The sequence below is a fragment of the Pseudomonas sp. HPB0071 genome, from assembly GCF_000478505.2.
GTDB classification, from domain to species: Bacteria; Pseudomonadota; Gammaproteobacteria; order Pseudomonadales; family Pseudomonadaceae; genus Chryseomonas; species Chryseomonas luteola.
This window is the reverse complement of sequence record NZ_KI517369.1, coordinates 132541-241959: the sequence shown is the minus strand read 5'-3', so window position 1 is coordinate 241959 and position 109419 is coordinate 132541. Positions and strand designations below refer to the sequence as shown.

General features: G+C 54.7%; 121 protein-coding genes and 1 pseudogene (1 of these 122 only partly in view). 42 read left to right on the top strand and 80 right to left on the bottom strand.

All coding sequences use genetic code 11. The features are described 5' to 3' along the window. From HMPREF1487_RS24045 to HMPREF1487_RS24005, 9 genes and pseudogenes are all read right to left on the bottom strand, one after another. Window positions 1-121: the beginning of a hypothetical protein gene (locus HMPREF1487_RS24045; protein WP_010799392.1), read on the bottom strand. The gene continues 200 nt to the left of window position 1, outside the view; the window shows 121 of its 321 coding nt (coding positions 1-121); its start codon is at window positions 119-121; its stop codon lies beyond the left edge, outside the window. A 69-nt stretch (window positions 122-190) separates the two neighbouring features. Further along, complete coding sequence (locus HMPREF1487_RS24040; RefSeq protein WP_010799391.1) at window positions 191-1822, bottom strand: VWA domain-containing protein; 1632 nt, start codon at window positions 1820-1822, stop codon at window positions 191-193. A gap of 83 nt (window positions 1823-1905) precedes the next feature. After that, complete coding sequence (locus HMPREF1487_RS26495; protein WP_010799390.1) at window positions 1906-3363, bottom strand: DUF3150 domain-containing protein; 1458 nt, start codon at window positions 3361-3363, stop codon at window positions 1906-1908. Window positions 3364-3588: 225 nt separating this feature from the next. Further along, entirely contained in the window at window positions 3589-4611 is a 1023-nt protein-coding gene (locus HMPREF1487_RS24030; RefSeq protein WP_010799389.1) for a YqaJ viral recombinase family nuclease, read from the bottom strand. A gap of 322 nt (window positions 4612-4933) precedes the next feature. After that, window positions 4934-5749 (bottom strand): annotated as a pseudogene (bet, locus tag HMPREF1487_RS24025) (phage recombination protein Bet); the annotation flags it as partial. 95 nt (window positions 5750-5844) lie between these two features. Continuing rightward, window positions 5845-6387 carry a hypothetical protein gene (locus tag HMPREF1487_RS24020; RefSeq protein ID WP_010799387.1) on the bottom strand — a complete coding sequence of 181 codons (543 nt, stop codon included), beginning with the start codon at window positions 6385-6387 and terminating at the stop codon, window positions 5845-5847. Window positions 6388-6471: 84 nt separating this feature from the next. Next, complete coding sequence (locus tag HMPREF1487_RS24015) at window positions 6472-7020, bottom strand: hypothetical protein (protein WP_010799386.1); 549 nt, start codon at window positions 7018-7020, stop codon at window positions 6472-6474. 13 nt (window positions 7021-7033) lie between these two features. Continuing rightward, window positions 7034-8008 (bottom strand): AAA family ATPase, encoded by a 975-nt coding sequence (locus tag HMPREF1487_RS24010; protein ID WP_010799385.1) that lies wholly within the window; start codon window positions 8006-8008, stop codon window positions 7034-7036. Window positions 8009-8310: 302 nt separating this feature from the next. After that, complete coding sequence (locus HMPREF1487_RS24005) at window positions 8311-8676, bottom strand: hypothetical protein (protein ID WP_010799384.1); 366 nt, start codon at window positions 8674-8676, stop codon at window positions 8311-8313. Window positions 8677-9039: 363 nt separating this feature from the next. Here HMPREF1487_RS24005 and HMPREF1487_RS24000 point away from each other — a divergent pair, with 363 nt between their 5' ends. Further along, window positions 9040-9474: a translin family protein gene (locus tag HMPREF1487_RS24000; RefSeq protein ID WP_010799383.1), complete on the top strand. Its 435-nt coding sequence runs from the start codon at window positions 9040-9042 to the stop codon at window positions 9472-9474. 94 nt (window positions 9475-9568) lie between these two features. Here the strand turns inward: HMPREF1487_RS24000 and HMPREF1487_RS23995 are convergent, their stop codons facing one another. Together HMPREF1487_RS23995 and HMPREF1487_RS23990 are read right to left on the bottom strand one after the other, a co-directional pair. Continuing rightward, window positions 9569-9748, bottom strand: a complete 180-nt coding sequence (locus HMPREF1487_RS23995; RefSeq protein WP_010799382.1) for a hypothetical protein — start codon at window positions 9746-9748, stop codon at window positions 9569-9571. Between the two features lie 207 nt (window positions 9749-9955). Next, window positions 9956-10135 carry a hypothetical protein gene (locus tag HMPREF1487_RS23990; RefSeq protein ID WP_010799380.1) on the bottom strand — a complete coding sequence of 60 codons (180 nt, stop codon included), beginning with the start codon at window positions 10133-10135 and terminating at the stop codon, window positions 9956-9958. 537 nt (window positions 10136-10672) lie between these two features. Here HMPREF1487_RS23990 and HMPREF1487_RS23980 point away from each other — a divergent pair. From HMPREF1487_RS23980 to HMPREF1487_RS23965, 4 genes are all read left to right on the top strand, one after another. Then, on the top strand, window positions 10673-10996 hold the full coding sequence (locus tag HMPREF1487_RS23980; RefSeq protein WP_010799379.1) for a DUF6794 domain-containing protein: 324 nt from the start codon (window positions 10673-10675) through the stop codon (window positions 10994-10996). A 321-nt stretch (window positions 10997-11317) separates the two neighbouring features. After that, on the top strand, window positions 11318-11959 hold the full coding sequence (locus HMPREF1487_RS23975) for a hypothetical protein (RefSeq protein WP_256205781.1): 642 nt from the start codon (window positions 11318-11320) through the stop codon (window positions 11957-11959). A 113-nt stretch (window positions 11960-12072) separates the two neighbouring features. After that, the gene (locus HMPREF1487_RS23970; RefSeq protein ID WP_010799377.1) at window positions 12073-12870 is read left to right on the top strand and encodes a hypothetical protein; all 798 of its coding nucleotides are present in this window, start codon (window positions 12073-12075) and stop codon (window positions 12868-12870) included. Window positions 12871-12884: 14 nt separating this feature from the next. Continuing rightward, complete coding sequence (locus HMPREF1487_RS23965; RefSeq protein ID WP_010799376.1) at window positions 12885-13424, top strand: hypothetical protein; 540 nt, start codon at window positions 12885-12887, stop codon at window positions 13422-13424. A gap of 58 nt (window positions 13425-13482) precedes the next feature. Here HMPREF1487_RS23965 and traN read toward each other — a convergent pair whose 3' ends face one another. The 9 genes from traN to HMPREF1487_RS23920 all read right to left on the bottom strand — a co-directional run bounded on the left by traN (window position 13483) and on the right by HMPREF1487_RS23920 (window position 23602). Next, window positions 13483-16176, bottom strand: coding sequence for a conjugal transfer mating pair stabilization protein TraN (traN, locus tag HMPREF1487_RS23960; protein ID WP_010799375.1), 2694 nt, complete (start codon window positions 16174-16176; stop codon window positions 13483-13485). Between the two features lie 14 nt (window positions 16177-16190). Then, complete coding sequence (locus HMPREF1487_RS23955) at window positions 16191-17219, bottom strand: TraU family protein (RefSeq protein ID WP_256205780.1); 1029 nt, start codon at window positions 17217-17219, stop codon at window positions 16191-16193. Beyond that, window positions 17216-18574 (bottom strand): TrbC family F-type conjugative pilus assembly protein, encoded by a 1359-nt coding sequence (locus tag HMPREF1487_RS23950; RefSeq protein ID WP_010799373.1) that lies wholly within the window; start codon window positions 18572-18574, stop codon window positions 17216-17218. Before HMPREF1487_RS23950 ends, HMPREF1487_RS23955 begins: the two co-directional genes overlap by 4 nt. After that, window positions 18549-19076: a S26 family signal peptidase gene (locus HMPREF1487_RS23945; protein WP_010799372.1), complete on the bottom strand. Its 528-nt coding sequence runs from the start codon at window positions 19074-19076 to the stop codon at window positions 18549-18551. Before HMPREF1487_RS23945 ends, HMPREF1487_RS23950 begins: the two co-directional genes overlap by 26 nt. Continuing rightward, window positions 19063-19245, bottom strand: coding sequence for a hypothetical protein (locus tag HMPREF1487_RS23940; protein WP_010799371.1), 183 nt, complete (start codon window positions 19243-19245; stop codon window positions 19063-19065). The genes HMPREF1487_RS23945 and HMPREF1487_RS23940 overlap by 14 nt, the downstream gene beginning before the upstream one ends. Beyond that, window positions 19242-19778: a hypothetical protein gene (locus tag HMPREF1487_RS26490; RefSeq protein WP_010799370.1), complete on the bottom strand. Its 537-nt coding sequence runs from the start codon at window positions 19776-19778 to the stop codon at window positions 19242-19244. The genes HMPREF1487_RS23940 and HMPREF1487_RS26490 overlap by 4 nt, the downstream gene beginning before the upstream one ends. Further along, a complete protein-coding gene (gene traC, locus HMPREF1487_RS23930) occupies window positions 19775-22429 on the bottom strand; it encodes a type IV secretion system protein TraC (protein ID WP_010799369.1) in 2655 nt (884 codons plus the stop codon). The genes HMPREF1487_RS26490 and traC overlap by 4 nt, the downstream gene beginning before the upstream one ends. After that, on the bottom strand, window positions 22429-23157 hold the full coding sequence (locus tag HMPREF1487_RS23925; RefSeq protein WP_010799368.1) for a thioredoxin fold domain-containing protein: 729 nt from the start codon (window positions 23155-23157) through the stop codon (window positions 22429-22431). The genes traC and HMPREF1487_RS23925 overlap by 1 nt, the downstream gene beginning before the upstream one ends. 175 nt (window positions 23158-23332) lie before the next feature. After that, window positions 23333-23602 (bottom strand): hypothetical protein, encoded by a 270-nt coding sequence (locus tag HMPREF1487_RS23920; protein WP_010799367.1) that lies wholly within the window; start codon window positions 23600-23602, stop codon window positions 23333-23335. A gap of 330 nt (window positions 23603-23932) precedes the next feature. On the opposite strand from HMPREF1487_RS23920, the gene HMPREF1487_RS23915 reads away from it, so the two are divergent. Beyond that, a complete protein-coding gene (locus tag HMPREF1487_RS23915; RefSeq protein WP_010799366.1) occupies window positions 23933-24256 on the top strand; it encodes a hypothetical protein in 324 nt (107 codons plus the stop codon). Between the two features lie 563 nt (window positions 24257-24819). On the opposite strand, the gene HMPREF1487_RS23905 is transcribed toward HMPREF1487_RS23915, so the two are convergent. From HMPREF1487_RS23905 to mobH, 11 genes are all read right to left on the bottom strand, one after another. Beyond that, window positions 24820-25263 carry a hypothetical protein gene (locus tag HMPREF1487_RS23905; RefSeq protein WP_010799364.1) on the bottom strand — a complete coding sequence of 148 codons (444 nt, stop codon included), beginning with the start codon at window positions 25261-25263 and terminating at the stop codon, window positions 24820-24822. Between the two features lie 128 nt (window positions 25264-25391). Continuing rightward, window positions 25392-25823 (bottom strand): TraA family conjugative transfer protein, encoded by a 432-nt coding sequence (gene traA, locus HMPREF1487_RS23900; RefSeq protein WP_010799363.1) that lies wholly within the window; start codon window positions 25821-25823, stop codon window positions 25392-25394. After that, the gene (traV, locus tag HMPREF1487_RS23895) at window positions 25820-26410 is read right to left on the bottom strand and encodes a type IV conjugative transfer system lipoprotein TraV (RefSeq protein WP_010799362.1); all 591 of its coding nucleotides are present in this window, start codon (window positions 26408-26410) and stop codon (window positions 25820-25822) included. The genes traA and traV overlap by 4 nt, the downstream gene beginning before the upstream one ends. Before the next feature lie 97 nt (window positions 26411-26507). Further along, a complete protein-coding gene (locus HMPREF1487_RS23890; RefSeq protein WP_010799361.1) occupies window positions 26508-27857 on the bottom strand; it encodes a TraB/TrbI/VirB10 family type IV secretion system protein in 1350 nt (449 codons plus the stop codon). Between the two features lie 2 nt (window positions 27858-27859). Then, window positions 27860-28876, bottom strand: a complete 1017-nt coding sequence (locus tag HMPREF1487_RS23885; RefSeq protein WP_010799360.1) for a TraK domain-containing protein — start codon at window positions 28874-28876, stop codon at window positions 27860-27862. Between the two features lie 11 nt (window positions 28877-28887). Further along, on the bottom strand, window positions 28888-29514 hold the full coding sequence (locus tag HMPREF1487_RS23880; protein WP_084213928.1) for a TraE/TraK family type IV conjugative transfer system protein: 627 nt from the start codon (window positions 29512-29514) through the stop codon (window positions 28888-28890). Window positions 29515-29516: 2 nt separating this feature from the next. Continuing rightward, window positions 29517-29798 (bottom strand): type IV conjugative transfer system protein TraL, encoded by a 282-nt coding sequence (gene traL, locus HMPREF1487_RS27030; RefSeq protein WP_010799358.1) that lies wholly within the window; start codon window positions 29796-29798, stop codon window positions 29517-29519. 198 nt (window positions 29799-29996) lie between these two features. Then, a complete protein-coding gene (locus HMPREF1487_RS23870) occupies window positions 29997-30626 on the bottom strand; it encodes an IncC plasmid conjugative DNA transfer DtrJ family protein (protein ID WP_010799357.1) in 630 nt (209 codons plus the stop codon). Further along, the gene (locus HMPREF1487_RS23865) at window positions 30583-31167 is read right to left on the bottom strand and encodes a hypothetical protein (RefSeq protein WP_010799356.1); all 585 of its coding nucleotides are present in this window, start codon (window positions 31165-31167) and stop codon (window positions 30583-30585) included. Before HMPREF1487_RS23865 ends, HMPREF1487_RS23870 begins: the two co-directional genes overlap by 44 nt. Before the next feature lie 19 nt (window positions 31168-31186). Beyond that, window positions 31187-33016: a conjugative transfer system coupling protein TraD gene (traD, locus tag HMPREF1487_RS23860; RefSeq protein ID WP_010799355.1), complete on the bottom strand. Its 1830-nt coding sequence runs from the start codon at window positions 33014-33016 to the stop codon at window positions 31187-31189. Further along, entirely contained in the window at window positions 33009-35750 is a 2742-nt protein-coding gene (mobH, locus tag HMPREF1487_RS23855; protein WP_010799354.1) for a MobH family relaxase, read from the bottom strand. Before mobH ends, traD begins: the two co-directional genes overlap by 8 nt. Window positions 35751-36095: 345 nt before the next feature. Here mobH and HMPREF1487_RS23845 point away from each other — a divergent pair, with 345 nt between their 5' ends. The 8 genes from HMPREF1487_RS23845 to HMPREF1487_RS23810 are packed head-to-tail and all read left to right on the top strand — an operon-like array spanning window position 36096 to window position 44155. Continuing rightward, entirely contained in the window at window positions 36096-36983 is an 888-nt protein-coding gene (locus tag HMPREF1487_RS23845) for a hypothetical protein (protein WP_177325234.1), read from the top strand. 18 nt (window positions 36984-37001) lie between these two features. Continuing rightward, window positions 37002-38168 (top strand): TonB C-terminal domain-containing protein, encoded by a 1167-nt coding sequence (locus HMPREF1487_RS23840; RefSeq protein WP_010799351.1) that lies wholly within the window; start codon window positions 37002-37004, stop codon window positions 38166-38168. Beyond that, a complete protein-coding gene (locus HMPREF1487_RS27755; protein WP_010799350.1) occupies window positions 38168-38395 on the top strand; it encodes a hypothetical protein in 228 nt (75 codons plus the stop codon). The genes HMPREF1487_RS23840 and HMPREF1487_RS27755 overlap by 1 nt, the downstream gene beginning before the upstream one ends. Further along, entirely contained in the window at window positions 38392-38997 is a 606-nt protein-coding gene (locus HMPREF1487_RS23830) for a TonB C-terminal domain-containing protein (RefSeq protein ID WP_010799349.1), read from the top strand. Before HMPREF1487_RS27755 ends, HMPREF1487_RS23830 begins: the two co-directional genes overlap by 4 nt. Beyond that, window positions 38994-41213: a DNA topoisomerase III gene (locus tag HMPREF1487_RS23825; RefSeq protein ID WP_010799348.1), complete on the top strand. Its 2220-nt coding sequence runs from the start codon at window positions 38994-38996 to the stop codon at window positions 41211-41213. Before HMPREF1487_RS23830 ends, HMPREF1487_RS23825 begins: the two co-directional genes overlap by 4 nt. Before the next feature lie 2 nt (window positions 41214-41215). Further along, complete coding sequence (locus tag HMPREF1487_RS23820; protein ID WP_010799347.1) at window positions 41216-42271, top strand: S49 family peptidase; 1056 nt, start codon at window positions 41216-41218, stop codon at window positions 42269-42271. Window positions 42272-42329: 58 nt separating this feature from the next. Next, window positions 42330-43157, top strand: coding sequence for a hypothetical protein (locus tag HMPREF1487_RS23815; protein WP_010799346.1), 828 nt, complete (start codon window positions 42330-42332; stop codon window positions 43155-43157). Then, a complete protein-coding gene (locus HMPREF1487_RS23810) occupies window positions 43154-44155 on the top strand; it encodes an endonuclease (RefSeq protein WP_010799345.1) in 1002 nt (333 codons plus the stop codon). The genes HMPREF1487_RS23815 and HMPREF1487_RS23810 overlap by 4 nt, the downstream gene beginning before the upstream one ends. Before the next feature lie 75 nt (window positions 44156-44230). Here HMPREF1487_RS23810 and HMPREF1487_RS27750 read toward each other — a convergent pair whose 3' ends face one another. Beyond that, a complete protein-coding gene (locus tag HMPREF1487_RS27750; RefSeq protein ID WP_010799344.1) occupies window positions 44231-45040 on the bottom strand; it encodes a hypothetical protein in 810 nt (269 codons plus the stop codon). A 101-nt stretch (window positions 45041-45141) separates the two neighbouring features. Between HMPREF1487_RS27750 and HMPREF1487_RS26480 the strand changes: the two genes are divergently transcribed. After that, the gene (locus HMPREF1487_RS26480; protein WP_010799343.1) at window positions 45142-45876 is read left to right on the top strand and encodes a hypothetical protein; all 735 of its coding nucleotides are present in this window, start codon (window positions 45142-45144) and stop codon (window positions 45874-45876) included. 77 nt (window positions 45877-45953) lie between these two features. Here HMPREF1487_RS26480 and HMPREF1487_RS23795 read toward each other — a convergent pair whose 3' ends face one another. The 14 genes from HMPREF1487_RS23795 to HMPREF1487_RS23720 all read right to left on the bottom strand — a co-directional run bounded on the left by HMPREF1487_RS23795 (window position 45954) and on the right by HMPREF1487_RS23720 (window position 52993). Next, on the bottom strand, window positions 45954-46505 hold the full coding sequence (locus HMPREF1487_RS23795; RefSeq protein ID WP_010799342.1) for a hypothetical protein: 552 nt from the start codon (window positions 46503-46505) through the stop codon (window positions 45954-45956). 292 nt (window positions 46506-46797) lie between these two features. After that, complete coding sequence (locus HMPREF1487_RS23790; protein WP_010799340.1) at window positions 46798-47106, bottom strand: hypothetical protein; 309 nt, start codon at window positions 47104-47106, stop codon at window positions 46798-46800. Between the two features lie 191 nt (window positions 47107-47297). Continuing rightward, window positions 47298-47498, bottom strand: coding sequence for a hypothetical protein (locus HMPREF1487_RS23785; RefSeq protein ID WP_010799339.1), 201 nt, complete (start codon window positions 47496-47498; stop codon window positions 47298-47300). Further along, a complete protein-coding gene (locus tag HMPREF1487_RS23780) occupies window positions 47495-47923 on the bottom strand; it encodes a hypothetical protein (RefSeq protein WP_010799338.1) in 429 nt (142 codons plus the stop codon). The genes HMPREF1487_RS23785 and HMPREF1487_RS23780 overlap by 4 nt, the downstream gene beginning before the upstream one ends. 718 nt (window positions 47924-48641) lie before the next feature. After that, window positions 48642-49184: a hypothetical protein gene (locus tag HMPREF1487_RS26475; RefSeq protein ID WP_154982414.1), complete on the bottom strand. Its 543-nt coding sequence runs from the start codon at window positions 49182-49184 to the stop codon at window positions 48642-48644. Window positions 49185-49289: 105 nt separating this feature from the next. Further along, window positions 49290-49598 (bottom strand): hypothetical protein, encoded by a 309-nt coding sequence (locus tag HMPREF1487_RS23760; protein WP_010799334.1) that lies wholly within the window; start codon window positions 49596-49598, stop codon window positions 49290-49292. Between the two features lie 33 nt (window positions 49599-49631). Continuing rightward, a complete protein-coding gene (locus tag HMPREF1487_RS23755) occupies window positions 49632-50117 on the bottom strand; it encodes an SPFH domain-containing protein (RefSeq protein ID WP_010799333.1) in 486 nt (161 codons plus the stop codon). Between the two features lie 28 nt (window positions 50118-50145). Next, entirely contained in the window at window positions 50146-50472 is a 327-nt protein-coding gene (locus HMPREF1487_RS23750) for a hypothetical protein (protein ID WP_010799332.1), read from the bottom strand. Window positions 50473-50480: 8 nt separating this feature from the next. Then, window positions 50481-50795 carry a hypothetical protein gene (locus HMPREF1487_RS23745; RefSeq protein ID WP_010799331.1) on the bottom strand — a complete coding sequence of 105 codons (315 nt, stop codon included), beginning with the start codon at window positions 50793-50795 and terminating at the stop codon, window positions 50481-50483. A gap of 9 nt (window positions 50796-50804) precedes the next feature. Further along, window positions 50805-51203, bottom strand: coding sequence for a DUF2254 domain-containing protein (locus HMPREF1487_RS23740; protein WP_010799330.1), 399 nt, complete (start codon window positions 51201-51203; stop codon window positions 50805-50807). 2 nt (window positions 51204-51205) lie between these two features. Continuing rightward, window positions 51206-51640 (bottom strand): hypothetical protein, encoded by a 435-nt coding sequence (locus tag HMPREF1487_RS23735; RefSeq protein WP_010799329.1) that lies wholly within the window; start codon window positions 51638-51640, stop codon window positions 51206-51208. Between the two features lie 65 nt (window positions 51641-51705). Beyond that, the gene (locus HMPREF1487_RS23730; RefSeq protein ID WP_037031243.1) at window positions 51706-52029 is read right to left on the bottom strand and encodes a hypothetical protein; all 324 of its coding nucleotides are present in this window, start codon (window positions 52027-52029) and stop codon (window positions 51706-51708) included. Window positions 52030-52138: 109 nt separating this feature from the next. Further along, window positions 52139-52624 carry a hypothetical protein gene (locus HMPREF1487_RS23725; RefSeq protein WP_010799326.1) on the bottom strand — a complete coding sequence of 162 codons (486 nt, stop codon included), beginning with the start codon at window positions 52622-52624 and terminating at the stop codon, window positions 52139-52141. 15 nt (window positions 52625-52639) lie between these two features. Then, window positions 52640-52993: a hypothetical protein gene (locus HMPREF1487_RS23720; protein WP_010799325.1), complete on the bottom strand. Its 354-nt coding sequence runs from the start codon at window positions 52991-52993 to the stop codon at window positions 52640-52642. A gap of 385 nt (window positions 52994-53378) precedes the next feature. Here HMPREF1487_RS23720 and HMPREF1487_RS23715 point away from each other — a divergent pair, with 385 nt between their 5' ends. From HMPREF1487_RS23715 to HMPREF1487_RS28125, 7 genes are all read left to right on the top strand, one after another. Further along, entirely contained in the window at window positions 53379-55148 is a 1770-nt protein-coding gene (locus tag HMPREF1487_RS23715) for a PRTRC system ParB family protein (protein WP_010799324.1), read from the top strand. Window positions 55149-55171: 23 nt separating this feature from the next. Then, complete coding sequence (locus HMPREF1487_RS23710; RefSeq protein ID WP_010799323.1) at window positions 55172-55618, top strand: PRTRC system protein E; 447 nt, start codon at window positions 55172-55174, stop codon at window positions 55616-55618. 10 nt (window positions 55619-55628) lie between these two features. After that, a complete protein-coding gene (locus tag HMPREF1487_RS23705) occupies window positions 55629-55841 on the top strand; it encodes a PRTRC system protein C (RefSeq protein ID WP_010799322.1) in 213 nt (70 codons plus the stop codon). 102 nt (window positions 55842-55943) lie between these two features. After that, window positions 55944-57338: a hypothetical protein gene (locus HMPREF1487_RS23700; protein WP_010799320.1), complete on the top strand. Its 1395-nt coding sequence runs from the start codon at window positions 55944-55946 to the stop codon at window positions 57336-57338. Further along, window positions 57328-58032, top strand: coding sequence for a PRTRC system protein B (locus HMPREF1487_RS23695; protein WP_010799319.1), 705 nt, complete (start codon window positions 57328-57330; stop codon window positions 58030-58032). The genes HMPREF1487_RS23700 and HMPREF1487_RS23695 overlap by 11 nt, the downstream gene beginning before the upstream one ends. Continuing rightward, window positions 58029-58568, top strand: a complete 540-nt coding sequence (locus tag HMPREF1487_RS23690) for a PRTRC system ThiF family protein (protein WP_010799318.1) — start codon at window positions 58029-58031, stop codon at window positions 58566-58568. The genes HMPREF1487_RS23695 and HMPREF1487_RS23690 overlap by 4 nt, the downstream gene beginning before the upstream one ends. Beyond that, complete coding sequence (locus tag HMPREF1487_RS28125) at window positions 58565-58783, top strand: ubiquitin-activating E1 family protein (protein ID WP_010799317.1); 219 nt, start codon at window positions 58565-58567, stop codon at window positions 58781-58783. Before HMPREF1487_RS23690 ends, HMPREF1487_RS28125 begins: the two co-directional genes overlap by 4 nt. Window positions 58784-58799: 16 nt before the next feature. On the opposite strand, the gene HMPREF1487_RS23685 is transcribed toward HMPREF1487_RS28125, so the two are convergent. Beyond that, window positions 58800-59120 carry a hypothetical protein gene (locus tag HMPREF1487_RS23685; protein WP_010799316.1) on the bottom strand — a complete coding sequence of 107 codons (321 nt, stop codon included), beginning with the start codon at window positions 59118-59120 and terminating at the stop codon, window positions 58800-58802. Window positions 59121-59460: 340 nt separating this feature from the next. Here HMPREF1487_RS23685 and HMPREF1487_RS27515 point away from each other — a divergent pair, with 340 nt between their 5' ends. After that, the gene (locus HMPREF1487_RS27515) at window positions 59461-59670 is read left to right on the top strand and encodes a hypothetical protein (protein ID WP_125890002.1); all 210 of its coding nucleotides are present in this window, start codon (window positions 59461-59463) and stop codon (window positions 59668-59670) included. 11 nt (window positions 59671-59681) lie between these two features. Next, window positions 59682-60206, top strand: coding sequence for a hypothetical protein (locus HMPREF1487_RS23680; protein WP_010799315.1), 525 nt, complete (start codon window positions 59682-59684; stop codon window positions 60204-60206). 277 nt (window positions 60207-60483) lie between these two features. Here HMPREF1487_RS23680 and HMPREF1487_RS26470 read toward each other — a convergent pair whose 3' ends face one another. The 3 genes from HMPREF1487_RS26470 to HMPREF1487_RS23660 form a co-directional block, all read right to left on the bottom strand. Beyond that, a complete protein-coding gene (locus HMPREF1487_RS26470) occupies window positions 60484-60972 on the bottom strand; it encodes a DUF6030 family protein (protein WP_010799313.1) in 489 nt (162 codons plus the stop codon). A 425-nt stretch (window positions 60973-61397) separates the two neighbouring features. Then, complete coding sequence (locus HMPREF1487_RS23665) at window positions 61398-61820, bottom strand: PIN domain-containing protein (RefSeq protein WP_010799311.1); 423 nt, start codon at window positions 61818-61820, stop codon at window positions 61398-61400. Further along, window positions 61817-62089 (bottom strand): AbrB/MazE/SpoVT family DNA-binding domain-containing protein, encoded by a 273-nt coding sequence (locus HMPREF1487_RS23660; protein WP_010799310.1) that lies wholly within the window; start codon window positions 62087-62089, stop codon window positions 61817-61819. Before HMPREF1487_RS23660 ends, HMPREF1487_RS23665 begins: the two co-directional genes overlap by 4 nt. Window positions 62090-62370: 281 nt before the next feature. On the opposite strand from HMPREF1487_RS23660, the gene HMPREF1487_RS23655 reads away from it, so the two are divergent. Then, a complete protein-coding gene (locus HMPREF1487_RS23655) occupies window positions 62371-62883 on the top strand; it encodes a hypothetical protein (protein WP_010799309.1) in 513 nt (170 codons plus the stop codon). 331 nt (window positions 62884-63214) lie between these two features. Here the strand turns inward: HMPREF1487_RS23655 and ftrA are convergent, their stop codons facing one another. After that, on the bottom strand, window positions 63215-64186 hold the full coding sequence (gene ftrA / locus HMPREF1487_RS23650; RefSeq protein WP_010799308.1) for a transcriptional regulator FtrA: 972 nt from the start codon (window positions 64184-64186) through the stop codon (window positions 63215-63217). Between the two features lie 97 nt (window positions 64187-64283). On the opposite strand from ftrA, the gene HMPREF1487_RS23645 reads away from it, so the two are divergent. Together HMPREF1487_RS23645 and HMPREF1487_RS23640 are read left to right on the top strand one after the other, a co-directional pair. Further along, entirely contained in the window at window positions 64284-64724 is a 441-nt protein-coding gene (locus HMPREF1487_RS23645) for a rhodanese-like domain-containing protein (protein ID WP_010799307.1), read from the top strand. Window positions 64725-64726: 2 nt separating this feature from the next. After that, window positions 64727-65212: a GNAT family N-acetyltransferase gene (locus tag HMPREF1487_RS23640; protein WP_256205778.1), complete on the top strand. Its 486-nt coding sequence runs from the start codon at window positions 64727-64729 to the stop codon at window positions 65210-65212. A 254-nt stretch (window positions 65213-65466) separates the two neighbouring features. Here the strand turns inward: HMPREF1487_RS23640 and ybaL are convergent, their stop codons facing one another. The 3 genes from ybaL to HMPREF1487_RS23615 all read right to left on the bottom strand — a co-directional run bounded on the left by ybaL (window position 65467) and on the right by HMPREF1487_RS23615 (window position 69419). Continuing rightward, window positions 65467-67179 carry a cation:proton antiporter domain-containing protein gene (gene ybaL / locus HMPREF1487_RS23635; RefSeq protein ID WP_010799305.1) on the bottom strand — a complete coding sequence of 571 codons (1713 nt, stop codon included), beginning with the start codon at window positions 67177-67179 and terminating at the stop codon, window positions 65467-65469. Between the two features lie 677 nt (window positions 67180-67856). After that, entirely contained in the window at window positions 67857-68132 is a 276-nt protein-coding gene (locus HMPREF1487_RS23630) for a hypothetical protein (RefSeq protein WP_010799304.1), read from the bottom strand. A 1050-nt stretch (window positions 68133-69182) separates the two neighbouring features. Beyond that, window positions 69183-69419, bottom strand: coding sequence for a hypothetical protein (locus HMPREF1487_RS23615; RefSeq protein WP_010799301.1), 237 nt, complete (start codon window positions 69417-69419; stop codon window positions 69183-69185). Between the two features lie 489 nt (window positions 69420-69908). Here HMPREF1487_RS23615 and HMPREF1487_RS23610 point away from each other — a divergent pair, with 489 nt between their 5' ends. Together HMPREF1487_RS23610 and HMPREF1487_RS23605 are read left to right on the top strand one after the other, a co-directional pair. Next, complete coding sequence (locus HMPREF1487_RS23610) at window positions 69909-70352, top strand: LexA family protein (RefSeq protein ID WP_010799300.1); 444 nt, start codon at window positions 69909-69911, stop codon at window positions 70350-70352. Beyond that, window positions 70345-71622: a Y-family DNA polymerase gene (locus HMPREF1487_RS23605; RefSeq protein WP_010799299.1), complete on the top strand. Its 1278-nt coding sequence runs from the start codon at window positions 70345-70347 to the stop codon at window positions 71620-71622. Before HMPREF1487_RS23610 ends, HMPREF1487_RS23605 begins: the two co-directional genes overlap by 8 nt. A gap of 37 nt (window positions 71623-71659) precedes the next feature. Here the strand turns inward: HMPREF1487_RS23605 and HMPREF1487_RS23600 are convergent, their stop codons facing one another. Both HMPREF1487_RS23600 and HMPREF1487_RS23595 read right to left on the bottom strand, forming a co-directional pair. Next, window positions 71660-71908: a DUF1654 domain-containing protein gene (locus HMPREF1487_RS23600; protein WP_010799298.1), complete on the bottom strand. Its 249-nt coding sequence runs from the start codon at window positions 71906-71908 to the stop codon at window positions 71660-71662. Window positions 71909-72014: 106 nt separating this feature from the next. After that, window positions 72015-72308, bottom strand: a complete 294-nt coding sequence (locus HMPREF1487_RS23595) for a hypothetical protein (protein WP_010799297.1) — start codon at window positions 72306-72308, stop codon at window positions 72015-72017. A gap of 155 nt (window positions 72309-72463) precedes the next feature. Here HMPREF1487_RS23595 and HMPREF1487_RS23590 point away from each other — a divergent pair, with 155 nt between their 5' ends. Together HMPREF1487_RS23590 and HMPREF1487_RS23585 are read left to right on the top strand one after the other, a co-directional pair. After that, window positions 72464-72853, top strand: a complete 390-nt coding sequence (locus tag HMPREF1487_RS23590) for a hypothetical protein (RefSeq protein ID WP_010799296.1) — start codon at window positions 72464-72466, stop codon at window positions 72851-72853. 187 nt (window positions 72854-73040) lie between these two features. Beyond that, on the top strand, window positions 73041-73454 hold the full coding sequence (locus HMPREF1487_RS23585) for a VOC family protein (protein WP_010799295.1): 414 nt from the start codon (window positions 73041-73043) through the stop codon (window positions 73452-73454). Window positions 73455-73834: 380 nt separating this feature from the next. Here the strand turns inward: HMPREF1487_RS23585 and HMPREF1487_RS23580 are convergent, their stop codons facing one another. The 5 genes from HMPREF1487_RS23580 to HMPREF1487_RS23565 form a co-directional block, all read right to left on the bottom strand. Beyond that, window positions 73835-74251, bottom strand: a complete 417-nt coding sequence (locus HMPREF1487_RS23580; protein WP_010799293.1) for a hypothetical protein — start codon at window positions 74249-74251, stop codon at window positions 73835-73837. Between the two features lie 69 nt (window positions 74252-74320). After that, complete coding sequence (locus tag HMPREF1487_RS23575; RefSeq protein WP_218186951.1) at window positions 74321-74602, bottom strand: DUF4326 domain-containing protein; 282 nt, start codon at window positions 74600-74602, stop codon at window positions 74321-74323. A 69-nt stretch (window positions 74603-74671) separates the two neighbouring features. After that, on the bottom strand, window positions 74672-74818 hold the full coding sequence (locus HMPREF1487_RS27510) for a hypothetical protein (protein WP_010799291.1): 147 nt from the start codon (window positions 74816-74818) through the stop codon (window positions 74672-74674). A gap of 165 nt (window positions 74819-74983) precedes the next feature. After that, window positions 74984-75424: a GNAT family N-acetyltransferase gene (locus HMPREF1487_RS23570; protein ID WP_010799289.1), complete on the bottom strand. Its 441-nt coding sequence runs from the start codon at window positions 75422-75424 to the stop codon at window positions 74984-74986. A 12-nt stretch (window positions 75425-75436) separates the two neighbouring features. Next, window positions 75437-75766: a hypothetical protein gene (locus tag HMPREF1487_RS23565; protein ID WP_010799288.1), complete on the bottom strand. Its 330-nt coding sequence runs from the start codon at window positions 75764-75766 to the stop codon at window positions 75437-75439. A gap of 146 nt (window positions 75767-75912) precedes the next feature. Here HMPREF1487_RS23565 and HMPREF1487_RS23560 point away from each other — a divergent pair, with 146 nt between their 5' ends. After that, window positions 75913-76146 (top strand): hypothetical protein, encoded by a 234-nt coding sequence (locus HMPREF1487_RS23560; protein ID WP_010799287.1) that lies wholly within the window; start codon window positions 75913-75915, stop codon window positions 76144-76146. Window positions 76147-76507: 361 nt separating this feature from the next. Here HMPREF1487_RS23560 and HMPREF1487_RS23555 read toward each other — a convergent pair whose 3' ends face one another. Then, complete coding sequence (locus tag HMPREF1487_RS23555) at window positions 76508-83170, bottom strand: DUF3320 domain-containing protein (RefSeq protein WP_010799285.1); 6663 nt, start codon at window positions 83168-83170, stop codon at window positions 76508-76510. Between the two features lie 162 nt (window positions 83171-83332). Here HMPREF1487_RS23555 and HMPREF1487_RS23550 point away from each other — a divergent pair, with 162 nt between their 5' ends. Further along, on the top strand, window positions 83333-83626 hold the full coding sequence (locus HMPREF1487_RS23550) for a hypothetical protein (RefSeq protein WP_010799284.1): 294 nt from the start codon (window positions 83333-83335) through the stop codon (window positions 83624-83626). Here HMPREF1487_RS23550 and HMPREF1487_RS23545 read toward each other — a convergent pair. Then, the gene (locus HMPREF1487_RS23545; RefSeq protein WP_154982413.1) at window positions 83609-83959 is read right to left on the bottom strand and encodes a hypothetical protein; all 351 of its coding nucleotides are present in this window, start codon (window positions 83957-83959) and stop codon (window positions 83609-83611) included. The two genes, HMPREF1487_RS23550 and HMPREF1487_RS23545, sit on opposite strands and share 18 nt — an antisense overlap. A gap of 330 nt (window positions 83960-84289) precedes the next feature. Between HMPREF1487_RS23545 and HMPREF1487_RS23540 the strand changes: the two genes are divergently transcribed. The 4 genes from HMPREF1487_RS23540 (at window position 84290) to HMPREF1487_RS26465 (ending at window position 86439) form a co-directional block, all read left to right on the top strand. Beyond that, on the top strand, window positions 84290-84790 hold the full coding sequence (locus tag HMPREF1487_RS23540; protein ID WP_010799282.1) for a JAB domain-containing protein: 501 nt from the start codon (window positions 84290-84292) through the stop codon (window positions 84788-84790). Between the two features lie 80 nt (window positions 84791-84870). Further along, window positions 84871-85146, top strand: a complete 276-nt coding sequence (locus tag HMPREF1487_RS23535; protein WP_010799281.1) for an HU family DNA-binding protein — start codon at window positions 84871-84873, stop codon at window positions 85144-85146. Window positions 85147-85394: 248 nt separating this feature from the next. Beyond that, on the top strand, window positions 85395-85544 hold the full coding sequence (locus HMPREF1487_RS27505) for a hypothetical protein (protein WP_010799280.1): 150 nt from the start codon (window positions 85395-85397) through the stop codon (window positions 85542-85544). Window positions 85545-85692: 148 nt separating this feature from the next. Beyond that, window positions 85693-86439 carry a PA3715 family protein gene (locus HMPREF1487_RS26465; protein WP_010799279.1) on the top strand — a complete coding sequence of 249 codons (747 nt, stop codon included), beginning with the start codon at window positions 85693-85695 and terminating at the stop codon, window positions 86437-86439. Window positions 86440-86580: 141 nt separating this feature from the next. Here HMPREF1487_RS26465 and HMPREF1487_RS23525 read toward each other — a convergent pair whose 3' ends face one another. The 11 genes from HMPREF1487_RS23525 to HMPREF1487_RS23475 all read right to left on the bottom strand — a co-directional run bounded on the left by HMPREF1487_RS23525 (window position 86581) and on the right by HMPREF1487_RS23475 (window position 98100). Then, window positions 86581-87285, bottom strand: coding sequence for a GntR family transcriptional regulator (locus HMPREF1487_RS23525; protein ID WP_010799277.1), 705 nt, complete (start codon window positions 87283-87285; stop codon window positions 86581-86583). Window positions 87286-87288: 3 nt separating this feature from the next. Beyond that, window positions 87289-87696 carry an oxalurate catabolism protein HpxZ gene (hpxZ, locus tag HMPREF1487_RS23520; RefSeq protein ID WP_010799276.1) on the bottom strand — a complete coding sequence of 136 codons (408 nt, stop codon included), beginning with the start codon at window positions 87694-87696 and terminating at the stop codon, window positions 87289-87291. Further along, entirely contained in the window at window positions 87693-88367 is a 675-nt protein-coding gene (locus HMPREF1487_RS23515) for a cysteine hydrolase family protein (RefSeq protein WP_010799275.1), read from the bottom strand. Before HMPREF1487_RS23515 ends, hpxZ begins: the two co-directional genes overlap by 4 nt. Then, complete coding sequence (locus tag HMPREF1487_RS23510) at window positions 88364-89896, bottom strand: ABC transporter ATP-binding protein (protein ID WP_010799274.1); 1533 nt, start codon at window positions 89894-89896, stop codon at window positions 88364-88366. The genes HMPREF1487_RS23515 and HMPREF1487_RS23510 overlap by 4 nt, the downstream gene beginning before the upstream one ends. A 3-nt stretch (window positions 89897-89899) precedes the next feature. Then, complete coding sequence (locus HMPREF1487_RS23505) at window positions 89900-90589, bottom strand: biuret amidohydrolase (RefSeq protein WP_010799273.1); 690 nt, start codon at window positions 90587-90589, stop codon at window positions 89900-89902. 4 nt (window positions 90590-90593) lie between these two features. Further along, a complete protein-coding gene (locus HMPREF1487_RS23500) occupies window positions 90594-91601 on the bottom strand; it encodes a formamidase (protein WP_010799272.1) in 1008 nt (335 codons plus the stop codon). Window positions 91602-91613: 12 nt separating this feature from the next. Next, a complete protein-coding gene (locus HMPREF1487_RS23495) occupies window positions 91614-92534 on the bottom strand; it encodes an ABC transporter permease (RefSeq protein ID WP_010799271.1) in 921 nt (306 codons plus the stop codon). Further along, window positions 92527-93639: an ABC transporter permease gene (locus tag HMPREF1487_RS23490; RefSeq protein WP_010799270.1), complete on the bottom strand. Its 1113-nt coding sequence runs from the start codon at window positions 93637-93639 to the stop codon at window positions 92527-92529. The genes HMPREF1487_RS23495 and HMPREF1487_RS23490 overlap by 8 nt, the downstream gene beginning before the upstream one ends. A gap of 10 nt (window positions 93640-93649) precedes the next feature. Beyond that, complete coding sequence (locus HMPREF1487_RS23485) at window positions 93650-94759, bottom strand: BMP family ABC transporter substrate-binding protein (protein ID WP_010799269.1); 1110 nt, start codon at window positions 94757-94759, stop codon at window positions 93650-93652. Between the two features lie 24 nt (window positions 94760-94783). Next, window positions 94784-96571, bottom strand: coding sequence for an allophanate hydrolase (atzF, locus tag HMPREF1487_RS23480; RefSeq protein WP_010799268.1), 1788 nt, complete (start codon window positions 96569-96571; stop codon window positions 94784-94786). Window positions 96572-96945: 374 nt separating this feature from the next. Further along, window positions 96946-98100 carry a Fic family protein gene (locus tag HMPREF1487_RS23475; RefSeq protein WP_010799267.1) on the bottom strand — a complete coding sequence of 385 codons (1155 nt, stop codon included), beginning with the start codon at window positions 98098-98100 and terminating at the stop codon, window positions 96946-96948. Window positions 98101-98213: 113 nt separating this feature from the next. On the opposite strand from HMPREF1487_RS23475, the gene HMPREF1487_RS23470 reads away from it, so the two are divergent. Beyond that, window positions 98214-98423, top strand: a complete 210-nt coding sequence (locus tag HMPREF1487_RS23470) for a hypothetical protein (protein WP_010799266.1) — start codon at window positions 98214-98216, stop codon at window positions 98421-98423. A 126-nt stretch (window positions 98424-98549) separates the two neighbouring features. On the opposite strand, the gene HMPREF1487_RS23465 is transcribed toward HMPREF1487_RS23470, so the two are convergent. The 3 genes from HMPREF1487_RS23465 to HMPREF1487_RS23450 all read right to left on the bottom strand — a co-directional run bounded on the left by HMPREF1487_RS23465 (window position 98550) and on the right by HMPREF1487_RS23450 (window position 101131). Further along, on the bottom strand, window positions 98550-99026 hold the full coding sequence (locus tag HMPREF1487_RS23465; RefSeq protein ID WP_037031242.1) for an RES family NAD+ phosphorylase: 477 nt from the start codon (window positions 99024-99026) through the stop codon (window positions 98550-98552). After that, window positions 99026-99490 carry a type II RES/Xre toxin-antitoxin system antitoxin gene (locus tag HMPREF1487_RS23460; RefSeq protein ID WP_010799264.1) on the bottom strand — a complete coding sequence of 155 codons (465 nt, stop codon included), beginning with the start codon at window positions 99488-99490 and terminating at the stop codon, window positions 99026-99028. The genes HMPREF1487_RS23465 and HMPREF1487_RS23460 overlap by 1 nt, the downstream gene beginning before the upstream one ends. Window positions 99491-100390: 900 nt before the next feature. Then, on the bottom strand, window positions 100391-101131 hold the full coding sequence (locus HMPREF1487_RS23450) for a hypothetical protein (protein WP_010799262.1): 741 nt from the start codon (window positions 101129-101131) through the stop codon (window positions 100391-100393). A gap of 410 nt (window positions 101132-101541) precedes the next feature. Between HMPREF1487_RS23450 and HMPREF1487_RS23445 the strand changes: the two genes are divergently transcribed. Beyond that, on the top strand, window positions 101542-102270 hold the full coding sequence (locus HMPREF1487_RS23445) for a suppressor of fused domain protein (protein WP_010799261.1): 729 nt from the start codon (window positions 101542-101544) through the stop codon (window positions 102268-102270). 244 nt (window positions 102271-102514) lie between these two features. Here the strand turns inward: HMPREF1487_RS23445 and HMPREF1487_RS27020 are convergent. Further along, a protein-coding gene (locus HMPREF1487_RS27020; RefSeq protein WP_085985637.1) for an IS3 family transposase occupies window positions 102515-103677 on the bottom strand; the annotation gives its coding sequence in 2 pieces (ribosomal slippage) (window positions 102515-103422 and window positions 103422-103677; 1164 coding nt in all). Window positions 103678-103871: 194 nt separating this feature from the next. Further along, entirely contained in the window at window positions 103872-104999 is a 1128-nt protein-coding gene (locus HMPREF1487_RS23430; RefSeq protein ID WP_010799258.1) for an HNH endonuclease, read from the bottom strand. Window positions 105000-105180: 181 nt separating this feature from the next. Between HMPREF1487_RS23430 and HMPREF1487_RS23425 the strand changes: the two genes are divergently transcribed. The 3 genes from HMPREF1487_RS23425 to HMPREF1487_RS26460 all read left to right on the top strand — a co-directional run bounded on the left by HMPREF1487_RS23425 (window position 105181) and on the right by HMPREF1487_RS26460 (window position 107715). Further along, complete coding sequence (locus HMPREF1487_RS23425) at window positions 105181-105879, top strand: hypothetical protein (protein ID WP_010799257.1); 699 nt, start codon at window positions 105181-105183, stop codon at window positions 105877-105879. A 42-nt stretch (window positions 105880-105921) separates the two neighbouring features. Further along, window positions 105922-106599, top strand: coding sequence for a hypothetical protein (locus HMPREF1487_RS23420; protein ID WP_010799256.1), 678 nt, complete (start codon window positions 105922-105924; stop codon window positions 106597-106599). A gap of 177 nt (window positions 106600-106776) precedes the next feature. Further along, complete coding sequence (locus HMPREF1487_RS26460; RefSeq protein ID WP_010799255.1) at window positions 106777-107715, top strand: ankyrin repeat domain-containing protein; 939 nt, start codon at window positions 106777-106779, stop codon at window positions 107713-107715. Window positions 107716-108881: 1166 nt separating this feature from the next. On the opposite strand, the gene HMPREF1487_RS27745 is transcribed toward HMPREF1487_RS26460, so the two are convergent. Further along, window positions 108882-109419: hypothetical protein (locus HMPREF1487_RS27745; RefSeq protein ID WP_010799254.1), on the bottom strand; the 538-nt coding region annotated here is incomplete at its 5' end.

Sequence of the window (109419 nt, the reverse complement as noted above, 5' to 3'; positions counted from 1 at the left end):
TTTCTTCATCGGTCCACTGGATGCGACTCTGTTCCTCGGAGGAGGCGTCGAGTAGCTCTTCGAAAAACAGCAGATCCAGGCACAGCTGCAATTCATTGAAGCGTGCAAGGGCTCTTCTCATGGCGTGCTGCTCCAAATGAAGGGCAGCACGACCCCAGAGGGGCATGTCTGCCCCAAGGGGTTATTGAAATCACACGGCAACACCAGTCAACGCATCACTCATCAACTGGAACAGTGTGTGTTTAAGGTCATTTACGCTTTCGATCTGAATCGACGACGCAAAAAGCCCTGCTACCTTTGCACCTGTGCCGACACCAATACCGATCATCTCGATACCGCTGCGCTGGCAGAGCTGCACGACCTGCTGGCAGGACCCGACGTTATTGGGTTCGCCATCCGTTACCACCAACACCATTTTTCGTCGCTCCCGGGTCTTGCTCAGCTCGAAAGCCGAGTACCAGATCGCTTCGGTCATGGGTGTCCCGCCATCCGGTGAGAAACTGAACCGGCCTGCATTACGGCTGACCTTTTGTCCATGCTTCACCACACTCCAGACGGGCTGACGGCTGTTTTTGCAGAAGAACGTAACTGCCGGGTTTACCCCGTTGATCTTCTCCAACCCCAGCGCCAGTGCCATGGCGGCATCACGAGCAACCTCATAGACGTGTTCACCGGAAGGCATGAGCTTGTCCATGGACGAACTCATGTCTACCAGTAGATGAACCGCCGTATCAGGATGCTTTCGTTCAGCACTACGCCGAAACACGCGCGTATCGCCACTGACGAGCCGATGGAGCCGGTTCATGTCCAGATGCCTGCCGTGACGCCCCGGTGTATACCCGTTGCGCTGGCTGGCCTGAACCAGGCCCATGAGTTGCGACTGAATCCGACTGGATGCCGACGCAACCTGCTTAATCAACATCTCCCCGGACGCCTGATGATTTATCGCCTCAAGCGCTGTGGGTACGTTGATAACAGGAGCAGTTTGATCAGCACCGGCGTTGAGGTCAGCCCGAAGGGCATCTGTCTTGTCCTTGAGATGATCGTCTGCTCGTGCATCAAGGATTTGCTGGAGAACATTACCCCCGGCATTTCCAGCACCAGTACCAGAAGCCCCTACAGCTCTGTTTCTGGCAGGCTTGGGTTCGTCCGGTTCCTTTGGCTTCTTCTGCTCCTTCTGGGCTTCCTCTTCAACCATCCTGAGGACTTCCCGTGAGAGCACCAGCGCATCGGCCGTACTTTTCAGCTGCCCTGCTCGCCCCAACAACACCGCCAGACGAACCTGCACACCTTTCGGAATGACCTGTTCATAGACGGCTGTTGTGGCGACCAACGTGTCCTCGATAACGTGCTGCCCTACCACCTTGCATCGCAGGAAGTACAGGCAGTACGCCTCAAGTATCCTCGCAGGATGAGTATCCTGTGTCGGGGTCTCGAAATGCCTCTGATCAACCATGTACGCGGCTACCGCATTAAGCGTTCTGGCTGTGCCCGGATAGAGCTTTATCATCTCGCGCTCAATCCGGCAGTCCTCAAAGATGTTGAGCATCGCTCCCAGAAAAGCTGAGCAAGTCCCGGCATCTCTAACGTCATCAAAGTTAGTCATCCTGACGTGCGCGGCTTCATGTGCAAGGTAGCCCCAGAGAGCATCCCCAAACCTGTCGCCTTGTACGTTAGGTACCACAATGGTCTGGCCATCAGTCATCGCCTGCTGGCCACCCACGATTACCTTCACACCAAACTTCTCGCCATACGCAGCCGCCACGATGGGTAGTGCCGCGAAAATGCTCTGGGAAGCCTTGCTGGAAGCAGTTGCAGTCATGTCAAACCTCATTTTTTGAAAAAAGGAGGACAGACCATCCCCAGTAGCGGGAATGGCCCGCCATGGGGGGAAAGAAACAGCTACTAGAGGTAGTAGTTGTCCTCAAGCTCGGGCATTTCGAACGCCGGAGCATTCGAAGGCTGAGCCTGTGTTACCGGTTGTGCCACATCCTTGACCGATGACTCGGAAAGAGGTGATGCAACCGTAGGTGAAACAACCGCGGAATCTGCCGGAGCAGGTGCCGCAGGCTTCTTCACAGCCCTGTCAAAGAACGAATCCATATCATGGAGAAGCTCGTCCAGATCAAAGCTCTGTTGAACAGGCTTGCCTTGTCCAGGCACCAAAGGAGCCGATGCCGGGGATTCAACTGCCGTAGGTACTGCTTCCGGCAGGATCTCAAGGATCTCAAGCGCGTAATCCTCAGCGACAAGCAGGGACGGGGTCTCTGCATGCTGACGAGGATCAAAGAAGGCAAATACCACATCCTTGAGTGCCAGCTCGCATACCTGACCCTTGGCGTCATGCTGAACATAAAGCTCAGCATCGAACGGTTGGGACCAGAGGATTTCACGCGAGCCGAGACGTCCAGTCCTTACTCGTGCACGAGTTCCATTGACGATTGAGGGAAATGTTCCTTGAGCTACCGTGGGCAGCTGTAGAGGAATATCAACGTCAAAGGCGTCGTCGTCAGGCTGAGCAGCAATATTGCCGTCTGCAAAGTCCTTCATCTTCGCCTGATCACACAGGATCGTGACGACCGAATGGATCTGAAAGAAGAATGGTGCACCGATGGGGCCTTGATCAGCGTGCTGATCGTAGCCATCAACGGTTTCCCTGAGCAGTCTTACGACAGGCTCGAAAACCCGGTTCAGAAAGCTCAAACCATCCACCTTGTCAGCCAGGCATTCCAGACGCTTGCGGGTACGGACACTGATCTCAGCCTTACCACGAAGGTACTTCTGATAAAACTCGTCCGCTTCCGTTTCGATTTCCCGAAACAGTTGACCTGCAAGGCCCTTGGTCTGGTCTGCCAGACGCTTCTCAGCGTTTGGCTCGCCGGACACCGGCTGGATATGAAACACCTGATAATCGAACTTCAGACGTTTCTCTACGCTACTGCGGTCCAGTACGCCGTTACGAATAGCCTCTTCGTAGCCGACATTGTTCGCAATCCAGTTCTGGATAGAACTGTCGTAGTTGCCCAAAAAAGCCTGCTTTTCCTGCTCGAAGGTGATTCGAGCCGTCTCAAGCTTGCCCAGTATTTCCGAAAGCTTGCTGCGAGGAACGGCCCATCCGGTCAGGAAAGGAAGTCCATAGCCCTCCAGCATCCGGCGTGTCGCACCGCGAAGCGAGCGAAACACCTTGAGCGATGCCGGATCGCAGATCGTCTTGTTACCCAGCTGAGCCACACGGTCAGGGGGTAGCTCGCCGCCTTCACCCAACTTGATATCCTTGTCTTCCAGGCGAACCTGTCCGCTCCAGATATCGTAGTCAGCGTTCACAACGACCAGCTCTTGCAGTAATGCCTTGTCAACTGTCATGGATATATCCTCGGAAAGCCGCAGACATATCCAGCCCATACGGGACAGATATGCCCCGGTAGGGTGGTTGAAGGTGTCGCTAAAAGGTCTTGCTAAAGGGTGTCGCTAATCTTGCATCGTTAGGAGGTATGCAGCCTCTTTTCGCTCCACAGGGGAGAGAAATCTTCTTTCCGCAGCGCCCTTGTCAGGACGCTCTGGAAAGGCGAGCAAAGCTCGCCTACTGCATCAGTTCAGGTAAAAGGACTCCGGCTCAGCCGAGGCGTGTTCAAGAGGGGCCAATACCGACGCTTCCACAACACTTTTGGGCGCCAGCTCCTCACGAACCGTGACTCGAACGCGATCCGAGGTCTTTTTCCGGTACTTCTCGAAATCCACCATCTGTTGTACACGGGGATTGGCATCGATCGCCTTCTTGTAGTCGATCTGGCCCTGAACCTTGAAGCGGGTGATCTGAACACCGGCATAGTCGGCCTTCATGAAGTCACTCATCATCTCGGTCATGGTTTCAAGATGCTTGTCCTGCCAGGCTTCAAGGTCCTTTATCTGAGCCTTGAGTCCAGCAATACGCGCCTCATACAACCGATAATGTTCCGACTCGTAGATCCAGCGGGTGGCTTCCTCACCTAACGGCAGATAGAAGTCCTTTTCCGGATCCTTGGGCGGTTCATTACGCAGGCTTACGTCCTGCCAGAAGCCTTGAGCCTCGGTCATGAGCTGCGCGAGCAGGTCACGGTCAAGGGGGATCTCAAAGATCTGCAGCGGATCATTGCCGTGCCAGAAGACCAGCCAACCGCGGCGGGACCCTGTACACAGCATCTGGTGCTGCACCTGACAGTAGTAGAGCTGGTACGCCTCCGATTCGGTACCGAGCCGGCAGACCTCCTCCCACGTCTTGTCGGAAGGACACTTGAGCTCGACCGGCTCGCCAGCGTTGTTAAGACCGTCCAGGGAGGCTCGCAGGAGCATGTTCCTGTCCGACTCGACACATACCGGCAACAGCAGATCACCGGTATGGTCCTCAAAGGCCTTTCGGGCATCGTCCTCGTGCTTGATGCCATAGCGCACCAGAGGATTACCGGAAAGGTCCACTTCTTCACAGTACCCAACCTTCTCGGCCCACAAACGCCAGCGGGTCTTGTAGGGGCTGCGTCCCAGAAGAATGCAGGCGTCGGTTGCGGTAATACCGCTCTTACGCCAGTTAAGCCATTCATCAGAGCCTTGCGACAGATTGATGATGTTGTAGCCCATGTGCTCTACCTCTTTTAAGTGATGCGAAAAAAAGGGGGAGCACCCCATAGGGGAATACTCCCCCAGTGGGTGGGTTTACTTACTCAAGGATTCACGGGATATAGGCGCCTTCGGCGTCTTCCAGTGAGTCCTTGATGTCAGCGAAGAGCCCGGCAAATTCCGAGTCCTGCTCTGACATGTCATGAGCCGTCTGATCCATCCCAGATTCAGCCTCGTGGGCATCATCAAAGGATTCATCAGACTGCGTGGTCTGTACACCTGAGGTCACATCCTCGGCAGACACGGGGTCGGCCTCGGGTATGGCTTCGGTTGCACTGCATAGCTCAGCCTCACGCAGGCGGTTGATGGCGTATTCACGCTCAGCCCCTGAGAAACGCTTCCCTAGCCACTCATAAGCGCTCTGCCAGGCATTTACCGGCTTGGCGCGCTCAATCAGGCGATCAACAACAATCCCGATATTCAAGCACTGTCCAGTAGACAGAGCCGGTTCGGCTGTTGCCCTGGCTTCTCCCTCAACGACTCGACTGACCTTGTTGCTGATGTCGACTTCGCTGATACGTTCGGCCTCGTCCTGATCAAAGATCCCGACAAACCCAAACGCAAGCCGTGCACACTGGATCATGGCCTTGTGACGATGCATCCGCTTGGGGTGCGTACGCCAGGGCCCGTCGATGTTGCGATAGACCTCATCCAGATACTCACGAACAATCGTGGGATGTTCCTTGTCCCGGCGATACATCACGCACTCGATCCATTCATGGGCATCCACTTTCGCACCATCAGGTCTCACCATGGACGCGGAGTAGTTAAACGTCATGCCCTGATACTCAGGATGTGAGTTCACGATCCGCGACCAGCCATCTACACCCACAACCGGAACAATCCCGTTGTTACGGTCCGGAAAGGCATAGATCTCCTTGGTGAAGGGGTTAAGCTGGTACTGCTCGGCCACAGTCATCAGTGCCATCATCTGCACGTCGGTTGGACCTGAACCGTTCCGCTGCTTGAAGGCTGTCGCTTTCAAGGTAGTCATCAGTTTCGTTTCATCTACGCCATATCGCTCAGCTACTCGGGTAAGCAATCGCTTGCCTTTGGCTTCGGACAGGGTTTCAACGTTTTGAACTGTTTGTGTTGCCATTTCAGTGCTCTCCATACAAAAAAGACAGAGGCACTGCCCCTGACAAGGGAGTACCCCTGCCGGGAATCGCCAGTAATGGCGATGGTTAAGTCACGCTATTTAAGGCCAAGCCTCATGGCATCTCTGACAAAATCAGCATGCAATACACGATCAGGCCGCTGGTTGAAGTACTCACCCAGAAAACCTACATCTGTCTCAAGCTGCTCCGAATCGTCCGCTTCAAGCAGGAGCTCAACCTCAAGCCCTGCTTTCTCTAGATCCCTTGCAGCCTTGATCAGCATCAGCAGGGGACGATAGCTACCCACGGTAACGCCTATTTCGCCGTGTCCAGTCAACGTCTCAATACGGATGCTGCTCCAGTTACTCCAGGTCCAGGTTCCTGTTGCGCTGTTATGGTTATAACCGCGCGGTGCCAGCAAAATGGTGTCTTCAAACCAATCACCGTCGTACAACATGTACGGCAGATCGGATTGAGCAATACCCAACCTGCTGTGGGACTTACTGAACGAATCGACCAGTACATTGCGCATCCGGGGAAAGCTTTCCGGCGCTTGCGCATGCCGGAACCACCAACAGATATCAACGTTAACCAGGGACGCTTCGTTACCCACACAAGAGGTTTCAGCAATCTGATTCATAAGTACCCTCCTCACTCAAAAAGAAGGGGGTACCCACCCAAAGGGGTAAGTACCCCTGTTGGGAATCGCTGTTGCCAGCGACGGTTATAAGTAGAAGTCCTCTCCAGCCACACTTTCGAGCTGAGCGGCCCATACCGACTTATCCAGATCCAGGGTCATGGCATCGGCAATGAATCCACCCAGCACAGCAGGATCAGGACAGTTCTGATCTATGAACTGAGTCAGGGCCATGTAGCTTGCCTCGATCACTTCAAAGTCAGCGGTAGCACTAAGCAAAATCTCCAGCAGATAGCCTGCCTGCTTTACATCCCGCACTGCTTTCAGCAGGAGTAGAAGCGGACGATAGACGCCATCCTCCAGATCGATTTCACCTGAACCGTTCAAGCTCTCAGGGCAGACGTTGTTATCTCCAGCCCCAGGGCTACCCAGCATTGCCCGTGTAATGGAGGCCTTTTCCAGATCATCCCGGTACAGCAGATGAGACTCATGGGGCCTTGCAATACCCAGTAATTCCAGAGAATCCATAAACGAGTCGACAAACACCTGGCCAACCGCAGCCAGTTCCTTGCCAGACACCGTATTGGACAGCATCCAGTTGACATTGCATGAGCGTTCGGAGGTTGCACTTACCACAGGGGTATCCTCCTTAGGCCCATTCGCTGCCAAAGACATCTGATGCTAATCGGATGATCGCCGTTACTTCCTCGGGCTTGGCACGACGCAGGAGCGCCATTTCAAGACCGTACTTCAAAGCAGTGGGATGTCCCTTGAACATGCAGGTAAGCGTGGCCCAGCGCTTCAATGTCCGGGTGGACATCGTGACGCTGATACTGCCGCCCTGACCGTTTTCGCCCTTGAACAACTGGCGAACATGCTGGGCTACCTTGATCATGCCGTTACGCAGGATGGCCGGAAGCTTTGGAAAGGCTGACTCAAGAATGAGGGCATCCACGGCTTCGTCATAATCCACGACAGCAACACGATAACGGTCCATTGACGCGATGTTTTGCATGGAGATGCCCTGATACAGCCCCGAGGCGTCACCTTGCCCAACAGAGTTACCCGTAGCCACCACCCTGAACATCGGATGAGGCTTGATGATCTCGCCGGCGTTCTGAGCGATCACCAGAGGGCGACCTTCCAGAATGTCGTTAAGACCTGAGAGCTCCGAAGGGTCCATCATGTCGATTTCATTGATCAGGAGCACATGTCCATGCTTCATGGCCAGAGCCAGAGGCCCGTGCATGAACTGCATGGTGGGTGCTGCGCCAGGTGTCGCGCTCACAAGAGCGTGATGCCCGATCAGATCAGACAGCTCCATACGTCCGTGAGCTGTTACCTGCTGAACCGGCCAGTTAAGCCGACCGAGTACCTCGGTGATACCACTGGTCTTGCCGGAGCCCGTAGGCCCGGTGACGTAGTAGGCATCGCCATCAGGTTGGTGCAGAAATGCCCGAAACTCGATTACAAATTCCTTGCGGAACACATAGGACGAGTTGATCTCGGGGATAAAAGGGTTGGTGGTATCCGCAAAGCCCATGATCGACGCATTATCACGCACTTCGATATTGAACGTGGACGCCAGCGGAAACTTAACCAGACCGTTGTTTGTTGCTTGCATGGTGAGACTCCAGAAAACGGGCACACCAGCTCCTTGGGGAGTCAGGTGACGCCCCGAGGGGTTGAAGGGAAACGCTAAAGGGTGGTGCTAAAAGAGATTTCTAATCTTGCATCGTTGGGAGGTATGCAGCCTCTTCTTTACTCACGGGGAGTAAAAAACCGGATCACGCAAAGGCACTGGAGGCCAGTACGCTTGGGGGATCAGGTTAGCCGATGCTGGAAAGCCGCTGGGGGCTTGGAGGGGTATCGTCTGATCCGTCACCCCAGGGGGATGAACAGATCAGAGCGATACCGGAGGAGACATTACACAGAGATCAAGAGACCCCGGCGCAAGTAGGTAGGCTTCTCTAAGTGGTCCCAATTCATGCTCTCGTTGGAGAAGCAGGGCGTTGCGACCGCTTCCACAACATCAGCCGGAGCTGGCGCCGCAGGAGCCTTTACTTTACGAGTAAGCAGATGCTGGATCAAAGCCCAGCTTCTTTTACCAATAACACATGCCAGTTTACGACTGAGCTTACCCAGCCGTCGCAGTCCGAGGACGATGCCTTGTTCAAGTGTCTGGGTCAGCCATACGCAGTACTTGACGAGCAAGTAAGCCACACCAAAACCTATACCCAGAATGAACACTACAGCGCCTACAAACAATACGAGGTGAAGTATTGAATACATGGTGAGTTTCCTTCAGTGAAGGGGGTACTCACCAGTGTCTGGGAGTGGTCCCCCAGATTGGGAATATTGCTGAAGCTTAAAGTGGTAGCAGCCACTATCAGTTCGCAGAGCGAGTGATAGATTTACAGTAGCGTATTTTTTGAAAGGCAAAAGCTGTGGTTGATACCCGCGCGGGCACGAACTTGAAGAAAAATGCTCGAGCACTTAGCTACGATAGCCGAAGGTCAACAATCTTTATGCTAAAGCCAGGCCGCAGATGGAGCAGTCGCACTCAGTTAATACCTGCCTTGGCAAACTCAATATAGCGAGCAGGCTTGAAAGTCGTATCATTGGCTCCTCCATAAATCATGAAAAGGATTTTGAATGACTGAAATCAAGGAAATTGATGAGAGCATTAGAGAGCAACTGGCTGAACTGGATCAGACTGCTCGCACCCATCTCTCCATAGCTTCTGATGAGTTACCTGATCAGGTTGTAGCAACCATTACCGAGTTCATTCGGGAGGCTAAAGAGACTGGACTATCACTTGATGATGACATGATCTTTGCTCTTGGAGCACTACTGGGTAACCAGTACGTCCGGGGTCTAGGATGGCATTGGGGAGATGTAACGTGGGACCTTGATACTGCCGCGATTGGAGTGCTCAGCCCTGATAACTCATGTTTCAATAACCCGATTGGATGGGTAACTCAAACCCTCGAGTCGAGTGGCGGTGTTCCCTTCATGTTGAGTTACAACATGATCAAGGCCAACAGTATTCCTGTGTTTGAGCCTGATAGCGCTACGGGCCTGTATTAAATAGGCGTGAACACACTCTCTTCCTAGAGCATGGCTCGCTACAAATTGTGGACATAAAAAAACCGCCCAGAGGGCGGTTTTTTGATATTGCGTATCACCCTAGATAGTACAGCGCCAGGATGGTCAGAACAGAGGTGGCTCTAACAGAACCGACAACGGCGGCTATGTCTTGCCAGGTAATCCGGGAAGCCTTTTCGTAGCGGGCATTGCTCTCGGCTTCTTCCCTTCGGAGTTCCCTTTCCAACTCTTCCTGCATATCTGAAACGCTTTTCATAATTCGAGCCTCAACCAGTAGAAGGCAAAAAAAAAAGCCCCTAGAAGGGGCTTTTTGTTTCAAGCATCAGGAATGCCGTTCGCGAAGCACCTTGCGGGCTTCTGATTCAGAACGCTTCTGGCACCATAGTGCGTACAAACCCGTACCCCCCATGGTAAAAAAGATAATCGCAAAGACTAATAGACCAGCTGCTGTTTGGCTCATCTCTCAGTCCTCCTTTGTTAGGTAGATGCCTAAAACCCATAGGCCTGCACCCAACAATGTAGCGCAGATGGATAGAACAGTCGAGGCACTCACAAAGACGCTGATCAGGCCTGCTGCTACAGCCGTCGTACCGATTTTCCGCAGATCTTCGGCAACAGCTTTAAACCGAACGGTGGTGATCATAGTGTCGCTCCTTAATCTCAGAGCGCACTTTTCCCCGGACAGGGCAGTGACGCCCCGAGGGGTTATTAAAAAACATCTAAAGGATGTTGCTAATTTTGCATTGTTAGGAGGTATGCAGCCTCTTTTCGCTCCACAGGGGAGTGAAACCGATCAACCAAAGGCACGGAGCGACAACTCGGACCCAGGGTACTTGGCGGATCGGTTTCAAGAGGGAAAGGCAAAGCCAGACGCACGAGAAAAAGCGCGGGCTGGTGGTGCGATAACGTTGAGCACAATGCTCACGTGGTGCTGCTTAAAGGATGCTGAGGCTTAACGTGGTAGCTGCCACGTGAAAGCAAGAGTAGCGTATTTTTCTGTGTTGAACAGCGGTGGTTGATACCCGCGCGGGCACGGGAACTTAAAAAGTTCTAGCAGGTGCAATCAAGCATGTGAAGCACCGTGGGCGTTAATACAGCTGTACCCGCCAACGACCTTGAGCCGACTTGCATCCAGAGGTTTCGGGGGTACGGTAGTAGTGACATTACCGGAGAACTTCAAATGCAAGATCCAGCTATCCCAGACACAGAACGCTGGCCTACCACTGTTGAGGCGGCTGTCGAGCAGCTCCTGGCCATGCTCAGTGAAGAATCCAAGAGTACCGTTCGCGAAATGCCGGAAGAAGAGCTGATCCATTGCCACTATGGGTTGGGCATGGCCATCCGCAACGAATTCGGCCTCTGGAAGGGAAACGAGAAGCTGCTCAAGGCTGCCTGTCCAGCGGGAGGGCACCCTGACGATGCCTCGATGGCTATCATTCGGGCGCTATGGGTTTGGCTTCGTTCAAAGCAGGTCATAGAAGGCGTCTACCAGACCCTCCATTAACGTGTACGGAATGCAGGACAAGTCCAGGACCGCCGATCTGTCAAACCGAATTTTCGAAAATATTTGACCCCAAAACCCGTGGTTGGTACCCGCGCGGGTATCAACCACGAGGCTTTGGACGGCATTTCCTGTAGTACGGTGATCCTTGCACTAATCCACAGGGGTTGCCTTATGAACGATATGACCATTCCGCCCGGTTCAATACCCGAGCCATCAGGAAAAAAGACCATTCAGCTCACCCGCACGTCGGTTATGCCCAGCAGCTATTCCCGGCCCATACTGCGACGGTCAATTGAGGTTGCCTCTGACCACGCGCAAAAAATGTTTGAACGTACTTTCAGTCGCACCTCCTATTCGTGCTTTTCCATTGAAGTGATCCTGCAGATCATTGGAGAGGAAAAGTTAGTCGACAAGGCGCTTCTGACCATCAGTAAACTCATCAAGAACAGTGAAGATCTGATCGACAAGCAGATTGCTCAGATTACCGAACTCAACAAGAAGCATGAGCTTGATGAGAATTCCGGCTACTCGAATCCGGCCATCTACCATGCAGACATTACAAGTCCTCTGGCCATGCAGTACGCCAAACTGCTGCTCAAGTTCGACCACATGGTCAAGATGATCGACGTCCTGTGGATGAATGGCTTTCTGGAGTCACGTCAGCGTACCAAAGCCCTGCATGACTGGCGCAACAATATCTCTCGCCTTTCCAGCCGCATCATCAGCATCGAGAAAAATGCCCGCATTGACGCTCACAAGCGGGGCAAGCAGGAGGAGGTAGACAAAACCGCTCCTGCGCGAGCAGATGAAAACGATGCCGCCGCCTCGTTGAACGAAGCAATGAACCCTCAGGACGGTATTGACGATGCGCTGCCGGGAGCCAGCGAGTCCAGTCCAGGGGACTTGAGAAAGAAAGGTGATCCCGATTCTGAGGACGACCTTACAGAGCCGGTGCCGGTTTAGGCGAGATCAATGAAGAGTGTCTATATTGAGCGGCTTAGGTCGCTCTTTTTTTGGCGCCAGACTTGCTCACAGGACATCTACTGGTAGTTTCAAGGGAACGGGGGAGAACAGCCATGAACACATTAAAGATTGCATCTGTACTGCTGACCGCGGCCATCATGACCGGATGCGCCAGCACTTCTTCAGAGCCTACCGGCAGTTATGCCAGGCAGGTAGCAACCGCAGGCGGACTACGCCTTGAGGATCAGAAGGTACCCAAGGCCGAGTACGACGCCTCGTTGAGTTCTGTAACCGACGCCGGCCTTAACACAAGCGTGCTGGCCTCCTCCCATGGCTTCAACATGGGCGGTGGTGCTGCGCTTGGAGTAGGTTTGGCTGCGTGGTTGTTTAGCCCTGCGGCACCGGAGCAAAAAGATGCAGTGATAGCATTCGCGCCGATGAGTCTGGGGAACAAAGACCAGGCCTCAGACAAGTTCGCGAAAATGGTAGGTGAGGCTTACAAGAAGGCCTTTGAAGAGATGGACGGTTTCGTAGCCTCTGCGGTTGGATACCAAGACTTCCTTGGCAAAAGATATTTAGTAGCTGGGGTTGGTCCGGGCTGTGCAAAAAGTGCCGATTCGCCTGATAGAAAATGTGTCTTTAAAGCAAGATTAAAAAGCCCAGATGTTTATCAAGCCCCTAAAGCTTTAATGACAGCCGAGAAAAAGGTTTACCGTTTCAGTGCTAAAGATGAAGTTCTTTTTGAAAGTACATACGACGCTGATGCTTTTGACAAGCAGTCTTTCCTGCTAAACGTAAGCAAGCATCTTCCTGACTGGGCATATGTCTACGCTGCGCCGGTGCGTAAGGTCTCGCCACCCATGATTTTTCATAAGGGCAAGGTTCACTATTTTGTCGTACCTGAAGCTTAACCGAGGCTCAGGTCATGACAATGAAGTCGGAACAGACGGATGAGCTTCAGGAAGCGATCGAGGCGTTGGCCAGACTGCGAGTCAGAGGGCCGGCGCTGCTCAAGATCGAGCCGCAAACCGTATCGGTGGACCCCTATGATCCAGAGCTGCAAAAGAATCTAATTGCGCACCTTGGCACAAAGGCCAGACGGTTGATCAATTTTACCGTTGGCCAGTGCTACACCGAGCATGGCTTTCCGGTCTTTGTCGCGGCCAATCACCGGAAGTGCGTGTTTGGCCGCAAGTCCCTCGCGCCTGATCAGATCATCTCGGTCGAAGTCATCGAGACCTTGACCGAAGAAGACAGGCAGCTGTTTCCGTGGGAGGAGCTTCAGAGCAGGACGCTGTTCATGGTGGCGGTTAAATTGGTCACCGCCTACCGCCCTGCCCTGTATCTCTACCTGAACCTCAACAAGCCGATTTCAAGGGATACAGGCATGTACCAGGATGCACTAGCCAGAGCCCAAGCTCTATGCGCTGCCATCCAGAGGTTCAAGGATTCAAACCGGGTTTAACAGGGTGTAAATAGAAAGGGGACCTAATAGGTCCCCTTTTTACAGCTACTTGTTCCGTTTAATTCTGCAGCCCTCCTGGTGCAGCCATCGCATCCGTTGCTCGCTTGGCCGCGCCCTTGAGGTCTACCTCATTGGTAGCCCGGACAGTACGATCTACGCTGTTTTCACGCAGCTGATCGGTGTTCAGGAGACTGCCCTGCCCTGTGAGTGTTTCCAGCGTGACGTTTTCGGTAGTCGGATAGAGGTTGTGCAGGTTCAGGAGATTGACCCACTCAGTAAGGTCAATGGTGTCCCAGTTGAGTTGGCCAATCTCGTCGATCGTAAGCCCACCGCACTCCGGCTCCTCGGCGTCGCCCCAGTTCTTGCCGAGTTGAGGTCTGGCCTGCTCCTGAATGATGCGGGACAGCGGTGAGTTGAAGCAGCAATACGACTCGCGCTCCTCGATACAGAGTCCCGCTACCTTGGTCTTGCAGTACTTGCCGACCTTGTGGCAGTTACCCAGCTCACGCTGAGCATTAAGCTCAAACTCCTCTTGCTCACATTCCCAGATCATTTCTATGATGATCATCGCCACAACATATGTTGTATAAACAGTCATGAGAAATCCTAAGGCGCTTGATGCGCCCTGTACAATCTCTCCCCCAGTTGTTTCACCTAGCATGGCATCTGTAGCCTCACCAGCTGCGGCCCCCGCAGCTCCTGTCCCGCCTTGTTCTGCCGCGGTTCCCATTGCATTAAAGAAAAGTTTATCTAGTTGAGCGGCTAGCTCCTTCTGAACTGTCTCGATGGCTTTATTCTTTAGGCCAATGATGCCGTCGTAGAACGAGGTGAACGGCTTGGTGATGGGCTGGAAGGTATTGATTACGGGATTACGCAAGGTGGCGTAGCTGCTCTGAATGGTGCCCAATGCACTTCCGCTTTCAATGCTCATGATCGCTGAATCGATCTTGGGTACCGCCAGGACCAACGCCAGGTAGTCGCCTACCGAGACGTTAGTTGGCTGCTCGCAGCAGTCCACCGAGCCGCCGATGGCTTTCTTGCACTCACCCGGCTCGGCCTTGAAGATCTCGCACTCAACGTTTGTCGTGGCATCGGCCTCGGCACAGGCCAGATCCTCGCCCATGAACTGCGCAGCCTGAAGCAGTGATGCCGCCTTGTCGAAGTCCTGACTGACCTCTCGCGTGATGCCAATGCACTCCGCGCCCATGCAGCTCACCGAGCGCTGGCAGGCCTCGGGATTATCCACGCAGCCCGGAAACGCCTCGGCCAGATCAATCTTGAGCTTGCACGCAACATTCGAGGTCGCTGCACCACAGTCATAGGTCTCGGTGAAGCGAATACACTCGCCCGTCTCGGTGGCCTCACTGCACACCGACTTCACCAGCCCGCACTGGGGATTGTCAGCCAGCGGGGTGCAGGTGTCCTCATAGCCGTCGATGGACTTACTGGCATCGATCGTGGCAGTCATGCTGCGGCACATGGGCGAGATACCCGAAAGCCCGGTACTCGGGAAATCACTCTCGCACACCCTGACGCCGTTCTGGGTCATACATCCCGCGCCATCCAGCGCCGGCATCTCCGTGCAGCTGTAGGAGACATCGCTGTAGTACTTGGTTGCCTCCTTGGTACGCGCCAGGCAGTCGGCTGGGTCCCAGCCATTGTCCTTTACCGCCTTGGTCGAGTCATAGTTAAGCCGGATACGCCCATAGCCTTCCCCTTCCCCAGTAACCGAGACACGGATCTTGAAGCGCACCGTGGCGCCTGCCTTGACGTTCTTGAACAGGCTGGTGACATCAACCAGGGGGTTGGCGGTCCAGCTCTTGTTCAGCTCACAGGCACCAGCCGTCTCCGGCGGAAAGTTATTGTTGGGGCCCTGCCAGATGAGTTTTTCCTGACCGGCAGGCCCTACCCAGACCTGCATGTAGTCGTCCCACTTGGCGTATTCGAGCTGGGCACTGATCACCGCCTCGGGATTGATCACCGTGACTTCGGTGTACTGCTCCTTGATCGAACAGTTGCCGGACCAGTAGTTGTCACCCACCTCGCCGATCCACAGCTGCATGCAGCCTGCACCACAGGAGTTGAGGTTGGCGGGTCCTGCATGGTGCTCAATCACGCCCACGGTATAGTCATGGTCCGCCTCGCACTGGCCGTTGGGCATGTTGGGCCGGGTGCACTGCTGGAATTTGTTGGTGCTGGCGGTCGGGTCAGTGCCGTCATCGCAGTCGGGAAACAGTCCATCCGCGCTGTCGGTGGCCGTATACAGCTGGTTGGTCTGTTTCATCATGGGATCGTTGGTGAGATCCATCTTGCCCACCGCTCGCGCACCCTGAACCACCTCAAAGGCCTGCCCCTGCAAGGACACCTCACCGCTGTCCTGCTCGGACCTGAGCGTACTCAGGGCTTCGGTGCCAGCCGAGTTCATCGCATCGCCGTCGTTGTAGAGCTGCTGAAGATCCGTAGGGTCCGCAGCATGCGGGAAGTACTTGTTGACCTCATCGCCGGTACCGCCCGGAAACAGCTCATTGACGTTAAGGGAGGTGTTGGCACCCGGTAGTGTGAGCGTGCCATCCTCGCTGTAGGTAGCCAGGTCAGAAGGATTAGGCGTGATCTCTTTGCCAAATTCCTGAGCGGCCTTTCCAACCGCTGCCATGTCCGCCGCCTGCGCATGCTTCTGGTCAATTGGCATCCACAGCATCAGGCCGGTCATGGCCAGCGCCGTCGTTCGATAGAGGAGCCCTGTTCTGTTCATTGTCTACCACTCCCCTATTGAGTCATGCAGCAGTCTTTCCAGCGCCAGATCGTGTAGATCGGGTCCTGTCCTTCGGCTGGAATGGTTCTGGCCTGCCCCCAGATCAGCGTGGACTCGCCAATCTTGTGGCCCTTCTTGGTTTCGGGCAGTGGATGCAGGATGGAAAGCTTGTACTGGCTCTTGGGAAGCGTTGGCGTGATCTCACCGCCACACATGGCGCCATCCCCCATGGTCCCGTAAGCAAGACCGCGACGATGAAGCGCTGCCAGCACACGCGCGCTCAGCAGCGAGCTGCCCTTGATCACGCCCCGATTGCCCGGCACGCTGCCGACCAGCGGGTACAACGTGCCCCAGCTGCCCGCGCACCAGAACATGCTTTCAATGGGGTTGCCGGTAGCAGACGCCACGGCATCAGCGCTACAGGCAGTGGCTGCGACAGGGTTGGCCACCGCAGCCGCTTCAGGGTTGGCAAAGAAAGCCAGCTCGGCGTTGTTCCAGGTCGGGTCCAGCTCGGACATGTACATCACGTCCAGGTCCATGTAGCCGTCGTTCTGGCACCAGCCCGAGGTAAAGAGATCCAGAATCACCAGCAGCGGAAAGGCGTAGTAGTGGTAGTGCATGAACATGCCATCCTGCTTGCCGCCACTGCCATAGCCATGCGTGCCCTGAAAGGTGCGGTCAAACGGAAAGCGCACGCCGTTAAGTACCGATGAGCAGCCCGATACCCGCTGGAATTCCACCAGACGTGCCGGCTCCCACATACCCGAGCTGATACCCGGACGCGGCACGTTGTTGGTATCCCAGCACATGCAGGCCGACTTCTTGCTGGCGCCCTCCGGCACACCGCTGGTTTCGCCTGAGATAGAGACGCCCGCTACCCGCAGGGGAAAGAGGCAATCCCAGCAGATATCCGTAATCAGCTTGGGGCCAATCACATCACCGCTGTAGCAGCCCACCGCTGCAGTAGCCGTAGAAGGCAGTGCGCCCCAACCAATGGCCAGGGCAGTCCACATTAATAGCGCTCTCCAAAAGGACGTCTTCATAGCGCACTCCCGTCCTTGGCTGTCAGCTCCTTGACCACAAACACCTTGCCGTCACTGGTCACGATGCTGGGGGTATGCTCGATCTCGAAGCGCTCGATGATCTCCTTGGTCACCAGGTACACCGGCGCTTCAAAGCGGTTGGAGAGGTCTGTATAGCCTTTCCAGCCCTGCTCCTTGTCCATCTGGGTGGCCAGATAGGTCAGCTGCCTGATGTTTGGCTGTTTGGCTAGTTCAGGAAGAACACGGTCAAGGATCTTCATCTGGCCCGGTACCGATGGATCAAAGATCACCAGCGCCTGCGTAAAGGGCACCTGATCCAGTGGGTTGAGTACCGTACCGGCTTTCATCAGGACCTTGCCGTCTGCGCCAGTCAGATCCTGCAGCACGGTCACGCTGGGATCGATGGTGCGGGTACGCGAGTGTGAGGCAGGCGGAATGTAGTTGAACTGCTGCTTTTGCCAGAACCGTCCGACGGCAGCCTGCTTTTTGGCTTCCCAGTCCACCGAGGCCACGCGCTCCTGCATCATCTGGATCAGGTCCTGTTCGGCAATCTCCATCACCGGGCCCCGGCGGCCCTGATCGCCGGTCTGACCCTCAGCAACCTGCTTTTCCAGCCACTCGGGTGAACTCAAGCCTTCTACCCGCGCCAGCTCGTGTCTTTCGGTAAACTGGGCGTCGCTGCCCTGCCCCATCGTAACCAGCGTAGGCACTTCGGCTACCTTGAAGTCACGGTACAGGGTGGGATCGATTACGAGGTTGGGCAGCGGGTCATACTCGGCGATCAGGTGCTGGTAGTGCTTCATCCCCTCGTCCAGCTTCATGCCTTCCGGTACGCCACGAAATACCAGCACCACGTCCTGACGCTCGGAGGCCATCTCGAAGACTTCCTTGAGCGCCGCCTTGCCCAGGGAGAGCGAGACAAACAGGAGCATGGAGTGATGGGCATAGGTCTCGTTCTTGCGCGCTTCCATTTTGGCCGCCCGTAGCGTGGGATCGGTTTCCTCCATTGAGCGCACCAGCTCGGTCGCCTCCCCCATGGCCTTGTCCATCGAAGAGTTCTTGAGCGTATTAAGGTCAATGGCTGCGCCAGCACCCTGCCTAATAGCTTTGCCCTGCTCTACAATGGCCTGATCCTCGGAGGTCAGCGCCGTACTGCCCAGATGGGTACTGCCTACCACAGCGCTCTTCTCGGTGTCCTGCCGGGGCGTCAGGAAGGTGCGAAGGTCGCGACCCTGCTCGATTTCCGGTGGCATGTTTGCAAGATCAGGAAGGTCAGCGCCAGAGGCGGCCTGGGCCGCCCCCAGCACTAGTGAAAGAGCCAGCATGGCCCTAGAAAAGGGGATACGAGCGTCCAATGATCTGCTCCTTGGTCACGGTTCCCCAGTAGCGGGAGTCAAAGGAAAGCGGGGCATCCCCCATGAACCAGTAGGCGTTGGGACCCAGCGTGCCCTTGCCGATAAAGGACGAGCGCGAGCGCCCGAGCTTGTCGGCATGCACCAAGCCCACGGCCACGATCTCGCCGTTGACCTTGACCTGCTCCTTGAGATTGATCTCGACCTGATCCGACGGCACGCCACGCAGGTACTTCACCAGTCGATGCTCAGGGGTGTAGATGCCCGGAATCACCTTGGGGTGAAAGGCGTAGAGCTTGCCCTTCTCCATGCTCTTGTCGCCGCGATCGATCAGGTAAAAGCTGTAGCCCTTGATGCTGATGACCTGTTGCGGGTCATAGGCAAAGGTAAAGCGGGAAAAGAACATGGCCCCGCTGCCCACGATCAGCGCCGTGGTCAGGGCCATCTTGACCGTGAAGCGGCCCCAGGACTCCTTCTTGTTGACGATACGATCAAACCTTCTCATGGCGGTCTTCTCCTGAGAGGCCAGTGAACGTGTCGCGGCCAGGTGCATCCTGTACAGCGCTGCTGGCTGATGGGCGACCCTCCTCCTTGAGCCTGAAGGTGATACGGCAGTTGGCCAGAATGATCTGGGCTAGCTGCTCACGCATGGCAGCGTCGTTTCGGTAACTCATGGTTGAGTCCTCGCAGGGGCTGACAGGGGATTAAGAGCTGGTACGCCGGAAGCCGAACCGGCGGCTGGCGCACCAGAAGCGGCTAGCTGCTCAACAGGCAGATACAGATCATCAGGAGCGGTTAGGACCGCTCGGGCATCCAGCACCGTGACGCCCTGCGCCTTGAGTTCGAGCACGCGCCGATTGGTGTTGGCCATGATCTGGGCAACCTGTTCGGCAGACGCCCCTTCCCGGCTGTAGCGCTGCGCCAGCGCCACAAAGTCCACCACCACGAGCGAAGGCTGGCTGGTCTCAAGCGCCACGATCCGCTTGAAAAGAATGCCGCAGATAATGAACAGGCTAACTAGTGCCACCAGCATGAGCATTTGCAAGGTCGTCATCGAGCTTTGCTCAAGGGGAACATGGCTTGAAGGTTTGGCCGACGAACCTGTACTTTCCGGCGCTGTAGAAGGTGATTTATCTGCTACTGGTTGCTCTCTGTGAGAAGGCTGCACAGGACTATCCGCAATCGGGTGTGCTATTGACTGGCTCATGGAGTGACCTCCTCTTCAGCGGTGGCAGTGGCTGGCGTGGATACAGGCTTTGCCGCAGAGGCTTCGTCGGTAGCCTCTGGCTCCTCGGGGAGCGTGAGTGGCACCAGTCGGGGTCCCGTCTGAGGTGCGCTGTCTCTGGGGCGGTTGCTGCGCAGCATGCGGGTATGGGAATCCGCAAGCTCGATGGCTTCCTCATCCACCTTGCTGGCAAGATCGCCCCGATCGCGCATGACGGCATAGATGGCGTCGGTGACGCTCAGCCCCATTGCCCGGTAGCGGTCGATCTGGCCAACGTCATTGGGATCGGTGGAGTACAGCAGTTTCTGGAACGGCCCCACGATCAACCGACCCACGCCTACACCTGACTTGCCGCGGATAAAGATCTCCGAGTACACGCCCGATACCGTGTGTACGGTCTTGAGCAGACTGAAGCCTCCCTCGGTTAGGGTTAGCCTGCCAGAGCGCTTGACTGACTCAATCGTTTCGCTGGTCTGTCCCAGCAGGAACATGAAGGCGCTGTTCTCGGCAATGGCCCGGCCTACCGGGTTCTCATACAGGTCATTGATGGACTGCGTGGCGATCAGCACCGACCCCTGATACTTACGGAACTTGCGGTAGGCGTGCTCCATAAACTCTGAGATATCGCCCTCCTTGAGCAGGTCCCAGGCTTCATCGATAAAGACGATCTTCTTTTGATTGCGATCACCGTGATACACCGCCTGCTGGATCTGGTAGATCAGCTGGAGCAGCACAATCTGGCGCAGGTGCTTGCGGCCCTGCAGCTCATCCAGCTCAAGCACCGTGAACTGGTTGGTGAACTGCATGTTGTTCCGGCCATGGAAGTACTTGCCGTAGCTGCCGTCCTTGGTAAACACATACAGCTGGCTGCCCACATCCTTTACGCGCTGGTCATGATGGGCAAGGCAGGCCTCGGCAATGTCGTCCACCAGCATCGCAGTGCCCTTCTGTCTCCAGATGTCGCCCATGAGCCGGCGCGTCTCAGCAATCTGAAATTCCTCAAGGTTGCCCTTGGGCGAAGCCATGGCCATGACCTGCGCGACCAGGGCATCCTCGTCTTCCTCGTAGTCCACCACGATATCGAAGGGGTTCAGGCATATGTTGGAAGACTCTCCAAACTGGACGTAGGACCCCTCCAGCGTGTCGCAGAGCTTCTCGTAGGACTTGCCTGCATCGATCACCCAGGCTTGCGCGCCCTCGCTCATGTAGGCGGTCAGAAGTTCGTTGGCAAAAAACGACTTGCCTGAACCGGACTCCGCTGCAATCACGCCGTTCTTGTTGGTTTCCGAGTCGTGCAGGGACAGTGACATGAACTGCCCGTTGCGCGAGACCAGCCCGACATGAGGCGTGCCGGTGCCCTTCCATTCCCCAAAAAGCGGCAGGAGGACCGTGGCGTGCTCGGAGGTCAGGGTCTTGTAGCGGTTCAGCTCAATAACCGCCTTGTGATCGGCACCGAATGGCAGCGAGTTGATGAGCATGGGCATCTGGATAAACTTGTCCTGCATCATCGTGAACTTGCTTTCCGCCCAGATATCCTGAAGGGCGGTGGCCGCCGATTCCACGCGCTTTAGTGTGGGCGCAAAGATGATGACCGAGTAGTTCATGCGCAACGGGCGATTACCGGCCTGAATGGAGCTTTCGAGTACGTCAAAGCTCTCCTTTTTCTCGCCCAGTACCGGCACGATCTTGAGCAGCGGGCCAAAGGCCTGGTTCACCGTCAGGGTGCGCTTGCGGTCCAGCCTTTTCTTCTGCTTTTGCACATTGGGGTAGTACACGTTGCAGCAGATGGCGTAGTTTTCCTTGATCGACTGCCCCTGCCCGCTCAGGTCTCCGACATAGCCGATGGCGTCACCAAAAAACATGGTCTTGGGCAGGCGCTTGGCCGATAGGATCTTGGCGTAGGTATCGCCCATGCGCAGATGGGTCTTTTTCACCTCAACGTCGGTGTCATAGTCAAAGATCTGCTCATTGATGGGCGAGGTCTCATCCCATGTCTCCTCACCCAGGCGCCAGCTGGAGCGCTCGCCCCAGTTGAGCAGGGTGGTCATGGTGCGCTTGAGCAGGTCGGCGTCAAGCTTGCGCGGCGCAAAGCCGATATTGTTGAGCGAGGACTCCAGCTTTTCCGCTGCCGTAAACAGCTCCTCCAGCTCTTTCTTGCCCGGCAGGCGATCCTTGATCGGGATCTTGAGGGTAATCACCAGCTTCTGGTCATGAATGACGCCGTTGTTGAAGTAGCCCTTGCGGCCACGGGAAATCATGGGCTCACGGGTATGGTGATTAAGAAAGCTGACGCGGTTCTTGACGATCTCGCTCAGGAGCGGGTGATGGAAGTTTTCCCGCAGCTGCTCCATCGACCCCAGGGACGCCTCGATCTCCGGCGACAGGAACAGCAGAAACGAGATGATCGTGTCGTTGGGAAAGGCCTGATTGAGCATGTTGTTGATGCGGTCCTGCAGACCCTGGTCCGCCCCCGGCAGCGGCCGGCACATAAAGCCAACCCCAATGGTGCCGTCGTTGTTGAAGAAGTATTCCTTTTCCTCGTCATAGGCGATCACCGGTGAGAGCTGGGAGGCCCTGACCTCGCGCGGGATAATGCCCTCGGCGTACTCTTCTCTTACGCTGATAAACTCCATTACTGATCCCCCTTGCCACTAAGCCATGCTTCGAAGTTTTTCGGGCGCCCACGCGAAACCCGGCCGTCATCGCTGATGAGGTACGGAATACCGTCCACTCCGAGCAGGTTGGCGGTCACCAGGGACTTGGCGTATTTCTCTTCGGGGCACTTGTTGAGCGTTTCGAGCTGCTCGATCGTGCCGTTCAGGAGGGCATCGAGCTGCTGGCGCTCATCTCTTGCGCAGGCCAGACGCTTGATCAGGCGATTGGACTCATCGCCCAGTGCGGGGACCGGCACAAACACAAAGGTGAACTCGCTGGTGTACTGGTTGGCTTCATTGGCCAGCGCATGGCAGTAGGAACACTGGGGGTCGGTAAAGAACACCACTTCCTTTGCGCCATGGCCCATGCGTATGGAAAGCAGGTCATCAACCTTGACGCCCATCTTCGAGAGCAGGATGCGCGAGGAGGATTCCTGCGCCTGAGCAATGGTGTCGATATGGCTTTGTAGCCAGGTGTCGTATACCTCACCCCTGAAGACATACCGCCCATTGCCGCTGATGAAGTAGAGCTTGCCCTCGGACTGGAGCACCTTCATGCCATCAACCGGAAGGCTGGCCTGCCCGGTAATGGTCTTTGCTGCCTGTTCGATGGTCTGGGGGGTAATAGGCTTGGCAGCCAGGGCCGATTCGGCCAGCCCGAGGCCTACTACAAACGCGAGCGCAAGTTTGAGAGTTGGACGAGACATGCAGACCTCGGGATGCTGTTTGAGAGGTCTGCAAGCGTAAACCCAAGAGGGGGCGGGCTATGGTCGTGGTTGATACCCGCGCGGGTACCAACCACGGGGTTTGGCTATAAAAAAATAAAATATTTTCAGGCAGGAGCTGCTGTGAGGGTAAATTCTGCCTTTTCTGGCAGCTGGATCAGCGATCCGAATCGTAGGTTGCAGTCCCCTCGCCTACCTCGATCCACTGCTCCTCGGGCATACCAGGTTTGCAGATCGACAGGCTGACCGACTGGCCGTCAATCGGCTCGCTCGGAAGGATAGCTGCATGTCGAAACGGCGTGTAATCCGGCGGACGCATGTAGGAGTTGGCACTTCGGTGAAACTCCCAAATGCCATGCTTGCCAGCATTGCCAACCGATTTTTCAAGCGTGTAAGTCACACCACTTTGCAGACGGACAATAAGCATTGGCGCATTCCTGAAAAGAGAGAGTGTACCGAGTTAGGCCGCGTTCAGGGGGACTGACCAGCGTATTTGGTTATAGCAAAAGGCTTACACGACGACAGGAAAAGCCGCTCTTTCTCCAGCAGCGGCAGATCACTAATCTATGCGCATTGGATGGAACGCAGGACGCGCTCAGTCAGGTCAAGGATGATGACCAGGCCAGGATGGCAGCTTGATACGGACATTGAGCACGGTCAGCAAAAACCCGCTTCGGCGGGTTTTTTGTTGGTTGCCGTAATGTGTGTTAGAAACAGCTAATCAATAGTTGCCCCTCACGACCAACATAGTGCAACCATGACCAAAGATTTTATGAGGTTGCCCCTGAGCGCCTTCATACGAGGCCCGCTCCTGACCACGATGGCAGGCTGGATCGTACTCCTCACTTTTTTGGGTTACTGGTTGACTGGCACAGTAGCGCTCTTCATTGACCTCTTTTGGTTTTTAAACGAAGCCAAGAGGATCACGGCGATTACACTGTGCTGGGCTTGGCCTGTCGCCGTCTTTGCTCGATACATCATGGTTTCCGCTTCAAGTAATTTTCGCCCTGAACTCGGCGATACGATCTTTCTGGCCCTGTTGAGCCTAATCCCCATAGCTGCTTGGGTGACCTCCATTTAAGCGTGTGAGGCTGTGCCTTGATCATTTCGTTCTTGGGCTGCCAGTAGGCTATAGATGTCATGGGTTCTATTTGCAGGGTCTGTATCCTCGAAGGTCCACACCTTGCCCTTTTTGCTACGCACCTCCGTTAAATAGCCCCAGCGTGGCATGCCATATTCATCCGTGATTTCCCGAGGTCTGGAAACCCTGATCTCTCCTTCTGCGCAAAGGAGCGTGTTGCCACGATCGAGGGCTGTACGAATAGCCTCTGGACTCAAGTACTCACAGTGCACAACCCGACCATGCTCAAAGGTGGTCTCGTAGATATAAGCCAGATCACCAAAGGCATCAAAGAGAGGCGAATGCCGAGCATCTTGCCCCGTCTTTCGGCAATGCCTTGCCAGCCTCTCAAGCGCGCTGACAGCGCTATACACCGCTGCACTGCAAGCTTTGTCAGCATCGCTCCCAGCCGCTGGGCAAGGATGAATCGAAAGTAGGAGCCTGTGCTGTGCACAGGCTATTGCGGCTGCTAACAGGAGATCAAAATAGCTCTCCTTCACATTCATGCTCCTTCAGCTCCAGCACTAGATAAAAGGAATATCCTCTAAGGCACCCTCTACAGCTTCCCGCGCCTCTGCAATTGCTTTCAGGGATGCGTACTCAAGCTCATCGAGCGAGACGCCATTGAGCCCTGCTGCATACAGGAGTACTTCGGCATCCGAGGCCGACATTCCTTCAGCAACCCGATGCACCTCACAGGCCACCTCGTACTCCCACTGCTCGGCAATCTGCGTAGAGCGAACACGCTTTCCGATGGCGTGGCACAGGTCGAATGCATCGATATAGCGGCCCGCCTCATAGACCGGTACCTGCCCTGCCAGCACCCGCAGGCGTATCGAATCCAGCCCACGAAGACGCGCCAGAAAGAAGGCACTCCAGGTCTGAAGGTTCAAGTGGTACTGGGCCAGCCAGATCTGATCAGAGACGTGTAATGCAGTAGCGGTTTGCTTGGACGTGACCTCGCGCATCTCAAGGGGTGTACTACCAACGTCTCACGGGTTTTCAGGGATGCAAGTGTTAGTGGTCATAAAGAGCCACAAACAAAAAGCGGTAGCTCCAGGGCTACCGCTTAAAGGAGAGGGCGTTAAAGGGAGGGTTAGAACAGGCTCAGTCCGTTGGAGATGAACTGCATGGTGGCCGGCATGGCCGCGATGTGCGAGAGGGTGGAGCCCATGATCGATTCCACGACCGTAGGCGCGTTGTACAGGCCCATGCCCATGGCAAGGCCCACGGCAAAGGTCATCAGCGACTGGCGAACAACGCCAACGCACGCACCGACCAGGATGATACCGATGGCAATGATCCGGCCCAGCGTTCCTTGCGTCCAGTCCACCAGCGTTTGCCACACATCCTCAAACTCGGCACCGCCTGTACCGGCCATGGCCGCTTCCGGTACAACCATCATTGCGCCCATCGCACCCATTACGCCCAGTGTGGCCAGACCACGAGGGGTAACGGTGCGGCGTACCTGATTGGCCTTGGCTTTCAATGCGCTTACTACATCAACCAGCTGGAAGTTCTTGGTCATTGCAATCGCTCCGTACGTTTAGTTTCGTTCGAGATCCCCGGTTTTTGTTCGGTACCGTGACTGCTGGTACTGTTGGTACTGCTGGTGTTGCTCCCACTGCTTACCGGCGAGAGTGCCTTGAGCCTCGGGGCGGCTGTCGGCGCCTCTTCGCCAATAACCCATCTACGCGGCTGAATCTCCGTGTAGATATATCCACTCACCACCAGATCACCGGTGTCGTCCTCCCAGGGTGCGAGCCAGACACGCATCACCTGCGCGGGGGTTCGTACCGGAACCGGCTGATCCGGCAGACGCGGTGACACAAAGGTGCTCACCACGTCCTGCGGGTTCTCGCTGCGGCCGGAGAGTTTTTGCTCCCGGCTTTCTGCGTGTCCCTCATGTTTGCCTTCCCTGCCCTCCCCTGACGGGTCCATGGGCAAGGGCACATTTCCATCGTCGGTCGCGCTGTAGATATCGCGACTCGACTTGCACAACGCATCGCCCGGCATACCCGGACAGCTGTAGTCGTTCTCGCCTACCTGCATCCATGAGCAACCGCTCAGGAACGCTGTCATCACCGCAACTGGAACGAATCCTAACTTGATCATTTCGGTACCTATCCTCGTGGTTGGTACCCGCGCGGGCACCTAAATGAAGATTTCTTGTTAGCACGTCTCTATTCGGGTTACTTCCCGATAAACGGTACTAGCGACGCTCACGTGGGTTACGCTTCTTGACCTGCGAGAACTTGAGCTCCGCCCCTTTGCTCAGCACCAGCTCGATCTGGCGTCCGGCATCCACCTCGATGACCGGAAAGATGTTTTCCGCCATGTCGATGTAGAACTGGGCGATGCGCTCAAGCGCACTCGACGCGCCACTGGCCGCCGCCCCTTGAACCATGTCGGGGGAATAGTTCTGCTGGTACTGCTTGGTCGAGCCAACGTTTCCGGTTTGCAGTACCGGGATGGGGCTGACGTTAAAGGCTTCGGCTGCACCAGAGGCCAGACCGGCGAGCAGCGAGCGCGCCACGATCGAGCCCTGCTTGGAGACCAGACGGCCACGAATACCGGCCTTGCCATCCTCCCCGACTGCATAGGCATCCAGCGCCGCTTCCACCACCTGGCCATCGTTGCGTACGCAGGAGATCCGCTCGCCGCGAAGGTACGCGCGTTCGGACGACAGGTCGCCAAAGCCGCTGATAATGGCGTGACAGTCCCGGATGTCGGCCTTGAACCGGTTGGGCAGGATGGCGTCGTACTGCACCCGCACCATGGCCGGGAAGGGATCGCGCCGTGCGCCCTGTGACGTCGGGGCGTCCATGCCGTTGATCAGCGCGACCGTCACGATCGAAGCAGGCGGCAGATATACCGATTCCTCATCAGCTGCCTTGGGCTTGGCCGCTTCGTCCTCCTTTTCCTGATAGGTCCGGATCTGCATGGGTTCGGGTGCCTTTTGCTGGCGCTCGCCACGGCCAGAGCTGCGAATCTCCGGCCCCTGCCTGTCCGGTCCGGTGGCTACCGCCGGATTGCGGGTAAAGGCTTCACGGACAGGATTAGGGTCGGCCTTGCTGCGTTCAGGCACATAGCGCTCGCGGCTGGTGCTTTTTCTGGACTCCTGACCAGAGGATTCCCCCGGTGCCTGTGCAAAGTAGTTTGGGGCTGTTCCACCAACGCCACTGCTGCGGATTTCGTCCACCTGTGACTGAAGCCCGCCTACCGCCGCCTTGATCTTTTCATCAATCAGGCCGGGGCGGTTGCTGGCTTCCATTTCGCGCGAGAGCACGTCCAGCTTGCGCGACAGGTCGTCCTTGTCCTTGTCAAACTTCTGCAGCTGCGCCACCAGCGAGTCGAGGGTGATGTCCTTGAGGTTCTGGTCGGTAAGGCCAGTCGTGACAGGCTTGTCCGGTACGGTGTTCTTGGGAGTGCGCTCGCCTTCCCCGGCAAAGATGGATATCACCACCCCCATGACGAGCACGCCTGCACCAACCATAACTATGCGTCGATATCTGGGATTCACGTTATCCCAGCGCGCTTTAACCGTAGTGAGCGTATTCATACTTACTGCCCTCCGGAAAGCAGCGATGGCCGTGGCGTGGTACGCGTGCGATCCGGCGCATTACGCATGATCACGAACACTTCGGTGCGCTCCTGCGGGGTCAGGATGTTGCGTGGATAGGCCGCGACGGCCGCCACATCCCAGTTGCCACAGGCCGCTTCCTTGAACTCGACCGGCTGTGAGGAGGTGTTCTTGGCTACCCCGATAAAGACCTTGAGGTTATGCCCGAGCATCTGCTGGCCACGGGAGAAGTCGAAGGCCAGTCCGTTCTGTACGCAGCGCGGCAGGTCATAGGTGTTGCTCCCCACCGGCTTCATGGAGTAACCACTAGGCGTCTGCCCCAGGGCCAGGTCGCGCATGACCTCCTTGATCGTGGCGACATAGGGCTGGCTGGTCTCCCACTTCTCGGCCTCTTCGCTGGCCTGCGGCAGGCGCATGCCGGAAAGACCCTGCTCATCCAGCTCGAAGGAGACCTCACGCGCCGGGATGGTTTGCGGAATCAGCGTAATGGACAGGGCAACGCCGGGGTTGCCCTTTTCATAGATAAACAGGGTAACGGGGGCGTCATCGGAAGACGCCACGTACACAATGTTGTTGAGGATTTCGGTGGTGGCGATGGAAGTGGTCTTGACCACTGGTTTGCCAAAAGGCGTCACTATTCGATTGAGCTGATAGCGGGCAATGGGCACCAGTACGCTTTCACCGGGCTTAAGCCGGATATGCGAGGCATGGTTCAGCTCCATGCTGGCGGGACTGGTGCTGCCCTGTCCGCTACGCGCCTGCGAGAGCGTGATAGGCCGCGGTACGCCTTCGGTCATTACGCTGCGACTGACCGAGGGAATCTCGGGGGTTGTGCTTCGAACCGAGGACGGATGCACCGGCGCCTGTACGGAAATGGCCGGGCCGCCCCCCTCGGCGTGGTTGGCCGGAATAACCGGAATATCGATACCGGCTGCCTGCGTCTGCTGCATGCTGCCCAGGGCAAGGGCCAGCGCTGTCATGAAAGGGATAGGTTTCACAGGTGGCTCCTCTATTTACCGGCTTTGCTGGCGCGCTCAGCCGCACGCTCGGCGGCCTTGCTCTGCTTTTCCAGCACATCAAGCGTGTGGGGACGGTCGGCGTAGGTCGTCATGAACGTGACGACAGGCATATAGCTGTCGATCTTGATCCTGAACTCATAGGTACGTCGGTCACGACGGGTCTCGCCGTTGGGGCTGATCACCGAGCTGTTGCCAAACACAAAGACCTTGCCGGAGGCTCGCTCGAACACCACGTTGCGTGGCTCGAAGGTCATGCTGATGCGGTCCTTTCTGATGATCTCGGCCTGTGACTGGATCGCTTCCATGGCCTCCTGAAAGATGCGCGGCGACAGGAGCGGCTCCAGACGCTCACGCACAAACTGCACATTACCCGGTGTGATGTTGCCCATCAGCAGCGAGAGAAACATGCCCCACGCCTCGTGATAGGACTGCCCGGCCTCGTCAGCGGTAACAAAGGCCTCCTGCTTGAGGGTGTAGGGCTGAAGGATCACGACCGGCTTCTTGAACAGGAGCATGCCCAGCGTGAGCGCCAGGCACACAACCAGACCCACAACGGCGTAGCGGGAATACTTGTTTTCCAGCAGCGCCCAGTTCCACTTGTTCAGCATGTGTCCCATTTTCACGGCAGGACCCTCCGGGCAAACGGGTTGAGCAGGGTCTTTGACGTCGACGGGATTGCGCCTATCCAGTAGGCAATATGGATGAGGTAGCCATCGGCATGACCGTCCTTGTACTTCTGGTAGAGAAACGTCACGGCGTAGCCGATCAGGCCGCACAGGAGCGCCTTGCCGATGGCCATGCCAAAGAGCAGACCGACCCCTATCGGAATCAGCTCATCAAGACTCCAGATCAGGACATGCAGCGGATCATCACAACGCGTGGGGATGGTTATGGCTTTCACAGGTAGAGCCCTCAGTCTGTTACCAGGTCAGGGCTTATTGTGAGGTAAGAGGCAGGCGGGCTATGGCCGTGGTTGGTACCCGCGCGGGTACCAACCACGAGGTTTGGGTGCAAATAATTTAGAAATTTTGAGCACGACAGGATAAAAGCCGCCCAGTCTTCAGAGGTATGGCGCTTGGAAGACTGGGTGGGAAATAACTCAAATCTGCTTTTGCAGGTTGCCTACAAACACACCCATCATCACGCAGACAAACATCATCACGATTGGCAGGATGGCCGGGTTGATGGCAATGGGGCTGATAAAGGCAATCAGTACCGCCTGAGCGGCAACCGAGGCACTGAGCATGCCGTAGCGGTTCCAGACGGGAGAGGCGTAATCGTAGTTGGTCTGCTTGACCCTGCGCCGCATGAGTCCATCCCAGATGGCCGGGATCAGCAGCAGCGCCATATAAGGTAGCCAGATCGACAACAGCGCCAGCCGCGCGCAGATCTGGTAGACCATGTGCATCAGCGCATCGAGCCGGTCCTCCATCCACGAGAAGAGAAAATCGCCCATGCGCTCCATGCCCCGACTGCGAGCGGCTTCCTCTTCACTGGGTATCATCAGGCGATGCAGCGCCGGATAGACGCCGGTTTCAAACACGGCGCCCTTGTACCAGTTCATGGCCTTGGTGTTGACGTAGGCCTGCGATTCCTCGCCCAGGTGGCTACGCACCATGGCCGACTCCTCCCGAATCACCCGCTCGGTCCAGTCGCCCGGAATAAAGACCGTAACCAGCAACAGCTCAATAGCGACGAGGAAGAGTGTCAGCCACAATGGCGTCTTCATATTTGGTACCCGTCAGTATGTCGAGATAGCGATCATGCAGGAGGCTGATCAGCAGACGCCGTGCCTCGGTAATTTCAGCTTGCGTAAGCGGCGTGGCGGTCAGCGGGTCATCGGCATTAAGCACTTCACAGGCAGTCCTGTCAGAAAGCAGGTTCCACGAATGACCGGACCTGTCCGAAAGGGTCACGCCCAGGAGTTTTACGGTAGTGGATATGATCGTATTGACGATGACTGCAAGGCGATAGTAATTATTAAGTTTGCCATCGCCGTTTACATTAAGTACGGCGGCGGTGTATTCGGTCATGGTTTTGTCTACAACCGACCAGATGACCGGGCGGTTCTGGTGCAGGATTCCCTCGCCAATATGGTTATAGACATTTTCCATGTAGGCGTTGATGCGTGCCCAGTCAATATCAAGTATTTCCCAGTAATGAATATGTTTATTCAGTGAAGTAATGGCCCTGAATCTTCGATTGAATCCCAGTGGCTTGATTATAAGATTTACTTCCGGGTTTAAGGTGTAGTAGTTGGAATTATTCATAGGTCCGTCCAGGGCTCAACTAATGTAGAATCGGGATTCTTCCCTTGATTACTTTTCCGCCAGATAACTTCGCAAAATATTCAAGATTCGGTAGCATGGTTAAAAGTTGGTAATCAAGCAGAGGCACCAACTCCTCCATAAGTCGCTCACCCTGTCCACCGCCATGAAGTAACGGGCCCTCTCCCCCGGAATTCATGTTTTGAGACCGTACTACATATTTGATACGGGTTTCGGGGATATCCTTTACAAACTGTTCCTGTGTTTCAGCATCTTTTAAGCGCAGTGCAATGGTATTGTTAACATTGCCCAGTACTTGTTGCGCCTTGTGCTCACTGCCAAGTCGCGCACAGAAATCCGCATAAGTTTGGGTAGCCACATATAATGTCAATTTGGCTCCCCGGCCCTTGTTCAACAGCATGATAAAGGGCTCATTGATAACTTCGGCCGCCTCATCGACAAACACATTTACTGGACGGTTATCCACCCCAAAGTTATAGCGATCACCGGCAACTGCGGTCAGGTCCGAAAGTAGAATAGAACCAATGGCTGACGCAACCATGTTATCAGTAAGAGAATCCAGCCCAATATAGGTAATTGCGCCCTCATTTATTAATAAGGCGCTATCAGTTATAGGCCTGTCATCGGTAGGGTCTTCAGGGTCAGGCGAAAGCAGTGGGCCAAGATCGCCCGAGGTCAGCATGTTCAGGACGGGCAGGAGCGTTGCGACCATCTTGGAGAAGTGCGCGCTGTCATGCTCAAACATGTTGAGCAGCCCTTCCAGTTCTGAACTGGCCCGCACCGGTTGAATGACCTGCTTATAAAACGCACTGGCCATCAGTGCCTTTTTGCGGATTGGCAGTGGCTCCAGCCATTTATCAAACAGGGCCACCATCATGGACTCCCAGTCCTCACCCAGTGCCTGCCGGGCATAGGCCGAGACGGTACTGATCACAAGGCTGTCCACGCCGCCTTCAAGGTAGCGACGCAGCAGCTTGAGTGTGGGTCGCTTGTCGATGATGTACAGCCCCTGACAGACGTTGTTCAGTGCCTGCCAGCCAAAGCTCTTGAACGGGTCCGAGCCGGTTTCCGAAGGAATCAGGGCGGCGATGCGTGAGGCAATCTCGGTGACGCGGGTAAAGTTCTGCAGCGGGTTGATGCGCATGCACTCATCCGGAAAGGCCGGGTGAAAGCTGTAGAACGGACGCTCCACAAACGCCGCTGCACGACGGGCATTCTCGCGCATCTCCTTGTCACCCTTCGGGTCAATGATCAGCACGGCCTCACCGCGCAGCGCTTTCTGGCTGATAACGAGGTCAAACAGGCGGGTCTTGCCCGCACCGGTCGTGCCCTTGATCAGGACGTGCCCTTCGGTGTGAGGAATCGGCTGAGTGATCACGATCTCACGCGGCTCAAGCCCATGAATCCATGGCGCACCCATCTGCATCTCATCCCTGCCCTCAATACCCTTGCTGGCGCGGGGATTGACGATCTCGGACAGGTTGCGCTTGAGGATCTCGTATACCAGCTGGCAGTGTCGGTTCTCCCAGTAAAAGCCCTTGCCCAGCCATAACTGATCAGGATTTTTTCGGATGGCCTTGTTCAGCCCCTCAAGGGTGATGAATTCGAGTTTCTTGCCCTGCAGGTTGCGCTTGACGTAGTGCAGGCGGATCGCCGCCGGCAGGCGACTGATGGCCATGATCGAGCAGATGCTGCTCATCCAGTACACCGGCTCGGGCGGCATGTCGGTGACCTGATTGACCAGGTAGGCGACCGAAGACGCAGCGACCCAGCCCATGCAGGCCATAAATTCATAATTGGGTCGAAAGGGCATCTCATAACGATCATTCATGGCCGCCCTCCCGCTCAGGCGCCTTGGGTCTCACGTAAATGAAGTACCTGTCGACTTCCAGGTCATAGCGGGCCGTTTTTTTCCTGATGATGTAGCGCAGCGCCTTTTCCAGATCCTTGCGTCTGATGTTGGGGTAGTCGGCGCTGACCATATCCAGGCACGCTATACCGGCAGCAATCCCCTTTTTCGTCTTGCGAAGGGTGTCGGGTAGCCAGCGACCATAACCTCTCATGATCATCTCGAAGAGTTCCCCAAGGCATTGTTCTGGTGTCGCGCTGGCAACAAACTGGACATCCAGCTCTACATGCTCATGCTCATCGCATGCCTGCTCTACCTCGGACTCCGCCAGTTCATGCATGGGGTCGATCACGATCTGGACCGGCTCTGGCGCAAGTGGGGTATTGAGGGCCTCGACTGTATGCAGGTACTTGATGGGCACCGGTCTTGGTTGCTCCAGGACAATGGGGACCGGTCGCTCTGAATTTTCAGCTACTGCTGTGCTGGCGGCGCTAATGTCTACAAACCGGTCCAGTCGCAGATCCGGTACTTTCATATTGAGCGGTTTGAAACCGTCTACCGAGCCAGGCAGGCGCGAATCGCTGTGCCTGATCTCCTCGGCCTTTGATCGCCGGTGCCGAGGCTTGCGTTGGGGAGGCGTTATGAGGGCGTGTTGGCCAGTGCTTTTTCTATCAGCCTGCCCTGACATAACCTGCTCGGTCGGACTGACATTAACCGGTTGCCTTGCCTGATCCACCGGCGCACCAAAAGGCAGGTCCATGACTTCAAAGCAGGCGTCGTCCTGATGCACCACGGGCACGACAGGCTTTAGTTCATCATCTACAAGGTCCAGCAGGCCTGGCATGGCTGGACGAGCGTCGTCAGGTACGGCGGCCTCTGTCTGCTGAGCCTTGGTTTTCGCCTTGCTGGATGTCTTGTGGCTACCGCGCTTGGGCTTGCGGCCGGTATCAGGTTCGAGCAGCTGGAAACCATGCATTTGCTCGACGTCCCGCTCCTGCGCCTCAATGGCTTCCAGTTCCTGCTCGTAGGCGTCCAGTGGAGGCCCGGCCAGTGTTCCAAAAAAATCCGCGCCCAGGTCCATGCCAATAGAGCTTTCCGATACAGGAGCGGGTTCTGGATCTGCCCCTGAACCGCTGATTGTCTCTGCCTCAAGGCTTTCGCCTTTCGGCTGCGGTCCTTTGGTGACATGTTCAAGCAGAGCATCAAACTCGCTGGTTGCCTTGGGAGATACCGCTGATACGTCTTCCTGCGTAGATGATGTCTCTGCCTCTAACGGGCCAGTGGCAGCAATTCTCTCGCCTGCCTTTGCCTTTTTCTTCCGTCTGGCTGTTCCCTTGTCAGTTGCGTCAGTTGCGTCAGTTGTCTCGGGTGAGACGGTTTGCGCCGCGTCCTTCTTCTGAGCAGCTGCATCGGACTGCGTAATGGCCTGCCCCTTTTCAGGCGCATCGGTCAGTACACCCTCTATCGGAGCCGGTAGCCCCATGGGGTAAAAGAGGCCGGTCTCCTGAATCTTGAGCAGTGCCAGTACCGGCCCCTCGGTCTCTCCAAATTGAGGCCTGATCGCCCAGTAGCGGTAGGTGATGACGGGTTCGCCCGGGCGGGTTGGCTCGATCTCACGTGCGGTTGCGACCCCACATTGAATCAGCATGTCTGCCTGAATAGCGATGTCCTTGGGAATGGCCTGAATACCGTCCTCGTTCAGGCGGTCCACCACATCACGTGACGCCGCCTTCCAGTTGATGAACAGGCCTTCCTTGAACACGTACACCATGCCGCCGGGTTCATTGATCTTCCAGCGCCCGGACTTGATCATCCGGCGAGTCCCTTCCACCAGGTAGCGCTCAACCGAGGGCATAAAGGCCTGTGAGCCATCCCCACCGCCGTTGAGCTTCAAGTCCAATGTGACACTGGCCTGATCTGCCTTGAGGACTACGTGGGCAATCTTGGACTGCACGGCGTAGCCACCAATGGCCTCGTCGATCTGGTCCAGCATTTCCATGGTGTTATCCGGCGTCAGAAAGGTCCGCGTCTGTTTGGGAATCAGAAGACGCGCAATTCCCGGTCCATGAAAGGCATGGCGGTTATGCAGCCGATCCTCGCGCCACGACACAAAGTAGCGCTGGACCTTGTTGTCCCGCGCCCAGGGCACCAGCCGGTAACCGTACTCCTGAAGGGCAAAGTTCCAGAGCAGGCCCGTGTCGCTGGTGATCTTCATGTCGCACACCGGCTTGCCGACGTCATGCAGCAGACCCGCAAGGGCAGTTGCCACACGCCAGACTTTTTCCCGGTTGCGCCGCTCGCGAGGCGTGGCGTCCGCGTCATAGATGACCGCCCCGCTCATGCGCGCTGCATGAAAGGCCACCTCAAGGCCGTGGCGCAACAGGCCGCCGCGCCCCTTGTGGTGGTGATCCTGCGAGGCCGGCAGCAGATGCACAAACTCGGCATAGCGCACCAGGACCGGATCGATAACCGTCCTGAACTCCTGCTCGGAGAGCCCCAGCGACTGCTTGAGGCGCGCTATCTGGGTGCGATGCCCCGCCAGAAGCCTGCGTGGCTCGATGATCTCGCAGCCTTCGGGAAAGGGTGGATAGCGCGTACCGGGATCGGCCTCAAAGTCGGGCAGATAGATGTTCTCGACAAAATACAGCGGGGCACTGGAGCCATCGGCTGGATTTCTCTTCTGCCTTCCTAAAAGACCACGCAAAAAACTGAACATGACGTGCTGCGACTCCAGTCAATCGATCCTGAAAGCTATCGTCGCAGATTTTTTTGCTACCAAACCTCGTGGTTGATACCCGCGCGGGTACCAACCACGAGGAATAGCCACATATTTTTGTTCGTAGACTGTTCCCACCCCACCACGGAGCAGTTCACATGAAGGCTTACCTCGCTACTGACGGCTGTGTTCACCTTGTTTTGAAGACGCAGGCCGAGATCGATGCACTCTGGTCCATTGCCAGTCACATCGGCGGAACGACCCAGACCCTGCGGGCAGTGTTTTGTGACGGCACAACGGCTGAGCCGGGCCTTCAGGACGCCCTGCTGCCCTTTGCCTCGAAGCATGAGACCGACACCCCCAACCTCCAGCCGGGCGATCCCAGCGCTGTGCTGGAAAACCAATACGGCCAATATCTGGACGGCACCCTGTTCTTTCGCCCGCTCGCGCGGCGCAGGGGCAGCCATGTTTAAGATCATTCTTCCCCTTGCCCTGGCCACCGCTGCCCTGTCCGGCTGCATGGGCCTGCAAGCCAGGCTGCACCCACTGCCTGAGATACCGGACGAGCCCTCGCGCGAATGGGTAGAGATGAACCTGCCCGAGTTCAAGCGCATCGCTGAGCAATACCCGACCGAGGAAAACAGGGCCGCGCTTAACCGTCTGGAGATGTATGCGGCCTACTACAAGGAGCTGACCTTACGCGCCTCACGGGTGGACCGCTCGCTGTCACTGGCATGGATCAACACCGGCCGCGCCGGTGCCGCCATGCGCCAGCCCGCCTACGTCCACTCGCTGGGCGGTGACTTCAACACCGAGACCCGCAATGGCGCGGCGCTCGATCCACGGCGCGGCATCGTCTACGACCCCACCCGCGCCCGGACGCCCTCCGTACCCATGGTGCCGGTAGTACACACCCAGACCTTTGCGGCACGTCCAGACCGGGCGCGCGGCTACTCCATCTATGAGACCTCCCGCTGGGTACGTTACTGCGACAACGGCAAGGGCATGGACGAAGCCGACTGGCAATTTGTGACCGATGAAGGCCAGCAGCTGGGCATTCCGGACTACCTCACCGGACGGTGCCGCGCGCCCGCCTATGACTACAACAGCTATCTGGCGGCATGGCGGGGCTTTTGTAGCCGATCAGACCTCTCGGCGCCAACCCGCGCCATCGTGAAAAGCAGTGTGCGGCCCAAGTCCATTGGTGGCTGCGCGGCCCTGAACATCCACTGATCCTGACGGAGCCGGACCATGACAACACCTACTGATGAAACAGTACTTCCCGAGATCAAGGCAGAGCGCGAACCTGAACAGGAGAAGAAGCAAAAGTCACCTAAAAGAATGACGCTTCTGGCCGTGGCCATCCTCTGCGGACTGGGCATCTCCTATGTAGCCACCCACAAGGGCAAGCCGGAACATTCGATCCCACAGACGCCCGTCAGCAGTGATGTGCCGATGACACAGGCCAGCGGAGTAGATTCGCCGCTCAAACCAGACGCGGCTCATCTGGATACCGTAGCACCTGAGTCAACCAGTGAGGCCGCCAACGTCGGGACCTCACATACCTCCCTCGCTATCGACCCGGACGCCGACTTTGAAGAGGATGAATTCGCAGGCGAAACCTCGCCTCCACCCATCCAGGCACCGGAGCACCGGATCACCCGCGAGGGTGTAGAGACGGTTCTGCCTACCACGGAGCCTGTTGAAGAGGAGATGACCGCTGGTGAATCGCCTGAAACCACTCCACCCCCTGCCTCAGAAGATAAGACGACTCCAGTTGCAAGTAGCGCTACGGCCCCAGCCAGCGCCAACCCGACCCCAACAGGTCAGGATGAGGTATCCCCGTCCGAGAAAGACCTCGCAAGCTTTGGCTACAGCATCAAGCCCAGTCAGGTAGGCACACCTCCCGAAGCTGAGGATGCACACCAGAAGCGACTGGCAGCACTGGCGCAGACCCCGGCCTACCAGAACATGGTCACAGCGGTTGGCATACGGGTGGGCCAGAACTGGAAGGCACCCGAGGATTACGAAAAGCATGGTGCACAGGTCCGGGTAAAAGTGGGACCGGACGGCGTTCTGACCGGGTTCGAAGTGGTCCGCTCTTCCCATAATGAGGCCTACAACAAATCCGTCATCAGCGCTGCCGTCGAGGCCTCGCCCTTTATCGAGATCAGGACCCTGCCCGTAGCCGATCGGGATGTCGTCACCGAATTCACCCTGAACTTTGGTCGCAGGATTTCGGATGCCGAGCACAGCGCGGCCAACGAGTCGGCTTCGACTGAGGATCTGCCCGAGCAGGCTCAGGCTGAGGACGTCTCAAGCGGGCCTCTGGCCGCTGCACCCATGGCGGCACGTCAGCTACAGGACCCGCTCAAGGCCATGTTTGAAACCAGCCATGCGATGACCGGAGGCCAGTGATGGACGCCGTGCAGGTAGATGAAGATTCCTACAGAGACCTTCTGGTCATGCTCTCCGAAGCCGCCAACGCGCAGAGCCCGCTGGATGCGGTATGCCTGATTACGGTCATGCTGCAGGACATCCAGCAGAACCACCGCCTCCCACAGCTGGAAACGGTAGTCAGGGACTGGAAGCTGCTCTATGCCCTGCACAAGGAACGGCCTCAACCCACGGAGAAGCGCTCATGATTCCTCAGCTGGTGGCGCTGGGCGTCATTGTGGCGCTGCTTTACTCAACCAATGTGCTGTTTTTCAACAAGGACGATATTCCCGAGGGGAACGCACCAGAGTCCAGCCAGCAAAGCCCCGGTGGACGAGACATTGCCCAGGCCTTCAACCTGGTCAATCAGGAGCTGCTGGGCAAGCTCAAGGATGGCAGCGGCACCCATGTCACGGATTTTACCGGCCCGGAACAGAAAGAGGCCGAGGAGAAGCGCCGCAACGCCGATGTCGAGGAAGTACGCTCCGTCGCCGCCGAGATTGCCGAGGAGATCGGGCTTAACTGGCGCATCAGCGACGAGCTGTACGCCCAGAACTACGCCATCGTGGCCATTACGTTAAAGGACAGCGGCAAGGTCGCGGCGGTCGAGACGCTGTACTCCACCGAAAACCGTTTCTTTGATAACAGCCTGCGTCGTGCCATCCGCAAGGGCGAGCCCTATCGCCAGTTCAAGGACATGACGACGCGCCAGCGCGAGCAGCTCACCGAGATCGTGCTGCACTTTGGCGCAGGCAAGCCTCCCACCGAACGCCAACTGGCCTCGATCAGACGATCAAGGGGTGATTTATGAGTGTGGACGTATATCTGGCCGAAAAGCCCAGCCAAGGCCGCGCGCTGGCTGCGGTACTTGGCTGTGACAGGACCGGCAAGGGCTGTATGCACAATGGCAAAGGCACCTTTGTTACCTGGTGCATTGGTCATCTCCTGCAGGCGCTAAAGCCCGATGATTATTCCGAAGCGTGGAAAGGCTGGACGCTGGATAACCTGCCCATGGTGCCCGGCGAGTGGAAGCACCAGCCCAATGACAAGACTCGCGACCAGCTCAAGGTGGTGTCGGAGCTTCTGAAAAAAGCCTCCTCAGTTTACATTTCCACTGACTTTGACCGTGAAGGCGAAGCCATTGCCCGCAACGTCATCCGTTACGCCGGTTATCAGGGTCCGCTGTACAGGGTATGCATCAAGGCCCTGAACCCCAAGGGACTGCGTAAGGCGCTGGACGCCATTGTGCCGGGCAAGGACACCATCAACCTCTACCACTCCGCCGTGTGCCGTGAGCGCTCTGACTGGCTGGTTGGCATGAACGGGACACGCCTGTTTACCCTGATTGCCCGTGGCGCAGGCTTTCAGGAAACCCTGCATGTGGGCCGCGTGGTCTGCCCCATGATCAATCTGGTCGTGACCCGTAATCAGGCCATCGCCAACTTTGTTCCCAGGGACTACTGGGACCTGTGGGCCGATGTCGCCGTACAGCGTGGCCAGTTCCGGGCGAAGTGGGTACCGCCCGAGGAATGTACCGATGATGTTGGACGCTGCATCAACAAGACGCTGGCCGAGCAGGTCTCTGCGCAGCTGACCGGCACCGGTGGGGTTATTGAAAAGGCGGAGACGACGCCCTCCAAAGAAAGTCCGCCCCTACCTTTCCACCTGAACAGCCTTCAACAGTACGGCAACGTGCGCTTTGGCTACACCGCTGATAAGGTACTCGCCGCGGCCCAGTCGCTGTACGAGAACCATCAGGCTATCTCCTACCCCCGTACCGAATGCCGGTACCTGCCGGAAAACATGCACGCCGAAGCGCCGGAGGTCATGCAGGCATTGATGCTCAGCGACCAGAGCATTTCCGGTTTGATTGCTGGCGCTGACCTCAAGCGCAAGGGTCGATGCTTTAACGACAAGCAGCTCGAAGGCAAGAGCCATGAGGCGATTATTCCGACTGCTGAAAAGATAAACCTTGGCGCCTTGAGTGAAATCGAGCGCAACCTCTACGACGCCATCCGCCGCTTCTACATCGCCCAGTTCTATGAGCACCATGAATTCAACCGCACGGTGATCCATGTCCGGGCCGGTAAGCACGAGTTCATTGCCAAGGGGCGCCAGCCGACTCGACAGGGCTGGAAGATCCTGTTTCCGGACGCCGAAGCCTTTAGCGAAGCGGATACCGTTGAAGAGGATGACGTCGACGAACAGAGCACGGCCCTGCCTCCCATCAACCAGGGCGAGCCGGCCATCATCAGCGGGCCGGAAGTCACCGGCAAGCACACCCGTCACCCGCCCTACTTTACCGAAGCCACCCTGCTCTCGGCCATGGAGCACATCAGCCGGTACGTCACCGAAGAACAGTTCCGCCGCATCCTCAAGGAAACTTCCGGTCTGGGTACACCGGCTACGCGTGCCAGCATCATCAAGACGGCGGTGGATCGCGGCTACCTGATCCGCAAGAAGCGCCAGCTGCATGCCAGCGACAAGGCGGTAGCGCTGATGAAAGCCCTGCCGCCTGCTCTGAAATCACCCGGCCTTACCGCCGCATGGGAGCAGGAGCTGGAGCGGGTTGCACGCGGTGAAGTCAGTCAGGATGAGTTCATGCGCAAGATCACCGACTGGGTGTCGCGCATTGTTCATGGCTTCAAGGCGACGCTTGCCAATACCGATGCCCAGGCGGCTGCCTCGCTCAAGCAGACCTTTAGCGAGGCCCGCGGCACGCTCCATAAGTGCTTCGCCTGCGGCGCGGAGTTGCGCCGGGTAAAGGGCCAGAAGGGCTTCTTCTGGGGCTGTACCAACCGCGACACCTGCAACAAGACCTTTCCCGACCAGAAGGGCCTGCCGCAAAAACCCATCAGCGATGAAGACCGCCCGCTGTGCGGCGACTGCGGGCGCCCGATGACCCTTCGCATGGGCAGGAAAGGGGATGCCAAACGCGCCAGCCGGTTCTGGGGCTGTTCCGGCTATCCCGAGTGCCGCGCCATTGCGCCCTATACCAAACCCAAAAAAGATCCACTGGAGGCATGACGATGAGTTGGTTTAAACGCAACCGAAGTAGTGATGTACCGCCCTATTCCCCGGATGACTCCATCGAGGTCCTGCAGGAGCGCCAGCGCCTCATGCAGATCCACACCTTTGACAAGTGGGTGTCGGGCACCGTCAAGCAGAGCCGCGCCCGGCACCGCTGGACCCTGATCTTCAAGGGCATGCTGCTCCTGATCGTCCTGCTCAGCGCCTTTAACACCTGGTACTTCCTGCGCCTGTTTGATGAGGCCTCGGAAGTCAACGAAGGGGCCAGCCATGTTGGCGTAGTGGATGTGATGGGACCGATCGATGCCCAGCAACCGGCCAATGCCGATCGCATCAACAAGGGCCTGCGCCAGGCCATGGAAAACCCCAACACCGTGGCGGTGGCCATCCGTATCAACAGCCCCGGTGGCAGTCCGGTTCAGTCCAAGCGCGTCTATGACGAGATCCGCTACGAAAGCCAGCGTCATCCGGAAAAGCCCATCTTTGCCGTGATCGAGGACATTGGTGCAAGCGGTGCGTACTACATCGCCTCGGCTACCAAAGAGATCTATGCCTCTCCCACCGCTATCGTAGGCTCCATTGGCGTGATCAGTACCGGCTTTGGCTTTGACAAGACTATCAAGCTTTTTGATGTCGAGCGCCGCGTGTATACCGCCGGCACCAGCAAGTCGATGCTGGACCCGTTCTCCCCGGCCAGGGATGAGCAGGTCCAGTACTGGAAGACCGTGCTGGGCGCGACTCACCAGCGGTTTATCGCAGACGTAAAGCAGGGCCGTGGCGATCGTCTCAAGCCCACCGAGGGCATGTTCGAAGGACTGGTCTGGGAAGCCGGTACGGCCAGGAACATCGGCATCATTGATGACCAGCTGACCCTTGAGCAACTGGTGCGTCGGCTGGTACCGGACGATGACGGCAAGCTGAAAATGAAAAATTACACCCCGCGGCTGAGCCCGTTTGCCGACTTCAAGAAGGGGATCTCGCTGAGTTTTCAGGAGGCGCTGGGGCTAGGTACGTCTGAAGGCTACAGCTCACCTGTAAGAGCCATGCTTCCCTAAGCAATAAGCCCCTGTAAGCGCTGATGCGTACAGGGGCCACCCCACCAGGAAAACCGTCATGACACAGTTACTTGCTCTCTTGGGTGTGACCGCCGCTGTGCTGGCCCTGACCGGCCTTGCCAAGCATTTCCTGATTGCCAGTCCCAGACTGCCCACCTGGCCCGCCTATGCCTTTACCGGCATGGTGGGTTCACCCATACGCGAGACCGCCCGCGCGATCGTCTGCCTGTGCATGGGCTTCAAGCTCACCCGCATTGCGCTGTACAAGCGCACTGATGTAGACGGTACGCTGGGTCATGTCGACTACACCTTTTTCCCCGGCCCGCTCAGCTACATGGGACGTGCCTTGGAAGGGCTGGCACCCTGCGCGGTGGGCTGCGTGCTGTTGTGCCTGCTGACGGGCATTGCCTATGACGTCCCTACTCCCCCTCAGAATCCACTAGATATTCTCGTCTGGATACCGGCTGCGATTGAGGAAATCCTCTGGAGCCTGTGGACCGAGGGGGATAGCGATCCCTTGAGCCTTCTGATCATCACCGGCTTGTTTCTCGTATCGCTGCATGCGGTACCGACGCTGACGGATCTCTACCGGCTGAGCTGTGGCCTGATTACCTTTACCCCTATTGCCCTGTTTATTGGCGCCCTGCTCTGGTTTATCCGCTCGGCTCATTTTCCCTATATCGAGGGCCTGTTTATCCAGGTCGAGCGCTGGTTGATCCCGTGGACCTTTGAGGCCGTGCAGTGGATAGCGGTAAGCAGCCTCATGCTGTGTGTGGCGGCGGTGCTGTCGGCTCTTTTGTTTGTAGTGATCCCCACCCTTGCCGTCGCGCTCTGGCACAAGCTCACCCGCAAGCCGGTTGCCAACCCCGAGGCAGTTGAACCATGAGAGCCACTCTGGTCCTGCTGGCGATAACCTTGTCGGGCGCAGTATGGGCTGCACCTGAAACCTATTACGACGCCAAGCACTTCCTGCGTAACGACATCTACGGTGATCAGAATGCTGGCGAGAAGGCCTCGGGTGATCTCTACTGCGGCTGCCATTGGGAATGGGTAGGCCGTAGTGGCGGCGTGATGGATCATGAATCCTGCGGCTACCAGACCCGCGCCCTTCCCGACCGCGCCATTCGCCTTGAGTGGGAGCATATCCAGAGTGTCTGGTCCTTTGGCCATCAACTGCAATGCTGGCGCGAAGGCGGTTCGGGTGCCTGCCGGGCTGATCCACTGTTCAACCGGATCGATGCGGACCTGCACAACCTGGCGCCTGCCATTGGAGAGGCCAATGCCGATCGCGGCAGCTATCTGTACGGTGAACTGCCGGGTACGGCCAGTCGCTACGGGCGCTGTGATCTCCGGATTGATCCTGCGCTGCGTACAGTCGAGCCACGGGATGCCGTAAAGGGGCTGATTGCGCGGACCCACTTCTACATGAGCGACCGCTACGGCATTACCCTCTCACGGCTTCAGCAAAAGCTGTTCATGGATTGGGACAAGCGCTTTCCGGTCAGCCATTGGGAAAAGGAACGGGACACTCGTATCGCCAGGGTCATGGGCCATCACAATCCGTTTGTTACCGGTCAGGCCAGCTGGACGCTGGATCGAAAGCCCGGGCTTGCCGGCATCATCAAGCGCGACAAGACGGTCAAGGAGCTCTTCCCCGACCTGCAGGAGGCCTCTGCCTCGAATGATGTTGAAAAAGAGGAAATCGAACCGTTTGACCCGACCCGCACAGAGGGCATGGTGTATGCCTCACGCCGGACCGGTACCTACTTTATACCGACGCTCTGCCCTTCCTACCACTCAATTCCGGCACGTATCCGGGTGGCCTACCGGACTGAGCGAGAAGCGCAGTCTGATGGGTATAGGAGGGATGTTGAGTGTCGTTAGCTGCGCTACTTGCTCAACTAGCACTGACACAAGGGTATCCCTAATAATAGTAATACCCTTGTTTTCTAAGTGTTATCAATGCTGAGAATCAACATGGTTTTCGATGTTAGTCGGACCGTTTGCAGGATCGCTTTCTGGCAGTGGGCTAATCCAATATCTCACCTGCTCAAGATACTCCAAAACACCCAGCTGAAGACTACCTAGATAACCATTAAGGGCTAACTCGTACTCCAGGAAATCGACTGCATCCTGATCGACATCAGATCGAGCGCTACCAAAGACATGTCTCGGCTCATAATCAGCACTTATTGGATCTTGCTCGTAATTGTCCACGAGCAGTCGAACCTTATCCGTGAGCACAAGCCATTGTAATGCTCGCTCTGAGCTAATTGATGAAGCAATATTAAGAGTGGCGGAGAAATCAGCATGCCTAGAGTGAGCTGTAAATAGCGCGCACTTCAACTTAATGAAGTTTGGACTTAGCCGCACTTCATCAATCATTTTTTCGATTACATCGCTCTTGAGAAGCCACAGATCTACTTGAGTGATAGCCATTGTATGGCCAAAGAAATGAATATTCGTGTACGAATCCACGATAGAAGCTACGAGGCGATTTAAAACCTCCATATTCTGAAGATCCTTCCTCATCCGTGGAATGACGTCGATTACGACGTAGAAAAAATAGGCCGCGATCAATCCGGTTAACAGGTCACCCACTATATCTTCGAAAGCTTTCGCCTGAAAAAATAGCACCACATTGGGCCATTCGGTTTTCATATAGTCAGTGGCATTGAATTTGATTTTGACAGCAAATAGGCAAATCAAAGCCACTACAGCACAAGCGCATAGCCTCCGCTCAAACTGATCCTTCAGAATTTTTGACATCTTTATTTCCATGACAAAACGTTTCCTAAGTGAGTCGGAACCTAGATGTCTAAGTGACATCTATAGGTGCTACTTAAAAAGACATGCAGGGACGATGCTTTATGAATTTCATAACGCCTCTACAAATGCTGCTCGATCAAGGCTCTTGTGAACTTCAATCAGCTCTTGAAAACAATGATATTGCTTTAGAGACCTTTCAGAAAATCGACTCGTTTCTGTTTCGCGAGGTTCTGCTTACTGAGCAGTTTCAGAGATTCGACCCTACAGTTCAGCACCTTAGTATCCATGCCAGGAGCGTATGGGTTGCCAGCATCCGTATGGCATTTAGCGGCCAACCCTACGCTGTCCCACCTGTAGTGCGTACAGCGCTTGAGTCAGTCTGCTATGCGTATCTAATACATGATGATGCATCATTGGCTCGCGTTTGGCTGGATAGGCACAAAGACGAGAAGTCCATGAGGAACTCCCGCAACGCATTTAATAGCGCGGTTAAAACAGTCAAGGAAAAACTGAACACCCTAGAAGATGGACTGGGTGATGATATTTATGATGCCTATCAGCAGTGTATTAATGATGGCGCTCACCCTAATACTGGAGCAATCCCTAAGACCAGGAAACTAGCGCTTGGGCCTAACGGATTTAGTGAAATGTACGACGAGACCAATGATTTTTACGGCTTGCCTTCAAGAAAAACTAGATACGCTCTCGCCTCGGTTGCATCGATAGGTTTGCTAATGTGTTACATCCTTAGCCTGACCTTGAAGTGTTTCAATGACTTGCCATCCGACCAGCTTTCTCCGATATCCAAGGGAATTGAAGACCTGTTGACTGGCTAGCTGTAGGTAGTTGTTACATCACACCTTGCTGAGGAAGTCTTCTTCTCGCTCAGAAACAGGCTCCCAAGAGATCATGCTTACTTTCCTTGATCAGTCGCTGGCAAGAATGGATACAACTCCACCTCTGTCCAGCGGTGGTAAGAATCAGGCTCAAAGACCTGCCCGCTACTGCGGCAAAACTCCCATTCGGTTCGAAAGGCCTCAGCGGTAAGCGAGGCATGCAACTCCTGATGCCACTCGAAAGTGCCCATGCGGCCTACTTGGAACTGCTTTACCCGACTTCTGCCTTGGGAATCCGTCCAATTAACCCCGTACACCACATAAACTGGACAGCCGAGGCGGCGGCGATCCTTTTTCAGATAACGGGTGATTCCGACGCGCCCGACGCTACGTTTGTGCGCCATTGGGGAAGTGCGGAAGCTGCCACGTCCATTCCCAGCATTGGGCAGTTTCGCAAGCATCTGGTCTCGCCAGTTTACTGCCGCACGCAGCGCCTTTTCTTTGCTGACGAATCGCGACCAGGCGAATGTGGCAGAATATTCGTAGTCACCTCGCACGATCCTGACCTGATAGGCATCGTAGCCTGGGACGGTGATGTTGTCTGGCAGGAAGCGAGGGATAGCAGGCATCTTTTTTCCTATTCAAAATGGTGGGTAGTTCAAGCCAAACACCAATCGCAGTGCCGACAATCACTAATGCACATGTATGTAGTGGCCCATTGCGTTTTCCTTTAACTATTTGCGCTCAATTGCCCAGAGCGTGAAACCATTGAAAGCAAGGAGAAGCATCGCTGTAGCCAAGGAGTAGAAACCAACTTGGCCGAGCCTCTCTAGCGGGTGCTCAAACCACAGAAACGGTAGTCCCAGAACGAAGCTGCCAGTGATCATGTTTGTGCTGCCTGCAAACGTCATTGTCGTTTGCCTAGTTCGATGATTCCATTTCTGCGAGGTAGTCACTCCGGGCTTTATCAGCTTCTGGATCGCCCGTTTCTCGCCCTAGATCCCTGACCGTTTCAAACATCAGCTTCTTGATAAGGGGATTCAGCAAGACATGCTCAAGCACCCACTGCTGGGCCTCTTCAATGGTCTGCCTTTGAGCATCAAGGATTGCCTGTTCGCGCTTCGAAGGCTCGAATGACATTTCGTCGTAGTGCGCCAACATAGATGCAAGCCGAGCGGCCTTGTCATAGTGCTGCACGTCCAACCGCTCTGCCATTTGCAAGTCAAACATTGCACATGCCGGGCCTCACCACGCCTCAGGAATGGCAGCGGGACTGGAAGGCTTGAGCGTGATAATGGTCATGTTTGGGGCCCTCATTGCAATTCTCGTCTAGCTGTAGTCCAAAACCAGCGTCTCATGGGAAATGCGCTATGCAAGGTCCTGTCATCCGGCGAGGCAGTCACCATTCAAAACACGCAGCATCAACGAAACTCAGCTGCAAGCTCAGAATCGCCAGCCCACTCAAGCGCATCAGCCATATCATTGAAGGCGCGGCAGTGGTTGTCAGTTTTGCTGACCTCAAGGATTCGCTTGTTGTCACGGATCTGGAGAACCCAGTACTCATCGGTCTCGCGGATTAATGAGGTTGCTATGAGGTTTCCGTTTCGGGCTGCCAGGATCATGGCTGGTTACCTTCGCGGTAGGCCGTTGAAAAAGTGCTTAAAGTGACTCCTGATGCTTTGCCTACTAGCCACCTCAGAGCTTCGGACAGGATCAGCAGAAACGCTGCTGCCGCTACGGTCAGGCCAAGGCTGGACTCAAAGCCCGGCGTGTATTCGCGTATCCCGTAAGCGAAATACAGGAGTATCAATGCTGGCACTAAGACCACTCCAATACTCACTATAAAGGCCTGCCATATAGTAAATAATCGGCTCAGGGTGAGGCCGGGGCCTACCACGGCCAGTACCCACAAAGCGCAGACGGCTCTGGCAAAAACCTCACTCCCAAAGCCAATAACCAGGGCCAGCACGGCGTAGTAAATAGTCGCGTATATACATATCGCCGCTACCCTTTTTCCAAAAGGCTGTGCCTTCGCAGATTCCTCCATCACTCGGTACCCTTTTGCGGGGTTTCCAATACATCGTCAATGTCGCCAAGGCTTAGTGTGAATAGCAAAATACATGCACCGACAATAAACCAAAGAATACTAAGCATGGTAGGAAGAGCCAGAAAGCCGGGTTTGCTCCACGCTGCGAGATAAGGGGGAGCGTTCTCAAGAGCTAGCCGCCCGCCTAACCAAAGATAGGCCAATAGAGGGAGAGGCACGGTGAATAGAGAACCCAACAGTAGGCGTTTGCGAACAATCCAGAAATACCTGGCTATCCTCTTGGTTCTTTGAAAGCTCATGTCTGTACTCCATTGCAGTTGTGTCGGAAAGGTCGATTACTCAAAGCAGCTCGGACATTGTCAGCGTCTCATGGAAAATGCCTGATGCAAGGGCTGCTATGTGCGATCTTTCTTCCATAGCATGCATACGAATATCCAGAAGAATAGGAGGAGGGCCAGGGTTTCCGCTTCAGTGGTTACTCCGGTCTCAGTGCTATAAAAAAGACCATTTTCTTCTGCTCGCTCAAGGAAAGATGGAGGAAGGAAGAAGTACACTATTGTTGTTGCTGCTACGCAGCATGAAAGTATTAACCGAACTATTTTGTCGACAGCTGTCAGTTTTATTACGGTTTCCTGTGACACCGAGTCGTCGCGCTTCATTGCGGTTGTCCTCTGATTCAGAATCGTCGGGATTCAAGCCGTTCCAGGCAACTACAAATTCACTGTTCGTTCTTTGCCTGCTCGTTAAACTGATCCATTGCCTGGCCCAGCTGCACGCTGGTCCCTTCGATATAGTCCGGCCATGGCACGAAGGGATTGGAGGTCAATGCGTTAAGCACGTAGGCCTTGGGGCAGCGATACACCACCGGCTGGCCATACTCGTAGTGCGCCAGCACGATGTCACTCTTGCAGTCTGGCATGTCCGTGATCTCGGCTATCTGTTTGATGGCGCGGTAGTTCACCATGGCGCTGTTTTCGTCCATAAAGGCGAGCTGCTTGACGACAGCAATGGCGCTGACAAGGCCGATCAGGATGGGCATTACAGCAAAGCCAACAGCGGAGAAGGAGCTGCGCTGGCTCAAGCCTCGTAGCTTGAACGCGCCAATTCCGGCAACCAGTATTGAGCCGATCAGCGCCAGCCAGATGACCAGTTTTCCAGAATCCATGGTGATCGGGTTACCCCGTGCCGCCATAACCCCCTGATAGACCGTCATCAGTACTGGCGCAGCCATCAAACAAGTGGCCAAAAACAGGAGCGCCATGTACTCGGCCTTTCGCCACAGCCTGTTTGTGAATATCAGGTTGAACTGATAGGTGACCGATGCGCCCATCATGATTGAACAAGCGAGAAGGTACACAGTGTTTCCCTATTTCTGATCTTTGATAGCCAGGGCAATAGTGCCCAGCAGCAGTACCGCTGCAGCGAGGTTAAGCGCCGCAAGCAGGCCCATCGACATTAACCAAGTGAACACAAACTCAATGCAATCCACTGCACCTGAGGCGCCACTGTCACAGACCTGAGACTGCTCAGCCAGCACGGCAAAGATAGTTTCGTAATAGGCCAATTCCCATACGAAAAACGCCACTGGCATCAGGATGAGCAATGCTACAAAGGGGCCTGACTCTGTCTTGCTGGTATCAGCCTGCTCTGCTTTGTGCTCAATGCTTTCGTTCAAGGCTGCAATCCCTCTGTTTATTCAAGCCTTCGTTCAGGCTGGCGATTGATGCTGATTACGGATCTGATCTAGTAGATCATCGAGTCCTGCTGGCGCGTTCACAGAGGCGGAAACACGAATATCGACAAAGCCCGGGATGGCGCTGCGGTGCAGCGTGGCATTGCTGCGAAGCCATCGATAGTTTGCTGCCTCGGCCCTTAATCCTTGCCTTGCGCGATAATGCTCTTTCAGTGCAGCCTCCTTCTCGGCAAGTTCTGCGTCTTTATGCTTAAGGGCTTGCATGAGCTGCTCACGCTCGGCCTCCAGCTCAGCGAGTCTTTGTTCGGCTGGCTCGGCTTTGGCCTGCTCAGCTTCCTTGCTCACGTGCAGTACATAAACAGGACCATGGCGGTCCAACCAGTCCTGCACATCCCCACCGGACCACATCTTGCGCAGCATGGTAGGAAAGCGCAGCGGAACCAGTTTCGTTTGTTCAGCCGGCTCGGCTGATATCTCACCCACAGATGCTTTAGTGTTCATGGTTACTCCTCGTTTGGAGTGGCTGGGATTATCTCTTGATTTGTTGATTTCTAGCCTGATCGAACCGCTCAGTAACTGTCTTGCCCAGTGCGGCCATGCATAGAAGGAAAAGCGCTAGAAGTGCACCCAACAGCACTATGGCCATGATGCTGGTGACCGCAACAAAGACAGGGCCCGGCTCCGATGCGCCCCCGAAAAAATTCATGATCAGTTGCGCGGCGTTGATCCCGAAGTGGCTGGCAGTAGCGGTAATCAGGTAGCCCAGTCCATACAATCCATGGAAGCCTCCCCATAGAGCAGCTACGAAGACCATCAACGTCCCAAGGCCTATGCAGATGTATCGAAAAGTGGACATGGCTGCTCCTACCTACGTCTCTTAAGACGATTCTGCAGAACATACTGTTCGATCACCTCGCCTAACACTACCGGTACCAATACACACCAAAGGAGCAACGCAGCAGTCGCCACAAGTACCAGAAGGAAGCTCAAGCCGACAAAGACATAACCCGGGTCTGATATACCCTCGAAAACGCTCAGGATCAGTTGTGAGGGATTGATTCCAAAATGGCTGGCGACAGTGGCAGTCAGATAGCCCAGCCCATAGAGAGCACCCCATAAAGCTGCTACACCGCCCACCAAAGTCACAAGACCGATGCAGGCATACCTGAAATAAGACATAGCCATCTCCTATCTACGTGTCTTCAGCGTCATGCAGTAGAAGCAAGTCGCGATGAACAGGCCGATCAGATAGCGAACCAGGTCAGGCGTATCCACGGTTGAGAGCACGTAGGCCACCAGGCCAAAGGCGGCCACTGTCAGTACACAGCGCATAATGGTGGCGGAAAGCGTGTCGGTGACCGCCAAACCAAAGCCCGCCATGACGATGCCCAGCAAGGCAAAAAGCGCAATCAGCCATTCCGGGATAAACAGGTTCAGCTCGCCACCTGGTGTCATCTGCCACATGGAAAGAGTCAAAGATGCGGCCACTAACGTAATTGACCCTGCCAGCGGATACAGCCATTTGCGGTTGCGATCAAAATAGTCCGGCTTGTCTTCGGTCTCGGTGATCCTGTCAAAGAGGCTCATAATCATTTTTCTCCGTACGCTTCAGGTTGTAGCCATTGCATCGCCTGCTTCTCGATCCGGTCCTGCAGCTGCCTGACCGAAGTGTTCACGTCTTCACTGCCTGTGAACTCAAGCATTTGCTCGAGTACGATCTTTGCGGCCCTTGCCGCTACCGCACACGCAATGTCATAGCTGCGGGAGCAAGGTTGCTGGGCAGGTCGGTACCATGGCCAGCCGGCACGTGTTCGCTGGCCCGGCATCCACTCGTCCACGGATCGATCAACCAGACAGAACCACCCCACCGTCCATAAACCCGTGTCGGAGCTCCAGGATGGCAACAGCTTCACGACAACCGTGGCATGGCCGAACTTGCAGCGGTGCTCGCCTTCAAACACGACCGGATCCACGAGTGCCTCCAGCGTTTCCGGAAAAAGCTCTGCGTTGCATTGAATGCTCATCGCTGGATCTCCTGAGCAGTGGGTGTATATCCACCCTCTCACGGGTTATTCGGGATGCAAGCGGTCTACTTTGGCTTTTTAGCCAGCCACTGTTTGCATTTTTTAACCAGGCGCGGGTTGTAGATTCCTTTCTCGAAAAACAACATGTAGGCAAAGGTAAAAGCCATACCCGTCAGGATGATCTTGCTGGAGAGAAACTCATCGTTGGGTAAACTCAAGCCGTAGCAGCCGCAGAGGGATGAGGCTACAGCGAACGCCACTCTCACTTTTTCATCTTGTTCTTTGTTCATCTTAGAATCTCCGTCAAGGTTGATACATCGCTGGGTTGGGATGCCCTGTTCAGCGGTACGGCTACTGGCAGGGCGTACCTTGGTGATGGCGCGGATCACTCTCCGCCGACAATCCATGCGGTGAGCATGGGCAGCATGACCGTACAGATGCCGGTCAGGGTCAGTGCTTCAGGGATACCAATAGCCATAACAGCCTCCTTCTCTCGTTTTATGGGGTGGGTGACACAGGGTGTAGTGCAGAGCGTGCATCCCAGCAGACGAGCACCAGCTCGCCCGGGATGGCCACTTTCAGATACCGGCGCAGAAGTTCATCGCGGCGGTCGTTGAAGACATTGCGCACACCACCGCGCACCAGCGTGGCGATGCCGCATGAAAGCCCAACGGCCACCATGACGACAGATGTCAGCGGGGATGACAGCAGAGCCGGCAGGCCACGGGAGATCAATAACTGGAAGTCGTCTGGCGCCAGCAGGCCAAGGCTCAGCAGCGCCCAGAAGGCAAAGAGAGGCACAGCCCGGAAAAACAGGGTGAACATGCGCAGTGCGTACTTGAGTACTTCCACGGCTTGCGCCAGATACAGGCGCCGGTCACGGCGGCTCTGCTGGATCAGCCACTGATAGCGGCTGTCCTCGATCCGGCCAACCTGTACACCATTAACCAGCACGGTCCAGATCAGTTCTCGTGATGCGGTCATGACTAAACCCTCCTGTTAGATTCCGGGTGTGCACTCGATATCGCCAAGCGGCGTGGTCAATTGCCCGCACAGCGCATGGGTGTTTTTCCAGCTCACGGTGTAGGTCAGGGCCACGCTGGGGTTGTTGCGGATGTTCTGCTCGGCGATACGCAGCCGCGATAACTGCTCAGGGGTTGGCGAGGGATAGGCGCTGCGCCATTCGTTCACGAACGCGTTGACGGCTGGATCGTTCAGGGCAGTGAGGCCGACGAGGATGCTGTCCTGCGCTTCATTGCGCTGGGCCGAGTAGTTCACCTGTGCAGCCTGCTCTGCATCGCCGCTCCAGAGCCAGATACCCCACGCCAGCAGTGCAACCAGTAGGAATGGCATTACCCGCCTCACGTCCCCATGAAAAGGACTGCCAGTGTAAAGCGGGTACAGGCCCTCTAAACCTCGTGGTTGGTACCCGCGCGGGTATCAACCACGAGGTTTGGGGTATAAAAAAAATATTGATTTCTTGGAATAACCTGCTAGCCGCCTTACCCAAAGCGGCGCTGTACAGAATGCACAAACCTTTTGCCGCCCCGATTAAAAGCGCCCCTAAAGGGTATTTTTGGCTGTACAGCCTGTACCCGTAAAAATCCTCTTTGGAAACCCAAAAAACTTTAAAAATTAATGCCTTAAAGTGCCTTTTCGGCACTTGCATAACCCGATTTCGATGAGACGCTGGATTCAGAAAGCAGGAACAAACCCACCGTCTGAATAGAGGTCAGCCATGTCTGAATCGGTCGAAATCAAGCACCTCGCGGTTGCCCGTATCCGCCGCAACTCCAACCAGCCGCGCAAGGGGCGTAATGCCGAGCGCTACGAGGCGTTCAAGCAAAGCATCCGGCAACAAGGCGTCTTGCAGCCGATCCTTGTTCGTCCCGTCAGCAATGATCCAGACCACGACTACGAAGTTGTCGCTGGCGAAACACGCTGGCTGGCCTCTGGCGAGCTGGGCATTGAGACGATCCCCTGTCTGGTCAAGGAAATGTCGGACGATGAGGCCCGCGTAGCGGCTGTGACCGAGAACGTCCAGCGCTCGGACATGACGCCGATTGAGGAAGCCAACGCGGCGGCGGCGCTCTTGGTGCAGTGCGAGAACGATTACGACGAAGTGATGCGCCTGCTGGGCTGGAGTCGTTCCAAACTCAGCGCCCGTATTCTCCTGACCCATGCCAGCGGCGCAGTAGAAAAAGCGCTGCTGGACGGCCAGATCAAGCTCGGCCATGCCGAACTGCTGTGCCCCCTGGAACACCACGATCAGGACATGGTGCTGGCCAAGATCATAGAAGGCAATGTTGGCGTTACCGAGGCGCGGGACCGTCTGATAAAGCTCACCCGCAGGCTCGATCAGGCAGTATTCGATACGGCCAAGTGCGTGGGCTGCTCACACAACTCGTCCTCCTACGCCGACCTGTTTGATACCAGCGTAGGCTCGGGCCAGTGCCAGAACCTCACCTGCTGGGGTGACAAGGTAAAGGCTCATCTGGATGCCGCTATCGAGGATGCCAAAGCCGAATACGGCACTGTTCATAGGGCGGATCAGGTTCCGGCCAACAGCTACCAGATCATTGCTACAGACGGCAGCAAAGGTGTGGGGCAGGAACAGGCAACAGCCTGCCTGTCCTGCGCCAGCTACGGCGTCATCCTTGATACCCGCAACGGCAAGGAAGGCTCGCTGGTGGGCCGTTATTGCTTCAACGGAGCCTGTCATGAAGAAAAAGTCAGTGACTACCAAGCGGCAGTGAAGGCGGCAACTCAGCCTGTACCTGCAAAGGGAACCGCACAGGGCACGGCTGGCGCAACTTCCATTACGGCTGCGCCCAAGGCCAAGCCCTCATCCAGCAAGCCCAAGACGCTTCGCACAGCCCTGCGCCGCGTGGCACACAAGACCCATGTCAAACTCGCACATGGGCACTTTACCAGTGCTCCGGCCTACGGCTACGCACAGGCTATCTCAAGCGTAGTCAATGACCTGAGCCGCGACATTGAAGCAGGACTTGCAGACAAGATGCTCAAGTCCGAGGGCCTTCCCGCACGCCCTTCGATGGTTCGTGAGCGCGTGAAATGGATTGCTGAACTTGCCCAGCACGAAGAAGCCAAGCTGTTAGCCGTACTAGTCCAGCTTTCAGGTCTCGCCTTCTGCCGCACCGTCACCAATGACGAATTCGATAACCATGAATCCGGCCTGTTGGCAGGCGAGCTGATCGCACGTCACAGCCTCGACCCGCGCCAGACGTTCAGTGTTACCCGCGAATACTTGGACATATTGACCAAGGACGAACTGGTAGCGGATTGCGAGCGTTCAGGGTTTATCGCGGCCTACGAAAACACACACGGCAAGGGGGCATTCAAGAAGCTCACCTCAAGCAAGCGGAAGGAACTGGTCGAGGCCATGCTCGTTCCGCTAGACGGCTTCTCATGGCAGGGCTACCTCCCCGTCTTCCTCACTCCCGCACCGGCAAAAGCGGCTGACAGCAGCCCCTCCGTAGCCGCCTGAACCCATAACTAAAGGAGCCTCACATGACTTTTTTCACCTCCATTGCCAGTGCTGTCACCGCCCAAGGCCGCATCAACATCGAAGCCTCCGGTGCAGGCGAGGGCCGAGTTCGGCTGGTCCTGTCAGCCAACCTCGGCCCTGTCGAGGATAGCGCCAGCGACGAGATCAAACAGGTCCATGCGCTGATGACCCGCCCGCTGGTAGCCACCGGCACACCGGAAGAACTGGAAGCGGCCTTGTCAGCCAAATTGGCGAGCTTGAGCGCCGTGGTAGCCGAAGGCACCGCCACGCTTGAAGCCTTGCGCCAGATCAGGGAGCAGGCCAGCAGCAAGGCTGTCGCGGCTCCTGCACCTGTTACCCCAGCCGCGACCTCGCCAGCAACAGTTGATGACGCAGGAGAGGATGAACGTGAATCCGTCACGCCACCCGCAGTGGCGGACACCCCCTTCTCCATTGCCGACCATTTCTGAGGACCCGACCATGCCTGCATCCATTCTCACGCTCACCCGCATTTTCCGTTCCAGCGGCCAAGACCTGCCAGACCCGAACCCTGAGCTTTCGCCCGAAGAAGTGTTGCGCCATTACGCTCGAAGCTACCCGCGCCTGCTAGGGGCCAAGATCGTCGAACCCATCATCGAGGGAGACCGCCATGTCTACGAGTTCCGGCAAGCATCGTTTGGAGCCAAAGGTTGATCCACTGGCCATCTTGGACGCATGGGGCAGCGGCGATCTCGCTGCCCACATGGCGTCACGAACCGATGGACCTTCTCTTACTCACCAGCAGATGAAAACGCTATGGGCACTCCTGAACGCTCCATCAGTACCGGGCACTATTCGTTCCCCGCTGCCACGCTAACACCGCTCATGCTGCCAGCGGTCTCGCTGGCCATGCGCGAGGCGGTCAGCACGGCGTTTGAGACGCATGAATCCTATCGGGTAGATAAACGAGGCCATGCCCTGCTCTGTCGTGATGCCTTTGACAGCGGGCTGATCGACGCCAAGGCGCTGGAAGTGCTGGCGGTGTACCCCAACACCTATGGCCTGCACCTGCTCACGCAGCGTGCGGTCACTGCCATTGAGCAGCGGATGCTGATTCAGAAGAAGGGATTGATTCCAGGAATCAAAAAGCGCGTCAGGCAACTGAGCCAGCCCGTCATTGATGAGCCGTTCGTTGCTCGCCTGACCGCCGCCTGCATCCGGCAGGAGCTGGTTGAGCTTGAGGATGTAGAGCCTGAGCTTGCAGAGGGGCCAGCGTGTATGCCCCAACTGCTGGCGCTGTGTCAGGCCGCCTTGCAGGACGTACTGATGACCGAGGGAGAAAAGCTCAGGTGGCATTTCGAGGCGACCATCGAGAATGAAAAGTTTGTCCTGTACGCCAGCGAGTTCAACGAGATCGACCTGTCCATTCCGCTGGACCGTGAGGATTGTCGAGAACTCAATGTGCTGATCTTCAAGACGCTGGATGCGATGAGCTGGTTTCTGGTGCCGTTTCATACGCCCATGAGTTTTATCGGACCTGACGGCGTGTACTCGCATCTGCACAGCGAAGCCTACATGACGATGAAGGAGCGTCTTGCTGTGTGGGGAGAGGCCGAGCTGCTGGACTATCTCAAGGATACGCCCAGCGAAAACCTGCCGTTTGAAGACTGGGCACTGGGTCTGGACGGCGAGCCTGACGAAGACGCCTATGCGCGCGCCGCCGCGATTCTGCTTGAGCTGCATGACTTTGATCAGCACTGCAATTTCCGTCTGGACCACCGTACAGGCTGTGACCACAAGGCCGAGATGCAAACGCTGATCCGGCAGATAGACGACTCCCTAGCCACCGCCCCCGCCTATGCAGCGGTGCTGACCACGCTCAGGGAAGCGCTTGAAGTGTGCATCGCAGCGGCAGAGTCGGGCTTTGATTTTAACGAGCGCGACTTTGAGACCTCCGCCGAGGACAGCGTTGGCTTTTTCGAAACCCTCTACGCTTCGGTGGCCGGTGTCCGGTTCTCCCTGCTGGAAGACGATGCCCGCGATCACTTCGACGGGTACGCGCAGAACGCCTGCGGGTTGTTTGTTGCATTCCCGCTTTCTCATGAGAGTCTGGAAATGCAGGTATTGCCCGTCCTGCGACGAACCCAGCAATGCCTCTACCTGCTGGACAAACTCGATACCGTACTGGAGGAATTCAAGCATGTTTCATGAGCAGATCAGCTCCAAGGCGCTACTGGTTCATCACCACAAGGAAACCGGCAGGCTCGACCTCACCATCCATGAAGTGCTGGCGCTGGAAGGCGGCAAACAGTTCACGCTGGGCGCAGGTCGGGCATTCAGCGCATCGGACAAGGAGGCATTGTTGAATCTGTTGCAGGAGGAATCCGGCGAGGCCGAGTTCATAGACCCGAGCATCCTCGTGCGTGGGCGCAACCTGATCGTCTGGTATACTCCACGGCAGGTACTGGATATCCCCTTTCCCAACGAGATGATTCGCGCCCCCCTCCCCGGCCTGATCTATGTGGCACAGGCGGGAGTCGAGCTGCGCTGCTTTGCGTTCAAGGGCAGCAACCGCCCAACGCTGGATACCGAGCTGTTCTACCCGCCGCTGGGCAATGTGTATTCCGGTGGCACATTCTGTAGCGGCAACGTCCATCTGCCGCGAGAGATTGAGCTTTCCAACATATCGCAGTGGCAGCGCTTTGTACTGGAAAGTACCAACACTCATCAGGGCGGTCTCTGTCCGATCAAGGGGCTTGATAGCTTTGCCAAGCTGATCCAGTTCTACCGTGACCTCTCATGCAAGAAGACCTTTCCAGCCGCCAAGCTGGTGCCGGTACTGCGCCGTCAGAACATGCAGGTGCTCACCCTGCGTGAGGCCATCACACAGGAGGCTACCCTATGAGCGCCGCCACGCCCCTGTACCTTGAATCTGCCGTGTTCAAGACTCCCGATCACTGGCGCTCGAAGGCACCGCACATCGTGGTCATTGGCGCGGGCGGCAATGGCAGTGAGGTGGTGGATACCCTTGCTGCATTCCATCATGCACTGGTCTCGCTGGGGCATCCCACAGGACTGCACGTCACGATTATTGACGACAGCGTTGTGCGTGAGCCAAATCTGGTACGCCAGCGCTTCTGGCCGTGCGATCTGGGCCAAAATAAGGCCGTGAGCCTTGCCAACCGCTACAACCTGATGCTGGGCCTGTCATGGACGGGCCTTCCCTACCGTTTCCCCTGCAAACAGACCTATTCCGCCATTGAAGGGGCTGATCTCATCATCTCGGCGGTAGACCTGCCCTCGGCTCGCCGTGATATATCACGCATTCAGTACGGCAAGCGGTTGTGCATGTGGCTGGACCTTGGCAATGGCCACCGCCACGGGCAGGCTGTTTTCGGGCGCTGCATGAGCAGAATCGCCGCCGCTATCCTTGCGTGGTGAACGTATTTCCCGAGATCGCTACGCTGGAAGACGAACCACGCAAGTCCTGTTCAGCCGCCGAGTCGATTGCCACGCAGGACTGCCTGATTAACCGCGCCGTCACCACGGCAGGCATGAGTATTGTGTGGGAGCTGTTGCGCTACGGCCAGACCAGCAAGAACTGCGTGTCGGTCAATCTGGAAACAGGCGAACAGATGACAGCAGGGTTTCCTTAAAGTCGCAGCTGCGACTTTAATAGGGGCGATGCCTATCTCGCTTTCTATCTTGGGCATCTTCAAAATCTTGACGCCAACGTTCTCTTAAAGCATCACGTTGGGCGGGAGAAAGAAATCGTACACACGGACCAGTGTCGTCTGCCTTTGTTGTAGCAAACTCGAACCACTTGAGTATGGCGCCGGGAGATCCGGTTAGAGCGGCAACAATAAATTCGATTCCTTTTTTCTGCTGTTTACTCACGCTTGACGACATACATTGCTGATAGCGTTCAAGACGTTCGTCATCCGCCATGCCTGGAAAGTAATCAGTTTTATCGTCTGGATTGTAAAGCGGCATCTTGGGAACCCTCTATGAGTGAGGTAATTAGAGCGCGCCGAGAGAAACAGATAACTTCAGGGCTAGGATTAACCTATGACACATATATTAGGATTACGCAAACAGCACTTTCTTACTAATGGCGTTTGGTTTCCTGTGCTATCTGGCCGTCCCTGAATGACGCCCTGAGCGAGAAAAAGCACAATAAGCATTGTTTGAAAATCGTTTCTAATACGAAACATATCAAGTCGGAGCTTTTATGGATAACCTCTATTTTTGTTTACTGATGGCAGCTTCATACCTTTATGCAGGCAGCCTTATGTGGCGTTTCGAATCAAAGTAAACGCGAGCGGGATAAAAGGTGCTTCAACGGAAGGTTTTAAAGGTAGTCGGTACAGATTTTGTGGCCAGCGCTATGTGGGAACAGAGGCCGGACGGCTGGATGTGCATCGAGGCAGACCCAACACTGGCATGGCTTAAAGGCCGCAGTGATGTAGGTGTAGGCTGGTTCATGCAGCGCAAGGGCTGGCAATATTCGTGGTCCGATACCAATCAGGTTCGGACAACCTAGCAAGACACAGCATGCTGGCGCTGGCTGGTTATGGCTACAGAGGGAGCAACATCGATAGGGTTTCAGCTTTTAACTGTTTTGTTTTCAGCCATCCTCGTAGTGGTTCTTTTGTCTCCCGGCGCTCGGCAAAACGCTACAAATATTATGGCACTCGTGCATCGACCGATCTGGCCATGGACGCCGCGCAAAGGTGTATTGAGGGTAGGAGTTCGGCCTCAATCGAAAGAAGCCTTTTGATCGAGAAGATTGGCTTGCACGATCAGGGAATAGAGGTGTTTGACGAATGTTTGCGGATTAACAGGGTGCCCGGAGGCGCTGTTATAAACGCAAAGGGGCACGACCAGTTCTGCGCACTTCTGTATGCCAACCTCTGCATTTTCTTCATCCTCAAAATTGGACTGGTCAAGTACTACCTCATTGATAGCCTCGGGTGGGTCAGTATTGACGCTATGGCTGCGCTTGTCGGCTTAGGCTTGTTCGTCTACCACATGTATCAGGCCGTAGCGAAATCCAGAGGAGGGTTCAGATATGGCTGATCAGGAACTGCACTTGAGCTTTGGCTCACCGGATCGGGAAACCGTCTGGAAGGCAAGGCCGCTAGGCTTCAAGGCTCGCCACCGCTGCAATGTCCTGAGTGCTTTTATCTCAGGCGACATCAGCGTCAGGTCATGCCTCTTCGGGTTGAGATACCCAGCTGCGGTTGTTCACCTCGTTTTGAAACGGCCACAGCAAGGGATGATCTGTGTATGCCCAGAGATCAGGGAAGAAATCAGTCATCTGATGCAAGGGTGAAGGGTGATAGGTCACCATCACCTATCTCATCATTACCTGAATCTCATACCCCTTACCCGACGGCCATATATCCTTTAGCACCTCTACCTCGCCGCTTCCGACATTAACTACAACAGGTTCGCCTTTGGCGATAGCTTTTCGCACAGAATCGGGAAGAGGCACGCCTAACGCCTTTGGGCTTAGCTTGGAGGCTGCGTTGGAGAGTTGTTTGATTGCTGGCGCAGCAGCGTTAGGTTGATTAGCATTCATGACCAATTTAACCCGCTCTGCCTCGTTCCCTTGCCCCATAACGTAGTAGGCGAGGTTATTTGCTAGAGGAACCCCGTTTCCTATGTCTTTATAGTCACTGGCGCAGCCAGCTGTACCATCACCATAATCAGTCCATTTTCTCCCTTTAAGGTCAGACGCAGCCAAAAACTGGCATACGGAATCAGGATCAGTATCAGCCAGCTCTGCGTGTGCAAGGAGAGGGAAACTAATAGTGAGGCAGAAAATGAAATGCTTAAACATAAACCGGCTCCAGCCTATTTATCCGAGAGTTCGTAACTGTAAACAACGGCCTTCAAAGAAATATTTAGCACAGTTCCCCAATGCCTGCTCTTGCGAAAAACGATGCTAAGTCTTCGATTTTGAGGAGCCTGGCATTCACCGGTTAGACATGAATGATATCGTCGATCATTTGGACGCCTGTTTCTCGGTAAGCCGATAAAACAGTACCAGTTGTGATCGATTTCTTAGGACACGGTTGCTAACGCCTACAAACTCAACGGTGCTCTTTCCATAAACTGTATCCAGATAGTCCTGCGGCGATAGCCCAGAACTGATCGGCTGATACTCGTAGTGAACGCCCCGCACACTAAAGAATCCATGATGGAAGAATCAGTCATTCGCTCGAGGATTGGTACATACAACTCTAGCCAAGCCAAGAACTCATCCTATTTTTTAGGAGGCAGTAGCACCTTGGGGCCAATCAGCTCTGTCATGCCTGCCTTGCACGCCTTGCGATCAAAGGAATACGTCCACGTGCAACCTGCCTGTTGTGTGGCGACCATGATCATGCAGTCTGGAAAGTCTGCATTGGTCATCCTGAACAAATGAAGGGCAGCTGCTACGTGTGCAACGTTTTCTACCACGAGCTGGCGCATCTGGATGAGCTTTTCTAGAACTGCAATAAATTGCTCCTTGGTCCGCTTATAGGTTCTGAGCAGCAACCAGTTCAGCTCGATGAGCGTAGTGTGCGTTACGAAGATAGGCAGGTCTTCAGTTGCCATAGAGAACAGCTCAGCTGCCAGCTTGAATTGTTCTTCATCATCGCGTAGCAGGTAGCGTGCAAGAACATTTGTATCGATGCCTATCACGCATCAGCTCCCTTGGCGCCCTCGTTGACAATGGCCTCGTTCATTTCCTCGATCGTAAGCTTCACATCACCACCAGCCAGCATCCCAGCCAACTCGGTGACGTCGAGAGTAGCGGCGATGACCTGATAGGTGTTCGGGGCAACCTTAACCCACTGGATACGGGTACCAGGATCCAGGTGAAGCTCTTCCCGGACATGAGCGGGGATAGTGACTTGACCCTTGGACGTAACGGTAGAGGTTGGGCCATTGGGAATATAAACGTTCTGCATTTGATACCTCCTGCATTTCCTTACATATTAAACCAAAGTAAGGAAAATGACAGAATTAGCTATCAGATCAGCTTAGCCAAATGGGCTATTGCGTAGCAGACGTAGATATCAAGTGCCAAAGAAGCTAGGAGCATGCCTTACGCGCCGCGCTATCCCTCCCCGCACTAGAAGTACAGGGTATCTCGCGCAAAAATTGATGACAGCAAGGCGCGCTAGAACTGCGTACAATTCGGTACAAATCAGTTGGCTACAAATAGCCATATCGAACAGGACATCACCCCATGGCCTCACCCGACAAACAACGCAAACGTACTCAGCGAGCCAAGGACAAAGCCAAGCAGAATAGGTCTAGCAAAACCAAAGCGAAGATCGGGTCCCCACTACTAGCCAATCCGCTGGTCAACGAGCCATTCGACGACGTCGAGATCGATCTGAGCACCTTCAACTTCAAGGACATTGAAGAGAACGGTTTCGACCCAGCGGACTTTGACGATTTGTTTCAGGCGATGAATGCTGCCGAAGGCATAAGCCTGCTCGCCATGTGCTTGGTGTTTTTGCAGTACCCAGTGCTGGAACTGGTGATCGCTGAGGAAGGAGAAGAGCCTGCCATCGACTTCATGATGGGCCTGCTCATCGTCTATCGCGGCATGTTTCATAATGATGACGAAGAGGCTGCTGTGAATTGGATTGGCAGCGATACCTTCCAGGCTGCTTATAACGAAGCGTCGGCGATCCTGCAGCAAAAGAAAGTACGCGGCGCTTCAAAACTACAAATTCAGCAGGTCGTAGATTAATTATACTGGCCACTCCATTGGCGCAAGATCAAACACTTATATTGGTTTACCCAATGGCAGCTTTTGGCCAATTCTGTTGAACAAGTCGGTCTGCCCAAACTGCCTGATCATTGACTGGTGAAAGCGCTTTTTTTGCACTCTGCTACGTAAAATCAGAGTCCGAAAGCCTCTATTCAATATAAGATTTCAATCTCGGACGCGTATTTTCCTGATGCGCAAACCATGGGCGACTTTTTCAAGAGAATCGGCCGATAGCTGCCATTCAGGACTTTATAGTCATTAGGGTATATCCCAGCGACTACAGCAAGAATGAGCACCCTGACAGCTCTAGCTACGTCTGATCCTGCCGCTGTCCAAACCTATCCCGGTAGAACGAAGGTGCAAGCCCTACTGCCTTGCGGAAAGCTACCCGAAAGCTTTCCACTGACGCAAAGCCGCAACGCTCGGCAATGTGTTCTGTGTTTAGATCGGTGCTTTCCAATAGTGAGCGGGCTTGCGCCATGCGCGCATGTTGCAACCAACCTTTGGGTGTCATGCCAGTCGCCTCGCTGAATCGTCGTAAGAACGTACGTTCGCTCATCAGTGCTTTCGCCGCCAGTTGGCGAATCGTTAACGGTTCACCCAGACGCTCGACTGCCCACTCAAGTACCTCAGCCAAGCCATGGCGCGGGGCTTGAGCAACCGGTGCCGGAATAAATTGCGCCTGCCCTCCAGAACGCAGCGGCGCCATCACCAGACGTCGGGCTACGGTATTGGCGATATGGGCACCAAAATCACGTTCAACCAGGTGCAAACAGGCATCAATACCAGCGGCACTGCCGGCTGAAGTAATTACCTGACCACTATCCACATAAAGCACGGCCGAATCGACTTCGATTTTAGGAAAGCGCCTCGCTAGCTCATCGCTATACCGCCAGTGGGTAGTAGCTCGTTTTCCATCCAGCAGCCCAGTGGCAGCCAGCACAAATACACCTGAGCAAATCGACAACAGCCGTGCCCCACGCTCGTAGGCATTGCGTAGTTCATCTAGTAAAGCCTGCGGTGGCGTCTCATCGCGGTTGCGCCATCCAGGGATAATGATGGTACGTGCTTCGGCAAGCGCTTCGTAACCTGCGTCTGCTGTGACTGCAAAGCCTCCCAGCGCGCGCATCGGACCCTGGTCGACTGCAACCACGCAGTGTCGGTACCAGGCAAAATCAAATTCTGGTCTTGGCAGAGCGAAAATCTCGATGGCAATGCCAAACTCGAACGTACACAAACCATCGTAGGCCAATATGGCCACTAAACCGGGAGCGTCACACATTGGCGGAAAATTACCAGTAGATGTCAGATTTGCCACTGTAGTGCAGTGTCGGACGTCCTTAAAGTGGCTCAACTCAAATTCTACGAGGAGCGTCCATATGTCCAGTCTAATCAGTGAGATTCCAGCAGCCACCTCCGCTGAAGCCTACGCACACTTCAGCGACCGTTTACGCTTTGAAACCGACTGTTCAGATGTCTATCACAGCCAGCAGGCAGGCCAGATCGATTATGTTCTGGTGGATGTGCGCAGCTTGGCCGCCTTTACCGCAGGGCACGTTCCCGGTGCTATCAATATTCCCACAAAAACAATCACGGCAGAACGCTTGGCAGTGTTTCCCGCTGATAGCCTGTTTGTCGTCTATTGCGCCGGGCCTCACTGCAATGGTGTTCACCGAGCCGCCGCACAGATAGCTCGCCTCGGTTACTCGGTAAAAGAAATGATCGGTGGCGTTACCGGCTGGCTCGATGAAGGTCTCGCTCTTACGAGCGACACCGGCGACCAGACCACTTCCCACAGCACGGTCTCCTGCGCATGCTAAGCATGAGCGCTACGGTGCGTGCAGCTACCCCGGAGGATGTGCCGACACTAATTGAACTCATGCGCGCCTTGGCAGCATTTGAGGACTATCTGGATGGCTTCAGAGTCAATGAGCAGGTTTTGTTAAACCGCGCCTTTGGTCCGTCGGCGCAATGTCAGGTGTTTGTTGCCCAATGGATGAGCCAGATCGCAGGTTATGCCGTAGTACTGGAGATCCCGTTCACCTATGACCTGCGTCCGACCGTACTACTCAAGGAACTGTATGTTGTCGACCATTGCCGTAGCGAAGGCTTGGGCCAGGCGTTACTGCAACAGGTGGCAGTCTGGGCACGAGCCAAAGGCGCAGGTCGCCTGAAGTGGGATGTAATGGTAGGTAATCATAGGGCCGCCAAGTTCTATGAGCGATTGGGTGGCCTCCCGGATGACAAATGGTTGGCTTACCAAATGGACAGCCAAACGATTGAGACTCTTGCGATGGGTTGTTGGTAGCTGAATGCATTCTGGATAATGGCGATTCATTCCTGTAGTTGCTGGGGTATACCCCAGCAACTACACCCTTATTTACAAATGAACACATAGATGCCCCTTATGATCAATGAGGCTTCATGGTTAAAGGGCTGTGAACGCAGAAAGAAATGACTGGGCAGAAGGCACGTTGCAGGACGGGTGATAAGGCACAGACTCACTCGGCACAAAAAGACTTATTAATTAAGGCTTTCAGCACCGAGCGATCGGTAGGGCTATTAATGCGTTGACGCCCTTAATTCTTCAAACCGTATGGACACGTGGCTAGCCATGCCCTTTGCTAGTTCTTCCTCACCAAAGAATACAGTGCCAATGCCGTCTCGACTCAAGAGCTCAGATTCGTCTTCACTATGCGTACGCAGGATCACTTCCACGTCTGGATTAAGCGTTCTGGCGGTTTCCACCATAGGACGAACACTGAGCGGATCTGGTGTTGCCACTACCAACATAGCGGCCTTGGCAATGTGAGACTGAATCAGCACCGCGGGATCAGCTGCATCGCCTGACACGGCAGCTTTACCTTCCTTTCGTAACTGATCAACTATCTCTCTATTCTGCTCAGCAACCACATAGGGAATGCCTTTGCTTTCCAGTACAGCTGCAATGCGACGTCCAACTCTGCCGTAGCCCACCAGAACAACCTGCCGTTCAAGATACTTGCGATCCGTATCCATAGGCAGTTCAGCGTAGGGATCCTGACGGCTCTCGAGTTGACGTGCAAAGTCTGAGCGGGCCAGTATCCAACGCCGTACAGGTTCCATCACTTTAAACAGCACGGGATTAAGCGCGATCGACACAAGAGCACCCGCCAAGACCAGACTCATTCCCTCCTGAGGTAGTAGTCCCAAGGTCAGTCCAAGCCCGCCGAGGATAAAGGAAAATTCTCCTATTTGAGCAAGACTTGCTGCAACGGTCATGGCGGTATTAAGCGGATAACGTAAGGCTACTGTTATGATTAGCGCTGCCAGCGATTTACCCAGGACAATGATGGCTACAACAGCCAATACATGCAGCGGTTCTTGTACAAGGATCATCGGATCAAACAGCATCCCGACGGAGACAAAGAAGAGAACTGAAAAAGCATCTCGAAGCGGTAGTGATTCCTCCGCTGCCCGGTGGCTGAATTTGGATTCTCGCATCACCATGCCGGCGAAAAACGCTCCTAATGCAAACGATACGTTAAAGAGCTCGGACGCACCAAAGGCGATGCCAATAGCTATAGCCACGACGGCGAGGGTAAACAGCTCCCGGGAGCCGGTCTTGGCAACCTGCCAGAGTAACCATGGCAGGGCACGACGCCCGCCAATAAGCATTAGGGCAACAAAAGCGGTAATCTGCAAAAGGGTACGTCCCAAGGTAACCCATAGAGGGCCATCCTGAGCCGGCAAGGCCTCACTTGTACTGCCCAACATCCCTGCAAGAGGCGGTAGTAGTACCAGAACTAATACCGTAGCGAGATCCTCGACTACCAGCCAGCCAACAGCAATACGGCCATTCATGCTGTCCAACACACCGCGTGCTTCTAAAGCCTTAAGCAATACGACGGTACTGGCACACGACAGGCAAAGACCAAAGACAAGGCCGCTCCCCCAACTCCACCCCCACCAATGGGCAAGCGCTGCCCCCAGCACAGTGGCCAGGCTCATCTGCACGATAGCGCCCGGAATGGCGATGCGTTTGACGGACAGCAGATCACCAATAGAAAAATGCAGCCCGACGCCAAACATTAGAAGCATTACGCCGATCTCAGAGAGTTCAGAGGCGATATGCATATCTGCTACAAAGCCAGGTGTTGCTGGCCCGATAAGAATTCCGGCCAGCAGATAGCCAAGGAGGGCGGGTATCCGCACTTTCTCAGCAAGAAATCCTAAGATCAACGCGACAACAAGTCCCGCGGCAATGGTCGTGATAAGGGGAATGTTGTGCTCCATAAAGCTCCTTCCAACAATTTCGATTAATGCGATCAAACGAGCTTAACCGAGGCTCGCCTGTCAAAAGCTCAGTTATGGATATATAGAAACTCCTTTTATTACAGGATGTTAATAGCGCATAAGGACGACGATGCTTATATTGCAAAAGATGATACGGTCGCCTGCCAGGTACAGCGTTGAGCCAAATGGTTTGTAAATTCTGTACAGATCTAACGACAGAGAAGGAGGCTTCGTGATCTACGCGGCGATTGGTATCTTAAGTGTTCTGATGTTGGGCTATGGTGGGTATCTTGACTACAGGAACCACCAGAACGAAAAGCAAAGAAAGGCCGATGAAAAATCTTAGCGCGGCCCTATAGAAAGCTGCCACGGTAAATACGCGCCGCTGGAAGGATAGACATTCGATAGGTTACCTATCCTTCCTTATGCCTAACAAATAATTACTAACCTCACCTATAAAGGTGGCGGTTGTTCCGCTGACTCTTACCATTTCAGCCTATTTACCTGCCAGTAAATACTGCCATCTAGTATCAGCAACTTAAGTGCAAGCATGCCAACAGAGCTATACGGGCTCGATAATAGCTATTTTTGCGTACTCATTAGGGTATACCCCAGCGACTACATGTCAGACATTCGGAAAGATACGAGAATGATTAGATGATCAGGATGAGTATCGTCTAGCTAAGCCAACCTTCAGCCTGACCGGTAAAGATCATGGTTATCAGATCTTGAAACTGGCCTTGCTCAAGCCCGCCTGCATGCCAGATACCTTGAAGAATGGCCTGAAGCCTTAATAACGCGGTAGGGTCGGTATTGATAATTCCTGCCCGATGACTCTCTACAAGCTGTGCGAGGTAACTTCCCTCCCCCAGGTAACCGTGGGCCTGCTCAAAAATCTGATCAGTCTGATGTTCACGGAATTCGGCGCTGTTCTGCTTATGAGGAGGGGTCATCAGATAGCCTTCAGCAGGTTTTTACTCGATAAGTCACAGCCATCTGAAAGAGAGGTTGCAATCGGGACAATGAAGCATGCTAAGGGTAGGCATGCATACGAGTTCGAAGGTGCCGCACTTAGGACAGCAGCTTTTTATCGTCATTGTGGTATCTCTAGAAACCGGATTTGGGAAAAAGAGCCGCCGCAGGCTGGGAACGCATGTAACCCTGCAGCAGCTTACACAAGAGTAAGCAATATCCATTGCTCCCGTAGAACTGACCTATATAGTCTCTAGAGGGTTGCGACCGTTTATCGGTACTTTGATAGAAAGGCTACTCCAACAATAGCTGACCAGTCATCGTCTTGTATCAGTAACCTATTTCCAGAATGGTAAATTAGCTACGCGGCCCGCTCTTCCTGGGTTACGTAGCTATTGCTCTATCTGGAAAAGATGAACTTGAGTGACCATTTGAATACTGCGATGCAACGTGTTGCTCGTGAACTGTACCCGCTGCGCTGTAGATATGAGTTTTTAACGGAAAACAGCGTCTGCCTTTCGATATATCACGCAGTAGAAAGCATGTTGATTTACTCCTGCTCTCTTTCCTTCGACGATCTGAGTGACTCAGGCCGTATAGATCATTTTATTCAGCAGATCCTTGTCCAGGCGGACCAAAGGCTGAGGATTAATCAAGACTAGACAGGCAGTATTAAATTCTATGGTCTATGCTAACTGGCGAATTGCCAGATGATTGATAACTCGAAAGATTATGCCTTTGCGACGTCGTATAGAGCGCCTGGTTCAGGTGTTCAACAATACCTATGAAATCCAGGCCCACCCTGTAAGCGACGATGAAACGTTGCTATGTATAAAGACGCGATCAGGTGAGACGCTGCTAACCCGAAACCTTAAGCCCAGCCATATTGCAAATAGCGCTCTCCTGGACCTGATCATTGCCGACTGCGAAAGGGAGATTAGGCAACACGAGACGGCTCAGGATTTGGCAGCCGTAAAGGCAGAGATCCGGAATACCCTGAAGGATTCTAATAAACAGGACTAAAGCCAGGTTCAGAGAATGGGGTGTAGTTCAAAATCAGTACTGTCATTAACTCGAGTAATGGTTAGTCCTGACACGATGCCCACAGGCGTCCCGTTAATGAAGAGCTTGCCATCCAGAATCTCACCCGTGTTTAGGTCTCGATCCTTACCTTCGTAGAACAGCCCTTTATGAATTTCAGCAAACCTCACACCGTTATATCTGACCTCATAAGAGGCGTCAGGATTGAAAGCAATAGGTTCGTCCATTGTTCCCTCAGTGAGCTGAGATATCAGCATTGAAGAAGACCAATCTACCTGCAAAGCCATTTTCATCAAAGAAACGGCATTGGTAGCTTAACTGTCATCGCAGGCTATGCAAACCTGCCCAGAATGACAGCCACCTAGCTGTATTCATTAGGGTGTACCCCAGCGGTAACAGCAAGCAGCTATCGTCTGGGTGTAGCGATAAAAAGGCAGAGGGACTTAAACGACTACACCGCCTATTCGCTACACCTAACGACTACACTCAACCACCTGATTTTGCCCTCAAGCTGGAAGATTATTCCCTTTCAATAGATGATGCCATTTAGATGGCATTTGTTTGGATACTCTAGCGTATCTCGTCCAAATACACGCTTTCTCGCTTAACGAGGCATGCTCGCTGTGCTCCTTTGCATGGGTTGAAACATTGACGGGAACTGTATGCATGGCCATGCTGTATAAAAATACACACAACCATGTCGCTCGGATGTCGTCATGCAACCCAACCACATAACCCTTTTAGGCCCGCTTTCGGCCACGGATTTAACCCTCCCGCTTTACGGGTATCGCGTTCCGGCAGGCTTTCCCAGTCCCGCCCAGGACCACATCGAGGAACGCATATCGCTGGACCATCTGCTTGAGATCCAGGCACCCCATACCTATCTGGTGCGTGCCCATGGCGACAGCATGATTGGGAGTGGTATCCACGACGGTGACCTGCTGGTCGTTGATCGATCGGCTGATGCAGTACAGGGTGATGTGATCATTGCCGCCATCAATGGCGAGCCTGTAGTCAAGCGACTTGGCAGAGTTGGCGAAACGCTGGCGCTTCTTTCCGATAACCCTCTCTACCAGCCCCGGTTGATCCTTGAAGGTGACGACCTTGAGGTCTGGGGTATTGTGCGGTGCAGTCTGCGGACGCATCGCGGTCATGTCTGATGAGACTATCTTTGCGCTGATCGACTGCAATAGCTTCTATGCCTCATGTGAGCGGGTATTCCGGCCAGACCTCAAGCACACTCCAATTGTCGTCTTAAGCAATAACGACGGGTGCGTTATTGCGCGTTGCTCAATGGCAAAGAAGCTAGGTATCAAAATGGGAGCCCCCTACTTCCAGATCAGAGATGACCTCAGGCGTTTAGGCATTAGGGCGTTCAGTTCTAATTACGCGCTCTATGGCGACCTGTCAGCGAGAGTCATGGCCTGTATAGAGTCGCTGGTGCCCCGCTTGGAGGTTTACAGTATTGACGAGGCTTGGGCAGACCTCACCGGTATTCCTGGCTCGCCGGAAGCGATGGGCAGGTTGATCAAGGAACAGGTCTTCAAACGCACCGGTATCCCGGTAGGTGTTGGGATCAGTACCACCAAGACGCTGGCCAAGCTGGCAAACCACGCTGCCAAACGCTGGTACAAGTCCACTGGCGGTGTACTGGATCTACGAGACCCGAACCGGCGCAACCGGGCGCTGCAGCACATCGATGTCGGTGACGTCTGGGGCGTAGGGCGACGACTTGAGGAAAAGCTCAAGCTGCTGGGCATCGAGAAGGCATGGGACCTCGCCCAGTATGACGCCTGGTCGATACGCAAGATGTTCAACGTGACACTTGAAAAAACGGTACGCGAACTGCGCGGCATCTCGTGCATCGATCTTGAAGAAGTGGCACCGCCCAAGCAGATGATCTGCACATCCAGGATGTTTGGCCAGCGCCAGTACACCTTTTCAGCCGTGGCCGAGTCGGTGGCCAGCTATACGGCTCGGGCAGCAGAAAAGCTAAGAGCGCAGCAGTCGCTCTGCCAGGTCATGCGTGTGGGTATCCAGACCGGTATGCACGGCCCGCCAGAGGAGCGTTACTCCAATGGGGTCATCCTGAACCTGCCCTACCCCACCGACGACACCCGTGTACTGGTCCAGTACGCCCTGCACGGACTCAAACACATCTACCGCGAAGGCTATGGCTACGCCAAATCCGAGATCCTGCTCATGGACTTAAAGCAACGTGGCGAGTACTCCGTGGACCTGTTCCAGCCCGAGCAGTCAGCAGGTGCCGATCGGCTCATGAGTACCATGGACAGGATCAATCAGAAATTTGGCAAAGGCATGCTCCGCCCTGCTCGCATTAAGGCTCAACCCGGCTGGGCCATGCGGCGCGAGCTGATGAGCCAGAGCTACACCACCCGGCTGGATCAGCTTTGGACGGTACGTAGTTAAGAGAGTAGCTTCGACCAAAGATCGAGAGAATGTACGGTCAGCCTTCCTGCGGAACCGTCCAGAAGATCTGAACATTGCCATCATCGCGAAAGGCCAGGGTCACGTTATCAGTGTCACCCAATTCCTCCATGACCCGATCCCATGCGTCATCCGGATCGCTTTCCAGTCGCTCAAGCAGCGCTGTTTTAGAACGTTGAGCAGCTGGACAGTTAATCACGCGCTGAAGACGCATCGCCAGGACTTCATAGGGTTTTGGAGCAGGCGGAGACGCTGTTTTCTTTGCCATGTGTACAACCTAATACTGTATGTATTTACAGTATTACATGCCTCACATCTAGATCAAGCTATTTTACGGGGCAGCTCCTGAGCGCCAGAAGCCAAGCAACCCGTGTTCACTCTGTACGTGGCTTTCCGCTCACCAGCCGGTTCAGCTCGGTGCGAACCATGTTGCGATACTGCTGCGGCTCAAGCGCCTCGATCTGGGCGTCTGCCCAGGCCCGAAAGCCCGCCTTGCGTTTTTCCTTCTCGCTGAAAATCCTCCCCGCCTCGGCATAGCTGCGCTCGCTATTCTGCTGCCAGAACGCAAACATCTCGGCCTTTTGCGCTTCAAGCGCAGCTCGATACTCAGCCGGGTGATTGGCAAGGTTCAAGGACAGTGTGGGGCAGGCGCTGGACATGATTTCCATAGGTTTAGGGACTCCTGATACAAGCATCTAATGATACCTGCCTCTGCCTCAAAGGAAGCGCAGCGTGTCTGAACCCCGTGCTCCGAATGGTGCGCTGGCAAACTTGCATCATCAAAAACTCATGAGACCTTGTGTATATAGCCAAGGAGAACATCATGAGCACACGTCCTACCGTAATCGTTGAAAAGGTCCTGAATTCGAGAGTTGATATCAGCCACCGCCGTATCCAGATAGGCCCAGCTACCCTTATTGCCCCTTTCAGCGAAAGTTTCGACTCACTTGAAGCGCGAGTTAAAAAGGTTACCGGGATCGAACTGACAGTGGCTGAGGTTATGGCGGTTACGGCGGCATCGCGTGAGCAGATGGAACGAGAGGCGTCCCGATTGAAAGAAGTACTCCTGACGTTGCCCTCAGGAACCGTGGCCAATGTAGAGGATGGGCTGTTTTTCTGGATCAATAGCAGCGGCGAGCTGGTATGGGCTGATTACCTGCGGTTAACCAAACATCCTGCGGCTAAACCCAACAATAATTTAGCTATTACTTAAAAAACGTGGGCCGATGATATCAATTACTAAAACTTTCATATCTACATCTTTCCAGTATGTTCAATCAAATTAGCTTTGAAAGCTGTACACTCAAAGCTTTGAAGTCTATAAAGAACGCCACAATAACGTGTTTGACTAAAATAATTTGATTCAGGAAATATATACCCGAGCCGATTGGTAGATACTAATGTTGTCAGGTCTTAATCATCTCACTCTGGCGGTAAGCGATCTCAATAAGAGCATTGATTTTTACAGCCAGTCATTAGGTTTCGTTTTACATGCCTCCTGGCCGAACGGCGCCTACCTGACACTAGGAGAGCTTTGGTTATGCCTGTCACTTGATTCAAACGCGGTAAAGGAGCAGCGAGATGATTACACACACTACGCCTTTAGTTGCGATATAACCGTGTTTCCCTTGATGGTTACACGTCTGAAGCAACTAGAAGTAATCGAATGGAAGGTAAACAAGAGTGAGGGTGACTCTTTTTATTTTCTTGACCCTGACCGACATCGCCTTGAGATCCATGTAGGTGATTTGAAATCACGGCTAACCGCCTGTCGTATGAAGCCATACGCTGAAATGGTTTTCCATACAGAATAAGAAAATTTGATGCAAAGGTGCAGCTGTAGCCTTGGTAGTACCTTACATACAGTAGTCACTTAACATCCCCCCGTTCTAAAGGACGGGAAGGATGGCAACACTATGCACGCAAGCATCATTTGTGATTTCAAGGTTGGTTTCCTTGTGATTCCACAGCAGTGCCCGCCTCTACAACGATGCTTGTCGCGTGCTCACATCCATGCCCATGCTCCATGCCTGCTGCAACCTAAACAACTGAGCCTCTACGATAGCCGACCCATACGAATGGCTTGCATCCAGTGCAGCTGCGACCTGCTCAACGACAGCTTCTTCCCACTTAAACTATTCACTCACTTTAATGTCCTCGTGGCATATGGAAGGATTGGCAGGACTCGCTCTGATCAGTCGCCACCACTGCCACTGTCACCACAGGAACTACGTGAATCACTAACGCCTACGGTACAAGTAGGCCCCGTGTCGGTATTGCTTAGTATCGCCAGCGTAGCGAGAGTCGTGAGATCAGCTCCGCTGCTGTTTGAAGAGCTACCTGATTGAGAAGCGTAGCTGCGAGAGGTATAGCTGCTGGCGCAGGAAGCGCTCCTGTGCTGACCCGTTGCAGGGCGAGCTGAGACCTTTTGAGCCGCAGGCTCCTTTTCCTTGATCAGCTGCGTGACGAGCCAACCCAACGCCAGCAACAGGCTGACCATGAGGAGAACGACAACGGGGCTGATAGAGGCGTAGATACCCAGCATGTGGCCCAGGCACCAGGTCACGCTTAGGGCGGCCACATAGATGATGACAAGCTGCTTCGTATTCATGGGAAAGTCCTGAAAGTGGAAGACACTTTCACTCTCTCATGGGAATTGCGGGATGCAAGGACTTGAGTGTCAGATATTGGCGCGTTTGATCAGGATATCTGCATGGCAGGGTTCGTCCAGGCGACACCAACAGGCCAGAGCCTTGCCACGCAGCTCCGTTATATCAAGTGCCCCAATGGCCAGCTGCTGATCCAGATACGCTGAAAACAGCGCTATGGCCTGTTCACGACCATGCTCGGCAACACTAAAGGGGTTTCCCCGCTTGCCCGGTCTGGCAACACGTACAGCACCCTCCGGCAAGCGCCAGCCCTTGGTACGGCGTAGCTGAATGCGTGCAGGCAAGTCACTCACCCATTCCTGATCCATTTTGCAATGTGCTCTGGTTCTACAATCAAGTACTAGGCGCTTTGTCGCTTAAAGTCACTTCACACGTTCAAAAATTTCTGGCTCATTGCGCATCTCAAAGTAGCACTGTCGAAACTCGGATTCTTCACCCAGCGTGGTCGCCACCCTGTAGCCAATGAATCCTGCAGGGTGCTCACCCTCGTTATAGAACATCACGGCCATCGTCAATCCTTCCTGATCAGTGATCTACCTCGACAGCCAGTACTTTGTAGCTCTGCCCTTGGAGGTTTGAGCTTCTTCAATTAAGGCTTACGCCTTCCATTTCCAGCTTTGCTCCTAATGAGCAATCAAATGTGGTTTGCTCAAAAGGCATATGTACGATCAGCATTAGCTTTCCAAGGACTCTTGAAACACTTTAACGAAACGTAGGCGCTTCTCTTGATAGCCGTTTCGCTCATAGAACAAATGTGCTCGATTGCGGGCACTGTTGCTAGATAACTCAAGTTGCGAGCAGCCCTGCTGCGCTGCAAACTCCTCTGCAGCGGTCAGCAAGCATGCTCCAAGACCCGAACTCCTGTGTTTGTCGTCTACAACCAGAGCAGAAAGTAGAGCCCACGAGGCTTTTACATGTAACGGGTTCATTATGTGTACTATCGCAACACCAACAATGTCACTGTGGTGCTCCGCTACAAACGCCTGTCCAGCGGCTCTTTGACGTAGCTCATGCAGCTGCTGCGCTACTTGCTTAGGCTCAGTTGAATACCCGAGCTGTTCAAACAAGCAAACGATACGTTCTAGGTCCTTGGCTACAGCCTCGCGGATATTCATCTTGATTAGGGCTCAGACAGTATTCATCGATAAATGACTTCCGCATTTGGCCAACAGCGGACACCCAGCAAGTCTCAGTGTAGGGAGCTTGTCGCCCTCAAAGCAAACAAGGAATTTTCCAGAATAGGTTTTATCGAGGCGGGCCGTCATTCTAATCGTAACAGGATTGAAGCGGGCACCATCTCCTCTGCGTCGTTTCTCCTCGATCAGCTGGTAAGCCTGGGTATCAAGGCCACCGCACAGATCGATCAAAAGCCCCTTATCACGGCAAAAGTCGCACTCGCCCGTTTGCCCTGCTTTCAGGTTGTCACCACAGCACTCACACGATTCTTGGACAGGCATGGATTGCTCTCAATTTTGCAGACTCAATCGAACCTAACATCCAAATCCTGTGATGCAAGTGGCTACTCACGCGGCAACAGCACTAACGTTTCGGTGTCTATCCTGTACACAGACACATCCGCATCTCTACGTCGTAAGGAAACACCATGCACAAGGGCAGGGAAAAGTTAATCGCCATGCTCGACGCCCAGGTACAGCACGAAACCCGCTGGCTCAGACGTATTCCTCTCTTGATTGGAATATTGGCCGCTGCAGTAGCCTGCTTTGGCTACGCCGTGGGCTATTGGAAGGTCATGACCGTTGCGCTTTTCATTCTCACGGTCGGCATGTCGGCACAGGCTGTACTCTGGTTTGGACTATGGGATTTAAATAAGCACTAATAAATTCAGATGTACACCTTATACATTCTTAATCCGCGAAAATAGCTGCTTTTTCATAGCCATATTTATTGGCCTGAGTGGACTTGCATCAGCGGATTTGTAGGGCAAGGTGGGGTTATCGGACACAGCCAGGAGCCCACGATGACTGCCTTCCCTCTCACTCAAGACGCCTTTGCCTTCTCTCAAAATGAGGTAGCCTTCCAGCTATCTGAACGCTCACTGGCGCAGTGATGTGCTGGCCCTTATCGCGAGGATCGAGCCAGGCTGGCATCCCACACGTTTAAGCTTATTGGTATATCGAGGAGCAAATGGATAATACTGTCAGGCACCTTGTGCTCTGACAGTATTCCTATTATTCCGATCAGAGTGATTTCTTTCCGGAACTACTTATTACTGCCTCTATGGCATGCGACAAGCGCAAACGATTAGCTGCGCTGAGCTTTTGCAGACCTAATTCGTATGCCATGGTGCAAAGCAATTCCTCCCCACCTATCGCCCCATCCGCCATCAGCTCTCTAGCAAGCGCCATCAGCTCATCCAGACATATTTCGTCCACTGGCCGCCCGCTAGTTTCCGGGCAGGCCCTTCGGGATACGACAAGATCATTGGTTGGCATATTATCAGGCCAGAAAAACTCACCTGCTGGCTCTTCGTGGCTACGGTGGTGCCGCCGTGCCACTTCCAGCACTCGATCCCGAATCCGTGCTCCGGTCCTTGTCCACCCATGAGCGCGAGCGATACGTCGCGCCAGCGTCTGATCGAGTACCGGCCCTTCTGCGGCAATTACATAGGCCACCAGCTGCTCAAGCGTTGGATCATACCCAGCGTCTAGGAAGGCGGCAGGATCAATTCCTGGTATCACCTCAGGATTAGACTCAGCATATATCTGCTTATCTCTACAAACTCCCTGCTCCACGCGACCGGATTGACTATGTAGATCGACTGCTCGCGCATAGAGCGCTGGTGACACAGCATCTTCTACCGCCTTAGGCACCTCCGCTTCGGCTTCGGGCGACAGGGCCCCCTCCTCTCTTTGTATATTATCCGAGGCAGCAAGTGCATCCGCTTCTCTAGTAGCCGCAATGCGGGCAGCCTGTTCCTTAGCTTCCTGATCTCGACGCTTGGCTCTCGATACTTCGAGCAAGGCGGTGAGTCGGCTATGGACACGGTTGGCAGTTTCTTGAGCATCGATCCACCAGTCGGTCGACCAGATCCGCAGAATCTCCCACCCTAAACCGCGAAGCACCTGCTCGCGTAGCTTGTCGCGGTCACGCGCCGTCGCACTTCGATGATAAGTAGCGCCATCGCACTCTACGCCGGCAAGATAGCGGCCAGGGGCGTCAGGGTCGACAACACCCAGATCGATCCGGAAGCCCGACACCCCGACCTGCGTATGTACCTGCCAGCCTTTCTTGTTCAGCGCGGCCGCAACAGCCTGTTCAAAGGGACTATCAAAGCCGCCGACACTTCCGCTGACCGCCTCTGCTAGGGCTCGCGGACCGCGCTCAGCAAATTCAAGAAAATGCTTTAGATCGCGTACCCCAACCGACTGGGTCCGCGTTAGGTCGATAAGCTCGGGCCGCAGGCTAGAAAAGACCAGTAGTTCCTGCCGTGCACGGGTCACGGCAACGTTCAACCTCCGCTCGCCGCCCTGCCGGTTCAGCGGCCCAAAGTTCATTGACATCACCCCGGCCTGGTCTTTGGCATAGGTTGTTGAGAAGTAAATAATGTCTCGCTCATCCCCCTGCACACTTTCTAAATTCTTAACAAACAACGGCTCAAGTTGGCTTTCGGCGAAGAATACTTCCAATAGCGGATCGGTAGCACGAGCCTTATCGAGCAGATCCTCGATCAAGCGCTGTTGCTCACCATTAAAGGTCACCACGCCAATAGTTTGACCGCTTTCATGAAAACCTGGCGCTTTGAGCCTGGCGACCAGATCATCTACTACGGCCCGTGCTTCTATAGGATTAGTGCGCGAAATGCCTTTTTCATAGACACCGTCAACTTTGCAGAGCCGTACGGCCGTATCTGCGGTAAACGGCGAAGGGAAAGTGATCAGCTTCGATTCGTAGTAACGCTGGTTGGAGAATGCAATCAGACTCTCGTGCCGGCTGCGGTAGTGCCAACGTAAATTACGGGTTGGCAGATTCGCGCTGATGCATTCATCTAAGATACTCTCGAGATCAGCCTCCACGTCGTCGTCTTCAACACTGGATTCGGCACGGTCAAAGAAAGAGGTAGGCGGCAGCTGCTTCGGATCGCCCACCATTACGACCTGCCTTCCGCGTGCCATGGCACCGATGGCATCCCACACGGGAATCTGTGAGGCTTCGTCGAATACAACAATATCGAACGGTGTCGCACTTGGCGCCAAATACTGGGCAATGGACAGCGGACTCATTAACAGGCACGGCGTCAACTTAGCTAGAGCATCAGGAGCTTTAGACATAAGCTCGCGAAGCGGCATATGGCGAGATTTCTTACCCATCTCATGGCGCAGTATTCCCCAGTCGGAATTACGAGTAACCGACTCCTGACTGGGTAGGTCACTGCATAGCCGCGCACGTAGCCAGTCACGCGTCAGAGCCGTGAAGCGATCATCAAGTGCACGGAAGTCACGGATGCGTTGCTCATGCTCGACGCTTACAAATGTTCGGATTGCCGGTTCTTGATCCACTACTGCATTGAGCCACCAGCGGGCATAGTTGACCGTTAGTGCTAACAGCGTGGTGCCTGGCGCTATCTGTTGCTCTTCTAGGGCGGTGACCAAGGGCAGGAGACCTACGGCGGCGGCCTCGTCTCGCACTTTTTGCCAAGCACACCAGGCCCTAAGCCGCGGCTCCGAACGAATCAACCCTTCGCACCGCTCAAGCAGACAATCCAGGGTCGGATCATTCAGCGCCGAAACCTCAGCTGAGAAATGGCCTACAGTCCGCATGACCCCATGCTGTTGATTAAGTGCCTCCAATGCCTCGCGCAGCGCTTCGCCGGCGAACGCCACGGATCCTTGAGGCTCAAGCAAGGCGTTGCCATCACCCAGCAACACACCTAGCGCTGCTTTGCAGGCAACCAGCTCCTCCGGTTGCGTCGCCAGTCGAGCTATCGTGCCTGCCAGAGCTGCCTGAAACGCTATAGCCTGCCGGACGGTTTCCTGGCGGGTGCGAAGCCCCTGCCACAGACCCGGTACCATATCGCGAAGATCATCAAGCTCGCTCAAGCTACGCTCGACGCTTGCACGCTGCTTGAGCAACAAACAATCCTGCTGCATGGCCTGACCACAGTGGCCAGCGGCAACGAGCTCATGATCCTCTGACAGTGTTCCTTGGGCATTGATGGCTGCACGAGCGCGCTGAAAGGACAACGCGGCTTTTACCGGGTCGACTACATTGGCCAAACCACTCCATAACCCGTCGGTAGCGATTCTTAGATCCTGGAAGCTTTCAAGCTCGCGGGTCATTTGCGCGATCTCGCGTAGCCGAACCAGGTCTGTCCTTAGCGCTTCTCCTAACGTTCCCTGCTCGATAGGTTCAAAGCCAGAGTCCGTCCAAACAGCGTCTGCCTTCTGCAGTTCAATAGTTTGCTGCAAGCGAATGGCGGCAAACAAATGAGCCGGATTGGAACGCCAGCCTTGCCAACCTTGACCGACTTGCTCGCATAAGATGAGGTCGTCGATTTGCTTGCGTACGGCACGAATATCGATCCAGGTCTGCAGATCCTTAGCCACTTCTACAGCTGCGTGACTATCGGCTGCCTTACCCAGTGTTTCCCGAATTTTACGCATACCGAAAAAGGACTTCGGCCAGAATGATTGCTCAGCTCTACGCCAGTGCTCCAGCAATTGATGAACATCCAGCGTTTCCACTGCCTCGGTATAGCTAACAGTTAGTTGTCGCTGTAGCTCAGCCAAGCGTTCCAACAAAACGATGGCTTGGCTGAGTCCTTCTAGCACCTCGGCTGACCAAGTCGGACCAAATTCTGCCGTAAGCGCGCGACGACGAAGAAGTAGCGCCAGAGCCTCTTCCGTCTTGCCAAGCAATAATGGAGGCCATGGCGCGCTCAGTCGAGCTGTCAGTGCCTGATGCTGACTCAGCAATTCGCAACCTTCACCGAGCCGCATGGTAAGAGTGCGAATATCTGGCCGTAGTACAAAGCGCCAATCATGCCCAGCAGCCTGAAGCAGCACAGAGGACAGGATTGCCAGGTTCTCGAGACCGCGCAGAGTGAGTGTCATCCGCGGAAGTCGAGTAATCTCAAGGAAACGATCGACTGCACGCTGCAAAGTTTGTGCGAGTGGAATCATACCGCGCGAAACTTGCACAAACTCTGCCTGCCACTTTGGTGACCAGTCCACCTGATTTACACCAAGTAACGCATGCTCCCTCAGCGCGGTATAGCCGACGGCGTCAGCATTTACCTCTAACCGGTTAGCCAGATCCTCAAGCGCCAACATTTCAACCCGGCTGTGATAATGAGGCGAAGCCCAAGCTAAAGCGATCGGACTGAGATCTCGATTTGAGGTCACGATACCGATTGCTGTGAAGATAGATAAGCCATTGGGGTATTGCTTGTGCAAGCAATCAACATAGAGGTTAAGGCTGTCACGCAGCGCTTTGAGGCGCTCCGCCTCCGCTCGCCATAGAGCGGGATCGGTCTGCCCCTTTGCCTCCCAAGCGGTTTGCAGCTGCGCCAGTACATCAGTCTTACTTGCCTTGCTGGAATGGACCTCCAAGCAAAACTCGCCCAACCCGATTTCCCTAAGCCTACGATAAACGACATCCAGAGCTGCAATCTTTTCGGAAACGAACAACACTCGCTTGCCCTGGGCAATGGACTGCGCAATCAGGTTTGCAATCGTTTGACTCTTGCCGGTACCAGGCGGGCCGATTAGAACAAAGTTTTTGCCTTTGGAAGCTGCCATAACAGCTGCCAGCTGCGAGGAGTCCGAAGGAAGCGGGCAGAAGACCTCGTCCGGACCATAGTCGGCATCAAGCCGCTTAGCATCTGGGAAGGCCACGTCCGAAGCGAAAGCATCCCGTGGCGTATCCAACAGATGTTGAACAACCGCGCTGTCACGCAAATGGTCAGCGTGCTGGGAAAGGTCCTTCCACATGAGAAATTTGGCAAAGGAAAACGTCGAAAGATAAATTTCCTCGCTTACCTCCCAGCCCGCCACATCCTTAATTAGATTGGCCACCGTCTTCCAAATAAGCGTGATGTTAAGACCGGACTCATCCCGAGGAAGCTCATGTTCCAAGCTACCCAGCCCTAGCTCAAAGTCCTCTAGCAACATTTCGATGAGTGTCGGGTTGAAGCGAGGCTCATCGTCATGCAAATGAAGGGTGAATCCAGATCGAGCGCTACGCCGCTCAAGGCGTACTGGGACAAGTACAAGCGGAGCCCGATACTTCTTACCTGCACGCTCTTCAGGCGTCCAGCTCAGAAAGCCGATTGCCAAAAATAGGGTATTAGCGCCTCCCTCCTGCATCGCTGACCGTGCGCCACGATAGAGCTCGGTCAGGCGCGCATCCATTTCCGGTCCTGGAAGCCCAATGAATACTTCTTTGCGCTTTAATCCGTCGAGGGCATGTGCCCGTCGCACGTCTTGACGCTCACGCTGCTCGTACAAAGCGCGCTCGCGGGGATCAGCACCGTCCATAAAATCGGGCCGTGGCAGCATTTTGAGCGCCTGCCCGGCCGACAATACGTCCTCCAGTGCAGCCGGATCGGGTGCTTCTAGCTTGAGCGCACGTTTACCAGCCTTGAAGTTGAGCAAGTTGTTACGTAGCGACAGATCCAACAGCTTGCGCTGCCACCGCCCTAATCGGTCCTTAGGGTCGAGTTTGGACAAATCCTCGATCTCGACCTTTTCTAGTTCCTCGGGTAACGAAGGAGCATCTTCGACCAGCAGTTCAGCTCCATGTCTAGCATCGGCTACATCTACGTTAATGTTTTGAGCCTCAGCACTAGCCATGGGCTTGATGCGCTGTAGGCGCGCTCGGCGGATATCAAGTACCATTTCGAACGTGTGCTCCTCCTCCTCAGCTACTTGCGCGGCTCCCCGTTCGACGGCGTAGCTAAAAGGTGGGATGGAGGACTGGGTAATTAGGGTTGTCTCGAAAAGCACCAACTCGCTGAGCTTCAAGCGCTTACGAAGCGCCGTGACATCATCAATGAGCGTCGTAGAGAACTCTTCCGCCTTTAGCCACAGGCCTGCAAAGGCGTGCCCTTGGGTAAAGACCAATACAGGGTTCAGGCCCGCCTGCTCGAGCGCGGCGCAGAAAAACAAAGCAAGGTCGAAACAGGTAGCGAGTCCAGTGTCGGTAATATGACTAGGGCTTCTTACCTTTTGGCCGTACTGCTCAAAACTGGCTGGAGGTAGACTGTAGACAATCTTCATACCTGCCATAGCGCCCCAGATCGACGAAGCAATCTCCCATGCACGCTTGGCCCCACCGGCATACCCATCCAGTGCTGGACTCTTGCCACTTTTACGCAGAACATCAGCTGCCTTTCTCAACAGCCGTTCTACGGCCAGATCATTAGGCTGCACGAACGCTGCAGTCATATCAGGGATATGTGACAGCCCACCCCACTGCATCCGCGGCAAGAGCTCAAGTACAGCGTCTATACTGGTGATTTCTTCTTCCGCAGCTTTCAACGTGAAGGTCAGCGTAGCCTTCTCTGATTCGACTAGACGCGCTAGCAGGGCACCATCAAGCGCTAAGTCAAGTCCAACGATCTGTTGATGAGTGTTAGGAGAAAGCGAGTCGATATGCCAAGTCGTAGGCTTAAAGATTTCTGGCGAAGAAGACAGTGACAACACGAGTTCGTGGTACCGCTGCTGCGTCTCATTGATAATCTTAAGCTCTCGAATGACGGGTATAGCGTTTTGGTAGTCAGCGAGGTTCAGCTTTGACACGATGGTATGCTGGATTTTTATCGTCGGTATAGGTTCCGGCTCGTTACTTACCCTAAGTACCTCAGCGTCTCGGTCGACAAAGGGCAGCTCCAATTCGTCCATGAATACACTCCGTACGATAAAATTCGTTTTTCAGCCTGCACTTTTGGTGCTTGTCATCTGATGCATCGGCCATTGGGTTAATTTCTTAAGTCGTTGCCGCTGGATTACCGATAAGCGGAGCGGCCTGGGAGAGCCAGCAAGTGCTAGCTTTTGACCGAGCTTATGACTTGCGACAAACTCTCGATTAATGAAGAAAGCATTGAGCTGCTTCTCTCACTTGAGCGGGACCATACCCTTGACCGTATCTCTCACAGCGCAGCGCCTTTGTCCTTTATGGACTATCTGTTAGAGCTTGGAGCGGTATCGTTAAGCGAGGGTGGCCATGCCGAATGGTCGCGCATGCTGAGAACTTGCAACCAACTCCGGCGCTTCGATACATACCTGCTGGCGCTGATCGAGACCTACAGGCGTCCGGCGAGTAAAGACCTGACCTGCCGGCTAGGGCTTTTTATGTAATTCTAGAGAAGAAGCCAGACATTCCCTGTATCTGACCTCTTCCACCTGAGTGGGTGACAAATCAGCCTGCTCATGAAATACGACGGGAACTGACCAGGCGCTGATTCGTTGTACTTCAGGCTTGTTATCAAATGTGAGCCCTACAACAAATTGCCGGGTCAGGTCTTCTCCCAGACCGTTGTCCCGAATCTCGGCAACGTCTCTCCAGAGTTGAGCAACCTGGCGACAATGACCAAGCCAGTCTGCACTGGGTAGGTAACGCGTCGCAGGCTCTTGGTTGGGCGTATGCTCTGCAGCAAAGCCCATATTGCGAGTAGCGCCAGACAGGCGCAAGGGATCAGCCTTTGATTCGTTTTTTCGCTCTTGTAGAGGCGAATGCATCACCAGGCAAGGCAGACTAACGACAAAAAGAAAGACTTTCAAACCCTTGGGATAGAGCACTCGGACGATGCATGACCGCTGAGGTGAAAGCAGCTCATTTGCATGGGGCTTTTAAATAGCGTTTGAGCACTCCACTCTTTTGCTGCCCTGTCTACTCGTCTCCGCCAGATCACCATTTGAGCATGGCCATCTCTCATTGCCCGACGGCTGGTCTCTTGCATAATGCGATTCCCCTGAGACGCTGGATGTATTACCTGCGACTGATCGAGGCGCTTCACACCTATGAATACTCATCAAAAGTTCAAAGCCGGTGAGACGCACGGGACGTATGTTATTGACGGGCCTGTTACCGAGCAGGATATCCTGCAGATGGCCAGAGCTCTGGCGCGTCGGCGCTTCTGTCGGGGGTTGCCCTTCACCGGGACCCGAGAGGTTTTCCCTTATCTGCAAACCCTGTTGGCTGACTATGAGCACGAGGTGTTTGCCGTAGTTTTCCTGGACAGCCGGCATCGTTCAATCGCCTACCGCAAGCTGTTTACCGGGACGATTGACCATGTCGCGGTGCCGCCCAGGGAGGTTGTCAAAGCAGCGCTTGTGCACAACGCCGCAGCCGTGATTCTCGTGCATAACCATCCCTCAGGTGATCCCGAGCCCAGCGAGTGCGACTACGACCTTACCGATGAGCTAAACCGTGCACTGGCCCTGGTCGGTGTCCGGATACTAGATCACGTTGTCGTGGCAACCGAGGGCTGTGTCTCACTGGCCGAGCGCGGCTATCTATAAGCCCCAGCCTAGAGCGGATTAGTACATGTCCTGCGCTCAGGCTATCATGGGGGCCCGTTTCTTATCTTTACGGTACACAAATGAACAAATCCGAACTGATCCAGGCCATCTCCGAAAAGGCAGACCTGAACAAGGCCACGGCAGAAAAAGCCCTGAACTCACTGGTTGAGGTAATCAGCGGCGAGCTGGCCAAGGGCGAGACGGTGGCGCTGGTGGGGTTTGGCACCTTTCAGGTCAGCGAACGTGCGGCGCGCAAGGGACGCAACCCGCAGACCGGACAGGAAATCGATATCGCAGCCAGCAAGAATCCCACCTTCAAGCCCGGCAAGGGCCTGAAGGATGCCGTGAACAGCTGATCTTTGTGCTGTCCGAAAAGCCCCGCCCAGCGGGGCTTTTTCTATGGGAGCGCTCCGAAGCCCGCAGCAGTAGCCAAGGGCTTACAGAGCCTTCAGGAAAATCCTGTTGTTGTCTCTGCTTAAGACCTCGTATGCTATATCGAGTATGCGGTACGGCGGCGCCGGATTGTCGGGATAGCTCATCCTGTCTACAGGCGCTGCCAGGATATCACCACCGCGTTTCTCAATACCCCAGCAAGGAAGCCAGCATGGGACTCGTTCTAACTCGCCAGGAAGGCGAAAATATCATTCTTCTGCTTGACCCCGAGTGTGATGAAGCCCAGGTGCTTGATGCCCTGCGCCATGAGGGCATCATGCTCTCGATTACCCATGCCCAGAACGGAAAGCCCGCGTCCTGATCGAGGCGCCGCAGGACATCTCTATCATTCGCGAAGAGCTGATTGAAGGCTAAGACGGCTGCGCCTGTTACTAGGCCTCCTGTCTGCCCAAGGCCCCTGGTGCCAGAGGCGTGATCACCGTACCCGATACCATCAAAAAGGATTTTTTATGCCACGTGCCTGGATGGCCGCTGCCCTGACCCTGCTCCTCTCACCTGCCGCCCTGGCTCAGGACTGCTCGATAAGCGAGATCCTTAAGCACGTCTATGGACCTAGCCACAAGGCCGATCTTGAGCTTTCAACCTGCAAGGTATGGCCAGCCCGGCCCGGGATTACCCTTGTTGCCGCGGGGCTAAATCGCGATGGCGACTATAAGGTTGGTAGTGAAGATCTAGAACTCCTGCTAGTGGACACGGCCACGTCCAGGGTAATTGCCCGTCGCCTGGAGGAGAGTCGTCTCGCCTACGATGCTATCCAGGTTGGCAAGCTCACATTTGATACAGCACCCTATAAGCTCAACGATGGCGTGCTCGCCTTTGGCTTGAGAATTGGCCGCCATAACAACTCAGGTGGGTATCCCTTTTCAGAGACATCCCTGACACTTTATATCGCAGGAAAAAGCGGACTTGAGCCTGTATTGGAGGATCTGTTGGTTGAATCACTTTCTGGCGAAACAGACACTGTTTGTCAGGGAAGATATGAGGAATCGGCCGCTACGCTTGCCTTGGGAAGCGCAACATCACATGGGCTACATTCATTGGCTGCGACTCAACGCATCTCTACCTATCGTGAAGTCATGGGCACATCAGATACGTGTATGCCTCAGGATGAGAAAACCACCCAGCACCGATATACGCTGACTTTTAACGGGCATCATTACCCCGTCCCACGTGAATTAAAGGCTCTGACACCGTAAAGGCGGGGCCAGAGGCGATGGATGTCAAGGAAAGCAGTAGAAACAGCGTACTAACTCGTCTTTCGTTACTTTGGTCGGCGCTATGAAGCATACAGCAGAGGCTAGCAGGAGGTGAGAGCATGACACCTCTATGTCTGTGCTTTATTTTGCAAGCGCGGCGGATGGATTGTCGTATCGACGCCGTGCCTCTGCAAGCATCGAAAGACTCAACTTGCGGACCTCAATCTTGCTCTGCTCGATATGCGCGCGCAGCATTCGCAACGCTTCATCCCGTTTACGGGAGAGCAGTACCCTAAGAATACTGGCGTGCTCATTGTAAGTCTCTTCAATGCGGGCACGCTGAGTGAAGTCCAGACGGCGAACGATGCGTATATGTTCCGTGACCTCTCGGTGTAATCGCAGCATTTCACGGTTGCCGGCTGCCGCAACCAAGCCATTGTGAAAGGCTTCATCAAGTCCAGCCACTGTCTGCATGTCAGACTGACGTCTGTCTACCGGGACAGTCCATACCTGCCAGAGATCTTCCAGTAACTCCGTTAAATCAGGCAGGCTGCAAAGGCGCTCTACTGCCGCGGACTCCAGCACGATACGCAGATCATACAGCTCATCGATACGAGTAAAATCCAATGGCTTGACCATCCAGCCACGACGAAACTCTACATCAAGATACCCTTCACGCTGGAGCCTATAGAGAGCGTCGCGTACCGGTGTTCGCGACACCTGATAGCGCTCGGCTAGCTGAGTCTCAGTGAAGCGATCATGAGGGAGCAGATAGAAATCAAAAATCTCCTGCTTGATTCTGATATAGATCTGCTCAGCCAGTGCGTTACTTTGGAACTGGGTCATAAGCTATCCGCGGGATTCCAATGTACCTAGATAAATACTGACGTGGGCTGCTACGACCTTCCAGGCTCCGTCGAGCCGCATCCATGTTTGCATCTGGCGCCCCACACGCAAGGTAACGCCATCACTGAATTCGGTGCTGACCGTAGCGCAGTTCTCACCAAAGGTTGTGATGACGGTATTATACAAGCGTCTGCCTGGCCCTACCGGTTGGCAGACCCGCCGGTAGTCGGCAATAGCCTGACTGCCATAAAGATTTTCGGCAACGCCGAAGCGCACGGTATATGGGGACTCCCAGAAATACGCATCAAGCGTTTCCAGTTCATTGGCGACCAGCGCACGTTCATAGTCTTTGAAGGCAGCCGTCACCGAAGCCACTACGCTAGGGAGGTTGATTACGGAAACCGAAGTCATGGTCTATCCTCTTGCAGAGCGGCCTCCAGGGCCGTCAGATGTGCAGTACGGCCGACAATGCCCCCCTGAGCGACGATCATTTCCAGCGTGGATCGCTTGAATGCGGGGAAATAGCTTTCTGTCGCCTCTTCAATCAACAGGCAGCGATACCCGCGGTCATTGGCCTCACGCATGCTGGTTTGAACACACACTTCAGTGGTAACACCGGCAAATAGCAGATGGCTGATGCCACGTGCCTGAAGACGTTCATGCAGGCCGGTCGCGTAAAACATGCCCTTGCCGGGTTTATCGATCACCCACTCGCCTTCGGCCGGTGCGACATCGGCAACGATCTGGTTTCCGGGTTCGCCACGTACCAAAATACGCCCCATCGGACCTGGATCGCCAATACGCAAGCCTGGCAGGCCGTGTGCGTATTTGGCATCCGGGCAATCGGACAAGTCTGGAAGATGTGACTCTCGAGTATGGATAGCCAACATGCCCTGTTGACGAGCCAGTTCGAGCAGGCGCCGAACAGCCGGAACGATCGCTTTCAGTGGCGTCACGTCATTGCCCAGCGCAGCACCAAAACCACCCTGCTCGATAAAGTCACGCTGCATGTCGATTATGACCAGCGCGGTACTGGCCGGCTCGAAGCTGAAATCATTAGGATTAGCAGTAACCCGAATCATATAGCCTCCGTCTGGGCATTGCCGCCGGCCATGTAGTGTCCCAGTACGGTCCTGTCTACCTGGCCTATATCAGTCTCGAACCCAATATGCCCGTCGTGCATCACCAGGATGCGATCAGACAGCTCAAGTAGTTCATCCAGGTCCTCGCTTAACAGCAGGACCGCCGCGCCTGCATTTCGGGCCTCGACGATCCGTCTGTGAATCAAGGCAGCCGAGGCGAAATCCAGCCCAAAAACCGGATTAGATACGATCAGTACCGATACACCCTCGGTCAGTTCGCGGGCGAGTACGGCGCGCTGAACATTACCACCAGAAAGCGTACCGATGGGGCGTTCGGGATCAGCTGGACGTACCTGGAAGCGCTCGATAAGAGCCTTGGCCTGTGTACGAATCGCTCGGCGGTCGATGCGCCAGCCCTGACGGCACAGTGGCGCTTGGTCAAAGTTGCGCAGGGCCAGATTCTCCGCAACGCTCATGTTGGCAATGCACGCATTGCGCAGCGGCTCTTCCGGCAGACTGTAAACGTGCATGTGCTGCATCTCGCGGCGGCTAGCACGATAGGGATTACCGTTTACGCGGACTTCACCCCCGCTGGCCTTGCGCTGACCGAGCAAGGCTTCAGTAAGCTCACGTTGACCATTGCCGGAAATCCCCGCGATTCCTACGATTTCTCCCGGCCGTACGGCCAGCGAAAGCCCGCTGACCGCAAGTGTACCCTTGTCGCCCGGCACCTCAAGCTTTTGAACCTCCAATCGCGGAGCGCTGTTTGCTACGGCAGGTCGCTCAAGCGCAACCGTACGGGTATCCGCCTCACCCATCATCCATATCGCCAGCGACTCAGGTAACGTTGCCGCTACCGCTATGCTACCGACCAGGCGGCCTTTTCGCAGCACCGTCACGTCATCGGCAAAGGCGGTTACTTCACGAAATTTATGAGTAATCATCAACACCGAGATCTCGCCCCGGTGCGCCATGTCATGCATGAGCCCCAGTACCTCATCGGCCTCCTGTGGCGTCAGCACTGATGTCGGCTCATCGAGAATGATAAAGTGCCGTTCCAAATACAGCTGCTTGAGAATTTCGAGCTTCTGTTTTTCGCCGGCAGCCAGGCTGCTAACGGGACGGTCCAGATCGAGCCGGAACGGCATACGCGCCATGAAGACTGCGAGCCGCTCACGCTCCTGGGACCAGTCGATACGCCAATCCAGATCGCCCCGTGACATCACCAGGTTCTCCGCGACGCTGAGTCCCGGCGCCACGGTAAAGTGCTGGTAGACCATCCCAATCCCCAGCGCATGGGCGTCTCTGGGCGTGCGGATCTGCCGCTCTCGGTCGTTCACGACAATCGCGCCCTCATCGAGCGGACCGTAACCGACAATTCCCTTGACCAGGGTGCTCTTACCGGCGCCGTTTTCGCCCAGTAGGGCATGCACGCTTCCCGCCCTAACCTTAAGCGATACGTCCGCTAGGGCGCGAAAGCTGCCAAAGGATTTGCCGGCACCGATAATTTCCATGCTCAGGGCACGCATGGATCAGGCCCGTCCCAGCACATCGAGTAGCATCGACGAATTGCCGACAGCGCCAAAGACCCCGCCCTGCATCTTAACCATGTTAAGCGCTGCCAAATGGTTGCCGTGATCCGTTGCACCGCAGCAGTCCTCGAGGAGGATGCACTCGAAGCCACGGTCGTTACCCTCGCGCATGGTGGTATGGACACAGACATCGGTCGTGATCCCCGTAAGAACCAAGTTGTCGATTCCGTGGTTACGCAAGACGAGCTCAAGATCCGTCGCATAGAAGGATCCCTTGCCGGGCTTGTCGATGATGATCTCGCCTGGCAGCGGTGCCAGCTCCGGAATGATCTCCCATCCCGGCTCGCCGCGTACCAGAATGCGTCCACAGGGTCCGTCATCGCCAATGCCGGCACCGATACGCTGCGACCGCCAGCGCTTGTTGGCGGGCAAATCGGCCAGATCGGGGCGGTGGCCTTCACGGGTATGGATGATAGGAAATCCCTGTGCCCGCATGACCTCGAGGACGCGCTTTATGGGTTCAATCGGTGCGCGGGTCAGCGAAAGGTCATACCCCATGGTATCGACATAGCCGCCGACACCACAGAAGTCAGTTTGCATGTCGATGATCACCAAGGCGGTGTTGGCCGGGTCGAGCCGACCGTTATAGGGCCAGGGATAAGGCGCTGAGGCGAGATGACGTAGATTCATCGGATCATTCCTGGGTAGAGGGGGTGAACAGGCGTTCCGGGGCGGGAAGCCCGCAGGAGGTCCCATCGGTGTGGATGACTTCACTCTCCCAGGGCAGCCGGTAACGGCCCGCCGCCAGGTCATGCATATAGGTGTAGGGGCAATCCTGCGCGCCACCCTTGACGGCAGAATAGCCGCGGTGGCCAAACTGATAGATGTTGTTTTCCACACCCCAGTGCAGGCGCGCTTCACGCACCAGGTCCGGACGCATTTCGCAGCAGACGATCTCGTCGGCGCGCCCACCGCCCTGGTTCATGATGCCGCCGTCAAAATCGACGAACATGGCTTCGCCCATCGAATCGAATGTGCCATCGGAGCCGCACATGCACACACTGGCGGTTTGCATTAAGTTGCAGAAGGCATTCGCCTGATTGGTAATCTGCCAGGCATGGCGAATCGGTGCGGTATAACCGGCAGTCCGGATCATGATTTCGGCCCCCTTATAGGCGCACTCGCGAGCCATTTCTGGGAACATGCCGTCGTGACAGATGATCAGTGCCAGTTTGCTGCCACGGGGACCTTCACAGACAGGAATTCCCTGGTCGCCCGGCTCCCAGGGTTCAACCGGCACCCACGGATGCATCTTGCGGTAATACAGGCGGATCTCACCGGTGTCGTCGACAATGATTCCACTGTTGAACGGATTGCCCTTGGGATTGGCCTCCATGATGGAAAAGCAGCCCCAGATCCTATTGTCTACGCAGGCCTGGCGCAGCGCGGCCACTTCCGGACCATCTAGAGAGCACAGGATTTCGGGCGAGGTATCCATGGACAGCCCGTGCAGGGAGTACTCCGGGAAGACGATCAGATCCATGCTAGGCATGCCGCGTCGCGCCTTGCCGACCATTTCCACGACCCTTTGGGTCTGCTCCCACAGCGCTTCGCGGGTATGCGGATCCGGCAGCGACAGTTGAGCCAGACCGATCACGACGCCATTAGGCGACTTATTCAAACCACCAAGTCCACTGGACATGAGTATTAACCTCTATCGGGTGAGACTGAGTTCGCCAGGGGCGCCAGTCAGGGTGCGGTTAGGTTGGCAGGTGATAAACATCACTAGCAGCGTCAGGGCATAGGGTGCGGCGGCAAACAGGTAATACCCTGTACTGATACCCACCGCCTGCAGGGCGGGGCCGATGGCACCGGCAGCACCAAATAGCAACGAGGCCCACAGGCAGTTCAGGGGTCGCCAGCGGGCAAAGATCACCAGGGCAACGGCCATCAGTCCCTGGCCACTAGAGAGCCCCTCGTTCCAGCTTCCCGGGTAGTACAGTGACAGATAGGCCCCGCCGACGCCCGCAAGAAAGCCGCCTATGGACGTTGCCCAGATGCGTACCTTGATTGGGCGGTAGCCAAGTGCTTGGGCCGACTCTACATGATCACCGACCAGGCGCAGCATCAGGCCCCAGCGTGTACTGCGCAGCCCCCAGTGCAGCAAGATGGCGAGGGCAACGCCCAAGAAAAATAGCACGTTGATATTGAGCGTCGAGCGCACCCGTTCATCGGCACTCCACTGCCCCAGCGAAAACGAAGGCAGCATGGGCGCTTGCGGTTGGATGAAGGCTTTGCCAAGAAAGAAGGCAAGGCCCGTTCCGAGCAGAATGAGGGCGATACCAAAGGCGATATCGTTGACTTTGGGCAGCGAGCAGACGATGCCGTGCAGGAGTCCCAGGGCCAGACCGGTACTGCCGGCTGCCAGTACGCCCAGCCAGGGTGAGCCAGAGAGATAGGACACGGCATAACCAGTCATGGCGCCGGCCACCAGAATCCCTTCCAGACCCAGGTTGATACGCCCGCCTTTTTCGGTCAGGCATTCACCTAGGCTGACGAACAGAAAGGGCGTTCCTACCCGGACGGCACCTGCCAGCAGAGCCAGAAAGAATGTCAGCCAATCAATATTAGCCATGGCTGGGCACTCCTGCGGCCGAGGACGCCGATTTCTCAAGCAGTCGCAGGCGCCAACCCGTGATGCGTTTGCTCAAGGCTTCCCAGGCCAGCAAGTTAGTAAACAGAATGCCCTCGAGAATCAGCGTGGTCGCATCGGGCAGATCCAGGCGGCGCTGTAGCAGGCTGCCGCTCGCTTCCACACCACCCAACAGTGTTGCGCACACGATGATCGCAACTGGGTTATGCCGGGCGGCAAAGGCAACCAGGATGCCACTAGTGCCATAACCGGCGATCAGCGCGGCGTTCGCGCTACCCTGTACGGCCGCAACCTCGAACATACCTGCCAGACCCGCGGCCGCGCCACCCAGCAGGCAGGTCATCAAGACCAGGCGGTCAACCGACAGGCCAAGCATACGAGCAGTTCGAACATTGCCGCCCACGATGCCTAATGAGAATCCGCTGACGCTGTGGCGCAACAGGATGTAAGCCAACAGGCAGGCGATAACACCCGCCACAAGCCCCCAATGCACCGCGAAGGCGTCGCTGACGGTGCCGATGAGATAAGTGTCAACGAGCGGTACGGTCGAGGGCTTGTTCAGACTGGCCGGATCGCGCAACGGTCCTTCGACCAACTGCCGGAACAGTGCAATGCCGATGTAGGAAAGCAGCAGGCTGCCAATCGTCTCGTTGAGACCACGCTTCTGACGCATCCAGCCGGAGAGGCCGATCCACAGGCCGCCCACCAGCATGGCCGCCAGCCCCATCAGCGCTAGCATCAGCATGGAGGGCAGCGCCGGCAGCCACAGCGGTAGTACCGCAGCGGCCAGGCCACCAAGTACCAGCGCCCCTTCCCCGCCGATGATAATCAGCCCGGCCCGGGCCGGCAGTGCGACGCAAAGCGCGGTCAGCATCAGGGGCGCAGCTCGCTGGAGTGTATTTTCCCAGGCGAAGGAAGAGCCGAACGCGCCTTCAATCACCAGGGCACCCGCCTCCAGCGCCGGCTTGTTCTGCACAGCGAGAAACAACAGGAACAGCACACAAGACGACAGCACAGCAAGCAGCGTGGGCAGGCCAGGCAGTGCCTTGGCCACCAGGCTTCGTACCTTGTTATCAAGGCTACTCATATAACAAGCCTCAGATCTGACCCTGGACGCCTTCGACCAGATAATTCATGCGCTCGAGCACGACATCGGTCTGACGTTGACTGGTACCGTCCGCAATCACGACGTTGCCCCTGTTGTCCTTGATGGGACCCTTAAAGATTACAAATCCTCCTTCGAGCATTTGCGCCTTGATGGCATCGGCTTGCTGTTTGGCTGCTTCGCTCACCTTGGGACCGTACGCTGAGGTCTTTACGAAGCCTTCCTTGAGGCCGCCGCGCATGAAGTTGATCATCGACTTACCGCTTTGCGCCGCCTCGACATGGGCACGGTAAGGTGTTTCCCAGTTCCATTCGGCACCGGTGAGGTAGCCCTTCGGCGCCAGGGCTGCCTGACTGGCATGATAGCCGCAGGTCATTGCGCCACGCTTTTCAGCGGTTTCCACAATGACCTTGGGTCCGTCCACGTGACAGGTCAGTACATCGCATCCTTGGTCGATAAGACTGTTGGTCGCCTCGGCTTCCTTGACCGGTAGCGACCAATCACCAGTAAAGATCACCGTCACCGTAATGCTTGGGTCCACCGAGCGCGCACCCAAGGTAAAGGCATTAAGGTTACGCAACACCTGAGGCACTGGTTTGGCTGCAACAAAGCCAAGCTTCTTAGACTGGCTCATATGGCCCGACACAACGCCGTTCAGGTATTGACCTTCATCGATATAGCCGAAGAAGCTGCCAGCATTCACCGGATCCTTGCCTTCCTGCCAGAGCCCGCCGCAATGGGCGAACCGGACATCTGGGTACTTCTTGGCGACCTTGACGACATGCGGATCGAAATAGCCAAAGGAGGTAGGAAAAATCAGCGTGGCACCGTCCTGGCGAATCATTGCCTCCATCGATTTTTGTACCGCGACGGTCTCAGGTACGTTCTCCTCTTCGATCACCTTCACGTTGGGCAGCGTCTTGATGATGGCTGCGGCCTGGGCATGCGCCTGGTTGTAACCGAAATCGTCCCGGGCACCCACGTAGATGAAGCCAACAATCAGTGGCTTGTCTGCGGCCAGGGCCAAGCTGAGGGGCAGCGCGGCACTAAGACCGATCAGTCCGGCCAGCTTGATGAAGTCGCGACGGTCAAATGAGTTCATGGCGGTATCCTTAATAGAAAGAGATCAAAGCGATGCGCGGTACGCGCGCCAGCCGTTGAATTTGGAGATATCTTCTGCGCTGGCCAAACCTACCGGCTCGCAGATAAAGCCTTTCACCCAGCGCCCATCCGCCAGCTCTACCGAGCCGATGCCTAGTGGAGCAGGAATGGCGGCGACAAAGGCGCCGAAATGGCGTAGCGGCATGACCCACACCTCAAGCTCAATGGCGACGCCTTGCTCGGTGACTCTGACAAGGCCGGGCTTGGCCGGCTCGGTATTGGCTAGTGCATAGAGACGATAATTCACACTGGTCGTGGTACACGCCACACGCCGCGCCCCGCTTTCAAGCAGTTGCCAATTAAGCGGCTGTCCCCAGAGGTGAGCACCGACTACCGCAACGTCAATGCTGGGCTCAGTACTGTCCAGGGGGGCCAGGGCTATTTCATCGCTCTGATTTTCACCACCAAAGAGGGGCTGCCAGCTTGCGGCCGTTTCGGCCAGGTAATGATCGGAGCCTGCCGGACCAATCAATGTAATCCCGGCGGGCAAGCCGTCCTGCCTAGGCACAGCGGGTAAGGCAAAGGCCGCCATGTCCATGAGATTGACAAAGTTGGTGTAATAACCCAGGCGGGTATTGCTCTGGAATGGATCAGCCAAGACCTGTTCTATGGTCGGCAAGCAGGGCGCCGTAGGAACAAGCAGTAGATCAATGCCGGCCAAAAGTTGTTTAGCCTGGCGTGTTAACTCTTTCAAACGATACAGAGCGTTAAAGGTATCAACAGCCGAAAAACGGCCCGCTTCAGCCAATATGGCTCTTACCACAGGATGAATGACGTCTGGCTGATCTGTGTACAACTGCCCTACCGCAGCGCGCCTTTCGGCGACCCAAGGCCCTTGGTAGAGCAGCGCTGCAGCCTCTGTAAACACATCGAAAGGAACCGTAGACAGCGTAACACTTGGGTCCTGGCGCAACCGCTCAAGACTCTGGGCAAAGGCTTCTGCCGCCTGGTTATCACCAAAGAACTCAAGATCGTCCGGCACGGCGACCCTGCGCTGCCGACGCTGGATGGGCCGCATCGGCACTGATCGAGAGAAGGCATCCTCAGGATCATAATGAGCAACTATCCTTGCGACCTGCCAGGCACTGGCCGCATCGGCAGCAAAAATTGAAATACTATCGATGCTGCGGCAGGCAGGTACCAGTCCTCGGCTACTGAGCAACCCAAGGCTTGGCTTGAGGCCTACTATTGCATTGAATCCTGCCGGTACTCGTCCAGAGCCAGCCGTGTCAGTCCCCAGGGCAAACGCGACGTATCCCAGCGCAACGGCTACAGCCGAGCCCGAGCTGGACCCACCGGATACATAATCTTCATCAACTGCGTTGCGAACAATGCCATAGGGCGAACGGACGCCCACCAGGCCTGTCGCGAACTGGTCAAGGTTGGTCTTGCCTACCAGGATGGCGCCTGCATCTAACAGACGCTGCACGACAGAGGCATTGTTCTGGGCCTCATAGCTGAACTCGGGACAGGCGGCCGTGGTGGGAAGCCCTGCTACGTCAATATTGTCTTTTACCGCAAAGGGGATGCCGTAAAGGGGCAGCGTTTCCCAAAGTGCTTCTCCCAACCGACTTGCCTGTTGCTCAAGCTCACAGGCTCGTGCCAGGAGCTGCTCGGGCGAGACGCGATAGATCCATGTCTCTGGTCGCTCTCCCGCCAGGATTGCAGCAGATAAGGCGCGTACGGTTTGACTAGGGGTTGTCTCACCCGTTAAGTAACGCCGAGTCAGCTGGCTAATAGCATATGCACTCATTGAATTCGTTCTTGTATACAAGTTTGAATTTCTACATAGCAGGCTTTGTGCCAGTGTTCATGAGGTAACTTAAAGCAGCATGGATGCAGTGCTACCTAGCGCGTAGCGGATACTTGAGTACATCGATGTAACGCATCGTATGCACTAGCAAAGCGCATAAAGCATAAGTTGTGCGCTATTACAGGGATGGCTTGACTGAGCTACCGAAGAACGCTCTTATCAATTTCAGGTTGGCTCATCAGGATGAAATGGAGTAGTGACGGCCAGAAACGTACCTGCTGTCTGCATTCGAAAATACCGCTGACCAGACAGGGACAAGCTTAGGTCAGAAAATCATAACGCTAATTGAGGTCAGTCTTTTAACCAGAGGATGATCAGCTATCGGGCTGACTGGGCAGAACAGCGTTTACTGGAGCAATCACATAGCGCGTGCTGCGCCCGCCGCCAGGCAAACGAACAATACAGCCCTTGCTCAGGAGATCGCTCAAGTGGCGCGTGGCCGTAGCCTTGGAGACCTGCGCCACGGCCTTGTATTGAGCCGCACTAATGCCCTCCTCGAATCCACGCGTACCACCATCAAGCAACCGATTAAGCACCTTTATCTGCTCGGTCGATAGTTCATCGGTGCGGTGGCTGTGCCAGAACCGGGCCTTTGCCAGCACACGATCAATGCGCGCCATTGCCTGTTCCAGGCTTTGCAGGAGAGTTCGCAGGAACCATTTCAGCCAAGCGGTGATGTCCAGCGTACCCTTCTGGCTTGATTCAAGGATCCTGTAGTACTCATTACGGTTATCAAGAATGCTTGCCGACATGGTGTATAAACGGATTGACTGCTGCTCACCCTGGGCAAGCGCCAGATCGGTAAGCGCACGGGTAAGCCGGCCATTGCCATCGTCGAAGGGATGCAGGGTTACAAACCAGAAATGGGCTATGCCAGCGCGCAGCAACGGATCAAGGCCCGGCTCCTGACGACTACGCTCGAACCAGTCAATAAAAAGGTCCATCTGGTGTTCAAGACCTGCCCGGGGCGGCGCTTCAAAATGCACGGTCGGCTGGTCGAGCCGGCCCGAGACCACCTGCATCGGTTCGTCACCACGTAGTGCACCAATACGAATATGTACACCCCAAAATAACGCGTCCTCGGGAAAAAGCCATCGGTGCCACTGGTACAGTCGAGCCAGTGTAAGGGGCTGGGCCCTATTGCCCGTGGCATCGAGCAACAACTCAGCCAGGCCTTCACTGCGTGAGCTGGGTTTACCGGTATCGGCAAGGCCCAGGCGACGTGCAAGAGATGAGCGTACCGAGCCTACATTGATTTGCTCCCCCTCTATCGCCGAAGAAGTCACGATATTGTGCAGTAAGGTATCCAGATTGTTTTGAAGTCCGGTGTAGTCTTCGACTGTAGAGGACATACCAAGTAATCGTCCTTGCGCCTGGTTGCAGGCTCGTAAAAGCTGAACCAGATCGTTTTCCTGCCAGGTAAAAGCTGGCCACTCCGGTTGCTGCCAGATCCAGTTCAGGGACTGCATATAGGTGCCTCGGTACGACGAGCCAAATACACTACTCAATCGGCTCTTTAGATGAGCCGATTATACAATTTAATCGGCTCATCGGTTACAAAAATTCTTAGTAGATCCCATTGATGGATAACGGGCGCGAAGGTCAAGTTGAAGATCGTCCCTGGGAATTTCAACATACCTGGCTTGAGATTTTGAACGGCACCATTACCGGCCAGGTTACCCAGGGTGTCTTGATCTACAGCTTTAACTATACGAGCGAGCGCACAGGGAAAACTATTGATCTGTCAAAGCAGACCTATCCAGATGAAAGCGGAAAATGCACTTGGCAATAAGCTAACGCCCACCCTGCATGTCGGCTACAGCAATAGGCGTATTGGGAGTCTAGTCGTTAAGGCCTTCCGTACACAGCCAGGCAGGTTCGCTGCCTCTATTACTGCTTCAGGCATCGCTTAACAAAGCTATTGAGGGGTTCCTTGTCTCTCGAACATACGAGGGTCAAAGGTGAAGTCATAGACTTCCAGCACTTTGATAAGGCGTGCCTCTGGGTGAAAGGGGTTTATCACCATGTTACGCTCCAACGGCAAGATAGCCGAAGGAACAATCAATCCCAGGTGTGAGCGGCTTTGCAGCCAGCGAGTACCAAAGTCCATGCTGGGGCGATCATAGGGGATGCTGTTCCAGCCAGGGGGCAGTAGTTCGTTCTCAAGATCGAGATACAGACCTCTGTCTTCAGGCAGCTCAAACTCCGTGATTTTCATCCCTTCTACTGGCTCGCCATTGGTATGAACAAACGTTTCCAGGCTACAAATGGCCGGTGAAAGCCCCATATACACGGCAGGGGTACGCGGGTGGTTCCATCTGCCACCGGCAATAGCTGCCCCCATTCCTGTTAGGTCCGTTGCACGTCTTTCTTTTGCTACCCTCCACGCACGCATCAGGCCACACCGCCCCACTCAAGGGCATTTAGCACACGACGAACCTGCATGGCACCAATTTCCGTCTCGCAAAGCACAATTGGCGTTGCATTACCAAGCGCTTGGTTGGGCCGTGCCATCCACTGCGCAGCCACCCCTCTGCTGCCAAAAATCTCTTCAGCCTGGTGGGAAATAGCCGCTATTCGATCCAGCCGCTCCGACGCTACCGTATCAAGGGCCTTTTTATCCCGCATTCGTCGCTCAAATGTAGAAAGCGAAAGGCCCAGCACACCTGCAATGATTTCCTCTGAAATACCAAAGGTCTGGCTCATGGCTCGGCCAAGCACCGCAGGAAAGCCCGCCTTGATTTGAACAAGTCGTTCGGATTCATTCAAGGCATCCCGTTGAAGACTGAAATCCCAGAACATGGCAGAAGAAACTTCAGTCTTTTTAGGCGGACGCCGCTCGGTGGCTGTGATGTTCATAGTGATCGATTTCTCCTCCGTCAAATGACGTAAAAACATCATCAAATGAAGTATAGACCTCTTGCAATGATGTGGATACGGCAAACGACGAAGGCACGTCTACACAACCGTATAGGTCAGATGCCGAGATCTTTATGCCCAACCACTGCGTAGTGGCTTCTAAGGTAAGCTGGCGTCTCAGGAAGGCTTTAGGAAAGCGAGAGCGCCCTGCTGGCCTACGTCAGACTACTCTATTCACCCTGGCTGAAATACTCCAAAAGGCCTGTCTCAAAGTTGTGGCCTGCACGTCGCTCAGCTAACGTCAGCTTGTTGTCTACGCGGCGCGGATTGCCGCATAGAAAGCATCCCGCCTGGCCACAATTTAGGGCAGCTTGTTTGCGCCAGCTACCCTGGGGTTTTATAAAAAAACCGCTGTCGATTGAGTAGTAGAAATGGCTAATCGTTAACTGTCGATTAATAGCGACTTTGGCTCTAGTGCGTCGAACCTGCCGCGCTTGTTTGTCGTATGACATGAAACACCTTTCACTTCGCGCCCTCTCCGGTCTGGAGAGGGCCATCGCGTGATTGGCGGGGCTAATAAACTGTTCAGAGGGAGTCTCCTTTGGACAACCGTACGCTATACCGGCTCATACACCGCTAACGGTAATAAGCATTACTTCTGGCAGTGAGTCGCAAGGGTATGCGTAGATCTCTGGCGGGTTAATCTTAATCTATCAATGATGCTTAAAGGTTACTTATTGGTCTTGCTGGAATATCCCAGTGCCAATGACCAGCAATGCTCTTATGCTGGCTACTTAGGCCTTGAGCGAGAAACCCTGCGCATAACCTTTTAATAGCAGTCGGTGGCCGATACTGCGCAGTTTTTAACAGGAGGTCATAAAGATATTCTCCTGATGCCTATTAACGCGAGCATTGCCGCTTTGTGGGTTTCTTTCTAAAGCTCAGTTGGGTAAATCCCTTGCTAATGGCCAGATCCCTATCAGACGTGGTAATGATGGGGTTTTCGGTTTGGCCCAGCACACCGGAAATAAACATCGATATCTCTTGGAACGCGGTAAAGCTGTCTACGACCTTTTGAAAGCGCAGATCCTTAAGGCAGGGATTGATCTGCACACCTTTATCGATCCCACCTATTACGCAAAAACTGACCAACTTGTGCGCAGTAAAGAGATCAAGCGCTTCAAACGGCTCAGTCCCCCGGTTGGCCTTGAACCAGTCCTCAAGCGTAACGATCTTGGGCGCAAAAAAATGCCAAAGCGATTGTGGGTCAAGCGTGGCCTTAAGTGTTTTTTCGTCAAAATCCTTCTGGTGCCAGTAGAACTCGGGCTTAGCCACGTCCTTGGTCTCATGCGCCCTATAATGGGATATAAGCTTGCCCGCCTGGTCAACATAGGCAAAAAGGCCCATGTAGAGCTTTCCACAAAAACCGACATAGAAGGGCTGGTAGGTATCTGATTCGATTGGCGTTGCCTGATCGTTATAACGGGCGATAAGCTTTTTGACAGCACTCACAAGCTCGGGCTCAGGTGCACCCTTTTCCTTGATAAAGGTCTGGCACGTGCGGTGATAGACAATGGACATATCAATGCCATATCCAGCAGACGAGTCGTAGTAGTCATTGAATTCACGGATTATTCGCATCAATTTCCTTTTTCTTGAGGCGATATTCCAGGCTATCAAAGTAAGAATTACGAGTAAATAAAAATGTAACTGTGACATCTGCCCAAGTGTTCAGGCGCCTTGTTTAGAGCGATGATAAGTTAGTCATGGAGGACCTGATTCCCGCAGCAGTCAAGACAATTTCTTAGGACTCGAATTGCGCAGCTTATTTACTGCAAGAGAGGGATGGGTTCTTCAGCTGCCCTCTCTTGTAGCCTGTCAAACCTCTAAGGCGATACGGCCCCTTCAATCCTGTGAGCTATGCCCGTTAGCCAGGCGCAGCGATCGAGGATAATGAGTCGGTCACGGCTCTCTACCTTAGCCTGGAGACGGCAGGCTAGAGTCCAGGAGTCATACGGAATTCAGTAAACAAGGGATCATTTGGAGGTTATATGAGCAAGGAAAGCAATGTCGTTTCACTATCAGGTAATCCTATCTTTACCTATACCGATGGGGAGAAGGAGTGGCAGGCACCTCATGGTGAGGAGTGCATCGAGGAGATCTCCGGGCATATCGAGCGTCACCTAGGTGAGGTGAGTTGGGTGTTTCACGAGCTGATATCAGACACCGTTCACATTGATGTTCACTATGTAAAACCTACGCCGGAAAGACCGTATCACACCCTGGTAACCTCGGGCATGAGCGATCTGCCCATGAACGTCCCGGAGCAGGTGGATGCGACTCGCTTCATGGAGCTTTTTGTAATACTACCTGAGGAGTGGCTTGTAGATCAGGAGGCCTTTGCCAATGAAGCCTGGTACTGGCCGATACGCCAACTTAAATACCTGGCAAGGTTTCCGCACAAATACGACACCTGGCTTGGTTGGGGACATACCATTCCCAACGGCCAGCCTGCAGAGCCCTTTGCCGACAATACGCAGCTTAGCGGCGTGATTCTTCTGCCTTCGCTTAATGTGCCACAAGATTTCTTTAGGCTTGAGATCAATCCCGAGAAGACTATCGAGTTCTATAGCATTGTTCCGCTATACGAAGAAGAAATGAACCTAAAGCTGGCCCGCGGAACCGATGCGCTGCTCGAGCGATTCGACAAGCATGGTATTTCCGACATCATCCAGACGAACCGGCGGAATGTCTGTAAAAAGCGCTTTGGATTCTTCTAACTTATCAGCGGTCCCTGACCACAGGCAACTAGAGTCGGCGCTTCTAGGGTACGCATCTATGCGTCATTGTGAAGCCGGGATCGATACCTCTCTAATTAACTTTCGTTGAACTCTCTCGGGCCCCTATCGAAAGGCTTGGTAGGTTCTTTGTAGAGATGCTTTAACTTGCTTGGATCCAGGCAGGTTAAAGTGGGCTATGAGAAGGCATTATTCTGGCTACTGGCAGTACATCACTATGTAGTGGTCAACTGATCCCGGACACTGCGTTAAGTTTTTCCTCAGCGACCGCAGGCGCCAAGCCTTCATTGAACTGATGCGGTCGCCGCCAGTTGTACCGTTCCATCAGGAAACGACCGATATCCTGTTTCGCCAGCACAGCGCTCATGTAGCCCACCGTCGGTATCCATTCAGTTTTCAGGCTGCGAAATAGCCGCTCCATTGGCGCATTGTCATGGCAGTTACCGCGCCGACTCATGCTCTGCGTGAAACGGTATCGCCATAGTCTCTGGCGGAAACTCCGGCTGCCATATTGGCTGCCCTGATCGCTGTGAAACAGCACATTCTGAGGCCGGCCACGCTGCTCATAGGCCATATCCAATGCCTTGATCACCAGGTCAGCGTCAGGCTTGGCTGAGAACGCCCAGCCTACGACCCGGCGCGCATAAAGATCGATGACCGCTGCCAGATAGTGCCATCGGCCTTCGGCCCAAACGTACGTGATGTCACCGCACCACACCTTGTTGGGGGACGCCACGCTGAACGCTCGATCAAGCATGTTCGGGATATCAGGTCGCTCCACGGTGGCCTTTTTGTAGGCATGGGAGCCCGTTTGTTTGCTGATCAGGTTCATCTCGCGCATCAGCTTGCGCACTTTGAATCGTCCAATTTTGATCCCGTCTTCGCGCATCATGAACATGATGCTTCGGCTACCCGCAGCGCTGCGGCTCTGGGTGAATAGTTCGTTCACACGGCTACGCAAAACCAGTTGTTCCACATCCGGAGATCGGCGCTTACGGCAGTGTGCGTAGTAGCAGGAACGGGGAACTTCAAATACCGAGCACAAAAGATCAACCGGCTCCTCGGAGCGAAGTTGATCGACTAACGCGAGCGCTCGTGCTCCTCGGCCATCAAGAGCGCGGTAGCCTTTTTTAAAATCGATTTTTCCCGTTCAAGGCGGTTGATTCGGGCTTCCAGTTCCTGGATTTTTTGCTGTTCAGGTGTTAACGCCTTGCTGTTCGGGGTGACACCACCACGCTCCTGCTGGAGCTGGCTGACCCACCGACGCAATGCTGATTCAACTAACCCGAGCGACCGGGCTGCCTCAATGTGGCTGTAGCCTTGGTCGAGCACCAGGCTGGCGGCTTCACGTTTGAATTCGGGGGTAAAGGTACGTCGTTGCTTGGTCATCAGACACCTCTCTATGGCGAGCATTCTCGCCTAAATAGGTGTCCGGTTTCATTAGACCACTACACTAAGCTACCTTTTAACCTCTCTAGGTCAGGACGCTACCGCTAACGTCCCGGCAGGCGCAGACGGGGACGGGGACGGGGACGGGGACGCATACTATCCTCATATAGAACGCAACGCGCCGAGTGCAGCACCTACCAAAGGCACTGGCTTTGGTGCAAAGTAAGCGCCTCTACGCTAACCCTGTCTGCAGGCCTAGTAGGTATAAAGATCGCTTTTCCTTGCAAGGTCGCGTACTCGCTACCGGAGAGCTCAGGGGACACCTTAACCGTCATTGTGGCTGGGTCTAAAGTCAGAAGGTTTAGGTCAAAAAGCGTATGGATGTCACTTCGCAACAGCAGCCCATTGGCGGCCACATTGGTCTGTTGCCCTTGGTAAGGCACAATGTGCGCCGCTTCCAAGATGCGTTCGACCATGCAGCCAGTAATTGCACAACGCCCCTCGTAGGCCTTGATTAGCGCGTCTCTAAACCCTGCCTGCCCTTGGCGCCGTACGATTTGCGCAAGGACTCTCCGACGTGCATCCGTAATGTCTGCTGGGCTAAAAGCGCCAGTGCTTTCTGCCTCTGCTCGCGCTTCCTCCAATACCTTAGCCGTGGGGTCCGTTACCTTACGAACAGACATTCTATGACGATTGCCTGAAGCAGCATCGGGATAGACCTCCCATACACCATGCGATATGGGATGGTAGGTTACGAAACGGGCCTCTCGACCAGCCTCCATTTTGTAGAGCTTATCGTATGGACTACCCGTATCGGTACGTCGCGGTTTGGCGTTTTGGTTGTATGAGGTACGAGATTTTGAGTTAACGGCCAACATCTCTAGGTCAACAAGGTTCTTTTCGTTGTAGCCTGGATAATGGCTCACGATCCAATCCTTGACCTGCTCGCGCGTGGCATTGCCTCTGCAAGCGTCTAAAGCCTCGAGTACAAGCTCCCAGGTGCGCTTACTGCCATGCTTGAAACCTGCACTTTTAGCGTCCGCCCTCTGGATCAGCTTGAGCAAACGAGGCTTCATCTCACGGCCTACATTGACGGCAGGTTTTAGCCCAGCTAGCCAAGGAAGGCCAAGCTCAGCGTAAAGTGCTGAGATATTTTGCATACGGTATTCAAAGGCCTTGTCGGTACGGCCAACAAATTGAGCAGCAAGGTCGCGGTAGACTTGCGCCTTATTGACCTTTTCTCCGGCGGCGTCTCTTCTAAGCATATCCTCGTAGGCTTCTACTGCCGCCGCCAGCTCGGCATCGCTCCATCCATTACTCATCGTTCCTCCCTAGGCTATACCTATGCAATCACCAATCCCTAACGGCGGCTAGAGCTTAGTTAAGAGTCTACCGGGCAGCAATTGAATGAAGTCCGCCTGTTTGAGCTTGCCCCCATTAACGTATAGCTGCAGCCTCGTTTCTAAGCTAAAACTTAGTAATCAGGCTTAGGGAGTCAGCTCTATGCTACATGCAATTACTAGACGTAAGACAGAGCATTACAAATGCTACCTCGGGCACCGTGAACCTAGTCAGAGGCGTGTATGTGAAGAGGATGAAATAACGGCGTTAATTATGGGGCCTCTCGCCTTTTTGCCTGATCAGGCGATTGAATTATTTTGGGCAACAGTGATTGGCGCTGACTGTGGCGATTTACCCTGGCCAGACGGCGATTTGTTAAAGGCAGAGATGCGTTTCTGGCCTCGTAACCATGTTGAACCTGACCTATTGGTTGAGCTCAAATGGGCCTCAGGTGAGTCACGGCTTATTTTAGTAGAATTCAAATGGAATGCGGGCTTAAGCGGAGAGCGACAACTCCACCGGCAATGGTTGGAGTTCCTTGAGCCCTATGAGCGCCCCTATGCGTATCACCTATTCATTGCGCCTGAGGTAAGCTCAGGACAAACTGCACTTACCTTGGACAATGTCTGGGCAGGTAGATTGTTGCTTCGCTCATGGCTCGATATCTCTAGTATCCTGCATCAGATTAATCGATCGGGGCCAGGGCAGCTGCATAAGTGGATCGCAGAGGTTCTCCAGTTTTTAGATGCATTGAATATTCGACCCTTTAAAGGATTTCGCGGTATCCCGATTCCCCAGTACCTGCATACCGGCGAGCAGGTCTTCTGGCAAGAATCAATGGATGTACTGATTACGCAGTAGATACGCTTTGAGCACTCACAATGACGGTTACCGGGAGGTGTTATGTCTGATGTAGGCCGCGCTGTACTCGAAGCGGTTCAATTGGTTTCACGAGTAGGTACTGAAATTGAACATCTTGCTGCGCTGATGAAATCAGAACTAAGCGCCCTGATGAATAAACCGGAGATCAAAAGGTTATTTGTCTCTGAACAGGGATGGCAACAAAAAGATATGACTGATGATTCGGGCTGGGTTTATACAGCAACCGCCTTTTCCTTACCGCTCAAGGTTGGCCGCCAGCAAAAAATAGGTGCGTATCTTTTCTTCCAGATAAGCCTTGGTGGCGATGGAATAGCAGCGCGAGGTAATCAAAGCCCTATAATCCACATAGGGCTTTGGCCAGATCCCATAGATTTTACCGAGACCCTGGCTGGGTTTCCGATTCACGTCGATGAGGCAAGCCCAGTCATACTTGAAAACAACACGCTTTTTAAATGGCCTGCAGGCGCACCAAAATATACCCCCTGGGCGTACAGCCTAAACTTGGTCAAGATCAGTAGCCTCGACGACATAAAGCATAGAATTGTTGAGCCGGTCCGCTCACTTTTACTTGGCGGGTCTACCTCGGAGGCCTTACCTGGGGCGCTTGATGGGATTGTCCATTACACGGAAGTGTTAGGGGAGCCGGGGCATTTCGAGGTGAACCATAGGGAGGTCGGGTCAAGCCGGACACCCATCTAGGCGACCATCAGGTTTGAATGGGGCTCGATATACACCGAGCCTCCTTATCCCGGGCCCGCAGCAGCATTTTCTTGCTGCTCATTAATTCGCACTTTATGCGGCTTTAAATAAAGCCTTTAATGAATAACCACCCATTTAACGTAAACAAAACCACAAAACTATACTACAAGAGAGTTTATGAAAGACAAACTATTAGCGTTAGCATTCCAAGGCAACTGGGCTCTCTTGCTTCCCATATTAAAAGAACACCCTCATTTGATAAACTGTGCCACAGAAAACAAGGGATATACCGTATTACATCAAGCTGCCTGGCATGGCGCTGATTTATCTATCATTGGGCAATTGCTTTCTCTCGGCGCAGATCCGAGAATAAGAACCATGAATAAGAGTCAAACCGCACAAGAGATAGCAAAGGAAAAGCACAGGGAAAGACAAGATCTACAGTATTTGTTAACGGCTCAAAAAAGGACTTTAGCCCAGCTGATACGAAAAGCAGTTACTGAATCACCAGATCTTTTCTCAGCCTATGATGGAAACCAAGTCATATGCGACAGGCTTATTGAATGTCTAGGATGGAATTCGGATGCCGAAGCAGAAACTGCTTTTGAGGAAAGAGTAGCAGCTGCCTTCAAAGCAGTCACGGGGGTTGACCTATCTTCAGATAGGCCTATTAATTGTGGCCCTGATAGATCTTATAATATGCATTCTACACAAAGCTTTTGGAGCGGTGAGTTCTTCAAGCTATTACATGAAAAGGTATCTCGATCATATACCATTCCAATTGAAAAGAATTGGGCTGTCATATCAGATATCTTTTATCCTGCGCCTTCGCATTGGGGTTTGAGAGGCGATCTTTTCCTTTGGCTAGAAATGCGGGAGTTCTTATGTCACCTACCTATCCCTGACCAGCCTGAAGTCCTCGCTCGAATTATTTCTAGCACATTCTCAGCTTTAACAGGCGAGGTATTAGACTCATCAGAACCAATCTTTATAAAAAGATTTTCCCGCGGCGGAATGAGTAGTGGAATGGTATCTAGCCAATTTTGGCTTAAAGAATTTATTCCCCTAATGCAGCAGAGAGCAAAGTGGCTTCAAAAGTCTTGGGAAACCAAATAGGCCAATAATTCAGCCTTATATGCTATTGACAGTATTTTAATCACCTTGGGTCTAAATGGGATACGCCTATAGACGCCGCCGCCGATAGCCCATTGTACTCGTCTAGGAGACTGGGCGTCTCATTGTAGGATCAATGGCTTGCGTCATGACAATGTTGATCCGTCCCAGAATAGTCACCAGCCCAAACTCCAGCCTTTTGCTCGAATACATACAGACGACCTTGGCTGGGTCTTTCTCGCTATAGACAGCTAAAAGCCACACCCCTGTCTGGCGAAGGGAGTACAACGAATACCCGGCCGCATAGCGTTATCGGCAAACCCACACCGCAGGGTTTGCTGCGTAATTAGGAGCGAGCCAGCAGCAACCGCGTCATACAAAGCATAAGAACCAGCGGATAACCGTGCTATCACAAAATAGGTGCATCTTGGAGCTCAAGTCTCCATGGCTACTTCCCAGGCTATAATCCTTACGCTTGTCCAGGGCCCTATTTCCACATCTATAACCGCACGTTTGGCTCGAACAGTGGTAAAGGCCACCCTCTAGGTATTCAGTTTGATAAACCAGGATGGCCGATCTGCAGATGCAGACGAACCAATACAGGCTCGAACGTATCGTCCTCCTACTAAGGAGAAGAGCGCTGATGAAGTGTATCCAAGAGCCGCAGCGATCACTCAGACCCGGCCACTCGGCTCCGGAGCAAAGAGTCCAGAACATGCCATTAAGCATTTGTCTGTTATTGCGACGAGAACGGCCCAGGATTTGAAAAGGAGAAACAATATCCTCGATCAGGGCTAAACTATGGCCTGAAAGCTCAAAACGCCTCGTCATGCCTGCCTGCTTTTGCCACATTGGCATTAAGCTAACAAACACGACCTCTGGACGAACCCTAGACTTTGCATGAAAAGTTAATTTGCAGCACTAATCTCATAATGCCACACGGCCCTAGAGATGACGAAGCCTAGAGCGCTGGATTAACCGTTTGGCTTGACCGCAAACATGGTTTCCTCATTGAGCCATTTCATAATGGCTTTTTTGTTGGGCTAAACCGTCTCAAGTCAGCGGGCGCAGATTTATCTACCGTATCTAAAGGTCGCAATGACTTCATATAGCACGTTAAGTACTTAAAAAGTCTACACGGTAAACAAATCTGCTCCAGCGCTTGCCCCTTAGCCCTTAAGCTCTATCAACACATCCGTTGACCACTTGTGCTCCGCGCATTGAATCTGGGCACTGTCTATAGCCTGCGCCACCTTATGGACCTGGTCTTGAGCATCTAGATTGAAGTCAAGCCAAAGATTGGATTGAGATTGCAAGCGTAGCTGCCAATACCCTACCCCCTGATCAAGCCTTACCTTAACCACCTTCCCGTCATCGAATTCGATTAAAAGGGTACGGTGATGCGCGATGTCCCGGTTCGATACTGCTACTTCAAGCAATACTTCGCGTCCAGTCATTACTGAAAGCCACTGCTGAGCGAATCCTTCAAAATCGTCCTGATTGGCCCAATCATCAAAGATTCTACGGCCTGGCGATTTAGCACTCTTGAACAAGGTGTTGATACATATGTCGGCAGAAGGAGAAACGCGACCTTTAAAGTAGTTAAGTAACGCGCCTAAGGAAGGTCTGAAAAAGACTTCCCGAATCTGGTGAAATACGCCGATCCCGCCAGCCGAGTTTTTCCATGAAGCAGATGACCTTCGCCGA

What these genes read in the sequence shown, in the direction of transcription:
- HMPREF1487_RS24040 (WP_010799391.1), bottom strand. Translation starts at nt 1,822, where the DNA reads ATGACTGCAACTGCTTCCAGCAAGGCTTCCCAGAGCATTTTCGCGGCA.
- HMPREF1487_RS26495 (WP_010799390.1), bottom strand. Translation starts at nt 3,363, where the DNA reads ATGACAGTTGACAAGGCATTACTGCAAGAGCTGGTCGTTGTGAACGCT.
- HMPREF1487_RS24030 (WP_010799389.1), bottom strand. Translation starts at nt 4,611, where the DNA reads ATGGGCTACAACATCATCAATCTGTCGCAAGGCTCTGATGAATGGCTT.
- HMPREF1487_RS24020 (WP_010799387.1), bottom strand. Translation starts at nt 6,387, where the DNA reads ATGAATCAGATTGCTGAAACCTCTTGTGTGGGTAACGAAGCGTCCCTG.
- HMPREF1487_RS24010 (WP_010799385.1), bottom strand. Translation starts at nt 8,008, where the DNA reads ATGCAAGCAACAAACAACGGTCTGGTTAAGTTTCCGCTGGCGTCCACG.
- HMPREF1487_RS24005 (WP_010799384.1), bottom strand. Translation starts at nt 8,676, where the DNA reads ATGTATTCAATACTTCACCTCGTATTGTTTGTAGGCGCTGTAGTGTTC.
- HMPREF1487_RS24000 (WP_010799383.1), top strand. Translation starts at nt 9,040, where the DNA reads ATGACTGAAATCAAGGAAATTGATGAGAGCATTAGAGAGCAACTGGCT.
- HMPREF1487_RS23995 (WP_010799382.1), bottom strand. Translation starts at nt 9,748, where the DNA reads ATGAAAAGCGTTTCAGATATGCAGGAAGAGTTGGAAAGGGAACTCCGA.
- HMPREF1487_RS23990 (WP_010799380.1), bottom strand. Translation starts at nt 10,135, where the DNA reads ATGATCACCACCGTTCGGTTTAAAGCTGTTGCCGAAGATCTGCGGAAA.
- HMPREF1487_RS23980 (WP_010799379.1), top strand. Translation starts at nt 10,673, where the DNA reads ATGCAAGATCCAGCTATCCCAGACACAGAACGCTGGCCTACCACTGTT.
- HMPREF1487_RS23975 (WP_256205781.1), top strand. Translation starts at nt 11,318, where the DNA reads ATGTTTGAACGTACTTTCAGTCGCACCTCCTATTCGTGCTTTTCCATT.
- HMPREF1487_RS23970 (WP_010799377.1), top strand. Translation starts at nt 12,073, where the DNA reads ATGAACACATTAAAGATTGCATCTGTACTGCTGACCGCGGCCATCATG.
- HMPREF1487_RS23965 (WP_010799376.1), top strand. Translation starts at nt 12,885, where the DNA reads ATGACAATGAAGTCGGAACAGACGGATGAGCTTCAGGAAGCGATCGAG.
- traN (WP_010799375.1), bottom strand. Translation starts at nt 16,176, where the DNA reads ATGAACAGAACAGGGCTCCTCTATCGAACGACGGCGCTGGCCATGACC.
- HMPREF1487_RS23955 (WP_256205780.1), bottom strand. Translation starts at nt 17,219, where the DNA reads ATGAAGACGTCCTTTTGGAGAGCGCTATTAATGTGGACTGCCCTGGCC.
- HMPREF1487_RS23945 (WP_010799372.1), bottom strand. Translation starts at nt 19,076, where the DNA reads ATGAGAAGGTTTGATCGTATCGTCAACAAGAAGGAGTCCTGGGGCCGC.
- HMPREF1487_RS23940 (WP_010799371.1), bottom strand. Translation starts at nt 19,245, where the DNA reads ATGAGTTACCGAAACGACGCTGCCATGCGTGAGCAGCTAGCCCAGATC.
- HMPREF1487_RS26490 (WP_010799370.1), bottom strand. Translation starts at nt 19,778, where the DNA reads ATGAGCCAGTCAATAGCACACCCGATTGCGGATAGTCCTGTGCAGCCT.
- traC (WP_010799369.1), bottom strand. Translation starts at nt 22,429, where the DNA reads ATGGAGTTTATCAGCGTAAGAGAAGAGTACGCCGAGGGCATTATCCCG.
- HMPREF1487_RS23925 (WP_010799368.1), bottom strand. Translation starts at nt 23,157, where the DNA reads ATGTCTCGTCCAACTCTCAAACTTGCGCTCGCGTTTGTAGTAGGCCTC.
- HMPREF1487_RS23920 (WP_010799367.1), bottom strand. Translation starts at nt 23,602, where the DNA reads ATGCTTATTGTCCGTCTGCAAAGTGGTGTGACTTACACGCTTGAAAAA.
- HMPREF1487_RS23915 (WP_010799366.1), top strand. Translation starts at nt 23,933, where the DNA reads ATGACCAAAGATTTTATGAGGTTGCCCCTGAGCGCCTTCATACGAGGC.
- HMPREF1487_RS23905 (WP_010799364.1), bottom strand. Translation starts at nt 25,263, where the DNA reads ATGCGCGAGGTCACGTCCAAGCAAACCGCTACTGCATTACACGTCTCT.
- traA (WP_010799363.1), bottom strand. Translation starts at nt 25,823, where the DNA reads ATGACCAAGAACTTCCAGCTGGTTGATGTAGTAAGCGCATTGAAAGCC.
- traV (WP_010799362.1), bottom strand. Translation starts at nt 26,410, where the DNA reads ATGATCAAGTTAGGATTCGTTCCAGTTGCGGTGATGACAGCGTTCCTG.
- HMPREF1487_RS23890 (WP_010799361.1), bottom strand. Translation starts at nt 27,857, where the DNA reads ATGAATACGCTCACTACGGTTAAAGCGCGCTGGGATAACGTGAATCCC.
- HMPREF1487_RS23880 (WP_084213928.1), bottom strand. Translation starts at nt 29,514, where the DNA reads ATGGGACACATGCTGAACAAGTGGAACTGGGCGCTGCTGGAAAACAAG.
- HMPREF1487_RS23870 (WP_010799357.1), bottom strand. Translation starts at nt 30,626, where the DNA reads ATGAAGACGCCATTGTGGCTGACACTCTTCCTCGTCGCTATTGAGCTG.
- HMPREF1487_RS23865 (WP_010799356.1), bottom strand. Translation starts at nt 31,167, where the DNA reads ATGAATAATTCCAACTACTACACCTTAAACCCGGAAGTAAATCTTATA.
- traD (WP_010799355.1), bottom strand. Translation starts at nt 33,016, where the DNA reads ATGAATGATCGTTATGAGATGCCCTTTCGACCCAATTATGAATTTATG.
- mobH (WP_010799354.1), bottom strand. Translation starts at nt 35,750, where the DNA reads ATGTTCAGTTTTTTGCGTGGTCTTTTAGGAAGGCAGAAGAGAAATCCA.
- HMPREF1487_RS23845 (WP_177325234.1), top strand. Translation starts at nt 36,096, where the DNA reads ATGAGACCGACACCCCCAACCTCCAGCCGGGCGATCCCAGCGCTGTGC.
- HMPREF1487_RS23840 (WP_010799351.1), top strand. Translation starts at nt 37,002, where the DNA reads ATGACAACACCTACTGATGAAACAGTACTTCCCGAGATCAAGGCAGAG.
- HMPREF1487_RS27755 (WP_010799350.1), top strand. Translation starts at nt 38,168, where the DNA reads ATGGACGCCGTGCAGGTAGATGAAGATTCCTACAGAGACCTTCTGGTC.
- HMPREF1487_RS23830 (WP_010799349.1), top strand. Translation starts at nt 38,392, where the DNA reads ATGATTCCTCAGCTGGTGGCGCTGGGCGTCATTGTGGCGCTGCTTTAC.
- HMPREF1487_RS23825 (WP_010799348.1), top strand. Translation starts at nt 38,994, where the DNA reads ATGAGTGTGGACGTATATCTGGCCGAAAAGCCCAGCCAAGGCCGCGCG.
- HMPREF1487_RS23820 (WP_010799347.1), top strand. Translation starts at nt 41,216, where the DNA reads ATGAGTTGGTTTAAACGCAACCGAAGTAGTGATGTACCGCCCTATTCC.
- HMPREF1487_RS23815 (WP_010799346.1), top strand. Translation starts at nt 42,330, where the DNA reads ATGACACAGTTACTTGCTCTCTTGGGTGTGACCGCCGCTGTGCTGGCC.
- HMPREF1487_RS23810 (WP_010799345.1), top strand. Translation starts at nt 43,154, where the DNA reads ATGAGAGCCACTCTGGTCCTGCTGGCGATAACCTTGTCGGGCGCAGTA.
- HMPREF1487_RS27750 (WP_010799344.1), bottom strand. Translation starts at nt 45,040, where the DNA reads ATGTCAAAAATTCTGAAGGATCAGTTTGAGCGGAGGCTATGCGCTTGT.
- HMPREF1487_RS26480 (WP_010799343.1), top strand. Translation starts at nt 45,142, where the DNA reads ATGAATTTCATAACGCCTCTACAAATGCTGCTCGATCAAGGCTCTTGT.
- HMPREF1487_RS23795 (WP_010799342.1), bottom strand. Translation starts at nt 46,505, where the DNA reads ATGCCTGCTATCCCTCGCTTCCTGCCAGACAACATCACCGTCCCAGGC.
- HMPREF1487_RS23790 (WP_010799340.1), bottom strand. Translation starts at nt 47,106, where the DNA reads ATGTTTGACTTGCAAATGGCAGAGCGGTTGGACGTGCAGCACTATGAC.
- HMPREF1487_RS23785 (WP_010799339.1), bottom strand. Translation starts at nt 47,498, where the DNA reads ATGATCCTGGCAGCCCGAAACGGAAACCTCATAGCAACCTCATTAATC.
- HMPREF1487_RS23780 (WP_010799338.1), bottom strand. Translation starts at nt 47,923, where the DNA reads ATGGAGGAATCTGCGAAGGCACAGCCTTTTGGAAAAAGGGTAGCGGCG.
- HMPREF1487_RS26475 (WP_154982414.1), bottom strand. Translation starts at nt 49,184, where the DNA reads ATGGCGCTCCTGTTTTTGGCCACTTGTTTGATGGCTGCGCCAGTACTG.
- HMPREF1487_RS23755 (WP_010799333.1), bottom strand. Translation starts at nt 50,117, where the DNA reads ATGAACACTAAAGCATCTGTGGGTGAGATATCAGCCGAGCCGGCTGAA.
- HMPREF1487_RS23750 (WP_010799332.1), bottom strand. Translation starts at nt 50,472, where the DNA reads ATGTCCACTTTTCGATACATCTGCATAGGCCTTGGGACGTTGATGGTC.
- HMPREF1487_RS23745 (WP_010799331.1), bottom strand. Translation starts at nt 50,795, where the DNA reads ATGTCTTATTTCAGGTATGCCTGCATCGGTCTTGTGACTTTGGTGGGC.
- HMPREF1487_RS23740 (WP_010799330.1), bottom strand. Translation starts at nt 51,203, where the DNA reads ATGAGCCTCTTTGACAGGATCACCGAGACCGAAGACAAGCCGGACTAT.
- HMPREF1487_RS23735 (WP_010799329.1), bottom strand. Translation starts at nt 51,640, where the DNA reads ATGAGCATTCAATGCAACGCAGAGCTTTTTCCGGAAACGCTGGAGGCA.
- HMPREF1487_RS23725 (WP_010799326.1), bottom strand. Translation starts at nt 52,624, where the DNA reads ATGACCGCATCACGAGAACTGATCTGGACCGTGCTGGTTAATGGTGTA.
- HMPREF1487_RS23720 (WP_010799325.1), bottom strand. Translation starts at nt 52,993, where the DNA reads ATGCCATTCCTACTGGTTGCACTGCTGGCGTGGGGTATCTGGCTCTGG.
- HMPREF1487_RS23715 (WP_010799324.1), top strand. Translation starts at nt 53,379, where the DNA reads ATGTCTGAATCGGTCGAAATCAAGCACCTCGCGGTTGCCCGTATCCGC.
- HMPREF1487_RS23710 (WP_010799323.1), top strand. Translation starts at nt 55,172, where the DNA reads ATGACTTTTTTCACCTCCATTGCCAGTGCTGTCACCGCCCAAGGCCGC.
- HMPREF1487_RS23705 (WP_010799322.1), top strand. Translation starts at nt 55,629, where the DNA reads ATGCCTGCATCCATTCTCACGCTCACCCGCATTTTCCGTTCCAGCGGC.
- HMPREF1487_RS23700 (WP_010799320.1), top strand. Translation starts at nt 55,944, where the DNA reads ATGGGCACTCCTGAACGCTCCATCAGTACCGGGCACTATTCGTTCCCC.
- HMPREF1487_RS23695 (WP_010799319.1), top strand. Translation starts at nt 57,328, where the DNA reads ATGTTTCATGAGCAGATCAGCTCCAAGGCGCTACTGGTTCATCACCAC.
- HMPREF1487_RS23690 (WP_010799318.1), top strand. Translation starts at nt 58,029, where the DNA reads ATGAGCGCCGCCACGCCCCTGTACCTTGAATCTGCCGTGTTCAAGACT.
- HMPREF1487_RS23685 (WP_010799316.1), bottom strand. Translation starts at nt 59,120, where the DNA reads ATGCCGCTTTACAATCCAGACGATAAAACTGATTACTTTCCAGGCATG.
- HMPREF1487_RS23680 (WP_010799315.1), top strand. Translation starts at nt 59,682, where the DNA reads ATGCTGGCGCTGGCTGGTTATGGCTACAGAGGGAGCAACATCGATAGG.
- HMPREF1487_RS26470 (WP_010799313.1), bottom strand. Translation starts at nt 60,972, where the DNA reads ATGTTTAAGCATTTCATTTTCTGCCTCACTATTAGTTTCCCTCTCCTT.
- HMPREF1487_RS23660 (WP_010799310.1), bottom strand. Translation starts at nt 62,089, where the DNA reads ATGCAGAACGTTTATATTCCCAATGGCCCAACCTCTACCGTTACGTCC.
- HMPREF1487_RS23655 (WP_010799309.1), top strand. Translation starts at nt 62,371, where the DNA reads ATGGCCTCACCCGACAAACAACGCAAACGTACTCAGCGAGCCAAGGAC.
- ftrA (WP_010799308.1), bottom strand. Translation starts at nt 64,186, where the DNA reads ATGTGTGACGCTCCCGGTTTAGTGGCCATATTGGCCTACGATGGTTTG.
- HMPREF1487_RS23645 (WP_010799307.1), top strand. Translation starts at nt 64,284, where the DNA reads ATGTCCAGTCTAATCAGTGAGATTCCAGCAGCCACCTCCGCTGAAGCC.
- HMPREF1487_RS23640 (WP_256205778.1), top strand. Translation starts at nt 64,727, where the DNA reads ATGAGCGCTACGGTGCGTGCAGCTACCCCGGAGGATGTGCCGACACTA.
- ybaL (WP_010799305.1), bottom strand. Translation starts at nt 67,179, where the DNA reads ATGGAGCACAACATTCCCCTTATCACGACCATTGCCGCGGGACTTGTT.
- HMPREF1487_RS23630 (WP_010799304.1), bottom strand. Translation starts at nt 68,132, where the DNA reads ATGACCCCTCCTCATAAGCAGAACAGCGCCGAATTCCGTGAACATCAG.
- HMPREF1487_RS23615 (WP_010799301.1), bottom strand. Translation starts at nt 69,419, where the DNA reads ATGGACGAACCTATTGCTTTCAATCCTGACGCCTCTTATGAGGTCAGA.
- HMPREF1487_RS23610 (WP_010799300.1), top strand. Translation starts at nt 69,909, where the DNA reads ATGCAACCCAACCACATAACCCTTTTAGGCCCGCTTTCGGCCACGGAT.
- HMPREF1487_RS23605 (WP_010799299.1), top strand. Translation starts at nt 70,345, where the DNA reads ATGTCTGATGAGACTATCTTTGCGCTGATCGACTGCAATAGCTTCTAT.
- HMPREF1487_RS23600 (WP_010799298.1), bottom strand. Translation starts at nt 71,908, where the DNA reads ATGGCAAAGAAAACAGCGTCTCCGCCTGCTCCAAAACCCTATGAAGTC.
- HMPREF1487_RS23595 (WP_010799297.1), bottom strand. Translation starts at nt 72,308, where the DNA reads ATGGAAATCATGTCCAGCGCCTGCCCCACACTGTCCTTGAACCTTGCC.
- HMPREF1487_RS23590 (WP_010799296.1), top strand. Translation starts at nt 72,464, where the DNA reads ATGAGCACACGTCCTACCGTAATCGTTGAAAAGGTCCTGAATTCGAGA.
- HMPREF1487_RS23585 (WP_010799295.1), top strand. Translation starts at nt 73,041, where the DNA reads ATGTTGTCAGGTCTTAATCATCTCACTCTGGCGGTAAGCGATCTCAAT.
- HMPREF1487_RS23580 (WP_010799293.1), bottom strand. Translation starts at nt 74,251, where the DNA reads ATGAATACGAAGCAGCTTGTCATCATCTATGTGGCCGCCCTAAGCGTG.
- HMPREF1487_RS27510 (WP_010799291.1), bottom strand. Translation starts at nt 74,818, where the DNA reads ATGGCCGTGATGTTCTATAACGAGGGTGAGCACCCTGCAGGATTCATT.
- HMPREF1487_RS23570 (WP_010799289.1), bottom strand. Translation starts at nt 75,424, where the DNA reads ATGAATATCCGCGAGGCTGTAGCCAAGGACCTAGAACGTATCGTTTGC.
- HMPREF1487_RS23565 (WP_010799288.1), bottom strand. Translation starts at nt 75,766, where the DNA reads ATGCCTGTCCAAGAATCGTGTGAGTGCTGTGGTGACAACCTGAAAGCA.
- HMPREF1487_RS23560 (WP_010799287.1), top strand. Translation starts at nt 75,913, where the DNA reads ATGCACAAGGGCAGGGAAAAGTTAATCGCCATGCTCGACGCCCAGGTA.
- HMPREF1487_RS23555 (WP_010799285.1), bottom strand. Translation starts at nt 83,170, where the DNA reads ATGGACGAATTGGAGCTGCCCTTTGTCGACCGAGACGCTGAGGTACTT.
- HMPREF1487_RS23550 (WP_010799284.1), top strand. Translation starts at nt 83,333, where the DNA reads ATGACTTGCGACAAACTCTCGATTAATGAAGAAAGCATTGAGCTGCTT.
- HMPREF1487_RS23540 (WP_010799282.1), top strand. Translation starts at nt 84,290, where the DNA reads ATGAATACTCATCAAAAGTTCAAAGCCGGTGAGACGCACGGGACGTAT.
- HMPREF1487_RS23535 (WP_010799281.1), top strand. Translation starts at nt 84,871, where the DNA reads ATGAACAAATCCGAACTGATCCAGGCCATCTCCGAAAAGGCAGACCTG.
- HMPREF1487_RS27505 (WP_010799280.1), top strand. Translation starts at nt 85,395, where the DNA reads ATGGGACTCGTTCTAACTCGCCAGGAAGGCGAAAATATCATTCTTCTG.
- HMPREF1487_RS26465 (WP_010799279.1), top strand. Translation starts at nt 85,693, where the DNA reads ATGCCACGTGCCTGGATGGCCGCTGCCCTGACCCTGCTCCTCTCACCT.
- HMPREF1487_RS23525 (WP_010799277.1), bottom strand. Translation starts at nt 87,285, where the DNA reads ATGACCCAGTTCCAAAGTAACGCACTGGCTGAGCAGATCTATATCAGA.
- hpxZ (WP_010799276.1), bottom strand. Translation starts at nt 87,696, where the DNA reads ATGACTTCGGTTTCCGTAATCAACCTCCCTAGCGTAGTGGCTTCGGTG.
- HMPREF1487_RS23515 (WP_010799275.1), bottom strand. Translation starts at nt 88,367, where the DNA reads ATGATTCGGGTTACTGCTAATCCTAATGATTTCAGCTTCGAGCCGGCC.
- HMPREF1487_RS23510 (WP_010799274.1), bottom strand. Translation starts at nt 89,896, where the DNA reads ATGCGTGCCCTGAGCATGGAAATTATCGGTGCCGGCAAATCCTTTGGC.
- HMPREF1487_RS23505 (WP_010799273.1), bottom strand. Translation starts at nt 90,589, where the DNA reads ATGAATCTACGTCATCTCGCCTCAGCGCCTTATCCCTGGCCCTATAAC.
- HMPREF1487_RS23500 (WP_010799272.1), bottom strand. Translation starts at nt 91,601, where the DNA reads ATGTCCAGTGGACTTGGTGGTTTGAATAAGTCGCCTAATGGCGTCGTG.
- HMPREF1487_RS23495 (WP_010799271.1), bottom strand. Translation starts at nt 92,534, where the DNA reads ATGGCTAATATTGATTGGCTGACATTCTTTCTGGCTCTGCTGGCAGGT.
- HMPREF1487_RS23490 (WP_010799270.1), bottom strand. Translation starts at nt 93,639, where the DNA reads ATGAGTAGCCTTGATAACAAGGTACGAAGCCTGGTGGCCAAGGCACTG.
- HMPREF1487_RS23485 (WP_010799269.1), bottom strand. Translation starts at nt 94,759, where the DNA reads ATGAACTCATTTGACCGTCGCGACTTCATCAAGCTGGCCGGACTGATC.
- atzF (WP_010799268.1), bottom strand. Translation starts at nt 96,571, where the DNA reads ATGAGTGCATATGCTATTAGCCAGCTGACTCGGCGTTACTTAACGGGT.
- HMPREF1487_RS23475 (WP_010799267.1), bottom strand. Translation starts at nt 98,100, where the DNA reads ATGCAGTCCCTGAACTGGATCTGGCAGCAACCGGAGTGGCCAGCTTTT.
- HMPREF1487_RS23470 (WP_010799266.1), top strand. Translation starts at nt 98,214, where the DNA reads ATGGATAACGGGCGCGAAGGTCAAGTTGAAGATCGTCCCTGGGAATTT.
- HMPREF1487_RS23465 (WP_037031242.1), bottom strand. Translation starts at nt 99,026, where the DNA reads ATGCGTGCGTGGAGGGTAGCAAAAGAAAGACGTGCAACGGACCTAACA.
- HMPREF1487_RS23460 (WP_010799264.1), bottom strand. Translation starts at nt 99,490, where the DNA reads ATGAACATCACAGCCACCGAGCGGCGTCCGCCTAAAAAGACTGAAGTT.
- HMPREF1487_RS23450 (WP_010799262.1), bottom strand. Translation starts at nt 101,131, where the DNA reads ATGCGAATAATCCGTGAATTCAATGACTACTACGACTCGTCTGCTGGA.
- HMPREF1487_RS23445 (WP_010799261.1), top strand. Translation starts at nt 101,542, where the DNA reads ATGAGCAAGGAAAGCAATGTCGTTTCACTATCAGGTAATCCTATCTTT.
- HMPREF1487_RS23430 (WP_010799258.1), bottom strand. Translation starts at nt 104,999, where the DNA reads ATGAGTAATGGATGGAGCGATGCCGAGCTGGCGGCGGCAGTAGAAGCC.
- HMPREF1487_RS23425 (WP_010799257.1), top strand. Translation starts at nt 105,181, where the DNA reads ATGCTACATGCAATTACTAGACGTAAGACAGAGCATTACAAATGCTAC.
- HMPREF1487_RS23420 (WP_010799256.1), top strand. Translation starts at nt 105,922, where the DNA reads ATGTCTGATGTAGGCCGCGCTGTACTCGAAGCGGTTCAATTGGTTTCA.
- HMPREF1487_RS26460 (WP_010799255.1), top strand. Translation starts at nt 106,777, where the DNA reads ATGAAAGACAAACTATTAGCGTTAGCATTCCAAGGCAACTGGGCTCTC.